The sequence below is a fragment of the Paraburkholderia caffeinilytica genome (assembly GCF_051027425.1).
Lineage (GTDB): Bacteria > Pseudomonadota > Gammaproteobacteria > Burkholderiales > Burkholderiaceae > Paraburkholderia > Paraburkholderia caffeinilytica_A.
In genome coordinates, this window is the sequence record NZ_CP186552.1 from 4,350,618 (window position 1) to 4,465,960 (window position 115,343).

Here is a 115,343-nt window from a genome sequence, read left to right on the forward strand (position 1 = left end):
GTTGGCCGAACCGGCGACGGTGATCGACACCACGCCGTCACTGCCGATGGTCAGCGAGGTCGCGTTATTCGGGATCGTGATCGCCGGAATCACCTGATAGCCGCTCGACGTGACGAGCTGGCCCTGCGCGTTGGTCTGGAACGAACCGTCACGCGTGTAAGCGGTCGTGCCGTCGGGCATCTGCACCTGGAAAAAGCCCTGGCCGTTGATGGCGACGTCTTTCGAGTTGCCGGTCTGCTGCAGGTTGCCCTGCGTGTACAGACGTTCGGTCGCGACCTGTTGCACACCGGTGCCAAGCTGGATGCCGGACGGCAGTTCGGTGTTCTGCGTCGAGTTCGCGCCCGGCTGGCGGACGGTCTGATACAGCAGATCCTCGAACACCGCGCGCGAGCCCTTGAAGCCATTGGTGCTGACGTTCGCGAGGTTGTTCGAAATCACGTCCATCTGCGCCTGTTGCGCATTCATGCCGGTAGCGGCGATGTAGAGCGAGCGATTCACTATTCTTCTCCTGTGTCGATGTGAGTTAGCGCTTTAGCGCTTACTCGCATCCCATGCAAAGCTGTCGATGTGAGTTAGCGCTTCAGCGCTTACTCGCATCCCATGCAACATTGTTGCTATACCGGGGCAACCCGTTAGCTAAAGCTGAGCAGCTGGTTGGCGGACTGGTCGTTCTTGTCCGCGTTTTCCAGCAGCTTGGTCTGCATCTGAAACTGGCGCGCGTTGGTGATCATCGCGACCATCGCGCTGACCGGATTCACATTGCTGCCTTCAAGCGATGCCGGCGCCAACGTGACCGTCGGATCGGCGTCGGCGGCATTGCCGTCGGCGGTGCGAAAGAGGCCATCGTCGCCACGCGTCATGGTTTGCGGATCCGGATTCACCAGCTTCAGCTGATCGACCGTTACCACCGCGGTCGGCGGATCACCCGGCGTCAGCGCGGACACGGTGCCGTCCTTGCCGATCGTGATTTCCGCACCCGGCGGCACCGATACCGGACCGCCGTTGCCGAGCACCACCTGATTGGTGGCATTCACCAGTTGACCGTTCTCGTCGACGTGCAGATTGCCGGCACGCGTATAAGCCTCGTTGCCGTCGGCGGTTTGCACCGCCAGCCAGCCCGGCCCCTGAATCGCCACGTCGAGCGGGTTGCCCGTCTGCTGGATCGGCCCCGGCGTATAGTCGGCGCCCGGCGTCGACGACAGCACGAAGGTGCGCGTGGTGTCGTCGTTGATCGAACTGCCGTCGCCGAACGACATCGGCACGGCGCGGAACGTCGCCAGCTGCGCGCGAAAGCCGGTGGTCGACGCGTTCGCCAGATTGTTGGCAACGATAGCCTGCTGTTCGAGCGCTTGCGTGCTGCCCGACATCGCGGTGTAGATCAGCCGATCCATGATGGGAAGTCCCGGTCGCTTACAGGTTGATCAGGGTCTGGTCGACGGTCTGCTGCGTCTTGATCGTCTGCGCGTTCGCCTGATAGTTGCGTTGCGCGGTAATCAGATTCACCAGTTCGCTCGTCAGGTCGACGTTCGAGTTTTCCACCGCGCCGCCTTGCAGCACGCCGTGGTTGGTCGCGCCCGGCACCGAAATCTGCGCGACGCCCGATTGGGAGGTCTGCTGGAACTCGTTGTTGCCGAGGTTCACGAGACCGTTCTGGTTCGAGAAGTTCGCGAGCACGATCTGGCCGAGCGCCGCGGTTTGCTGGTTCGAGTAGTTGCCGGTCAGCGTGCCGTCGGCGCCGATCGAGAAGCTCGTCAGCGTGCCGGCTGCGTAGCCGTCGGGCTGCAGCGAGTTCACGCCGTCCTTGCCGCCGTACTGCGTCGTGCCGGCAATGTTCAGCGTCAGGCTCTGCGGCGTCGACGAACCGTCGGTGTTCGGAATCGAGAAGTTGAACACGTACGGCGTGGTGGTGGCGGTGCCGTCCGCATTGGTCGTGCCGAGCAGCGTGCCCGACGAATTGAAGTTGGCGTGACCGACCAGGCTTGCGGTGCCCGTCGAGGTGCCCGCATACACATCCCACGTGCCGGCCGAGGTCTTGGCGAAGTACATGTTGACCGTCTGCGAACCGCCGAGCGAATCGTAGACCGTCGTGCTGGTCGAGTAGTTGTACGTCGACGAGGTGTTCTGGTCGAACGCGACGGCGGTCGGCGCGATCGAATAGCTGTCGCCGGTGGCCGGCGTGCCGCTGAACGTGATGGTCTGACCGTTGCCGAGCGAGATCGCCGTGCCGGCCGTGTACGTCGCGGAGGCGGTCGTCGTGCCGAGCGTGGTGTCGGTGACCGTGTAGGTCGTCGGGCTCGTGAAGTTGACGGTGTATTTGTCGTTATTCGTGCCCGACGCAGTGTTCGTGATGGTCGCGCCGGTCGTCGTGAGCGTGCCGGTGTTGGTGCCGGCCGTCACGGTCGGCGTGCCGAGCATCAGCGGGTCCTGCGCATTCAGGTTCAGGCCGGCGACGATCTTGGTGGTTGCTTGCGGCGCGATGTTCGCGGTCGGCACGCTGAGCGGCACGGTCTGCGCGGTATTGATGACGCCCGCGGCGTTCGCGGCGTAGCCCATCAGTTGCAGGCCTTGCGCGTTGGTGATGTTGCCGTTCTTGTCGAGCTGGAACACGCCGTTGCGCGAGTACACCAGCGAGCCGTTGTTCGACAGCTGGAAGAAGCCGTTGCCGTTGATCGCGACGTCGAGCGCCTGGTTGGTGCTGGTGATCGTGCCTTGCGAGAACTGCTGCTGCACTTCAGCGAGCTTGGTGCCGATGCCGACCTGGTTGCCCACCGCGGTCGCCACTGAATTGGCGTACATGTCGGCGAATTGCGCCGCGCCGCTCTTGAAGCCAACCGTATTCGCGTTGGCGATGTTGTTGCCGATCACGTCGAGATCGCTCGACGATGCTGACAAACCACTCAAACCTTGTTGGTAACCCATGACGGTCTCCGTAACTGGAAAGTCGTAACTGACTGAATCTGAATCAGAGGATGGCGGCGACGCTGGTCAGCCCCACGGTCGTGCCGTTCGACAGCACGAGGCCCGGCGTACCGGTGCTCTGCATGACGACGCTTTGCACCGTCGCGCCCGCGAGCGTGGTAGCGGTAGCCTGCTGGCCGTTGATCGTGCCGACCGCGCTGATCGTGTAGGTGCCGTCGGGCAGCGTATTGCCGGCCGTGTCGGTCGGCGTCCAGCCCACCGGAATCGTGCCGGCCGACTGCTTGCCGAGGTCGATCGTGTTGACGATCGTGCCCGCCGAGTTCTTCACGACCACCTGCAGATCGCTCACCGAGTTGGCGAGCTGCACGCCGAACGAGCTGGCCTTGCCGCTCGCAACCGTCACCGAGCTGCCTGGCGCGAGCACGGTCGAGCCGATCAGCAGCGCGGCCTGCGACTGCTGGCCTGCCGACATCTGCGTGGCGAGCGAGGTGAGCGTCGTGTTCAACTGGCTGATGCCCGACACCGTGTTGATCTGCGCCAGCTGCGAGGTCATCTGCGAGCTGTCCATCGGATTGGTCGGATCCTGGTTCTTCAACTGCGCGACGAGCAGCTGCAGGAACGTGTTCTGCAGATCGGTCGCCGAGGTGCCCGAGGTGCTGCCGGTCGAGCTGGTGGAACTGCTCGCGCTCGAGGCACTGCTCGTGCCGTTCATCGTATCGAGCAGCGTTTGCGACACGGTTGTGCCGCTGCTGCCGATGGTGGTGTTGGTGGTCAAGGAGCTCTCCTCAGGTTCCGATCGTGAGCGTTTTCAGCATCAATGTCTTGGCGGTATTCAGGGTCTCGACGTTGGCCTGGTACGAGCGCGAGGCCGAGATCATGTTGACCATTTCCTGTACCGGGTCGACGTTGGGCAGCGTGACGTAGCCGTCCGAATTGGCCGCCGGGTTGCCGGGGTCGTAAGCGGTCTTCATCGGCGTCGGGTCGTCGACCACGCCGGTGACCTGCACGCCGCCGATCTGCTGGCCCGACGCCGTACGCGAGCCGCCGATCGGGCTGACCGCGAACACGACCTGCTTGGCCTTGTACGGCTGGCCGTCCGGACCGGTCGTGCTGTCCGCGTTGGCGAGATTCGACGCCGTCACGTTGAGCCGCTGCGACTGCGCCGACATCGCGGAGCCTGCAACGCCAAAAATGTTCATCAGGGATGGCATGTTTCCTGACCTCCAACCGGTTCGACCCGGCTTCAAGTTAATTCCCGTAGCGATTGTTCCTGCGTACTGCTGTGTCTTTTTGCGGCGCCCGTTATTTACGAACCCGACGTAATCGCCGCCAGCATCGTCTTGATCTGGCTCGACAGCACCGTCATGCCCGATTCGAAGTGCAGCGTGTTGTCCGCGAACTGCACCCGCTCCGTATCGATATCGACCGTGTTGCCGTCGAGCGCGGGTTGCGTCGGAATGCGGTATTGCAAATTGCCGTAGTCGTCAGGCGTGCCGCCGGTCGGTGTCAACGTCGCTTTGCCGGACATGTGGCCCGGCGCGGTCGACACCATCGACATGCCGCTCGTCACCCCGGCGGGCTGCGTCATGGCAAGCGTCGAGTTGTTCGAGGCGCCCGTGCCCGCGCCGCCGCCGGTCTTCTTCAGCGCGCCGGCCAGCGACGAAGCGAAGTCGACGTCGCGCGCCTTGTACCCAGGGGTATCGGCGTTGGCGATATTCGACGACAGCAGTTCCTGCCGGTACGCGCGTACATCGAGCGCCTGGCGGCCAAAGGCGAATTCGGCATCGAGTTTGTCCAGCATAGAAATCTCCGGAGAACGTTCCCGAGGTTTCCCGTTTGCGCCTTACGGTGCCTCGCATGAGGCCTGCGTCGGCCGGGAAGACCTTTTTGCATGAAGTGCATCTTATGGGCCGAACGCAAGTACCAATCGGACGAATAACCGGGAAAGGGGGCTTCTATTCAACGTTTGCCCAATGGGGGGGCTCACTAGAATGCAAGGCGTACCGATGCATTCGATGGAGAAACCCGATGGACCAGCCCACCTTCGATCTGACGCACCGCGCAAGCTGCGTGGCGGCGCATCGCGTCGGTGCAGGCGTGGCGCGGCGTGCGTCGCGCGGCTCATCCCGTCTCCTGACTCGCCTCGTCGTGAATCTGGCGGTATGGGTTGCCGGCGGCATCGTGCTGCTGCCGGCCACGACCCAGGCGCAGGACGCCGGTGGTCCCATCGTGATTCCGGGTCCGGGCGAAAAGAATCCGGCCGCCCTCGCCGATCTCGCCGCGCAGATGGAGGCAACGCCCGCGAAACGCGCAGGGTCCGCCGCGACGCTCGCCGCCGCTACCGCGCAGTCGCTGACGCCGGGGTCGGGGTCGGGGTCGGTTGCGCGCGACGCCGATCAATTCATGCGAGCCGCCAATGCGAGCGGTTCGATCGTCATTCCTGGCTCGGGCGAGCCGCCTGCCGCGCCGCAGATGATCCGCACGAGTTTCAGGCCCGACGCAAACGGAGTCGTGACGATTCCCGCACCGGGGAACGCCAATGCGGCAGCAGCCGAACCAGCGCCCGGCGTTGCACGGATCAATGTGGCGCCAGGCTCGCGTCAGGTTGTGCCGGTCGTGGTGACGCCGGCGCTGAACGCCGGACGGCAAGGCGCCGGCGTTCAGCCAGTGGCCGCCAATCCGGCCAGCAACGGTGTCGGCAGCAATGCGCCCGCGGCCGGTGGCTTCGACAGCCTTGCGTCGCGTGGCGAGCCGCCTCAATTGAGCGCGACCGGCAAACCGGTCGTGACCACCGCAGTCGAATCGAAGCCGATACCGACCCCGACCCCGACACCCGCGCCGATGCCGACAGCGCCCGCCACCATCGCCCGTACGCCGGCGATACGCCAGGCTGCGCCGGCTGTGGCGCAACAGAATCTGCGCCCCGCAGTGGTGGCGCAACCCGTGCCGCTGGCCGGTCAGCAGGACGCCGAGGCGATTCGCAGTGCCGCGCTCGCCTTCTTGCAGCAGCAGTCGGCGGGCTTGCCCGGCAAGGTCGAAATCACCGTCGCGCCCGCGTTTCCGCGCGGCCTCGCGGCCTGCACGATGCTTGAACCCTTCATGCCCAGCGGCGCGCGCCTGTGGGGCCGCATGACCGTCGGCGTGCGCTGCGCCGGCGAACGGCCGTGGACCATTTATCTGCAAGCGCGCATTTCGCTGCGCGCCACCTACTATCTGGCCGCCCGCGCGATGGCGCCGGGCGAAGTCTTCACGGCCGCCGACCTCGTCGCGCGCGACGGCGACCTGACCGGGTTGCCGCAGGCAATCGTCACAGACCCGTCGCAAGCGGTCGGCTCGGTGTCGCTTGTGCGCGTCGCCGGCGGCATGCCGCTGCGCCGCGACATGCTGAAGAGCGCGTCGGCGGTGGCGATTGGACAAACGGTGCGGGTCATCGCGGCCGGCACCGGTTTCTCGATTTCGGCCGAAGGCAGCGCGATGAACAATGCGTCGCCGGGGCAGCAGGTACGGGTCAAGACGGCTAACGGCCAGATCATCTCCGGCATCGTCAAGGACGGTTCGACGGTGGAGATTCAGCTGTGACGCGGCGTGACGGCAAGTCCGGCAGCCGTCGCGCCGGCCCGGAATCAGGCACGACGGCTGGAGCATCCCGTGCAATGGGTTTCGAATCGGTCGTAGGGCCGGATCGTCTTGAAAGACAAGGCAAAACCTGGAGCGATTGCGCTAAAGTTTTGATCACCAGTTGCCGTTATCAGGATCAAATCGTTCAGGAAGCCAATCGTGAAAGTCGATTCCACAACCAATTCGAATCTGCCGACGTTGAAAGACGCCTTGTCCCGCTCGCAACCAAGCGACGCGGCGACTGCGAACAGCAACGCGCAGACTGCGAGCACGAGCTCGCCGACCACCACCAGCGGTTCGGGCGACGCCAGCGTCAGCCTGTCGGGTCTGTCGCAGCATCTGCGCAGTCTCGCGGCGTCCGGTTCGGCCGACATCGACACGGCGCACGTCGAGTCGATCAAGTCGGCCATCAAGGACGGCTCGCTGCAGATGGACTCGAGCAAGATCGCCGACGGTGTGCTGAATACCGCGCGCGAACTGTTGCAAAGCAAAACCTCGTCGACCGGCAACTAATCGACGCATCGAAGTACGGTGAATTGCCGGGCGGCATTCGACAAACCCGGCTCGCGAATCATGCGCGAGCCGTCGTGTTCAGCGAGTTGTTGAGATGAAAGACGCCCTGCTTGCCACCCTCGTCGAAGAATATTCGACCGTCGAGGCATTCGCCTCGATTCTGACGCTCGAAACCAAGGCGCTGACCGCCGTGTCCCCCCTGGAACTGCTGCCACCGATCGTCGAGAAGAAAACCGAACTGATCGGCGTGCTCGCCAAACTCGAGACCACCCGGGATACGCTGCTCGCGGAAATGGGTTTGCCGTCCGGCTGGCCCGGCATGGAACTCGCAGCCGGCGCGGATAAGCGTGTCGCCGAGCAATGGGCGCTGCTGCAAAAAGCAGCCGACCGGGCGCGGCGCTTCAATACGAGCAACGGTGAGCTGATCCGCGTGCGGATGGACTACAACCAGCGCGCACTGACGGCGCTGCAGGTCACCGTGCCGCAGAAGGCCGGTTTCTACGGACCGGATGGGCGGATTCCGGCACAACCGGCAGCGTGAAGATTCGGCTCGCGCAGTGCGTTTCACGCGCTGACGCAATTGAATAGATTGTTTTGAAAAAGGGCTCGTCGTTGACGAGCCCTTTTTGTTTTTCCCCCACCGCTCCTCAGGGCACCTAAGCCCTCCTCCAGCACGCGTTGGCCATCCGGCCAGGTAGCGCGGAATTCTCCGTCACGTTGAAATCACGGGTTCCCCCCACTGAGGTTCTCCGCCGTCACGCGCAGCTTTCGACGCTGCGTCAGACGAACCAGGCGGAGCGTTACCCACTAGCGAGGTTGTGTAATCGTGTGTATGATTCGAGGAGTGCAATATGAACAGTGCCGAAGTCGTCAAAGTGATTCAAGCGGATGGCTGGCGGTTGATCCGGATATCGGGCAGCCATCATCATTTCCGGCACGCGGTAAAAACCGGTCTCGTGACCATCCCGCATCCGAAAAAAGATCTTCCGCCCGGCACACTGAACAGCATCTTGAAACAGGCAGGCCTGAAATGAAGAACCTGATTTTCCCGATCGCAATCGAGCCTGGTGACACGCGCCATGCGTTCGGCGTGGTCGTCCCCGATATTCCGGGTTGTCATTCGGCGGGTGGTTCGCTGGAAGAAGCCTACGCGAACGCGAAAGAGGCGATCGAGGCGCATCTGGATACGCTGCTGGACGAAGGCTTGCCGATTCCCGACCGGCTCACGCTGGCTGAGCACCGGTGTAATCCAGACTACGCGGGCTTTACCTGGGGTTTTGTCACTACGCGGAATATTCCGGCGCTGAAAAAAGCGGTGCGTATCAATATCTCGCTGCCCGAGGCGCTGGTTCACGATATCGACGCTTACGCCCAGGCGCGCGGCATGTCGCGCTCAGCGTTTCTCGCGTTGGCCGCGGAGCATGAGATGGCGGACGCGTAAGAGAAGGTGGACGTTGCGCGCACCGCCGGTCAGACATCAATCCGTCAAACTCACGTCGCCTCGGCGTTCGCCCAGGCCATTTCGCGCAGGCGCGTGCGCAGGCGCGCTACGGCCTGGCTGTGCAACTGGCACACCCGCGATTCGCTGACTTCCATTACCGCGCCGATTTCGCGCAGGTTCATGCCGCGTTCGTAGTACAGCGACATCAGCAGCTTCTCGCGCTCCGGCAAACGGTCGATCGCCTCGATTAGCGCCGAGCGCAAGCTGTCGTCCAGCAGCGCCGACAGAGGATCGGAATGATCCACGCAGTAACGGTCGAGAAACGGTTCGTCGTCCGCGGAACGGTCGAAGTCTTCGTAATAGATCAGCTGGCTGCCGTGCAGGTCCTGGAGCATCGACTGATACTCGTCGAGCGGCATTTGCAGATGCTCGGCGATCTCCGTTTCGCTCGCCGAGCGGCCCAGGTTCTGTTCGACCCTGTGCACGGCAGATTCGACTTCGCGCGAAGTGCGCCGCAAGCTGCGCGGCAACCAGTCGTTGCTGCGCAACTCGTCAAGCATTGCGCCGCGAATCCGTTGGCTGGCATAGGTCTCGAACTGCGCGCCCTGGTCTTCCTTGTAGCGGCTCGCCGCGTCCAGCAGTCCGATCATGCCGGCCTGAATCAGGTCGTCAAGATCGACACTCGCCGGCATCTTGGCTACGAGCTGCAAGCCGAGGCGACGCACCAGCGGTGCGTACTTCGTCAGAACGTCGGCTTGGGAAATCTTTCCCTGAGCGTTATACATCGTGCTCCCCTTGTCCTTGTGCCGCCTCTCAGGCGTGCTGCGCGGACGGTTGGTCGGCGTGTTGCGCCGCTGTAACTGTCGCAGACGCCATCCAGGGCGTTTGCGACGACATCGCTGGCCGCATCGGCCAGTACTGCAATTCGGCTGCAAGGTGCCGGAAGTCGCGCGCGGCCGGTGTCGATGGAAAGGCATCGACGACACAGCGCGACAACTCCACGGCCCGCGCCATCCGCGCATCGGCGGCAATACACCCGGCGTCTTCCAGCGCCACCGTCAGGTAGCGTCCAGCCACGCCGGCCAGGTTGACAAAGGCGGTATGCGCGTCGTCCACGCTCTGCACGTGGTTCACCAGCACGCGAAACTGCCCGGTGGCGTGTGCATAGTGCAAACGCTTCATGCACGCGTACGCGTCGGTGATCGCTTGCGCGGCCACCCGCGTGACGATCATCACGTCGTGCGCCTGCGTCGCGAGGGGCGAAAGGTGGCCGTGGTCGTCGAGTTGCGCGTCGATCAGCACGATGTCGGCGGACCCGCTCAACACCACGCCGAACTGCGCGGCTGCGAGACCTTCGCGGTTATTGCGCGAGGCGGCCAGCACGGAAAAGCCGAGCGGGTGGCGCACGGCGGCTTCGTCGAGTGTCATCTCGCCGCGCATCACCGCCGCAAAATTGCCCGCGCGGCTCATGCCGCCAAGCATCGCACTCACCGATTTCTCGCCAAGGCATTCGTCGATCACCAGCACGTCTTTGCCCTGCTGGGCAAGCGCCGCGGCGAGGTTCACCACCGTCGTCGTACAGCCGACGCCGTATGAGCCGCCCGTCACCGCGAGCACGCGCGAGCCGCTTTTCGCCAGCAGCCGCCGCAGTCCTTCTGCCTGATCGGACATGAATTTATCCAAAGCGGACCTCGTGCAGTTCGGCCGTCGAACGCGCGGACAGCGCGGACAGCAATGCCGGAATGTCGTCGTCGTGCGGCACGAACGGAGAGTTGTCGCGCGGAATGCAGAACGTGCTCTTGATCAGGAATTTCTTCGTTGCGACGTACAGGTTTTCCGGCACCTTCTGACCGGTCGACACGTAGTGCACGGGCAGCTTGTAGCGAATCACGGTATCGAGCACGCCGCCCAGATTGGTGGCTTCGTCGAGCTTGGTCAGAATGCAGCCGGCGAGCGGCTGTTGATCCGGTGCGCGCTGATAGGCCTGCACGACTTCGTTCAGCGTATCGCCGTGGCTCGTCGCGTTGAGCAGCAAGAGACGCTGCACCGGCTGGCCGGCACGGCACAGCATTGCGATCTGGTCGGAGACGAGGCGATCGCGCTGGCTCATGCCGATCGTATCGATCAGCACGATATGCTTGTTGCGCAGCTCGGAGAGCGCGAGTTGCAGATCGGCGCCGTCTTTCACCGCGTGAACCGAGACGCCGAGAATCTTGCCGAAGATGCGCAGTTGTTCGTGACCGCCGATCCGGTAGCTGTCGGTGGTGAGGAGCGCCACCTTGCTGGCGCCGAAGCGCATCACGCAGCGCGCGGCGAGCTTGGCGGTGGTCGTGGTCTTGCCGACGCCCGTCGGGCCCATCAGCGCGAACACGCCGCCGCGCTCCATCAGCGCGTCTTCGTCTTCCATCACCGGCAGGTTCGATTCGAGCACCGAACGCACCCACTCCATGCCGCCGTCCATGTTGTCGACGTCTTCGGGCAGGTTGTCGACCATCATCTGCACGAGTTGCGCGGAGAAACCGGCGGCGAACAGGTGCTTGGTGAGCGCCGCGCGCGCCGGACTGCGGCGCTGGCGATCGCCCCACATCAGACCGGCGAAGTGTTCTTCCATCATCCCGCGCATCGACGACAGCTCGTTCATCACGGTGTCTTTGACGACCTGCTCCATCCGCGCCTTGATCGCTTCGGCGATTGAATTGGGCGTGCGGGCGTCGTCGCCGGCGGGCAGCAATTGTGCAACTTTCTGCGCGGCGCGGCGTGCAGCGACTTGCGCGCCTTCGCGGGCCCACTCGGGCCTGTCGGTGACCTGCGGCATGGCCGGTTGGGCTGCGGCCTGTTGCGGGGCGCGCGGGGCCGGTTGAGCGGCGGGTTGTGCCGCGGCGGGCTCGACTGCGGCGCCGAGGCCCTTGGCCATGGCGGCGGCCGGCGTCATCGAAGCTGCGCGCGCGCTGTACACCTCCTGCGGCTGCTGTTCGGCCGCGATGCGGCGCGCGTGATCGATCAGCCAGGGATTCGATTCGGCCATCGTGCGCTGTACATCGGTCGCGGGTGCGGCCGGCACGCCGGCGGCTTTGAGCATGTCGGCGCGGATGTCCTCGGCGAGACGCGTCGCGGCAGCGCGGGCGCTGGGTTGCTCGATGCTGATCGGTTGCGACCGCGGCGCGGCAGCAGACGCGGCCGGCACCACCTTGGGCGCGTTCGGCAGCGCGGCCTTCGGCGCGGCGGCAGCCATGGAGGGCGCGGCGGGCTTCGCGATGGCGGAAGCCACATCGCCCACGGCGAAACTCGCAGCCGGGCCTGACGCGACGCTGGCAGTGGCCGACGTCATGTTCTCGGCGCCCGCTTCCGGGCTTGCGCCGAATACCGACGAGAACACATCGGGCATACCGCTCGCATAGGGATTCGCCTGCATCATTGGATTGGCGCGCGGTGTGGCAAGCGCGGGCTGTTGCCCTGCCATCGCATTCGTCGACGCGGCCAGCGGTGCGCCTACGTTGCCGCGCGGCGCCTTCGGCGTAATGGCGGCGAGGTCGCTATTGGCCAGGGCGACGATTTCGACGCGGCCGTCGTCCATCGTGCGATTGGACAAAACGACGGCATCCGGGCCCAAGGCTTCGCGCACGAGACGCAGAGCATCGCGACTGGTAGCGCCGACAAATTTACGAATGTTCAAGCTGGACCCCCGATGAGGTAGACGGACTGACTGACTAACGGATCGGCAACATACCGCTTCCCATTGAGATCATTATTGCGAAACCTGTCGAGTGATGATCGATGGATAAAGACCGTTAAAGGTGGGTAATTCGGGCGATGGAAACGCACATCAATTCACACGCGCGACGGTTTGAAACAGGCTTTCCGGCAGCGTCCAGCAGCGCTTTCGCGGACGCAGCATGACCTCCGCCAGCCGCTTGCAGGGCAAAAAGTTAGGCGCGGAAATGAAAACCGGCGCTCAAGGAGCGCCGGCGGAAACCATCGGTCTGGAAGGTTGCAGCTGAATCGCTGCTGACTGCCGGGTCTAACCGCGCCGGGTTTAGCCGTGCGCTCCGATCAGATTCACCACCTTGATATTGCGTGTATCCGGCACTTCCGCATAAGACAGCACCTTCAGTTGCGGCAGGCTGCGACGCAGGAAGCGCGCGAGCATCGGCCGCAGCGCGTGCTGCACCAGCAGCACCGGCGACAGCCCAAGATTCTGCTGACGCGTCATCGCCTTCTGCGTTTCATTCAGCAGCGTATGCGCGAGGCCCGGTTCGAGGCCCGGATTAGCGCCCGTGGAAAGCGCCTGCGACAACACCCGCTCCAGATTCGAATCGAGGCCCATCACCTGCATGTCGCCCACGCCGGGGAACCACTGCTGCGTAATCGCGCGGCCCAGCGAGAGGCGCACGGCGGCGGTGAGATCGTGCGCATCGGTGATTTTCGGCGTGTGTTCGGACAGCGCTTCGAGAATGGTGCGCATGTCGCGGATCGGCACGCCTTCTTCCAGCAGGTTTTGCAGCACCTTTTGCAGCGTCGTGAGCGGCAGCGACTTCGGCACCAGATCGTCGACCAGCGACGGCGTGTCCTTCTGCATCCGCTCGAGCAGCGCCTGCACTTCGCGGCGGCCGAGCAGTTCGGACGCATGCGTGACCACCAGATGATTCAGGTGGGTGGCCACCACCGTGCTCGAGTCGACCACCGTGTAACCGTACACCTGCGCCTGCTCGCGCAGATTCGTATCGATCCAGATCGCCGGCAACCCGAACGCGGGGTCTTGCGTCGGCGTGCCCGGCAGCGCGGCGGATACCTGCCCTGGGTTGATCGCCAGCCACTGCCCCGGATACGCCTCGCCGACGCCCACTTCGACGCCCTTGAGCGCGATCCGGTAGCCGTTCGGCCGCAATTCGAGGTTGTCGCGGATATGGATCACCGGCGGCAGGAAACCGATTTCCTGCGCGAACTTCTTGCGGATGCTCTTGATCCGCTTGAGCAGTTCGCCGTCCGAGTTCTTGTCGACGAGCGGGATCAGCCGGTAGCCCACTTCGAGACCGAGCGTGTCGATCATCGTCACGTCGTCCCAGCTGGCTTCGGTGTTTTCCACCGGAGCCATCGCGGCCGGTGCGACGTCGACCAGCGCCACGCTGTTCTTGCGTGCTTCGCTGCGTTTTTTCATGGTGCGGCCGAGCTGGATCAGGCCGCCGCCGAGAATCAGAAACGCGAAATGCGGCATGCCCGGAATCAGGCCCATCAACACCAGAATGCAGCCCGTGATCACCAGCACGCGCGGGTTCGTGAAGAGCTGGCCGGTCAGTTGGGTGCCGATGTCTTCATTGGTCGCGACGCGCGAGACGATCACGCCGGCCGCCGTCGAAATCACGAGCGACGGGATCTGTGCGACGAGGCCGTCACCGATGGTCAGCAGCGTGTAGTTCTTGCCCGCTGCCGCAAAACTCATGTCGTGCTGAACCATCCCGACGATCAGCCCGCCGATGATGTTGATCACCATGATCAGCAAACCGGCGATCGCATCGCCGCGCACGAACTTGCTCGCGCCGTCCATCGAACCGTAGAACTCGGCTTCCTGGGAAACTTCCAGGCGGCGCTTGCGGGCCTGCTCTTCGTTGATGAGACCGGCGTTCAGGTCGGCGTCGATCGCCATCTGCTTGCCGGGCATCGCGTCGAGCGTGAAGCGCGCGGACACTTCCGCGATCCGCCCCGCGCCCTTGGTGATCACCATGAAGTTGATGACCATCAGGATGATAAAAACGACGATACCGACCGCGAAGTTGCCGCCCACCAGGAAGTGACCGAACGACTCGATCACCTGGCCCGCCGCGTCCGGGCCGGTGTGACCCTCGAGCAGCACAACCCGCGTGGACGCCACGTTCAGCGACAGGCGCAGCAAGGTGGAGAACAGCAGCACGCTTGGGAAAGCGGCGAAGTCGAGCGGCTTCATCGTGTACATGCTGACGAGCAGCACCATCACGGAAAGCGCGATGTTGAAGGTGAACAGCAGATCCAGCAGGAACGGCGGCAACGGCAGAATCATCATGCCGAGGATCATGCAGATCAGCACCGGCCCGGCGAGGGCGCGCAAATTGGTGCCGCTCAAGGCATCCGGCCGTCGGGACAGGAATCCGGCGCGAGCGTTCATGCGGAGGCTCCTGAGGTGTCGTCGTTATTCGGGTTAAGCACGTCGGCGGCTTCCTGCTCGGCTTCATCGTCCGGCACGCCGCCCTTGTCGAGTTCCGCCGGCACGTCGAACTCGGTCGGTGCGACCGGCGCGACGCCGCCTTCGGTGTTGAAACGCCGCAACTGATACACCCACGCGAGCACTTCGGCGACCGCGCCATAGAGCGGCCCCGGAATCTCGCGGTTCAGTTCGACGTTGTGATACAGCGCACGCGCGAGCGGCGGCGCTTCCAGCAGCGGCACGTTGTTTTCGGCGGCGATCTCGCGGATTCGCGCGGCCACCAGGTTCACGCCCTTGGCGACTACCTTCGGCGCGCGCATCTCGCCGTCGGTGTACTGCAGCGCGACCGCGAAGTGCGTCGGGTTGGTCACCACCACGTCGGCCTTCGGCACGTGGGTCATCATGCGACGGCGCGCAACGGCGCGCTGTTGCTGGCGAATCCGGCCTTTGACGTGCGGATCGCCTTCGCTTTCGCGATGTTCGCGCTTCACTTCTTCCTTCGTCATGCGCAGTTTCTTGTGGAACTGCCAGAGTTGATACGGCACATCGAGCGCGGCCACGACGAACATGCCCGCCACCGTCATGCCGCAGCACACCGCGATCAGATGCACGGTGTTGGCAAGCGCCAGTTGCAACGGCTGAGTGGCTAGAGCAAGAATTTCCTCGCGGCGATTCCAGATCGCCGTGCCGCCGATGATGCCCACCACGAGCGTCTTCGCGAGCGACAGGCCGAGTTGAACCGGTCCGTTGATCGAGAAGATCTTGCCGAGTCCTTCGATCGGATTGAGCCGGTTGAACTTGGGCTCGAGTCCTTTCGACGACAACTGCCAGCCGCCCAGCGCCATCGGCGCGAGCAAGGCGGCGGCGCCGGTGAAGGCCAGAACCGGCAGTAGCGCGTACAGGCCTTCGCGGCTCGCGGCGCCCGCCCCGATCATCATGCGGCGGGTTTCGAACGCCGTGGCGTGGTCGAACGTGAAGGCCGAGCGCAGCATGCCCTGCAAATGCTCGCCGATGCTGCTGGACATGCCCCATACGCCGAAGAATCCCGCTGCCAGCAGCGCAAACGTCGACAGCTCCCGCGAACGCACGATCTGCCCTTCCTCGCGCGCCTTTTGCAGGCGCCGGGGAGTGGCTGATTCGGTTTTTTCGAGGTCGCTATCCTCTGCCACAAACGCTCTCCAGTCGGCTGAGGCACGGCGCCTCTTTCCAGTGAGAGCGATTATTCCCGGTCGACGCAAGCGACGATCGGCGGATAAGGGCGGAGAAAGGGGGGTATTTCGAGGGATGGAGCAGCCGGCCAAGCGCGCGGCGGGGCTTGCCGGTGGGCCGCCCCAGCGATGGGCGTCGGCTACGGGTTGAAAGGCCAGGGGCGGTTGGGTTGCTTACCGACAGCCGGCTACCGGCGCCTCACCGGGGCCTGCGGGCCAAGCATGGTTTGCTGGGACGCCGGCTATGGGCAACCGGGCACCCACGCGGCTTCGCGCGGGTGCCCCGTTTGTCACCCTTCAGTCATCACCTCAGAAGCCGACGTAAGGTGCCTGACCGCCGCTTGCCGTCAGATCGAAGCCGTAATACATGTGACGGCCATAAAAGAACGGCAAACCGAGATCGAAGCTGCTGCTGCCGCCGATCTGCCCGGCCAGGTCGTTGAACGCGTAGTTGCTGCCGTTGCTGAACAGCGTGGCCGCACTCAGGATGCCAATGCTGACGCTGGCTGTCGTACTACTCGCGCCGGCCAGGGTAATCGACCGGGTTTGCGCGCTCGAAGGGCAATAGAACCCGGCGTAGTTACTGCCGCACAGCGCGAGCGAACTATCGGCGAAGAAGTACGCGTTCGAACCCGAATCGAAGAACGCCTGCACGGTCGTGCCGTTATAGACACTGTTGTTCAGGTCGCCGTAGCCGTCGGTGGTGAAGGTCTGCGTGGCCGCCAGCGCATTGTTCGACTGCGTGCCGATGCCGAACACCAGCGTGCCGGTGGCCGAAGAAGAACCCGTGTTCGACACCGGCGGCATCTGCACGATGACGCCGTTATTGTCGGACGCGAACCTGGCGACCGGATTGGCGACCTGCTGGGTGAGCGGCACCGCGGTACGGGCGCAGGAGGTGCCGCCCGGACATGCGAAGTAATTACTGTAGGTGGCGGCGGTCGTCGCATTCGCGCAGGTTGCGCCGCAATCGTAGAGCGCCGTGCCAATGCCGAGAATGCCGTTGGCGCCGAGATCGCTGGCGGTATTTTCCGCCGAGCCGCTGCAGCCCTTCGACGGCACGGTGCTCGACGCCATATCGCCGATGATCTGTAGCGGGACGGCTGCGGTTGTCGTCTCGCCGCCGATCGCTACGGTCGCGGTGCGCACCGAGCCCCACGTGTAGCCGTCGGCGAAGGTGGCGCACTCGGCGAGTTGGCTCGTGCCGATCGTGCTGACCGGCAACGCGCTGAGCAACGAGGAATTCAGCACCGAACCGACCACACGCAGCCCGAACGAGCCGGTATCGACCTGGATGTTGTTGATGGTTTGACAGTTGGACGTCGAACCCGGCGCGCATATCGTCACGCTAACGGTCGGAATATTGATGACGCCGTTCACACCCTGCGCGACCGTGATCGCCACGGTGTTCGCCGCCGTCGCGGCGATCGGTTGCTGGGTCGGGCTGGCCGGCAGCGAGCCGCCGTTCAGCGTGGTCGACGAATTGTTACTGGAGCTGGAGCTGTCACTGCCGCCGCCACCGCCGCAGGCGGCCAGCACCGACACCAGCGCCACGGCCACGACGGCCTGCATCCAGCCCCTGAATTTCCCGGCAATATGACTTTGCATGGTTCGCATCGTTCGTCCTCGCCCTTACTGGATGTCGGAACCGCTGACGCCGGCGGGCAACGCCGGCGGCAACCAGGCCTGACCGTTGAACGCGCCCATATGACCGCCGGAGCGGACCACGAGGCTGCTCTGGTCGACCGCAACGGGGCCGCGACCGCCTCCGCGCGCCACGCGCGCGGCTTTTACGCCGGCAACGTACTGCGGGAAATAGCTGCCAAGCAGATCGTTGAGATCCGGCATTTGCGGACCGTGCCAGGCGATACCGAAGACCGAACCATCCGCGGCGAGGTATTCGTGCACCACCGTGCCGTTGCCGAACGTCGTTTCACGCACGGTATAGGACGCGGAAGCCGAGGTGGATGAAGCAGCGCTCGATGCAGAATGCATCACGCTTTGAGCGGCCGTTGCCGAGCTTGTGCCGGGCTGCACGGTGCGGGAAGAAACCGATGCATCCGCAGGGGGCGTCATCGGGGCGCCGCCCAGTCCCGCATAAGCGGACTGTACGGCCGACAGCGAACAGGGTAATGCAAGCGCCATGACGAACCCGGCGCGACGTACACGACTCCACATGACAATGCTCCTCCCGAGCTGCTGCCGCTCGGTTCGCACCTCGTACGAACCGGCCGCATGTATGCAGATCATACGACACCGATGCGATCGCACTGACGAGGGGATACCTTACCGTGCCATCGACCGGTGAATGTGTCTCACCGGCACACCGTGCCGCTGCTTGAGCTCGTAGTATGCCTGTGGTTTGTGTCGGCAGACAGCAAGCGCACTCGGGAACGCAGCTTGCTGCACCTGCCAGTTCGGCCTCACACCCTTGTGGGCGGCCGGTAGATCAGAAGCCGAGGCTTGCCAGCAGATCGTCGACCTGCGACTGGTCCTGCATCACGTCCGCCTTGCCTTCCGGATTGATCTGCGGACCATTCAGCAGGTGTTCGGGGCTGCCGGTGGACGACGGCTCGGCCGCCAGCGCCGCCGCATTCGCCGCGAACTGCTCGCGCCGCTCGAGCGCGATGTTCTCGACCAGCACGCCGAGCAGCTGCTGCTCGATCAGGTACACGACATCCGTAATCTTCTTGATGACCTGGCCGGTCAGATCCTGGAAGTCCTGCGCCAGCATGATCTCCATCAACTGCGCATTGGTCGCGGTGGTCGCCTCGGGCACGCCGCGCAAAAAAGTGCGCGTGTCGTTCATCAGCGCGCGCACTTCTGCGCGCTCGATCGGTGCCGCGTACCACTGCTCCCAGCGCGCGTCGAGTTCGCCGGCGTCTTTCTGCAGTTGTTCCTGGATCGGCTTGGCGACGTCGATCGACGACAGCACGCGCTCGGCGGCCTGCTCGGTCATGTTCGCGATGTACTTGAGACGGTCGCGCGCATCGGGCACGGCTTCCGCCGCACGCTCGACATGCTTGTCGAGCCCAAGCTCACGCATCGAGTCGCGCAGCGTGCGCGTGAGTTGTCCGATGCGGGCGAGGATGCGGTCGGACGCGAAGTCGCCGGCCTCGTTCGTCGCGTCGGCGCTTTGCGCGTTGGTCGGCAGATTCACATCAGCTCCCGGTTTTAGCCATCTTCTCGAGAATCTTGTTGAGCTTCTCGTCGAGCGTCGCGGCCGTGAACGGCTTGACGACATAACCGCTCGCGCCGGCCTGAGCCGCCGCGATGATGTTTTCCTTCTTCGACTCGGCTGTCACCATCAGCACCGGCAGATGCGTCAGATGGGCGTCGGCGCGGATTTCCTTGAGCATGGCCAGACCGTCGAGGTTCGGCATGTTCCAGTCGGAGATCACGAAATCGTACGTACCGCCACGCAGACGCGCAAGGCCGGCCTGACCGTCTTCCGCCTCGTCGACGTTCGAGTAGCCGAGCTCTTTGAGCAGGTTGCGAACGATCCGGCGCATCGTCGGAAAGTCGTCAACCACCAGAATCTTCATTCCCTTATCCATTTCATTCCCTTTGCTTGATCCTTGACGCGGCGCATGACCGCCAGTTCGTTACAACTGGCGCGCATCATACCCGCTGTACACGCTCACCCATCGACGACAGACGCGCCATCACGCGACGGCTCATTTCCGGCAGCGAGGCAATTTCGTCCGCTGCACCGAGCGCGATCGCTTCGCGCGGCATGCCGAACACGATACAGCTCGCTTCGTCCTGTGCAAGGGTATACGCCCCCGCCTTTTTCATGTCCAGCAGCCCGGCGGCGCCATCGCGCCCCATCCCGGTCAGAATCACGCCGACCGCGTTCTTGCCCGCGTGCTGCGCGGCCGAACGGAACAGCACATCCACCGACGGACGGTGCCGGTTCACCGGTGGCTCGTCCGACAGATGCGCAATATAGTTCGCGCCGCTGCGGGCCAGCAACAGGTGAGCGTGACCGGGCGCGATATACGCATGTCCCGGCAGCACGCGTTCGCCGTGCTCTGCCTCTTTAACGGTAATCCTGCACAAACCATTAAGGCGTTGCGCAAAAGATTTTGTGAAACCCGGCGGCATATGCTGCGCGATCAGCACGGCGGGCGCATCCGGCGGCAGTGGCACCAGCACTTCACGGATCGCTTCAGTGCCGCCCGTCGATGCACCGACAATGATCAGCTTTTCGGTACTGAGCAGCGGGTTGTTGAAAAGCGGCGCGGCGGCTGACGCATGCGCGGCCTGCGTGGCTGCATGGTGCACCGGCGCGGCCTGGCGCACGCGTGCTCGAGCCGCGGCGCGAATCTTGTCGGCGAGCTTTTCCGAGTAGTCGAGCATGCCGTCGCGAATGCCGACCTTCGGCTTGGTGACGAAGTCGACTGCGCCCAGTTCCAGCGCGCGCAGCGTGATTTCATTGCCGCGCTCGGTCAGCGACGACACCATCACAACCGGCATCGGCCGCAGGCGCATCAGCTTCTCGAGAAAGTCGAGGCCGTCCATGCGCGGCATTTCGACGTCGAGCGTCAGCACGTCCGGGTTGTGCTGCTTGATGAGTTCGCGCGCGACCAGCGGGTCGGGTGCGGTCGCCACGACGGTCATATCCGGTTGGCCGTTGATGATTTCCGTCATCAGGCTGCGAATCAGCGCCGAATCGTCGACGCACAGTACTTTGATCTTTTGCACAGCGCTCACGCCTCCTCTGTAGTTCTGGCGTTGTTTGAATTAATCGGGCGCGGGCTTGAGCCGAACAGTTCGATGCGCGGTTTCGCTGTGCCTGCCGCGCCGCCGGCATTCGAGCCGAACAGTTCGATTTTCGGCCGTGCTGCTGCTGGTGTCGAAAACAACTCGACCCGTTTGCGCGCCGCCGCGAGCCGCTCGGCACGCGCCTCGGCGCTCTGCCGCATGAGCGCCTGCTCGCGCTCGGCCACCCCCGCTTCCTGCTGCAGGCGCAATTTCTTCACCATCACCTGACCGGTGCGCGGCATGAATGCGACCTTGCGCGGATGCGAGCCCTGCAAGTCTTCCGCGACGATGCGGATCTTTTCGAGCGCCAGATACCGGCGCACGAATTCGGAATTGCGGTCGCCGATGTTCATCGTCGTCATGCCGGCCAGCACCGCGCCGCCACCGAACACCTTGGCTTCGAAACGCTCGCGGCGGCCGCCCGCCTTGATCAGTTCGTTGATCAGCACTTCCATCGCGTACGCGCCGTAGCGCATGGAATCCGACGCGGGCTGGCCGGCGTCCGCGCCGTCGTCGGGCAGCATGAAATGGTTCATGCCGCCGATGCCCGCCGTGCGATCCTGGATGCAGGCCGCGACGCACGAACCGAGCACGGTGACCAGCACCATGTCCTCGTCGGTCGTGTAAAACTCGTTCGGCAACAGCTTCACGCCGGGACGCTTGAAGTGATTGTCGAAGTACAGATTGGTAGCAATCGGCAAGGCGCTGCTCATGCTGTCACCCCGCTAGTCGTCGCGCTGCCGGCATGGCTCGCGGCACGCGCCGGCGTGCGTGCGGCGCCTGTGTCGCGCGTCAGTTCGTAGACAGTCTGGCTGCGCAACTTGAACGCCTGCGTCACATAGGTGAAGTTTTCCGAGTGGCCGGCAAACAGCAAGCCGCCCGATTTCATCAGCGGCTCGAAGCGCGCGAGCACCTGCGCCTGCGTCGGCTTGTCGAAGTAGATCATCACGTTGCGGCAGAAGATCGCGTCGAACTGCGAGCGCAACTGATAGTCGCGGTCGGTCAGATTCAGCTGTTCGAAGCGCACCATCGCGCGCACTTCCGGGCGCACCTTGACCAACCCGGCGTGCGCACCGGTGCCTTTCAGGAAGAAGCGCTTGAGCCGCTCGGGCGACAGATGCTTCACCTGGTCGAACTGATACATGCCGGCTTCGGCTTTCGCGAGCACCTGCGTGTCGATGTCGGTGGCGAGCACGGTGGCCTGACGCGCGCCGCTGTCGCCAAGCGCTTCGATCAGCGTCATCGCGATCGAGTAGGGTTCTTCACCGGTCGAAGCCGCCGAGCACCATACCGACACCGGCTGCGCGCGGCGCGGCACGAAGTCGGCAAGAATCGGAAAGTGATGCGCTTCGCGGAAGAACGCGGTCAGGTTGGTGGTCAGCGCATTGGTGAACGCTTCCCACTCGGCCGGATCGTTTTCCGCTTCGAGCAGATCGAGGTACTGTTTGAAGGTCTCGAGGCCACGGGCGCGCAGACGGCGCGCCAGACGGCTGTATGCCATGTCGCGCTTGTGATCCGACAGCGAAATGCCCGCGCCGCGATGAATCAGTTCGCGAATGCGAGCGAAATCCGCCGACGTGAATTCGAAATCCCGTCCCTGCTCGCCGGACCTGGCCGGTTCCGTCCGCTCGGGACGTGCCGGTTGCGGAGCTGCCGCTTGCGGACGTGCCGGTTGCGGACGTTGCTGTGCGCGCGTTGCCATCATGAGAGTCCCTGCCTGCAATACGAGCCATCCGACTTTTCGCCCAAAGGAATGCTCCAGGCGAAAGGGATTGTGTTCGCGGGGTCGCGCCTGCCCGCGAGTTCGGCTAACACGCGATCGGCCCGCGACACGCTTTGTAAGCGTGCTTCGATGATTCGCCCCTCAGGGAGCGAGATGTCGAATGACCGCATGTCCTTGTGCCGCTTTCTAGAACGTTTCCCAGTCCGCGTCCGATCCTGCCGCCGTCGCGTTTGCCGCGGCCGGACGTACTGCGAATTCGGAAGCGGCGCGGGCCGTTTTCGGTTTGAGAGCCGGTTCGACGCGCGCGGCATCGACACCATGAGTGACCGAAGCCGGTGCTGCACGTGTTGCGGTTGCGGTGTTTGCTGCGGGTTGCGCGGGCGTTTGTGCGGGCGTTTGTGCAGGCGTTTGCGGCGCCGCCTTGGCGGGCTGCACATGCTGGCGGCCACTCTTGCCGCCGTTCGGGCGTGCCGCAGTGTGCGCATGAGCTGCCGCTGCAGCGCCATGCGTATTACCCCCGGCCACCTTCCAGCCGTTCACCACCGTTTGCAACTGACGCGTCTGCTCTTCGAGCGATGCAGCCGCAGCCGCGGCCTGCTCGACCAGCGCAGCGTTCTGTTGCGTCACTTCGTCCATCTGTACGACTGCGCGATTCACCTGTTCGATGCCGCCCGACTGCTCTTCGGAAGCCGCGCTGATTTCGCCCATGATGTCGGTCACACGGCGCACCGCCTGCACGATCTCTTCCATGGTGGTGCCCGCGCGGCCGACCAGCGCCGAGCCGCTCTGCACCTTGTCGACCGAGTCGCCGATCAGTTCCTTGATTTCCTTTGCGGCGCTCGCGCTGCGTTGCGCGAGACTGCGCACTTCGCCTGCGACCACCGCGAAACCGCGACCCTGTTCGCCGGCCCGCGCGGCTTCGACTGCCGCATTCAGCGCAAGAATATTGGTCTGGAATGCAATGCCTTCGATCACGCCGATGATGTCCACGACCTTGTTCGAACTGGTCGCGATACCTTGCATCGTCGTGACGACCTCGTTCACCACGTCGCCGCCGCGCGTCGCGATATCGGATGCATTGACGGCCAACTGGCTCGCCTGACGCGCGTTCTCGGCGTTCTGGCGCACGGTGCCGGTCAGTTGCTCCATGCTCGACGCGGTTTCCTGAAGCGATGCGGCCTGCTGTTCGGTGCGTTGCGACAGATCGGTGTTGCCCATGGCGATTTCACGCGCGCCGGTATCGATCGATTCGGTGCTGCTGTGAACCGCCTTCACCATCGTCGACATGCTGTCTTGCATCCGTTTGATCCCGGCGAAAAGACGGCCGATTTCGTTGCGGCTGAATACTTCGATCGTTTCGGACAGATCGCCCGAGGCGATCCGTTCGAAGCATGCCGTGGCATCGTTCAGCGGCTGCACGATCAGGCCGCGCAGGGCGAAGCGAATGCCCACCACCATCAGCAGCGCGATGACGGTAATGCCGATGATCAACGTGGTCATCAGCGAGATGTTCGCTTGCGCGCTCGCCTGCTGATCCACTGCGCCTTGCTGCAATGCCTTGATGACTGCCGATGCGGCACCGTCGTAGGCGATGAACATCGGGCTGATCTTCGTGTCGGCAATCGCGTGATACGCGGCCATGTCGTTCGCGTTCAGGGCGGCGAACTCCGGGTCGACGCCGTCATGCATCACCGTTGCACGCTTGGCGACCACGTCGTCGAGAAGCGCCTGATCGATGCCCTGCTTCGGCGCATCGAGATAAATCTGCCAGTTCTGATTGCCCTTGGTCAGCAACTCCTGCGCGCGATCGATCGCTTTCTTCGCTTCGTCCGCATTGCCCGCGGCCGACAGCGTGTTGAAACGATCCACCGCGAGACGCGAACGCAACAGGTACGACGAAGCATCGTCGAGGGCGTGAATGGCGACCAGATCGCCGCGCGCAATACGGTCGAGCGACTGGCTCGCGCCGTTCAGCGCGGTTAGACCAAGCGCGCCGACCACGACGGTCAGCGCCACCAGAATGATCCCCATCATCGTCAGCGATGTGCGAATCGACCACCTGCTCAGCATCTCGTACTCCCTGTTCGATCTATCTTTCGTACCACGCGTGTCGATACATCCCGACACGTATCGACCCGCGTTGACGCTTAGGCGCCAAGCGTTTCGATCAGCGCCATTTCGCGGCTGGTCATCAGCTTCTCGATGTCCATCAGAATCAGCATGCGGCCGTCGACGGTGCCCAGACCCGTGAGGTACTCGGTCGTCAGCGTCGCGCCGAATTCCGGCGCCGGCATGATCTGGTCCGCAGCGAGCGTCAGCACGTCCGACACGCCGTCCACCACCATCCCGACCACGCGATGCGCGACGTTCAGGATGATCACGACGGTCTGGTGGTCGTACTCGACGCGTCCCAGATGGAATTTGATGCGCATGTCCACGATCGGCACGATGATGCCGCGCAGATTGATCACGCCTTTGATGAACTCGGGCGCATTGGCGATCCGCGTCACGTTGTCGTAGCCGCGGATTTCCTGCACCTTGAGAATGTCGATGCCGTACTCTTCGGCGCCGAGCGTGAAGACGAGGAATTCCTGACCGCCGGCGTCTGCCTGCTGCGCGTCGCGGCGGCCATTCGTACCGCTTGCGTTCGAAACGCTCGAATTGATGGATTGGACTTCTGCCACGTTAGCCCCCAAACGGTTGGGATGAAATAAATTGAGTGAGTGTTGCGAAAACTACGTGCCTGACGGACGCCGCGACGGATGCCATTGCGAATGTCATGCGAGACTCATCGCGCCATGTGCATGGCGCGTTTCGCGATTCAGCGCCGCCACGTCCACGATCAGCGCGACACTGCCGTCGCCGAGAATGGTTGCGGCGGAAATACCGTGCACCTTGCGGTAATTCGTTTCCAGATTCTTCACGACCACCTGCTGCTGTCCCACCAGTTCGTCGATCAGCATCGCAAAGCGGCGCCCTTCGGTTTGCATGATGGTGACGATGCCCTGCGTCGGTTCCCGCTTGGCGTCTTCGACGTTGAATACTTCGTGCAGCGCGACGAGCGGCAAATACTCTCCGCGCACGCGCACCACGCGTTCGCCATTGGCCACCGTGTAGATGTCTTCGGCACGCGGTTGCAGCGACTCCATCACGAAGTTCAGCGGCAGAATGAAAATCTCGTTGCCGACCTTGACCGACATGCCGTCGAGAATCGCCAGCGTAAGCGGCAGAACGATTCGCGTGGTGCTGCCCTTGCCCGCATGCGAAGTGATTTCCACGTGACCACCCATCGACTGGATGTTCCGCTTCACCACGTCCATGCCGACGCCGCGTCCCGAGACGTCGGTGACCTGCTCCGCCGTCGAGAAGCCCGGCAGGAAAATCAGGTTCCAGACTTCTTCGTCGGACATGGTTTCGCTGACCTGCATGCCCTGCTTCGCGGCCTTCGCGAGAATCTTGTCGCGGCGCAAACCGGCGCCGTCGTCGCTCACTTCGATCACGATGTTGCCGCCGTGATGCGCGGCCGACAGCACCAGCTGGCCGGTTGCATCCTTGCCCGCCGCGCGCCGCGCCGCCACGGTTTCGATGCCGTGGTCGAGACTGTTGCGCACGAGGTGGGTCAACGGATCGATGATCCGTTCGATGAGACTCTTGTCGAGCTCGGTCGCCTGACCGAAGGTGACGAGTTCCACTTCCTTGCCGAGTTTCGCGGCCAGATCGCGCACCAGACGCGGGAAGCGGCTGAACACGTAGTCCATCGGCATCATGCGGATCGACATCACCGCTTCCTGCAGATCGCGCGCGTTGCGTTCGAGCTGCGCCATGCCGTTGAAGAGCCGGTCATGCAAAGCCGGATCGAACGTGCTGGTGGTCTCGGCCAGCATCGCCTGCGTAATCACCAGTTCGCCGACCAGGTTGATCAGCTGATCGACCTTCTCCACGCCGACGCGAATCGAGCTGCCTTCCGCGCCGCCTGCCGCCGCGGCCGGACGCGCCGCCTTGCGGTCCTGATCGGCCGGTGCGTTGTTCGCCGCCGGGCTTGCTGCCACGTTTGCCGCCGGTGCGCTGCTCGCCGTTGCGGGTGCAGCCGGCGCCGACGGATTCGCCTGCGACGCCGAGGCGTCGAACATCCCGTGCGTAGCGGCAGCTTGAGCGGGGGCAGCGGTGTGGGCCACCTGTGCCGACGACGCTGCCTGCTCCGCCTGTTCCGCCTCTGCCGTTTGTGCTGCTTGTGCTGCCTGCGCCGAGGCCGAATCCGCAGCGTCTGGCGTTCCAGGTTCGCCTTGCTGCGTCTCGTCCGCCGGTGCGGTGCCGCGGCCGATCGTGATCTGACTTTCGTCGATCACGAAACAGCACACGGCGATGATGTCGTCTGAAGTCACATCGGTCTGGAGCCACAGCGTCAGATCGCCGCCGCTCTTGACCTGTCCGACGATGTTGCCCAGGTTGCCGAGCTCTTCGGCCAGCAGTTCCTGGTCCTTCTCACCTACGCCCCGTAGCGTAATTTTCAGATGGGGGCCGGCTTCTTCGCCGGCGCCTCCGGCTTGGCCGGTCTGTGCCGGCTCGCCGTCATTCCATTCACCCGCCGCCTGCACCGCCTGTTCGACGACATGCTCGGGCGGGGTGCTGCCCTGTACTGCGGTTGGTTGCGCTTCTACTGGTGCTGCGGCCGCCACCGGTGCGGCGGGTGCCGGTTCGGCGCCGAAGCGGCTTTCGTGGTGCAACTGTTCGAGCTTCGCGCAGATCGCTTTCGCGGTGGCCGCATCCGGCTCGGCGCTCGCGCGGTAGTCGGCGAGCTGACCCGACAACACGTCCTTGGTTTCGAGGAACGTGTCGATCATGTCCTTGCGCAGCACGAGTTCGTTATTGCGCGCACGGTCGAGCAGCGATTCGAGAATGTGGGTCGTTTCCGTCAGCGCGGTAAAGCCGAACGTCGCCGCGCCACCCTTGATCGAATGCGCCGCGCGGAAAATCGCCGCGAGATCTTCGGGGTCCGGGTTGGCGATATCCAGATTGAGCAGCAACTGCTCCATCTGCGCGAGCAGTTCGTCCGCTTCGTCGAAGAACGTCTGATAGAACTGAGTGATGTCGAGTGTCATGCCTGGTTCACCGCGAGAGTTCCTGTCTAGGCTTGGGCTACTGTGCCGCCGCGTCGAAAGCTTCTATAACTTGTGTAAAGGTGGCGCTTATCGGGCGCTCATGCAGGGTCCGGTTCGGCTAACGCCGCCACCAGTTCGGTCAGCATGTCCGGGTCGAGCGGCTTTTCGATCCAGCCGGTCGCCCCGGCGGCCCGCGCCGCCGCCTTGAAAGGCTCGCTCGATTCCGTCGTGAGGACCAGGATCGGCGTCGCCTGATAAGCCGGGTTGCCGCGCAGCGCCGCGATCAGATCGAGACCGGTCTTGCCTGGCATGTGCTGGTCCGTCAGCACGAGGTCGAACGACATGGCGAGCGCGTTTTCGAGCCCTTCATTGCCGTCCGCCGCGAGCGTCACTTCGTAGCCGGCCGTCGTCAGCGTTGCGGCGAGGATCTGCCGCATCGATGCCGAATCGTCGATTGCCAGGATGTTCCTGATCATGAAAACCTCGCTGCACTTACGCTATGGAGCGGCTGGCCGTCCACGCCACTTCGGCGCGTGGACCGGTCAGCCGATCGCTGTCTGTTACTGGGCTGCCGGCACTGCCGCCGGCACCTTCGGTGCAACCGTCGCCGGTTGCGCAAGTCTTTGCACCAGCGACCTGGAGCCGGCTGCGTCGTCCGACAAGGTGGTCGTGGTGGAGTCGTCATGGTCAAGCGCCTCCTCCGACCTCTTGTTCAGCACGATGATGCTGATGCGGCGATTTTCCGGGTCCATCGGGTCCGCCTTGTTCAGGTTCTGCGTCGACGCGAGGCCGAGCACGCGCATCACCTTCGCTTCGTCCATGCCGCCGGCGATCAGCTCACGGCGCGATGCGTTGGCGCGGTCCGCGGACAGTTCCCAGTTGCTGTAGCCCTTCTCGCCGCCCGCGTACTGCGCGGCGTCGGTATGTCCTTGCACGATGATGCGGTTCGGCACGTCGTTCAGCGTGTGGCCGATTTCGCGCAGGATGTCGCGCATGTACGGTTCAACCACATCTCTTGCCGTCGCGAACATCGGCCGCTTCTGCGAGTCGACGATTTCGATGCGCAAACCGGTCAGCGTCGAGTCGATGCGGATCTGCTGCTTGAACTGGCGCAGCACCGGATTCGCTTCGATCGCTGCCATCAGCTTGACCTGCAGATCGTGCAGGCGGACCTGCTCGCGGCGCTCCAGTTCGCCCTGCGTCTGTTTGACCGAGTCCTCGTTGTTATGCGAGACGCTGTGCTCGTTGCGGTTGCTGGTGCCGTCCGTCGCGCGCGTGATGCCTTGCGCGTCGGTCGAAATGTCGCGGCCGCCGCCCTTCAGAATGCTCGAGTCCTCGGCGCTCCGATCGCCGCCCCACAGCGTGATCTTCAACGGCTGGTTGAAGTAATCGGCGATGCCCTTCAACTGCACGGTGGAAGCCGAACTCAGCAACCACATCAGCAGGAAGAACGCCATCATCGCGGTCATGAAGTCCGCGTACGCAAGCTTCCACGCGCCGCCGTGATGACCGCTCTTCTTCGGCGCGGAGCGCTTGACGACAATGGCGCGGTCTTTATCCTTGCTCATCGAATCGGTTCCCGGCGCCCGTTACTTGGCTTTGACGCGGCGCACGTGCTCTTCCAGTTCGGCGAACGACGGACGTTCAGTCGAGAAGAGCACCTTGCGGCCGAATTCGACGGCAATCGCCGGTGCGTAGCCATTCAGGCTGGCGAGAATCGTCACCTTGATGCACTGGAACATCTTGGTCGACTCGGTCACGCGCTGTTCGGCGACGCTCGCGAGCGGGCTGATCAGGCCGTACGAAAGCAGAATCCCGAGGAAAGTGCCGACCAGCGCCTGGGCGATCATCTCGCCGAGCACCGCCGGCGGCTTGTCGGCCGAGGCCATGGTGTGCACCACGCCCATCACCGCGGCCACGATCCCGAACGCCGGCATGGCGTCGCCGACCTTGGTCAGCGCGTGCGCCGGGGCTTCGCCTTCCTGGTGATGCGTTTCGATCTCCTCGTCCATCAGGCTTTCGATCTCGAACGCGTTCATGTTGCCGCCGACCATCAGCCGCAGGTAATCGGTCAGGAATTCGATGATGTGCTTGTCGGCCAGGATCTTCGGATACTGCGTGAAGATCGGACTCTTCGACGGATCGTCGATGTCGGCTTCCAGCGTCAGCGTGCCTTCCTTGCGCGCCTTGGCCAGCAGGACATAAAGGAGCGCCATCAGCTCCATGTAGACTTCCTTGTCGTATTTCGCGCCCTTGAACAGGGTCGGAATGACGCGCAGTGTCGCCTTGATCGTCTTCATTCCGTTACCGAGAATGAACGCGCCGACGCCGGCGCCGACAATCATCAGCACTTCGACGGGCTGCAGCAGCGCGCCAAGATGGCCGCCTTCCAGCGCGTAACCGCCGAAAACGGACAAAAGCGTCACGAGTGTTCCCACGAAAATCAGCACTGCCGAGCCCTCACAAAGAAGCGACGGTGACCGTCGTTAATCTGGTTTACGGCAACGGGGCAGAAAACTTTGGCGGAAAAGCGGCGCGTCACTCCGGTGTAAACCAGAGGCGGGCTAAACCGGCCCGACGAGGCCCAGTAAGGCCCCGCATCGGCCGGTCGGGCTGGAAGGCCCGCCGAATGGGGGTGTGGATGTGCACACCGGGCTGCGGGTGACAGGCCGGTGCCGCCCCGCGGCTCAAATCTCGAGCGCAGCGAGGCTCTCGCGGGCCCGGGCGTCGGCAAATTTCTTTGTCTTACCGGCGCGCGAAGGCGGCTGGCACAGCCCGCAGACGAAGGCGTGCTGCGGATCGTGCGCGTGCGCGACAAAATGTCCGCCGCACCGGCAGCAACCGGTCATTTGCAGCATTCCGGAGTCGAAGAAACGCACCAGTGTCCAGGCGCGCGTGAGACTGAGCACGGGCTCGTCGTCATGCAACTGGACATGTTCCAGATAGAGCCGGTAGCTCTTCACAATCGACTGGATCGTCAGACAGCCGCCATGGTCGGCCATGAAACGGTAAATGTTATAGAACAGCGATGAGTGAAAGTTCGGCTGCCAGGTCATGAACCAGTCGGTCGAAAACGGCAACATGCCCTTGGGCGGCGACACCCCTTTCAGTTCCTTGTACAGCTTGATCAGCCGGTCGCGCGACAGGCTGGTTTCAGCTTCCAGCAATTGCAGACGCGCACCGAGTTCGATCAACTCGATGGCGAGGGTAATTTCCCTGACTTCCTGCACGACACTTTTATATGCCATCCGCTTGCATTTCCCCCGTCCTGATCGCTTTATTTGAACTGCAAGCTGCCATCAGCTAAGTTGCTCGACTGGCTGGCTTGCCATCAGGATCGCGGAATGCGCCTGAGCCACGGCGCTGGACTTGCCTTTGTCCGCTAGGGCGGACAGCACGGCATGATCATCGAAACGGAAGCGGCACAACACCTGGTTGGACGCCGCCAGCTTGACGGTCTGCGCCAAAGACAGGTTGGCGAGCACGTCGGCTAACTGGTCCGAAATCCCCATGCGAAACATGCCCATCGGCTTATCTTCGCGCAGCAGACGCTGCGCGAGCAGGAGATAAGACAGGTTGACTTCTCTTATCTCATTGAGCATTTCGCTTGTCGCGCTCATGATTCCCCCGGGGTCTATCTGGCTGGTCAGGCCGTTACGGAAACGTTTGCTCGAACGCGCGCACTTAAACCGCACGAATCGGCTCGTTTCTGGTCTTGCAAGCATTGTGTCTAAAGGGGGAGCAGACGAAAATCGGACAGACACCCTGCCTGTCTGACGGATTAATCCGTCATTCGTGTAGGAATTTTTCCTACACAGGATGGATCAGAGAGAAGACTGGGGCAGGCGAAGCGGCGTGCAGCCTAGGATTCATGATGCGCTTCGGATAAATATTTCGCCGGAGTAAGAACCGATGGTGAGTCTTGAGTGGCTCGCGGTTCGCACCTTGCATCGGTGAGAAGCAATTATAAGACGTTTTCACTTCAGCGCAATGTACGTAGTGTAGGGGCTGCGCGCCAGTCCCGGGACCGCTCCTTGCTCCTACCTCCTCCGCGTTTGATTGTCGATCCAATCGGGTTTGCCAACTATCGGGACAACGCTCCTGCCGACCTGTTACGCATCATGTTTCGCGCTGTAACAACATTAAGCGTTTGAAAAATAACTCGAATTAGCGCGGCCGATCCCGATAATGAAGCTAAGGGATTACCCGATGCAGGTTCGGAATACCCCCGGGCGGCGGCTTACCGCGCCCAACCGTCCGTCAGGCATTCGCTCCTCGCTCGACCCGAGCGCCGTTGTGCGAAGCCGTTTTGAACAGGAGAAACGCATGCGAATCGCACAAATTGCGCCGCTGTACGAAGCTGTCCCGCCGAAACTCTATGGTGGCACCGAACGCGTCGTGTCGTATCTGACCGAAGCGTTGGTCGACCTCGGCCACGACGTCACGCTGTTTGCGAGCGGCGACTCGGTCACGTCCGCCAATCTCGACGCCTGCTGGCCGCGTGCGCTGCGCCTCGACCCGACGATCCGCGATGCGTTGGCTCCGCATGTCCTGATGATGGAAAAGGTGCGCAAGGTCGCGCATGAGTTCGACGTGCTGCACTTCCACCTCGACTACATGCCGTTCCCGCTCTTCATCACCATGGACACGCCGTTCGTGACGACGCTTCATGGCCGCCTGGATTTGCCGGAGCTGCAACCGGTGTTCGACGCATTTTCGAATGTGCCGGTGGTATCGATTTCGGATTCGCAGCGGGCGCCGCTGCCGCAGGCCAACTGGCTGAACACGATTTACCACGGCCTGCCGGAGCAACTGCTCACTCCGCAAACGCACAAGAAACCGGAATACCTGGCGTTCCTCGGCCGTATCTGTCCTGAGAAGCGCGTCGATACAGCTATCAAGATCGCTGCACAAAGCGGTTTGCCGCTGAAGATCGCCGCCAAGGTGGACAAGGTCGACCAGGAATACTTCAAGAAGGAAATCGAGCCGCTGCTCTCCATGGCGCACGTGGAGTTCGTCGGCGAGATCAACGAGGCGCAGAAGCCCGAGTTCCTGTCAGGCGCCAAGGCGCTGCTGTTCCCGATCGACTGGTCGGAGCCGTTCGGCCTGGTGATGATCGAATCGATGGCGTGCGGCACGCCGGTGATCGCGTTCAACCGCGGCTCGGTGCCGGAAGTGATCGACCATGGCGTGACCGGCTACATTGTCGAAGACGTTCAAGGTGCGGTGGCCGCGTTGCAACGCCTGGACGAACTGTCGCGCACGGAGATTCGCGCGCAGTTCGAACGCCGCTTCAGCTCGAAAACGATGGCTCAGAATTACGTTGACGGCTATTCGGCGCTGATCGAAGCAACGCGCCGCCCGGTGTTGCGCCAGGTTGCGGTGGGCTGAGCGACGCGCTTAAGCGGCTGATATTTTTATGTGCTCAGCCGCTTAAGCCGTGCCTCTGGCGCTTACGCCGCTTTCCGATTCGCATGCCAATCGCGAGCAAATTTGCCTTGTGAATCGTTTGCGCGAGCGCTTAGCTAGAGTTAACCCGCTTCCACTCCGAAAAAGCCGCCTCTCAGAGGCGGCTTTTTTAATACAGGCGTGGATGCGCTTCCAACCTCGATTAGCCCCACGCGAATAAACAACCAGGCAACGACCAACCTTCAGTTGGCTTTCGCCAGGACTAACGGGACATTCAAGCCGCGCCAATCAGAAAGCGTTCGCGATTCTTACCGACAATCCACTTTGGCGGTTTGCCACGCCCGCTCCAGGTATTGCCCGATTTTGGATCCTGATACTTGGCCGGCAGCGGCGCCTTCTTCGGTGGGCGTCCGCGCCTGGCGGCAACTGCAAAGCCGAGGTCCTGCGCGGTTAGACCGTATTCAGCGATCTTTTGGCGGATGTCGGCGACGACATTGTCGACTTCAGTGCGACGCGCTTCATCTGCCTGTGCCTGCAATTTGGCGATCTGCGCCTTGAGGTCTGCATATTGAGACATTTCGGTTCTCCCCATTTTTTAGAACTCATTCGTTCGCAGACTAGCTGTAATTATAAAAATTCGCAATGGACAATAATACCGATTTAGGAAGATATCCTCTGATAATTATTAAGCGTCGATGAATTGTAAAACGAGATCTTTATCGGGTAATAATAGGTAAAGGCACTCCGCGTTGACAATTCTTGACACCTAATCCGGCCGTCTTTCCCTAGAATTGCGCGTTCAATGGCATGCACTTGCGCTTAGCGTTCACGCCACTCCAAGCGTCAAACATTTTAGGATTACCAATCATGCAATTGTCAAAGCGCCTTGCTGCCGAGCTGTTCGGCACTTTCTGGCTTGTGCTCGGGGGCTGCGGCAGCGCCGTCCTCGCCGCCAACTTCGCCGGCCCGGTCCACGGTCTGGGGATCGGCTTCGTGGGCGTCTCGCTCGCATTCGGCCTCACCGTCCTGACCATGGCATATGCGATCGGCCACATCTCCGGCTGCCACCTGAATCCGGCCGTGAGCGTCGGCCTGACCGTCGCCGGCCGCTTTCCGGCTCGCGACCTGCTGCCGTACATCGTCGCGCAAGTGATCGGCGCGGTGCTCGGTGCGCTGGTGCTGTCGTTGATCGCATCGGGTAAGCCGGGGTTCGACCTCGTCGCCAGCGGGTTCGCCAGCAACGGCTATGGTGAGCGCTCACCAGGCCATTACTCGCTCGCGGCCGCGTTCATTTGCGAAGTGGTGATGACCGGCTTCTTCCTGTTCGTCATTCTCGGCGCGACCGACAAACGCGCGCCGGCCGGTTTCGCGCCGATCGCCATCGGCCTGTGCCTGACGCTGATTCACCTGATCTCGATTCCGGTCACCAACACGTCGGTCAACCCCGCGCGCTCAACCGGCCCGGCACTGTTCGTCGGCGGCGCAGCGGTGGATCAACTGTGGATGTTCTGGGTCGCACCGATTATCGGCGCAGTGATCGCCGGCGTGCTGTACCCGCTCATCGCCGAAAGCCGCCGCGGCAATTCGCCGGAAATGGCGCTCGACTGATCAGCGAGTACGCGTAACCAGGCAGCTTCAGGCCTTCAGGCAGTTCCAGACAGTCAAAGCGGGCGCTACGGCGCCCGTTCTGTTTTGCACGCACGGCGCAGGCGGCCAGTGGCCTGCCAATGGCCCGCTGCTAGAATCGTGCGACTTCCCAAGCTCGCACAGGTGTTACTGATGACCCGTTTCCGCGGATTCCTGCATGGCGTCGCACTCTCCATCGGCGGCCTGTGTGCTGGCGTATTGGCGTTACCCGCCGCCCATGCCGCGGACGGCAACACCGAAACACTCATCTTCGTGCGCCACGGTGAAAAACCCGCCAAAGGTTACGGCCAACTCAATTGCCAGGGGCTCAACCGAGCGCTGGCCTTGCCGGCCGTGATTGCCGCCAAGTTCGGCAAACCGGATGCAATCTACGCTCCCGATCCTGGCCAGCAAAAGGACGACAGCGGTCACCCCTATTACTATATCCGGCCCCTTGCGACCATCGAGCCGACCGCCATCCAGTTCCAGATGCCGGTACAAACGCCGTACGGTTTCGCTCAGATCGACCAGCTCGGCACGGCGCTGGTCAATCCGGCCAATCGCAACAAGCTGATTGTCGTTGCGTGGGAACACAAGTTAATCGTGAAGTTATTACGTCAGATGATGAGCACGCATGGCGGCAATGCCGCCGATGTTCCCAACTGGAAAAGCGACGACTTCGACAGCATCTATATTGTTCGGCTCGACTGGCAAAACGGTACGGCCCGCGCCAGTTTCAAGCTTGACCGCCAGGGACTGAACGGCCGGGCGACGGATTGCCCATGCGCGGCGCTGCCGAACGCCCCTTCTGCGGGTGCTTCCGCGGGCTCTGCTGATTAATCGGGTAATACAGATGTAAGCCGTGATTACGGGCGCGGCTGGCCAATTTCTGTTGCGAGCGGCGACCACTGCGCGCAGGCTCGCGCCAAGAGGCCGAGGAGCCTTATGTAACGGGGCTTCGAGTGACTCGTGCATCCCGCGTGTCGCGTTCGAATATTCCTTCCACAGCCTTTCAAACCCAGCGACGATGCTTGCAGTCCGTAACATCTCGTCGCAGTAGAAAACGTCCGGAATGCGTAGATTGGTCCTGTGCGACACACATACGTCGCCTCACAGGAGAACAACATGAAACGCATCGTCACTCATTTGCTGGTTGCTGTCGGACTCGCGGCAGGCGCATGTGGCGTCGCGCAAGCGCATACGGATCTGAATATCGGCCTGTCGCTCGGCGCGCCGGTTTATGCCCAGCCGGCACCGGTCTATGTCGCGCCGCAGCCGGTGTACTACGGCAATGGCGGCTGGGACCATCGCTACGACCGCGGTGACTACTATCGCGGCGACCACGGGTACAACCGAGACTGGAATCGCAACGACCGCCACTGGGGTCACGACGACCGCGGCGATCGCCGTGGCGGGTGGCACGGCTGATCGTAGCGTTGACTCGTAGGGTCGCCAAGGGAGGCGAACAACCGGCCCGCATCCGCGAAAAAGGATGCGGACCGGTCCGTTTTCAGGACATCAGTTCGTCGTCGAGCGGAAAAAGTTTGCGCAGATGGTGCGCGACGCCCGCTTCGAAGTTATTGCCGATGCGCGGCACATTCGGCAGACGCGTGATGAGATCGGGATTGGCGTTGTTCATCATGAACGGATGGCCGGCGGTCTCCAGCAGGTCGATGTCGTTCATGTTGTCGCCGAACGCCACGCATTGCGCGGCATCGACACCAAGACGCTCGAGCACGATCTGCAAAGCACGCCCCTTCGATACATTCGACGTCATCACCTCCAGGCAGTCCGGCAGCGAATAGGTGACGTACAGCGCGTCGCCGAATTCGCGCGCGAGGTTGGTCGCGATGTGCGCGAGATCGGCGGGCTCACCGATGTAAAGGACCTTGGCGATGTCGACGCCGTCGTGCTTCGGCAGATCGGTGATCTCGTAGGTAAAGCCGGAGTCCTGGTGGAATTTCAACAGGTCTGGTGCATCCCGGTCGATCAACCACGCCTGGTCGGCGAACAGATTGACGATCACGCGGCCATGCGCGCCGACAATGTCCGGCTGCACCAGCCGCTGCACGATGGCCGGAGGCAGGTCGTCAGCATGGATCACCGTGTTGTCCGGCGCGTGAATGCGCGCACCGTTCGACGTAATCAGATACGGGTTGATGCCCAGCAGGTCGCGAATGCCCGCAACGTCGCAGTAGTGGCGCCCCGTTGCGATCACGAAGTGCAGCCCGTCGCTTTCCAGTTTGCGCACGGTGGCGATCGTGAACGGGTCCACCTGGTGGTCGGCGTTGAGCAGCGTGCCGTCGAGATCCGTGGCAATGACTTTGTACATGGTGTGAGCAGCCGGGCAGCGTCAAAGACCACATTTTACCGTTGTGCGCCGCCCCGGTGAGATCGCACCGGGCGCGTGCGGCAATTCTCAACCGGCGATGCGAACCGCTTCGCGCTGCGCCAACTGCAAACCGCCGTGTGCGGAATCCGCCAACGGCTCACGCAAACGAGCCTGATAAATCTGCGGCACGTACTCGCGCAGGGGTGCGCCAAGACCGCCGCACAGCGCGACCGGCAAGGTCGCCGAAGGATCGAGTGCGGCAATCATCTTGCCCACGTCCATACCGGCCTCACCGAGCAAACGCGCGGCGAATGGATGCGCGCGATGCGCGATGACGATCGGTGCGAGCCGTGCATAAGCCGTCTGATTGGCTTCGCACAGCCAGACCACAAGGCTGTCGCGGTCATGCGCGCCGGTATGGGCGAGCAGCGCCTGCGCCAGATCGTCATTGGGCGCACGTCCGTCGAGCGCTTGCTGCGCGTGCACGATGCCCCGCAGCCCGAGCCAGGCGCCGCTCGCTTCGTCACCCGACGGGTAACCGAAACCGCCGGCGCTTCGGTACTCGCCATTGCTGTCGAGCACGGCCGCCACACTGCCGGTACCAAGCGCGACAACCACGCCGTGCCCGCCGCCGTGCGCACCGAGCAAGGTGGTGTACACGTCACTTTCCACAGCGAGCCCGGCTACCGCTGGCGCCTGCGCGTGAAACGCGGCCAGCCAGTCGCGATTATTAACCCCTGCCAGCCCACAGCCGAGTACGCAACGTGCCCAGTCCAGCGACACGCCGGCGCGTGCGAATGCGTCGGCACAGCCGGCCTCAATGGCCTGCCACGCGCGCTCCACGCCGAGGCCCAGCCCCGACGGCCCGCTCGCCGCCTGCGCCAGTTCTCGGCCGTGCGCGTCGCCGAGTACGACGCGCGTACCGCTGCCGCCGCCGTCAATGCCGATCAGAAAGAGGTCTTTATTCATCGAATCGAGTAAGTTCAGGTGGTGAATAACGCATAGCGTGGCAGGTCGGTTTCAATCCGGCAATCGGCCGAATGGCCAGCTTGCAGCGCGCCCTGCTTCCGCTATGCTGACGGGCGACATGACAACGCGGGAGCGCGAAAGTGACACAGCGATGCAACTGGGTATCGAGCGAAGCGCTCGCACACTACCACGACACCGAATGGGGCGTGCCCTCGCGCGACGATCAGCATTTGTTCGAACTTCTTGTGCTGGAAGGCGCGCAGGCAGGGTTGTCATGGTCGACGATTCTCAACAAACGAACCGGCTATCGCCGTGCATTTGCCGACTTCGACATCGACAAGGTAGCGCGCTTTACGCCCAAACACGTCGATGCGCTGGTATTGGACGAAAGTATCGTGCGCCATCGCGGCAAGATCGAGTCGGCCATTACCAACGCACGCGCCGTGCAGCAGATCCAGGCCGAGCACGGCTCGCTCGCCAACTTCGTATGGTCGTTTGTCGATCAGACGCCGATCCAGAACGATTGGGCATCGTATAAACAGGCGCCTGCATCGACCGAAATCTCTGACGCGCTCAGCAAGGGGCTGAAGCGCTACGGCTGCAAGTTCGTCGGCTCGACGATCTGCTATGCGTTCATGCAGGCAGTCGGCATGGTGAACGACCACGAGGCGAACTGCATGCGCCGCGCACGATGCGCCGCGCTCGGCAAAAAGGGACGCAATCGCAAGGCCGGCTGAAGCGGCAGCGGTCGCCAGCGCGTGGTCCGGCGCGGCTGAGAAGCCACTTTCTTCGCACGCGCCCCCTCGCTATCCGGTAAATCCCTGTCTACCCTTTTCGTGCGCCAGGCCGTTAGAGAGGCTATGAGAGCGGGCGGTCAAACTGGCGATGGCGGTCGGCATTGTCAGGCCGGCATGAACCGCAAACGGGCTAAACCCGGGAATTGAAGGCTTTTCGCCGTGCTAGTCCGGACTTCGTTAATCGACGCACGCCCGATACTGCCATTCATGCGCTCAAACAACGAATAGCCGCTGCGTAACGCATGGGAGACCAACCATGAAAACCCTTAACTTCCTGACGCATCAGGAGATTTTCGACCAGGCCGTAGACCATCTGCTTGGTCAGAAGCGCGCTGCCTTGCTGCCACGCGGCGGCGGCGCCTATCGCGGCTACTGCGGCGGCTGCCCCGTCGGCAACTTCATCAAGCCGCGCGACTACATGACTGCGATGGAAGGCGTTCCAGTGCGCTACATCGGCAAAGCGTCTATCGAGGTGCCCGCTTATATGGATGCCGGCATATCTGCGCTTAAGAAGGCCCTCCTGCGCGCCCGTCTCAATGTGTACGACCCAACCACGGTCACTCTGCTCAGTTGCCTGCAAAACGTGCACGACGTGTTCGGTACATGGGAATGGCACGAGCGTCTGAGCTCGATTGCCCGGCAATTCGGACTGTCTGCCGAGCGCCTGAAGAGTGCTGCGTAACGCAGTAACGCAGTAACGCAGTAACGCAGTAACGCAGTAACGCAGTAACGCAACCTCAGTGTAGCTGCGAGGGGCCTGCGTACTTGCTCATGTGTGACTTGTGCACGCATAAGCGCGTCGTACTGACCTGCTCCGGCCCGAAAATCAGCCAGAAACGCGTCGCACCTTGGTGCGAGCCGCCTGACACCCATCGCAACCCGGCACCAAAAAGCAAAACGGCGATGTGGCTTCTTTCGAAGCTCACACCGCCGTTCAGCATGCGAAATGCGCGTAATGCAGCGCGGAAAAGCGTGCTTAGTGCAGCTTTTTCGGCAGCATCTGGCTGCGCAGGCGCTTGTGCAGGCGCTTCACAGCAGCAGCCTTCTTGCGCTTACGTGCCGTAGTCGGCTTTTCGTACGATTGACGCTCACGCAGTTCAGCGATCAGGCCATTCTTTTCGATTGCGCGACGAAAGCGGCGAATCGCCACTTCGAACGGCTCGTTTTCTTTCAGAAGAATCGTCGTCATTTAATTCCTAACTCAATCACTTGATAGGGGTAAATTGCGTGGCGGATACCGCTCACGCGCCGGCCCTCCGGTCGTTCCGATTCATGGCCAGTAACAGGCAAACGCGGGCAGAACCCGGCCAAACCACGAATGAAACGAGAGGCATAACGGCCACGGAGGCCGGAAAAGAGAGGTGGGGAGTTCACCGCGGAACGCGGACAGACGTAATGCCGAAGCCACGCCTGTTGCTGTTTCGCCAACCTTTCATCAATAAAAAACATTGACGAAACAGGCAAAGATCTCAATTCACTCCCGATGATATCAGGAAACTCTCCATCCTACCAGGGGTTTAGCAATCGCGCCAGGTCCCTCGCGCGATCAGGCGCTCGCCTCGTCCAGTTCACGGATGTCGGTGCCGGTCAGCATCAGGCGAACGGCGGCGGCCAAGCTTTTGAGCTGGTCGACCGAGGTCGCGCTGGCAATTGGGGCCGTTACGCTCGGGCGGGCGATCAGCCATGCCAATGCGACGGTGGCCGGCGTGCTGCCGTGCCGCTCGGCGACCCGGTCGAGGGCATCCAGAATCCGCAAGCCACGCTCGTTCAGATATTTTTCGACCCGGCTGCCGCGCGTCTTGTTGACCAGATCGGCCTGCGAACGGTACTTCCCCGACAGAAAGCCGCTTGCAAGGCTCCAGTACACCACCACGCTGAGTTGATTGGCGAGCGCAACCGGTTCGGTCTCACGCTCGTATTCCGCGCGGTCGTACAGGTTGTACTCCGGCTGCAGCAACTGATACTCGGGCAGCCCGTGCTGGCGGGACACGGCGAGCGCCTCCTCGACGCGAGCACCGCTGTAGTTCGACGCGCCAATCACCCGCACCTTGCCCGCGTCGATCAGTTTCTGATACGCGCCGAGCGTTTCAACAAGGGGCGTTTCGGTATCGTCGTCGTGAGAAAAATAGACATCGATGTAGTCGGTCTGCAAGCGCCGTAGCGAATCTTCGACCGCCGCCTGAATGTTCGCCGCCGACAGACCCTTGCGTTGCGGATGCTTGGAAACCTTGGTGGCAAGCACGATCCTGTCGCGCTTGCCGCTCTGCCTGAACCATTTGCCGATGATGGTTTCCGATTCGCCGCCCTGGTTGCCCGGTGCCCACGCGGAATAGACATCCGCGGTATCGATAAAGTTGAGCCCCGCGTCGACAAATGCATCCAGGATCGAAAACGAAGTGGCTTCATCGGCGGTCCAGCCAAATACATTGCCGCCAAACATAAGCGGCGCGACCTCTAATTCGGAACGTCCAATCCGGCGCTTTTGCATGATTCCCCCAAGGGTTTGTCGCAAGAGAAAAAGAGAATACGCCGTCTTTTCAATACCTGCAGTGGACCTCCCGAACAAGGCTGCAAGCGGCTTACAGACAAGCGGCGGCCGAACCGGCCCGATAAACAATTGGGTCGCTATTGCACAAAGTTCCTCAAGTTTTTTTTAGATGCGCCGTCAACCTTCACTGAGGCGGCCAGCAATGAACGAGTGCTTTCCGCCGATGCCAACGTGGCGTATTGGGCTCAAGGCTTATTTAGGAGATTTTCCATGCTCGGAATCAATAGCAACATCAACTCGCTGGTTGCACAGCAAAACCTTAATGGCTCGCAAAGCGCCCTTTCGCAAGCCATCACCCGCCTGTCGTCGGGCAAGCGCATCAACAGCGCAGCTGACGATGCAGCAGGCCTGGCAATCTCGACGCGTATGCAAACGCAGATCAACGGCCTGAATCAGGGCGTGTCGAATGCGAATGACGGCGTGTCGATGATTCAAACCGCATCGAGCGCACTGTCGTCGCTGACCTCCAGCCTGCAACGTATCCGTCAGTTGGCCGTGCAAGCATCGACCGGTTCGCTGTCGGCGAGCGACCAGGCAGCACTGCAACAGGAAGTCGCAGCACAGATCTCGGAAGTGAACCGTATCGCGTCGCAAACGACGTACAACGGCACGAACATTCTGGACGGCTCGGCCGGCAACGTGACGTTCCAGGTCGGCGCAAACGTCGGCCAGACGATCAGCCTGAACCTGAGCCAGTCGATGTCGGCTGCGAAGATCGGCGGCGGCCTGGTGCAAACGGGTCAAACGGTCGGCACGATCGCCGTCAGCCTCGACGCATCGGGCGCGTACACCAGCTCGGGCGCTACGATCACGTCGATCAACGTGCTGTCGGATGGCAAGGGCGGTTACACGTTCACGGACCAGAACAACACGGCTATCACGTCGGGCGTGGCAACCGCAATCTTCAGCGCAGGTACGGGAACCGGCACCGGCACCGCCATCACTTCGCTGGCGCTGAATGCCGCGGCGCTTCCGACGACCGGCGCAGCTTCCACGGCTGCAGTGGCCTCCGTCGCCCAGATCAACGCGATCAACAACCCGCCGACGGTTTCGGGTCTGGACATCAGCACGGTCACCGGCGCGAACGAGGCAATGGTCTCCATCGACAACGCACTGCAGACCGTCAACAACCTGCAAGCTTCGTTGGGTGCCGCACAAAACCGCTTCACCGCAATCGCAACGTCGCAGCAAGCTGAGTCGACCGACCTGTCGTCGGCACAATCGCAAATCACGGACGCCAACTTCGCACAAGAAACGGCGAACCTGAGCAAGGCGCAAGTGCTGCAACAAGCTGGTATCTCGGTGTTGGCGCAAGCTAACTCGAACCCGCAGCAAGTTCTGAAGCTCCTGCAATAAGAGCTGACGCAGTAACGGAGATGCGCCACGCGCGAGTGCGGCGCATCTCCGGGTTTCAAACAACGGGAGGCATGCCTCCCGCTGTGCATTCCGATCACGAAGTGATGTAGCATCGCGCAGCACCCAACACTGATTTTTAGACGCCTGGAGCTTCCGCATGTCCTCGATCTCAAACACGTCTACCTCGGCGTCGACCGCCGCCGCCAACTCGGCGTTGCAGTCGGCCGCTCAATCGATCATCAGCGGCTCGACCGGTAATTCGTCGCTGGACGTGTCGACGCTCGTTACGGCACTCGTGAACGCGAAGACCGCAGGACAAACCGCGGCTCTGGCGGCACAACAAACCACGGACAACACCACGTTGTCCGCGTACGGTGCCCTGAGCTCCGCGCTGAGCGCGCTGCAGGCGAGCGTCGCGAATCTCGCCAACGGCACCACGCTGTCGACTTTCGCGGCAACCACCAGCGGCACCGGCCTGACGGCGACGGCAGGTGCGGGCGCGGTGGCCGGCACCTACTCGGTGGCGGTGACGCAGGTCGCCAGCTCGCAGGCCCTGTCGTCGGCAGCCTTCGGCGCCACGACACAACTGGGCACCGGCACGCTGACGGTTTCGCTCGGCGGCCAGTCGATGAACATCAGTGTCGACAGCACCAACAACACGCTCTCCGGCATTGCCGCCGCGATCAATGGCGGCACCGGCAATCCCGGCGTCACGGCGACCATCGTGACGGGTACGGATGGCGCCCACCTCGTGCTGCGCGCGTCGAATACTGGCGCAGCCAACGTGATCAACGTCTCGACCAGCAACATCACCTCCGACACCGGCCTGTCGAGCCTCGGCGTGACCTCGACCGCCAGCACCACGGGCGGCCAGTCGTCGTTCACGTCGGCGAATTCGAGCAACGCGTGGACGCAAAGCAGCGCTGCTCAGGACGCGGAATTCACGGTCGGCGGAATCGCCGCCAGCAGTGCAAGCAACTCGGTGACGAGCGCCATTTCCGGCGTCACGCTGAATCTGGCCGCCGCGTCTGCCGGCACCACGCAGACGCTGACCATTTCGCAGGACACCGCGGCGGAAAGCACCGCGATCAACAATTTCGTCAGCCTCTACAACACCGTCGTCACGACGATGTCGACGCTCACGTCATACAACTCCTCGTCCACGTCGCAAGGCGCGCTGCTGGGCGACTCGACCCTGCAGACCATCAAGAACACACTGGCCACGATCGTGGGCGGCTCGGTGGGCTCGGGCAGCACCGGCACCACGCTGGCATCGATCGGCATCACGCTGAAGGACGACCCGGCGGACGGCACGATGGTGGTCGACAGCACGAAGCTGAGCACCGCGCTGACGAGCAGCCCGGCAACCGTCGCCTCGCTCTTCAACTCGACCAACGGCATTGGCGAGCAGTTAAACACCAGCATCACCACCTTCACGCAGACCGGCGGCATCATCGATACGCGCAACACCGCGCTGAACGCCGACCTGAAGAGCATCACCACGCAGCAATCGGCACTCGCCGACTACACCGCGCAATTGACGAGCCAGTATCAGGCGCAATTCACCGCCCTGAACACGTTGATGGCGACGATGAACAACAATTCGCAGTACCTGACCGCCCTGTTCGGCGGTACCAATAGCGCCGGCGCACTGGCGACCAACAAGAGCTAAGCCATGGACCCGATCGAAATGAACCAGTCGGAGTTGGTCGAACGCCTGCTGTCGATCACGCGGGAAATCGAACAGGCCGCCTCACTCGCTGACTGGCCGGAAGCGGCCCGCCTGACCGAAGCGCGCTCGCCGCTGCTGATGTCGCTGTCGGCGGATCAGGAGCCGGCCGCGCTGGAGATGATCCGCCGGATCCAGGCCATCGACGCAGCGCTGCTCGCCGATGCGGAAACCACCCAGAACGAACTGCACACCGAATTCGAAGCGGCGATGGGGCGCACCAGGGCCGCCGGCGAATATCAACGAATGGCCCGACTGTAAGGGGCCCAGGGCCTGACTGACGGCAATTGCCCCGCCAAAAAGCGGCCGCATATCCCGCTTGACCCAACAATAAGAACTACGCGCTGAAGTAAGGGCGCGCTCGTTCCCTCAGCCCGCCTTGTGCGGGCTTTTTTCTTGCCTTCCGAATCTCCGCGTCCCACCCCATACGCCAAACAGGCGGCTTTTTCACCGTCAACTCCTCGCATCGGGAAGCTTTGCCTCGTCGCACAATTTCCGTCATAGACCATTTCCGCGCTGAAACCATGACTTTCCTGTACGAGCAGCCGACTACTGAACCCCTGACGCCCGAACAACAGCTCGAACAGGATATCGCGCTGGTATTGCAGACGGCGCTGGAGCATCACCACAAGGGTGAATTCGACGACGCGGAAGCACTGTATCGCGCCATCCTCGAGGCTAAGCCCGGTCACGCCGACGTCAGCTACAACCTCGGCGTACTATGCGTGCAAACCGCGCGGCCGGCGGATGCGCTGCCCCACTTCGAACTGGCACTCGGAGCAGCTCCACAAAATGGTCAGTACTGGATTGCCTACGTCAGCGCGCTGGTGGACGCCGGCGAAACGGCGGCAGCGTGGCTCGCGCTCGAGATAGGTCAGAAGCAGGGGCTGAAAGGGCCGGCTGTCGAGGGTCTGGTCGCGCGAATGGCCAACCCTGACGTCGTCATCCAGACGTTCCCTGCATCTACCGATCAGCAGACGCCGCAAGAGCAACGCGAGATATCCGTCAATCCGAACTCCGTTAAGACAGGTGGAGCTACCGATCGCAGCAAGTCCGGCATTGCCGCAGGACGCCGGGTGAGCCAGCAGGACTCGAGCCGCTTCACGACGCTCTACAACAAGGGCCGAGTGGCCGATGCGATCAAGCTCGCGCGTACGCTCACGCAACGCTTCCCGGCAGACGGCTTCTCCTGGCGCAGCCTTGGTATCGCTCTGCACCGTCTCGGCCAATACGATCAAGCCGTCGAACCCCTTCGCAAGGCCTCCGATCTCACGCCGGACGACCTCGAAAGCCGCACCGTGCTGGCCGATACGTTGCGCCTGAAGGGACAGAACGCCGAGGCGGAGCAGGAGTGCAGGGGTATCGTCGCCATCAATCCCGCCCATATCGAGGCACATCGGATCCTCGGGATGGTGCTAGTCGCACAAGGCCGAGCCCAGGACGGCCTGGCCAGCGCAGGCCGGGCCGTCGAACTGGCTCCGAATCAGAGCACCACGCATAGCACGCTCGGCGTGTTGCTGCTGGAGCAGGGCTTCATGGCAGAAGCCGAACAGTGTTTTCGCCGGGCCCTGCAAGCGGACCCGAAAGACGCCATCGCGCACGATAACTTTCTGTTCGCGCTGACCCACAACCCCAAGATCGATACCCAGACACTGCTTGCCGAACACGTCGAGTTCGCCGAGCGCCACGAGGCGCCTGTGCGGGCGCTCTGGCCGCGCCACTCGAACAATCGCACGCCTACCCGCCAGTTGAAAATCGGCCTGGTTTCAGGGGACTTGTTTCAGCACGCGGTCGCAACTTACCTACAGCCCGTTCTGGAGCATCTTTCTCGCGACGACAGTCTGTCTCTGCATGTTTACAGCAATCACCTCCGGGAAGACACCTATACGCAGACGCTGCGCGGTCTCGTGAAAACCTGGCAACAGATCCCTGGCATATCTGACGAACAGCTCGCAGAGAAGATTCATCAGGACCGTGTCGACATATTGATTGATCTTTCCGGCCACACAGGCCGCAACAGATTGTTGACGTTCGCTCGCAAACCCGCGCCGGTTCAGGCTAGCTGGATCGGTTACCCGGGCACGACCGGACTCAGCGCGGTCGACTACTATCTGGCGGATCCTTTCCTTGTGGCGGGTGAGAACCAAGAAGCACAATTCGTCGAAAAAATTGCCTATTTACCGGCCGTTGCACCGTTTCAGCCGCCCACAGCCTGTCCGCCGGTCAACTATCTACCCGCGCTCCATAACGGCTATATCACCTTTGGCAGCTTTAACCGGATTAACAAGCTACATCCCGAGGTGATCGCTCTGTGGGCTCAGTTACTGCACTCAGTTCCCAACGCACGCATGGTGGTTGGCGGCCTGCCGACGGGCAACGCCCAGGAAATGATTGTCGACTGGTTCGCTGCCGAAGGTATCGAGCGTGCACGGCTTGAGTTCCTACCGCGCTGCAATACGGCTGCCTATATGCAGCAGCACCACCGCGTCGATATCTGCCTCGACACGTTTCCCTATACAGGCGCCACAACTACGCTGCACGCACTGTGGATGGGCGTACCCACACTTAGTATCGAAGGCCATACGATCCCCAGCCGGGGAGGCGCGCAGTTGCTGGCGCACAGCGGACTAAAAGAGTTCGTCGCAGACGGCAAAGAACAGTTTTTGCAGAAAGGACAGTACTGGGCCGCAAACTTTGAAGCCCTCGCCGAGTTGCGCCTGGGCATGCGGGAACGTTGCGCGCAGTCACCCGTGTTTCGTCCGGAGATCATTGCGCAAGGACTCTCACGCGCGCTACGCACCATGTGGGAACGGTGGTGCGCCGGCGAGCCGCCCGCGCCTGTCGACGCCTGGTCGTGGCAGAAAAGCGCCCAGTAGAAACGCGTGCGACGGAGACCGAAAGCCGGCCGCTCCGTTGCCGCCTCCGTCAGAAGCATTCACTGGAATTGGCCCGCATTCAACCACCTGATTGACAGATCGAGCGCCATGCACCGGTGCCACACTCTCTTCAAGCTGGCCTGCTTCGCAAGCGCGGCAACAGCCCCCGGCAATCGGCCGGCAAGTTAAGTCTGGAGCGCCCCAATGAAAGGTCCAATGGATCAGCTAATCCCAGTCACGCAGCCATTCCTGCCGCCGCTGGATGAATTCCGCCCCTACCTTGAACAGATCTGGGCCAGCAAATGGGTCACGAATAACGGGCCGTTCCACGCGCGTCTCGAACAATCGCTGTGCGAGTACCTCGGTGTCGAACACCTTTCACTGTTTTCGAATGGCACGCTGGCGCTCATCACCGCCCTGCAGGCAATGAAAATAACCGGCGAAGTCATCACCACGCCGTTTAGTTTCGTGGCGACCACGCACGCGTTGCACTGGAACGGCATTCGTCCGGTATTCGCCGATATCGACCCGCACAACATGAATCTCGATCCGGCGAAGATCGAAGCCGCAATCACTCCGCAGACCACTGCGATCCTGCCCGTACACGTCTACGGCAATCCCTGCGCGGTCGAAGAAATCGGCCGGATCGCCGATAACTACGGCCTGCGGGTGCTCTATGACGCGGCGCACACGTTCGGCGTGCGCCAGGACGGCCGCTCGGTACTCGAATTCGGCGACATGTCCGTGCTGAGCTTTCACGGCACCAAGGTTTTCAACACGTTCGAAGGCGGCGCGATCATCTGCCAGGACGCCAAGACCAAGCGCCGCATCGACCATCTGAAGAACTTCGGTTTTGTGGACGAAGTAACGGTGGTCGGGCCGGGCATCAACGGCAAGATGAACGAGATCCAGGCCGCATTCGGCCTGTTGCAACTCGAGCACATCGACCACATTCTGGCCGAGCGCGCGAAAGTCGACGAGCGCTACCGGCTCGCTTTCCAGAACGTCAGAGGCTTGCGTCTGCTCGACGTTCCGAAAAATTGCACGCGCAACTACTCGTACTTTCCGGTTCGCGTAGGCAGCGAATTTCCGGTGAGCCGCGACGCGCTCTACGACGCATTGCGTGCACACAAAATCGCCGCGCGCCGTTATTTCTACCCGCTGATCAACGAGTTTCCGACCTATCGTGGACTGCCGTCCGCAGTGCCGGAAAATCTGCCGGTCGCCACCGCAGTCTCCCGTGAAGTGCTGTGCCTGCCGATTTTCCCGGGGCTCGACGTGCGCGTCCAGGATCAGGTCATCGATATCGTGCTCAGCGCCGCGGGACTGTCGCAACATGCAAGCTGATCGCCGGCTGGCCATCATGCAGCCGTATTTTTTCCCGTACCTCGGCTACTTTCAGTTGATGGCCGAGGTCGACACGTTCGTTATCTACGACGACGTCAATTTCATCAACCGCGGCTGGATCAATCGCAATCAGATTAATCTCCACGGTGCAGCGCATCTGTTCACCGTACCGCTCAAACAGGCCAGTCAGAACCGCCTGATTTGCGACATCGAGCTCGCCGACGACGTCACGTGGCGCGGCAAGATCGTCAAGACGATTCGCCAGGCATATGCGCGGTCGCCGCAGTTCGAGCGGGTTTTCCCACTCGTCGAACAGATCGTGCAGCATTCCGCCAGCAATCTTGGCGACTATCTGCGCCACAGTCTGACGGTTATGCGCGATCACCTCGGCCTCGCCACGCAACTCGTCGACACGTCGCGGCGCTACGAGAATCAGGAACTCAAAGCGCAAGCACGCATCATCGACATTTGCCGGCGCGAGCGGGCGAATACCTACATCAACGCGATCGGCGGCCTCGAACTGTATAACCGCAGCGATTTCGAGCAGCACGGCATGCAGTTGCGCTTCCTGAAACCGGCCTTGCCGCGCTACGCGCAAGCCGGCAAGGAATTCCTCGCGGGCCTCTCGATCATCGACGTTCTGATGTGCAACGACGCCGCGACTGTCACAGACATGCTGAAAGGTGGAACGCTGTCATGAGTGAGAACTATCACGCGCTCATCCGTCACTATGAGAGCTGTCTCGAGAAATTCGGCGACTCGCATCGTGGCGTGGACTGGCCGAACGAGGCTGACGCGGCCACGCGCTACCGGGTCATGCTCGATCTGGTGAAACCGGCGAACCTGCCCGCCACGCTGCTGGATTTTGGGTGCGGTGCGTCGCACCTCTATCAGTACATGCAGGAGCGGTCGATCGCCGGGCTCACGTATGCGGGTCTCGATGCATCGCAGGCTTTTTGCGATCTGTCGCGCAGCAAATATCCGGAAAACGAGTACCTGTGTCTCGACGTGCTGACCGCGCCGGAGCAACTCGGCCAGTTCGACTACATCGTGATGAACGGTGTGTTCACCGAAAAGCGCCAGCTTTCGTTCGACGACATGTTTGCCTTCCTTAAGCGCATGTTGAAGGTGGTTTTCAGCAAGGCGCGACGCGGTATCGCCTTTAACGTCATGTCCAAGCAGGTGGATTGGGAACGCGATGATCTGTTCCATCTGCCGATCGCCGAGCTGACCGATTTTGTCGTGAAGGAACTGTCCCGGCACTACGTCGTGCGTAACGACTATGGTTTGTACGAGTACACCACGTATATCTACAGGGAGCCCCAGTAATGGCTAACGTGCTCATTTTCGGTCTGAACGACTACGCGGAACTGGCGCATTACTACCTGGAACACGACTCCGCGCATCACGTCGCGGGGTTCTGTGTGAATCAGGCATACCTGCCGGAGGGCCGAACCTATAAAGGCCTTCCAGTGATCGCCTACGAAGAAGTGGAAGCCACGCATCCGCCCGCCGACTTCGAATTCTTCGCGCCGATGGCTCCCAAACATATGAATCGCGACCGTGAGCGCATTTTTCTCGGCATCAAGGAAAAAGGCTACCGGATGACGAGTTACGTCAGTTCGAAAGCCACGGTATTCGACAACGAAATCGGCGAGAACTGCTTCATCCTGGAAGACAACACACTTCAGCCGTTCACACGCATCGGCAACAATGTCGTGCTGTGGAGCGGCAATCACATCGGCCATCATGGTCAGATCGACGACCACGTCACGATGACGTCGCACGTCGTCATGTCGGGTCATTGCAAGATCGGCGCTTACAGTTTTCTGGGCGTCAACGCGACGCTGCGCGACGGCATCACGCTTGGCGAAGGTACCTTCGTCGCGATGGCGTCGGCTGTTGCGAAAAGTACGGAGCCCTGGTCCGTGTACAAAGGCAATCCCGCGCAAAAACTCGCGATGGCCAGCACGGACCTGAAGTTCTAGGAGGTTGGATGACAGCGATTCGCTGGCAAAAGCGCGGGCTCATCTATACGGTCGACGAACGTCTGCCGTGGGCACATTCGCATGCGCAGATTCCGACCGTAGCCGGCCTGAAGGACGACCTGCTGACGATCCTGTTCAGCAGTCGCGATGCGAAGAACCGCAGTTGGATCGCGCGGATGGATGTGCGCGCCGACGCGCCGGCCGAAATCGTCAAGGTCCATCCGGAGCCGCTGCTGCAACTGGGCAAAACCGGCACCTTCGACGACTGCGGGATGATGCCCTCCTGCGTGGTCGATCATGACGGCATCCGGTATCTGTACTACATCGGCTGGAACGTTCGCAACACCGTGCCGTACCACAACTCCGTCGGACTCGCGATCAGCGAGGACGGCGGCGAGCACTACCGCAGGCTATTCGAAGGTCCCGTCATGGACCGCACCGCCGAGGAGCCCTATTTCTGCGCGACGACCTGTGTGCGGGTGGAAAACGGCATCTGGCGCAACTGGTATCTATCGTGTACCGGCTGGGACCACATCGACGGCAAGCCTGAGCCGCGCTATCACCTGAAATATGCCGAGTCCCGCGACGGCATTCATTGGGAACGCCAGGGGCGCGTCGCGATCGACTACGCAAATGAAGGTGAAGGCGGCATCGTCCGGGCGTCGGTCTATCACGACGGCACGCGCTATCGCATGTGGTATTCGTACCGCCGGCAGCAGGGATACCGCGAAACGGCGGCCAACAGCTATCGCATCGGCTATGCCAAATCCGCCGACGGTCTCGTCTGGCAGCGGCTTGATGACCGCGCCGGCATAGATGTCAGCGCAGCAGGCTGGGATGCGTTCATGGTCGCCTATCCCGAGGTCGCGCAGATCGGTGACCGGCTCATGCTTTTTTATAACGGCAACGGCTTCGGGGCGACAGGCTTCGGGTACGCCGAGGCCGCATTCGACAATCAGTAAAGGTGGAAGGCATGCAGATCGTTGCCGGCAATTTTGCGGAATCAGGTTTTCTGATCGTTTCCGCGGCAGAAGCGCAAGCGCAGATCCGTAAGATCCAGACCCGGTTCGAAACGCGCTTTCTGACGCGCTTTAACGACAACCCGGTCCGCAATCGGAACATCATCAAGCTGCTGACCGAAGATATCGATCTAAAACGGTTCTTCTGTTCCGCCGAGCTCGTTGGCGCGCTGCACGAGTATCTGGGTCTTGCCGAGCCGGTGCAGACTGGACCGATCGTCTCGCACTACACCGCCAGCAACGCAACCGGCAACAACTACGGCCTGCCGTATCATCAGGATTGGCCCAGCATGGGGACATCGTCGAAAGCGGTGATTGCGTGGACGTCGATCTCCAACCTCGGCAAAGACGGTCCTGGCTTGCGAATCGTGCCGGGTAGTCATTTGAAGGGCTTGTGGCCCGGTACCCAGACCGACTCGGGCTACGTACTCGATCAACAGGAACTCGACGGTTACCTGGACGTGGAAATCGAAGCCGGCGATATTCTGTTCATGTCGCCCTATCTGGTGCATCGCACCCGGACCTCCAACTCGCCAAGCTGGAAATTATCGCTTTCGTGCCGTTTCGACGATTTCGCCTGCGAAACGTGGGCGAGCCGGAATTTCGTCAGCGCGTACCGGACGCAAGTTGACCGTCAGGTGTATTTGACCTGACGCGAATCGTAGCAGGGTGAGTGCAAGGCGCCCCGCGTGACCGGCCAACGTTACAGCGCAGTGCCGTCGCTGACCGGTGTCGTGGCCGTGTTGCCGTCAGGCGACGAGCCTCACCGCCTGAACCGCCCACCCCCACCGCCAAACCGCCTCTGCGCCTGCGGCTCAAACTGCCCGCTCGCCCGCGCATTCCCAAGGTCATGACCCTGCTTGAGCGAGTCGAGCCGCTGGGTCTGATTCGCGTTCGGCTGCACCGGCTGCCAGCCGTCGGCACTGTGCTGTTCCCAACCGCCGCCCTGATCATGCCGGTAGACGTTGCCATCGCTGCCCGCGTAGACATTGCCGTTATTCCACGCGACAGCGCGCCCCGTGTCCTTATTGCCCACGATGCCTTTCGTGCCCGCCTGGTGATCGCCTGAATACGCGTTGCCGGTCACGCCGGCTTCAGCCGCGCCGTAGCGTCCCGTCTGCGCGTTGTAGCCGGCGCGCTGCCGGCCCGCCGCATAATCGCCGGTACCTTCGTTGCCCGCCACGCCGCCGCGCGCCGCGCCGCTGCGTCCGGTCGATGGATTGCTGAACGAGCCTTGCCGTCCGGCCGCGAAGTTACCGTTGTACGCGTTCTCGACCGCACCGCGGCTCGCCTGAAAGTGGCCGCCGGTGTACGGATTGAAACCCGACGCGGCAGACCCCGCCCAGCTATTGCCGGTCCAGCCGTTCCAGCCACTCGCGTGGGTCACGGTGCCCTGCCCCCAGCGTCCGTAGATATTGGCCTGGTTGACGTTCGCGTATTGCCAGCTCCACGGACCACCGCCCCAATACGGCCCCCAGTACGGCGACGGCGCACCCCACGTGGCGCCGATCGCAAAGCCGAAGGCGAAGCCCACCGTGGTGCCGAGCGCGAAGCCCGCGCCGTAACCATAGGTGGCTGGATAGCCGTAGTAAACCTCGCCGACATACGGTGCGTACACGTAGCCGGTGCCGTACACGACGGTGCCGTCCGCATTGACGACCACGCCCATGTAGCCCGGCGTATAGCCGACCACCACCGTATCCGGCGTCGCCGAATAGACGTGGACGTAGGTCACGTAATGCACGGGCGAAGCCGCCGGAATCGCATAGATCGCGGCCGGCACGGTATCGGCGACATGCCATGGACCACTCGCCGCACTCGCCGTAAACCAGATCCCGTTGGCAACTGCGAAGAATTGCGAAGGCGCCGCCTGGATCACCGGAGTCGCCGTGTTCACCGCATACGACAACGACGTGCCCGCGATGCCGACGAACTTCGGCGCGCCGTCATAGACAACCTTCAGCGTCGTGGTCTTGCGCGACACGGTCGCGGTCTGCGGAATGGTTGCGGCGATCGCCGCTTCTTTCGCCTGCGGCGTGCCCGGCACGGACACGAGCGCGTTCGCGTGTGGATCGTCAGCCGCGATCTTTGCGAAGTCGGCGGGCAGGCTCTTGCCGTCGACGAAGGTCCAGGGTCCATTCAGGCCCGCTGCGGCAAACCAGCGGCCCGACAGCAGCAGGTAGTAATGGTTATCGCGCGGCTCGACAAAGAGCGCGTGATCGGCGTTCGTGACAGAAAGCAGATTCACTCCCTTCACCGGCTGCAGCGAAGGCTTGCCGTTCGTCACCACCAGCTCGGCCGGCTGCGCGGCGACCACCACGTCCGGCGCCCGCGCAGGCTTCTTGCCGTCGGCGGGTAACATCGGATCGGACTTCAGATTCGTTTGCGCCTTCTCCGCTGCGGCGATCAGCTCATGCAGCGGCGCGGTGTTCACGTGCCACGGACCGCCGAGCGATGTCGCGTCGTACCAGTAGCCCGCCACGTTCAGATGCAGCGTGCCGCTCACATCCTTGAGCAGCATCGCCCGCGTGTTGATCAGGCGTTGAAAGTGCGTGTCGCCGAACGCACGCCAGTTCGCGTCGCCGTCGACCAGAACGAGCAGCGTGGGGCGCTCCGCAAAGATGATGTTGGGTACATTGTTCTGCACCGCGAGACCGGGTTCGGCGCCTTCGTGCGTGCTGGCATAGCTGGCCTGCAGCTGTTCGAGCGAAGTGGTGAGTCCGTCTTTCGGTATGCGTGCCTGCAAGGCCGTTTTCACGCCGGAGGCAGCAGCGGGAGTAGCCGGCATGTCGACCTGGTCGATCACGATGTCGAGCAGTTGTACCGTCGAGCTGGTCTTGTCGATTTCCGCACGCGCCGTGAAATGTGCAACGCCGTAGTTCGGTGTGGCGCTCTTCGCGCCGACCGCGAAGGCGGCACGTCCTTCGATCCGGTTGCCTTGCCACACTTCCACCTGCGGCTGATACAGCTCGATGCGCTGCTGGGCGCTATCGAAGTCGCGTGGCCAGACGGTGGGTAAAGACTGCAACGCGGACTGCACCGCCGCCGCGGCGAGCGCTCGCGCAGGCGTGGCGAGCGTCACCGCCAGCGAGGTGCAGACGCCGGCGAGCAGCAACAAGGATCGCTTCATCGTGGTTTTCATGGCGCCGGGGTCCTTTGAGCAGATACATTGTTGATGCCGGGAACATCGATGCGGGCGGCCTGTAACCAGCCGCCCGCCATGCACACCGTTACGGCGTCACGATGTTGAACATCGGATTGAAGCTATCCAGCATGCTGAACAGTTCAGTCACCTTCTGCGAATCGCCGGCCACCTTGGCCTTACCCGACTGCGTTTCCTTGTCGAGCGTCTGGCCGCCCATCAACAACGACGCGAAGCCATCCTTGCTCATGGTCAGCGTGGCGTCCGCATTCGGCAGCGTCGCGTCCCGCGTATAGATCAGCACCGAATTGTGCAACTCGATTGCGTACTTTTCACCGTTGCCGAGATCCCAGTTGATCGTGGTGTGCTTGCCATCCGCCTTCGGGCCGTTCAGGCGAATGCCCATGTAGTCAAGCAGCAAGGACGGACTCATCGCGGCCACCGCGTCGGGCGTCACCGTGTTGACGCCAGGCACTTTCGGCACGCCGTTGCGCAATTCGTACGCGCCCATCAGATACTCGTTACGCCACGTCGGATTTTCGGTCTGATAGCCGAGTTGCTCGAGCGCGTCCGCTTCGAGATTGCGCGCCGCCTTGTTCTCGGGATCGGCGAACACCACCTTGTTCATCGCGGTGGCGACCCAGCGGTAGTTGCCTTGCTCGAAGTCCTGTTTGGCTTTCGTCATGACCGCATCCGCGCCGCCCATGTAGCGCACGAATTCCTTCGACTCTTCTTCCGGCGGCAGCGGATGCAGGTTCGCCGGATTCGAGTCGTACCAACCGAGATAACGCTGGTACACCGCTTTCGAGTCGTGATTCACCGAGCCGTAGTAGCCGCGGTTGTACCACTTCTTGCCGATGGAATCGGGCAGTTGAATCCGCTCGCCGATCTCCGTCATCGTGTAGCCCTCGTTCGCGAGCCGCAGCGACTGATCGTGCAGGTACTTGAACATGTCGCGCGTACCGGCGATATAGCTGACGGCCTGGTCCTGCCCCCACGTCGGCCACTGATGCTGCGAAATCACGACGTCGGTCTTGTCGCCATAACGCACGATCGCTTCGTTCAGCACCTTCCACCAGTTCGACGCATCGCGCACCTGCGCGCCACGCAGCGTGTACAGGTTATGCAGCGTGTGCGTGGTGTCTTCGGCCGTATCGAGCACCTTGAACTGCGGCATGTAGATCAGCATCTCCGACGGCGCTTCCGTGCCCGGCGCCATCTGGAATTCGAACTGCACGCCACCGATGGTGCGCGTCTCGCCCGTCTTGCTGATCGTGTCGGTCGGCGCAATCAGGCCGAGCGAGCCGAACGAGGTGGTCTTGCCGAGGCCTGCGTCGACCTGGCCGCGCGGACTGGCCGGCAGAAACGCGCCGTATTGATAGAGCGTACGGCGGCCCATCGCATTGCCGGCGAACACGTTTTCGCTGACAGCTTCGGCGAGGAAACCTTCCGGCGCGAGGATCTTCACCTTGCCGCTCTTCACGTCCGCTTCGTCGACCACGCCCTTCACGCCGCCGTAGTGATCCGCGTGGCTGTGCGTATAGATCACGGCCAGCACCGGTTTCTTCGGGCGATGCTGGTAGTACAGATCGAGCGCGGCACGCGCCGCCTCTTTGGTGACCAGCACGTCGATGACAATGATGCCGTCATCGCCCTCGACGATCGTCATGTTCGCCAGATCGAGCCCGCGCACCTGGTAGACATGATCGGTGACCTTGAACAGGCCGTTGAACATATTGAGCTGGGCGTTACGCCACAAGCTCGGGTTCACCGTGTCCGGCGCCTGGCCTTCCAGGAACTTGTACTTGTTCAGGCTCCAGCTAATGCCGCCGTCGTCGGTCTTGATCACGCCATTCGGGATAGTCGCGATGAAACCGCGTTGCGCGTCTTCGAAGTCCTGTTTATTGTCGAACGGCAGTTGCTTATAGACCTCGGCGTTTTCCTGCTTCGTGATGGCCGTCGCGTCTTTGTTCGGCGCGGCGGTTTGCGAAATGGCTACGTGTGACATGCAAAGCGTGGCAACAGCGACTGTGACAGCGGTGAGCCGCTGATAGCGTTTTTGTTTTTCCATCGTCATTCCTCGAATCAACAAGACATCGGCAAGTCATGCCGAACCAAACAACTCTGAATCGCGGCCCGTTTCAATCCGGCGTGCCTGCGGATGCCGGGCGCCCTGACCTCGACGGGCGAACCGGCACCAACGGAAATCCGCTCAGGCAAGCAACGACGGATCACCGGACGCATGCACCCTTACTGGAAGGTGGCACTGACCGACAGTTCCACCGCATTGCCCTTCGGCCGGTTGCTGACGTTGAACTCGTTGACCCAACGCAGCGACGCCGACACCGGTGTTTTCTGGACCTTGCCCGACCACGTGACCATCGGCCCGATACCCACCGAGTGCCCCTGATTTCCGCCGGTGACATCGGCCAGGCCGCCGCTGTCATGACCGAGCTGCTGGATATAGCCGCCCACTACGCCCAGGCCCCAGCCACCGAAGCGTTTGAGCGCCAAAAGGTCGAGCACGCTGACCGGCGCGTTGTGATAGTGCGTGTCGCTGTTAGCCGTGTAGAACCCGATGCCGTAGTTCACGGACAACTCGATCTCTTCTTTCGGGAACAACTTCGTATAGGCAACGGTTGGTGTGAAAGTCCACGTGTTCTGTCCGGCATTGGCAAGCCGGCTCGTGCTGTAGGCGCCGGTCGGCGCATAGATCTGCACGCTGAGCGCGATGTGGTCGGTCTTGGTCAGGTGATAGCCCGCCACGACCGGCGTGAAAAAGATGTCCGCGAACTGGGTGTTGTGATCGTTCGGCAAGCGGCCGTGGAACGACGAGATGTCGGTGTACTGGAGCGGCACGCCGAACGAAGACGCGAAGTTCCAGCCGCCTACCGTGATGCCCCATGTCTTGACCGCGTTGACGATGGTGTAAACCACCGTCGCGTCGACGCCGGCCGTGATCTTGCCGGCAATAGGAATCGTCTTGCTCGCGCCTAGCGAACCTTCGTAATAGATGGTGGTGGCCGACACGATCCAGTCGTCGGTGGGAGGCACGACACCGGCGTACGGTGTGATCTGCTGACCGGTAATCGGCCTGCCGATACCGCCTTCAGTAGCCCACCCTTGCTGGGAGGCACCCAGGCCGGCGGTGGTAAGAAGCGCACCCGTGCACAACCTCGCGAGTGACCGGCTTGCGGACAAACGGCTTGGGCGACTCATAGTCATCCTCATAAATTTGAATTCCCGCATTCTCACTCTGCGAGACAAGGTGTGAACGGACTGCGGCCGCAGGCCGCACGCATACACAACGGCACGTTTCACGGTTCGCGCTTGACCGGCGGCGGCGTCCAGCTGCCGTCAAGTGCCGGTTGCTGCGGCCAATAGGCGCGTACGTACAGCGAGAACGCTTCATTGGCCGGCGCCGGCAGCCAGTTGGCGAGTTTGTCGTCGGCTGGGCTCGTGTTCTGCACGTAGAGCGTCAGCGAACCGTCGGCATTGAACTTCAGGTCTTTGTTCTTGGTGCCGAGCGAGTAGCGGTTCTGCGCATTGGGCGAAAAGAAGTGATGCGAGTTGTATAGGGTCAGCGACCAGAAGCCTTTGACCGGTGGCAAGCTATCTTTGGCAAACGTCACCGTGTAGTGCGCATTGCCGTCGAGACGCTGACCGGACGCGTCGGCATCGGCGTAGAAATACTTCGTCTCATTCGGCTTGTTGACGAAGATGTTCGACTTCGCCACCGCCGTGCGCGTGAAGTAGTCCGTGCCGAATGCGGCGCCGTTACTGATGGTGTTCCAGTTGGCGGGGAGCCGCTTGCCGAAGGTATTGAAGTTGAACAGCGGCGTGACCAGTTCCGCCTCGGCCTTGACTGCTTCGTCGACAATCGCGGCCTTGATCGCCGGATCCTTCTGCGCCGCCGCGATCAGCGCACGCGCCTGCGCGTAGAGCGCTTCTTCGCCGCGTAGCGGCGGCGTCTCGTCGAGCACCGTAGGCAATCCGTCCCAGAACCGGTTCGGATCGACCCACTTGATCTCTCCGGCATTGCCGCTCGCGGCGCCGCCGGTTGGACCGAAGCTCGGCAGTGTCGACCAGTCGGTCTCCTTGACCTTGCCGTCGTACTCGGCGAGCGGATACAGGTCGACCTTCGCAATCACCGACTGCACGGCCACGCGATCTTCAGGCGTGTCGTCCATGAAAATGCGCGGGATGAAGCTGCCGACACCGGTCGACGAGCGGAACACCTGGCGGATACCCTTCGGCACCTGGCCGTGCCAGTCAGCACCCGCGAGCAGATAGAAGCCCGGACGCGTGCCGTACATCTTGCCGAGACTCGCGAAGCCGTCGGTACGGAGATCGACGGCCTGATAAACCCAGAAGCGTTTGCCGAAATCAGGCACCTGCACGACCACCGGCGTCTGGTTCAGATCGAGAATCGCAGAGCCGTAGACCACGTCCTGATTCGGACATGCGACAAATCGCTCCTGCGGCTGGATATAGTCGCGCAGCATCGACAGGTGATTGGGCGGCGCGACCGGTACGATGCCGCCGTTCAGACCCGGCCGCGGCACCTGCTTCATGGCCAGCAGGCGGCCGTAGACGTTCACCATCGGCCACGCCCAGAAGTAGGTCTGGCGCGCGACAAGTCGTGCATATTCCTCGGAGATCGCATAGCCGGCCACCGGCCCGGCGACCGACGCCGTGGTGGCCGTTGCATTGACCGACTGATCCTGCTGCGGCTTCGCCAGAATGGGGGAAGCGACCGACGCCAGCACGGCAGCCGTGACCCACGTCGCGGTTTTCTTATTCATATTGCTCTCGGGCTCGTTCATGCGCGGCTTAACGCTTTTGCGGCTCGGGGAATTTCCAGCTGCCGTCGAGCACGGTCTGGTCGGGGCCGTAGATCCGCATGACCAGGTTGTATGCGCCTGCGGGTGCCGGCAGCCAGTTCGAGACCTCGCCGGTGTCCGGCGACGTGTTCTGCACGTAAATATCCAGCGAGCCGTCAGCGCCGTACTTCAGGCCTTTGGTACGATCGCCGATCGAGTAACGGCTGATCGGATTCGCGACCAGATGACGGGCGGGCAAGTCGTAAAGCGTCATCGACCAGAAGAACCTGGCGGGCGGCAGGTCCTTCCTGTCGAAGTGCAACACGTAGGGTTGTGAGCCGAGCAACGGCTGCTGTTCCGCATTGACGTGGGTGCCGACGTACACCGCTTCTTCCTTGGTGTTGCCGTAAATACCCATCGCGGCGGCAACCGCGCGCGTGGTGTAGTCGTCTTTCAACTCCGCGCGACTGCCGAACAGGTTGAACGAACTGGTGGTGTGCTTTTCGGCGTCGGTCAAGGCGGCTTTGCCGTCGGCGACACCCGCTTCGAGTGCGGCGCGGGTTTCCAGCGGCAAGGCAGCCGGGTCGAACGGCGCGCCCGGCGCAATGCCGATCGTCGAGAAACGCGCCAACAATTCCTTCTCCGACGGCGCGGGCGGTTGCGTGAACTGCAGCAGGAAGTTCAGATAGGCGATGAAGTCGACCGAGGTCGCCTTCGCTTCATCCCACTTCGGAAAGTCGAGCTTCGCAACGGGTGGCGGGGCCGCCGTATGCTCGAAGGCAGACAACGGCGCGAGCTTGTATTGTTTCTGGATCGCCTGAACGTTTTTCACGTCACTCGCGCCGTCGAGCGCCGTGCGGCCAAGCGTCAGGATCAGGTCTGTCTCGGAGCGAAACACCTTGTCGATGCCCTTGGGCGTATCGCCGTGCCAGTTCGGTCCGGCGAACAGATAGTGCCCCGCGCCGTTGCCCGTGGCGCGCGAACCGACGTACGCGAAGTTGTACGTGAACAGGTCGATCCACTGGAACACGTAGTAGCGCTCTTTCGGCACCGCGGGCACCGTCAGTACCCACGGTTCGCGACGCAGATCGAGCCATGCCCACGAGTAAGGCGTGTCGTTGTTCGGCGTGACGATTTCCTTGTTCTCGGGGCCGTACGGTTGCGAGTAGTGACGGAATGTGCCGAAACCGCCCACATAAGACTTCGAGCTGGAATCGAGTGCCTGCTGATACAGGGTCTTGTAGTTGAACAGCATGGGATACGCGTACAGATACGCATCCCTGGCGATGGCGCGTGCTTCGTCAGGAGATGCGGTGACGGTTGCCGAAGCTGCCGCGGTCTGAGCCGCAGCTTGCGTGTCCAGCAACGCCGTCAGCGACAGGCCCGCGACGATCACGCCGATTTGCAGGTGTTTGAGAAATGTCATCTCTGCGTTCTCTCAGGGTCTGGCCTATTTATTGAACGAGGCTGCCGGGTTGTTGCTTTTATTGGCATCGTCTGCAGATACCTGAGCGTACGGTGGCGACGGCGCCACAAAGGTGAGGCATATCGTCGCCAACCACATCACGCGTTTGCAATCCATTCTCCTACCTCGTTTATTGGTATTTTTTATAGGCGAACGCATTCCCTGCCCGACGCAAATCAGACAAAGAAAATAGCATTCTTATTTCGAATTAAATCAAATCAGCATCAAACACTTGCCCACCCGGTTGCCGCAATGCAACCAGGTAAATATGCGAAACAGATAAAACGCGCGATAAAGCCGCGCTAAGTTTCTCGGGCAGTCCAAGAGGACGCTACAGCCGGATACAGGGCTTGCATCGACGCTCCGCTAAACGAAAGAGACGCCGCACCAAACGAAGCATGCGGGAGGTAAAAATTTCACAGGCAAGGGATATCTTTTTGGAATATAGCAAAAGTTTCGCCAAATAACAGAGATAAATTTGTAACGTGAACGAAAGCTAGACGCGCCCGACTCTTAATTAGGTTTTTATAGCCACCCCAATAGCTTATTTTTGCCATTGTTTTAAGCATTTGTTTTGCAAATTTGTAAATATTTGCACTGCATCATATTTCACGGAAAATTTCCGGCATTGAAGCCGTGGCTAAAAAAAAGCAACGGAATGGGCTGCAACAATCGTCGCGCCCCATTAGACTGGCGCTCGCCTTAAGTCCTACCCACCGCAATTGATGAGGCTTTCATGATTCGCACGATGCACCGGTACTGCGCTGCTTTGACCGTTGTGATTCTCTCCGCTTGCTCCGGCCTGCCGAACCGCGACGCGAATGAACCGTCGGTTAGCACGTCGTCGGCTGCAACACTCGCCTCGTGGAACGACACCGCAGCCAAACGCTCGATCGTCGATTTCGTTACGCTGGTCACCACGCCGGAATCGAAGGACTTCGTCCCGCGTGCAGACCGAGTTGCCGTATTCGATAACGACGGCACGCTGTGGCCTGAGCAACCCGCTTCGGTACAACTGGTGTTCGCGTTGCAGCGCGTGAAGACGGTGGCCGCGCGCCATCCTGAGTGGAAACGGCAGGAGCCGTTTCGCTCGATCCTCAGGGGCAATCTGAAGAACATCGCGGCAAGCGGCGATGCGGGTTCGATGAAAGTACTGGCGGCAGCGCATGCCGGCATGACCAGCGATCAGTTCGCCGCGCTCGTGCACGAATGGTTCGACTCCGCGAGCGACCCGCGCTTTAACCGTCCCTACGCCGACCTCGCGTATCAACCAATGCTCGAACTGCTCGCCTATCTGCGCGCCAATGGCTTCAGGACCTATCTCGTGACGGGCAGCGACGTGGAGTTCGTCCGCGACGTGGCCCAGCGCGTGTATGGGATCCCGCCCGAGCAGGTGATCGGCAGCACCGTCAAGTACAAGTACAGCCAGACGAACGGCGCCGTGTCGCTGACCCGGCTTGCGCAGGTCGACAATCTGGTCGACGGCGCGGCCAAACCGCTCGCCATCGACCGCGTGATTGGCAGGCGTCCGGTGATCGCGTTCGGCAACGCGGATGGCGACGTGCCGATGCTCGAATGGACCGCGGCCGGCGACGGTCCGCGCTTCGCGGCGCTGCTGCATCACACCGACGACGACCGGGAGTACGCGTACGACCGCACGGCGAAAAGCGGCAAGCTCGACAAAGGCCTGGACGAAGCCGGCGCGAAGGGCTGGCTCGTCGTCGATATGAAGGACGACTGGAACACGGTGTTCAAGCCGGATAGCGCGGCGACGGCTGCGGCGCAGGCTAATTAAGGGCGGCTTGTCGGGAAGGCCGTGCTTGGGCGGTTTTAGTCATGCGCCTTTGCTGCGGACCTGGTGCTGCGAAAGCCATGCTTGCTGCCGTCATTGCTGCAGCCGTGACTCTGGCTGCGGCGGTGCCGTCCAACTAGAGCTGCAGTCAGGAAGGCCACGCGTAGGCCGCGCTCGCTGCAGTCATCGCGGTGTTTTCGCTCGGCCTTCCCGGCCTTTCACAACGCACCTAGCGCGTCAGCGTAATCACCAGATAGCTGGCGTACAGCACGCCGCACACCAGCAGCGCCCACACCGGCACGCCGCGCTCGCGCACATTGACCCGCAGCCACGCGGCGGCCGCGAGCGTAATCACGATGCCGGTCACTACTTCGATACGCGGCGTCCACGGCGTTAGCAGAATACCGATTGCCGGCAGCAACGTGCCCTGAAATACCATCGCGCCGGTGATGTTGCCGAACGCCAGCGTGTCCTTGCCACGACGAATCCACAGGATGCTGTTGACCTTCTCGGGCAACTCGGTGGCGATCGGAATGATCAGCAGCGACAGCAGCAGCGGCGAGACGCCGAGTGCCTGCGACACGCCCCGCACACCGTGGATGAAACCTTCCGCGCCCCACACCAGCAACGCCACCGCCAGCACGAGTTGTACCGCGATGGTCGCAAGATTGGTCGGCACGCCGAGACGCGACAGCAGCATCTTGCCCGGCGCTTCGGTACCGTGGCCGGCGTCGACCAGTTTGTTCGATGCGCGGAACGTCATCACCACATAGGTGATGTACACGCCGACCAGTGCCGCACTGAACAGTGCCCGCACAATTATCTGTTCATGCGGCACGTACATCGCCGCAGCCGCCAGCACGAAAGCGCACAGGAAGTAGTTCAGATCGCGCGTGAAACCTGTGCGTTCCGGCGTAACCCAACCGCCCACACCACGCGAACCGAGGATCGCGAGCGTCATCAGGAAGGTGGAGAGGGTGGAGAGCATGAGCGGCGCCCCGAGAATCGCGCCGACGCCGATCTCCTGATTGACCGCGTTATCGGCCGTACCGCCGGCAATCGCGAGCAGCGGGACGAGCGTTTCGGGCAAGGCGGTACCGACCGCCGCGAACAGCGAACCCGTCACACCTTCGGAAATTTTCAGACGCTCGCCGAGATGTTCGAGTGCGTTGGTGAAGAGCTCGGCCGCCACCAGAATAACGACCAGCATGAGGGCGAGTTCGAACAGGAGACCGGTCATGCGCGACTCCCTGCAAATCCAGAAGGGAAGCGGCACGGCGGATGGCCAAGCGGGGAGACTGGCAGGGCACAACGATGTTTCACAGGGCAACTCCGCGGTCGGACGTAGGTGACGAACCAATGACGCACCGCGACCCGTCCGACCAGAACGAAGCAGTACGCCAATGGTCTCGCCAAACCGACCCGGTCGAACGCGCCATGACCCGCAGGCCAAGTATGTTGACGCGCTCTCCTTCAATGGATGAAGGAAGGCTACTCCCCAGTGACCGGGCGATTCTAACGGGATACGTGGCTTTCAACAAGCTTGGAGTCGGGCGCATGTTCCGGCGGCTCCTGACTTCAAGGTGTCCGTCCGGATGCGAGGTCAGGTGCGCGCTCGTGGAATCGCGCCGCTGGTAAGATCAGCCAACGTCTACGACAGCAGTGAGTCCTCACATGAGTTATCAAAATCGCCAGTGGTTTTACGTCAAGCGCCCCGAGGGACGCGTTAGCGATGAGCACTACGAGTTGCGCGAAAGCGAACTCGACGCCAATTTGTCATCGAACGAGGTGCTGATTCGGGCGCGCATTATTAGTGTCGATCCGTACATTCGAATCCAGCAGCACGAACGCAATACCTACGATGTGCCGCATCCGCTCGGGATCGTGCAGCGAGCGGGCGTGGTGGGTGAAGTGGTGGCGTCGGCGAGTCCGCTGTTCAAGCAGGGCGACTGGGTGTCGGCCTATAGCGGCTGGCAGTTGTACGCCAAGTGCCATCACAGCGAACTGACCAAGTTGAACCCCGACGCGGCGCCGGTTTCGACCGCGCTCGGCGTTCTCGGCATGCCGGGGCGTACCGCCTGGTTCGGTTTGATGGAAGCGGGCAGGCCGCGTCCGGGCGACACGCTGGTCGTGTCCGGTGCTGCGGGTGCGGTCGGCTCGCTGGTCGCGCAGTTCGGCAAGCGCGCCGGATGTCGGGTCATTGGGATTGCCGGTGGCCCCGATAAGTGTGCGTTTCTGACGGATACGCTGAAGCTCGACGGCGCGGTCGACTATCGGGCGCATCCCACGCTCGAAGGCTTGCAGTCGGCGTTGCAGGCAGCGACTGGTGGTGTCGATGTCTATTTCGATAATGTGGGCGGGATGGTCACCGACGCGGTGATTCCGCTCATTAAGCGCCGCGCTCGGATCGTGATCTGCGGCGCGATCGCTCAATACGACGGCGGCCTCGACACGCCGGACCTCGCGCCGCGCTTCCTGCAGCACATGCTGTTTCAGCGCGCGACAATCCAGGGGATTCTGGCGCGCGACTTCGTGCATCGGATGGACGAGATGCTGCAAACCGTCGCGCCGTGGGTGAAGAATGGGGAGATTGTTTATCAGGAGACTTATGTCGATGGTTTCGACGCGTTGCCTCAGGCGCTCAATAGCCTGTTCGAGGGGAAGAACCTCGGGAAACTGCTGGTGAGGGTGTGATCGGGTAAAAGAGACGAGCGGCGGACAGTCGCACATTGAGCCAGCGGGTGCATATGCGGCGCTGGCTCCGTCTCCGTGCGGGATCTGATCTCGCTTAATTGAAGTGGTACTGCATGCCGATGGTAAAGCTGTTATTGCGCCGTTTCGTACCGTCTTGATTGCTGAAATCGGTCGTCCATTCGCCTACCGCGCTCACGTGCCTGGCGAACTTATATTCGACGCCCAACCCCCAATGCAGGCGATTTTCCGGCCAGCTTGAAGTGAAACCAACGCGAGCGTAAGGCATGATTTGATTAAATGGCATGCCGAATTTCGCATCGATTCCACCATCTTTATATGTTGACGAACCGTGATGTAAATCGGCAAAAGCCTCCGCGCCCAATATGAAGCGGTCGACATTGAAATTATATCCCGCTGTGAATCCCGGGAATACTGTGTTATGTGATGCTTTACTGACGACGCCCGATGCGTTGGAATTATTCAAGCCCAGTTTGACGCCGACATAGGGGCCAGCAAACTGGTCTGCGGCGGCTTGAGGCGTTGCAAACTGAGCGTGCGCGAGATTGGACAGCAAAACGATTGTGGCGGCTAGAATCAGCCTTGTTACTTTGTACATGATCTTCAAACCAAAAAGCAAAATGCTGCGAATGTTTCGCAATATCTATTTGAGTAGAGGGAGGCACCAGCGATAATGCCGGACCTGATTTGCCATGCGTGATGCAAGTTGCATAGATGGCTCATGCTAATTAAGCAGATGGATCGGGACAACGGGAGATTTCTGAACAGAGACGATTACGCGTCTGCTTGTTGATGGTTCAGACAAAAAATGACGGATATTGAAGGAATTTTATATTTTTTTTATAGATAACTTGAATATTCTGGTCGGGTGTGAAGGGGGATGGCAGCAGGATGTAGGCTCGTGGATTCGTGGTGACCAGGACGTAGAACGATTTAATCCGCTCACACCAGTCTACAATGCCGCAAACGACAAGGGGCTTAGCGCGATATGCGTAAGCCCTTGGTGAATAGAGATCGAACAACAGCAAACCCGGCCGAGGCCGGGTTTGCTGTTTGTGGATTGCTCATCTCCGTTTGCTGCGTCTTCGCAGCATGGCCCCTTTCTCTGGCTCCGTCATGTACCTGCCGGCGACCCTGTAGTCATAGTCGACGGCAATGGTGATCTGTCCAAGCCGGTAGTCAATGCTGAGCAGGACCTGATGTCCCGGCAGGAAGCCGGCGTGTTCGAGCATCGCATCAGTAACCTGCATCCAGGGAAAGGCCGTGCGCCTGCCGGATTCGTGCGTGCCGTCTGCTTCAAGCGCAACGGAAATGCGTGTGAGCTGTTCGTCGCGTGCGCGACGTGGTTTAAGATTGGCGTCAGCCATGATCAACTCCTGTGTTGAGTTGGTTGTGGTTAGCGGGCCGTATGGGTTGCCGCCCATGCGGTCCGCGCTTCTTCTACTACATCAAATCTCCTTCCTTACTGCTGGGGCTGTGCCAGCACCGTGTCCAGCATCTCGGATACGAGGCGTTGCCGCGCCTTCGGTAGCCGACTGATCGCCTCGAGTTGCTTTTGCAGCTTAGAAGGCCGCCCGCGTTTCTTAGGTCGGGCGACGTTCTGACCCAGCAGCTCATCGGATGAAAGTCCAAGCGTTCTGGTTAGCTCTGGTAGCAGCGAGACGGACGGCCGCAGCCGCGCGCCTTCGTAGTGAGCGAGGGTCTGCTGGGCAATGCCAAGCTGCTCGGCAAGTTGCTGCTGAGTGAACTTGTGGGCCTTGCGAGCGCTGGCGATACGCGAGCCCAATGCTTTGAAAAACTGTTCATCCTTCGGATTCATGACTAAGGTATGCGGTGAAAATCTAACTATGATGATAGCGCTGATTTAGGTGCTTGCGGGTTGATTTACTCTGAAATGGAGTTTCTAAATGCGAAGTTATTCAAAATCTGAATTTTCTGAATTGGCTGTAGCCGAATGGCCGATTTATGTCAGGTATTTCGCAGCAGGGAACTGGAAACGTGCCAGGTACGAGGGGATATTGGCGTGGCTGCCTTGGCAGCATAGTCGCGTGATCTTGACGAGTGAGCGCGCGAGATCTGCGAGGCGTCGTTACCGTGTAAGGAGAGTCGGCTCGGTTATGAAGCAATGGAGCACATCGGTCCTGTTCTGTCGACTTGCCACCACCCGCAGGTATCTGTCAAACCAAGCGGTGCGATGATGCCGAGCGACTAAGACAGTTTTTGACAAAGACCGAACGCGTTATTGGCAAACTTGTGTCGCAGCGGCTATCCACGGCGTGGCTTATGTGGTCCGTGATTCTCATGTCGCTGAATATGCCTCAAATGATCGCAAGCCCCGGCAAGGGCCTCCGTCCTGCCAAGAAACAGGAACCGGCCACGTTTAAGTACCCTGCCCGCCTGATCCGCGATGGCACTCGCTTCGCCGTCAAATTCCGGGATATCCCCGAAGCAATCACTTGCGGCGGCACGCGCGACGAAGCTATCGACATGGCGAAGGACGCGCTCGCTACCGCAATGGATTTCTATTTCGACGATAAGCGCCTCGTGCCTACGCCGTCTGAACCGAAGCGCGACGACGTGTTGATCGAGCTGCCTCCGAGCATCGCCGCGAAAGCGCTGCTGTTGAATGCGTTGCTGGCGAAGCAGGTTACGCAGGCCGAGCTGGCCCCTAGTTGAATACGCGGCGCCAGGAAATCAACCGCGTTGTCGATCTCGGACACGCAACGAAAATCGACACAATCGTGGCCTCGAAGTCAGTATTAGGTATACACGTGGAAATCTCGGCGACAGCAGCGGAACAACGCATCAACACGCGATGTAATTGGCGCAACGATATGCACACCTGTCGTGCCGACCATTTGCTGCAGCGGATTTAACCGATGATCGAAATACCGACGAAGCCAGACTTAGCCGCACTGTAGGTGCAAATTAGGTGTAGTTCGGAGGTGGCGGAAACGTGTGGATTCGCTGAAACTCTTGTCAGGATTGGTACACCCGACCGGAATCGAACTAGCCCCTCCCTTCGGAGGACAGTTAGCCAGCAAAGCAATAGCTCTACTAAAACACTCAATCGAAAATGTACTTCGGCTCGCAGTCGTAGCCCAAGTAGTTGCCGAAAAACTCTGCAACCCCTGGAGGGATTTCCAGATTACAGCCTGACGACAAACCACTATTCATTGTCAAACAAACTGTTTTCAAAAAAATCGCGCACCAGGGATTTCATTTTCAGCAAATAATCCCATACTCATTTTCTACGTTTTTGATTGGACTCTAGTTTATTCTGAGTCTTAGCTGGCTTTCCCTCCGGAAACGAAGCTGTCGCAACCTTAGCGACATTTCGCATCCATTCAGGCCACTCATTAACATACTTCTTGGAAGCTTCAAACTGCGCCAAGAATCCATCCGGCTTTTCATTTTCCATATTAACCTCACCTTCCGTTGGGAGACGCCGTCTCGAGAATTATTATATCCTCAAAGGATATATATGTCAAAACAAATCTTTTTATCTTCGGATTTCTAGCGATTTCCATTGAATCCAAAATCTTCCCTTTCTTATTTTTTCTCTTCGTCGTCATCTCGAACAATTCCATATATCGGCGCGGCGCGACTCCGACAAAAGCTCGAAATGATGCCTTATTTCTAGGCTCTTCAGCCGGCTCTATTGAAATAGAGTCGTCGTATAGTTCCCCAGTCCTACTTTTCTCATACGGTTCGATGAAAACACATTCCATCAAACCACTCGATAAAATATGCCTCGCGCAAATATGGCATGGGAATGTAGTACAAAACAGCTTATTTCCAGCCAATGAAATCCCGTTCTTCGCCGCCTGCGTAATAGCAGACATCTCCGCATGAACAGCTCGCCCAAACTCAATAACATCAAATAACTTTGAGCCCCTTATTAATTCGTCATCACCATCCAGGCTCAGATCAGTTAGCTCATCGTCACTTTTTTCCGCGGCCTCCTTAGATAGCCACTTCGCATCTCGAAGACGAGCAAAAACGTCCTGCACGATTTCCCTCTTAATCGTCACATTAAAATCGTGGCCTATCTCAAAATCACGCGAACATGGGTGATCCTCTCCCCAATATAACCCGCCTCCAAATTTCGGCACTTCGTTGCAACCAGTAGATAGGAGATCGCCTTCCCTTGAAATAACAGCAGCACCTACTTGTCTAGATAAATCAAACGACCTGAATGCAGCCGCTTGGGCAAAGAACATGCCCTGTTCATCACGTGTTGGAGAAATATATGGGTCTCCAAAAATCAAATGAACTAATCTGCGTATATTTTTCTCAACCTCTCTAGGCGATCCGCTAGTCACAAAATAATCGGACAACGGAAATGTACTGCCGACATTTTGCCCAAATTTTTCTGCACCCTCCTCCGAGTAATCCCTATTAATTAGCTCGACAGCGCGCTGCTCAGCTTTCTTTTTAATACGCGGAGACGCTGAAAATTTTCCGGTTAAGTGCTTGACGCGCGCCTCTCGTGGTGAGTAAACTGATATTAGAATAAATGCCTTTCCATAAACGTCACGATAAAGCTGAACCTCCTCCGGCCTCTTGAATGACCTTACAATATAAGCAGCCCTAGAAATCGGCGTCCGATCATCACCAAGATACTCATTTCGAATCTCTCGTATCTTGGCAATACCCAGTCGACCGACCACATCGGCCTGCCCGGTATTTTCGCGAAGATCCGAACCCATGGTCATTAGCGTCTTAATCCGATGATAGTCGCTCAATGGATGAAACGGTTTTTTGCTGTAACGAGGTATTAACTCGCTTAGTGAGACGACAAATGGGATGTAGTCGACAGCCATCAACTCTGATTGGAGCGCGTTGCAAACCGTCGTAAGATCAACCCCCGTTGGACCGACCAAACCAAACACCAGTTCGATACCCTCCACCGGGCCAGACGTTGACCCAATGCTAGAATTTCCCCCACCATTCCCGGACATTTTTATCTTTCGTTCTTTCACTCTTTTCTCTCAGTCGTTGTTCCCTCCTCTAAGTACGCCTCACCGAAATCGACGTCAAATGTTTAATCTAGGTAAATTCCTTACGCTGACGCGAATATTGATAAGGGGTACACTAACTCTCCCCGCGAACAGATAGAAAAATCGCAGAATCACCTCGCGGTTGACCTTCGCCCGAACAGTCCCATCTTTGTCTCAAGCGGCGCCATTCCAGCCCACGGCCCCACCCTCAGGGCGTTCCCGCCTAATGTATTGACAAAATACCCTCTGCACGGTGACCGCTATCGACCTTCCGTTTGCGTGTCAAAGCATTCAATCGGGATACTTTCCTTTTCTTCAAAACGAGAATGAGTGTTGTACTGCCGCACGGCCCTAGTCCAGTGACAAATGAGCGTAACGATCCGCCACAGCCACAGATGAGTGGTCCAACAAATCCCTGACTACATAGGGGGCGCCCATCCGTAAATCAACGCTAAGGTGTGTCGCAAGTCATGAAAACGGAAGTTCTTGATGCCCGCTTTCTAGCAAGCGGAAGCAAAACCCTTCTGTAATGTCTGAACACGACCACCTACCTACGACGGGAACACCCACCTCGAAGTCGGCCCGGAAACCTTGACCCTGACCCTCCGGTCACACAGGGCCGCAATCGCCATATCGTTCACAGGAACCTGACGCCGTCCACCACTCCTCATATGTTCAAGCTCGAGTCGGAAGTACTCGCGACCAGACGAAAAAAGCTCCATCAACGCGGTCGCTGAACAAATGGGAGCTTGATCCAGAAAATTAGCCAATTGGAGAGCAGGTCATCGTAAGCCGACAGCCGTCGACATAATGAAAATGGCCAAAACGGCAAACCTGCGCACATTCGAAACCTTGGCACAGGTCGAACTCGACGCAGAAAACCGATCACTGTGGAACCGTGCTTTGGGAAACCTACGCGCAGCGGATATTCCCGTAGACGTAGTAATCAGAGCGACGGAATTGGTAGCGAGCATCGCACCGCAAAAGGTACAAGCTGCTGAACATGAGATGGTGCGCCCGGCTGGGATCGAACCAGCAACCCCTGCCTTCGGAGGGCAGTACTCTATCCATTGAGCTACGGGCGCTTCAACACGAAAGCGCGGCAACCTGAACAGGAGCGACGCCAAAGCGAGACCGAAAGGATACCCGGTTTCCACCAAACCGTCCACCGGACGGCCTGCATGGCGGGATCTGGCACTTTCGAGGCACCGCCGGCCGCACCCCGCGATGCGGGTAAACGCCTGCTGAACACCTCGCCACCGCCCCTCGCCGCCATCGAAACCTTGCGTCTATAATCGTCCGTGCCTGAATAAAGAAAAAGAAGTTGCCGTCACGCTGTACCGCTCACATACCCACGGAGACGAGACAAGCATGAGCGAAGCACCACACGAAGCCCCAATCAAAACCCCCGGGCAGCTCATCGCCGCGATCATTGCCAGTTTTGCGGTACCGATCGTCATCATCGTTCTGCTCGTGATCTACGTCGATAATTCGACGCGAACCGGCGCTGGCACAGACAGTCTCTCCGAAGCCGAGGTCACCGCGCGCATCAAGCCGTTCGCCCAGGTCGACATCCGCGACGCCAATGCGCCGCGCGTCTACAAGACCGGCGAAGAGGTCTACAAGGCCGTTTGCTCGGCGTGTCACGCGTCGGGTGCGGCAGGCGCGCCGAAATTCACCAATACCGCCGACTGGGCGCCGCGCATTTCGCAAGGCTTCGACACGCTCTGGCACACGGCCCTTTCCGGCAAGGGCGCGATGCCCCCGCGCGGCGGCACCAGCCCGGACGACTACAGCGACTTCGAAATCGCCCGCGCGGTGGTTTACATGGCGAACAATTCCGGCGGAAGCTTCCCGGAACCGGCGCAACCGGCCGCGGGTGCAGCAGCCGCCGCCCCGGGCGCTGCCGCTGCAGCGCCGGCAGGTGCATCGGACGCAGGCGCCGCGCAAGCCGCCGCCGCAATCGCGGCCATGGCAAGCGTGCCGCAAGCGGCCGCACCGGCGGCAGGCGGGGCGCAAAGCGCCGATGCTTCGCAAGCCGGCAAGGCGTTGTATCAGCAGGTTTGCCAGGCGTGTCACGCGGCCGGCGTGCTGAACGCGCCGAAGTTCGGCGACAAGGAAGCCTGGGCACCGCGTCTGAAAGACCCGATCGACACGGTCTACAACTACGCACTGCACGGTAAGGGCGCGATGCCGCCCAAAGGCGGTTCCACGGCCTCCGACGCAGACGTGAAGGCCGCCGTCGATTACATGGTGAGCGCAGCGAAATAAGCCGCCTAACCGCTTCCGGGATCGCCCCCGGCGGTCGCCGCAAAACGCAAAATCCCTGCACCGTGATGACACGGGCAGGGATTTTTTCATGTGAGGTGCGCTTTATGCGCCGCCGCCAGACTAGGTGCCGGTCGATGCAACGGCGGGACGGCTGAACGCTTCGACGAACGCCAGCGCCGGCGTGCTGCGAACGAGTGACGTCAAATGCTCGCGCAGTTCAGCGGGTGCGAGCCACGGATAGCTCAACCCATCTTGCAGCGCTTCGAGCAATTTGCCGCCGGCGTCAGGCACGACGTCCATGCGCGCGATGTGGATATGGAACGCCGTCACGGCCGGCGTCGCGTCGAAAGTCCACCGATACACGCCATGACCGACGCGCAATGCGCCGGTTGCCCGTTCGCGCATCACCACCAGCCAGGGCAAGGCGTCAACCGTGCCGTCATCCACCGCGAGCGAATCGCATACGTAGTAGGTGCGGCACTGCGTGTACTGGGCGCCGAAATCGGTAACAAGCGTTTTCGCGATCGCATCGGTACCGACTGTGCGCGCCGGGAACGCGATATTCGATGTAGCAAGCGAAATAGTGAGAACCGCGTCCGGCGCGAAGGCCTCGGCGATGCGATGGGCACGCGTGTTGTCTTTCGCGTCGATGTAGGTTTCGAGCGTGTGGCGATAGCGCGCGAGCGGCAACGTGGACATGCAAACGGTCTCCGATTAGTGCCCGATCGACATCCAATCGACGTCCGATCAACATCCAATTAACGGGCCGTGCCACTGTAGCCTGCGCACGCAAAAAATCCGCCGATGCACCTGCCGCGCGCGGGGGTTTTGCGTCAAGGCTTCTGCAACAGCGCCTTCAAACTCGCGAGCCGGTCTTTCGGCGACATCGGTGCTTCTTCGGGCGTCGGCGGCGGCGCGTCGTCGAGCAGCATCTCGGGGATGAAGCGCGACGGCTCGCACACCACCGTCTCGCGCGCCCGCTTGCGCTTCTTGCACCAGTTCAGATGCAGGCTGCGCTGCGCACGCGTAATCGCGACGTACATCAGGCGGCGCTCTTCCTCGATGCGCCCGTCGTCGATCGGCTCGTCGTCGGGGCCGCCACGGTGCGGCATGATGCCTTCTTCGACACCCACCAGAAACACGTGCGGATACTCCAGCCCCTTCGACGCGTGCACGGTCGAAAGCCGGACCGCATCAGGGTCTTCCTCGCGGCCTTCCAGCATCGACATCAACGCAACGGTCTGGATCAGGCCGAGCAGATTCTTGCCGGTGTCGCCGAGGCCGTCGGCGGTGTCGTAGCCGGTTGCTTCGCTATTCTCCGAGCCCGCAGGCTCGGCCTTGGTGCCTTTGCGCTTCAACCATTCCATGAACTCGAGCACGTTCTGCCACTTGGCCTGCGCCTGACGTTCGTCGAATGCGTCGTACAGATAGGCTTCGTAGTGGATCGCGTCCATCAGTTCGTCGAGCAGCGGACCGGCGGCATCTTTCTCGGCGCGGTCGGTAAGACGCTGCATGAAATCGCAGAACACGCGCATCGGTTCGATCTGGCGCGGCGACAGGCGTGCCTCGACGCCGCCCATGTACACCGCTTCGAAGAGCGACACCTTCGCCTGGCCCGCAAACGAGCCGAGCGCTTCGAGCGTCGTATTGCCGACACCGCGACGCGGCGTGGTGATCGCGCGGATGAACGCGGGGTCGTCGTTCGCGTTGGCGATCAGGCGCAGATACGCGCAGATATCCTTGATCTCGGCTTTGTCGAAGAACGACTGCCCGCCCGACAGCACATACGGAATCCGCTCGCGACGCAGCACCTGTTCGAAGATCCGCGCCTGGAAGTTGCCGCGATACAGGATCGCGTAGTCGCGGAAATTCGCGCGCCGCTCGAACTTGTGCGCGGACAGACGGAACACGACGGACTCGGCTTCGTGCTCTTCGTCGTTGCAAGGCGTGACGGTGATCGTGTCGCCCATACCGTGTTCGGACCAGAGCTTCTTTTCGAACAGCTTCGGGTTGTTCGCGATCACGTTGTTCGCGGCGGTGAGAATGCGCACCGTGGAACGGTAGTTCTGCTCGAGCTTGATCAGATGCAGCTTCGGAAAATCCTTGCTGAGCTGACCGAGATTTTCGAGCGTCGCGCCGCGCCAGCCGTAAATTGCCTGATCGTCGTCGCCGACCGCCGTGAACGCCGCGCGCTTGCCGGCCAGCAGTTTCACCAGCTCGTACTGGCACGCGTTCGTGTCCTGATACTCGTCGATCAGCAGATAACGCAGCTTGTTCTGCCAACGGTCGCGCACTTGCTCGTTCTTCTCGAACAATTCGGCGGGCAGGCGGATCAGGTCGTCGAAATCGACTGCCTGATAGGCATGCAAAGTCGCTACGTAGTTGCGATAGACGATGGCGGCCTGATGCTCGTCTTCGTTCGCGGCAATCGAAATCGCCTCTTCCGGCATGATCATGCCGTTCTTCCACAGCGAAATGATCGACTGGATCTTGCGGATGAAACCCTTGTCCGTCGAGCCGACCTGCTCCTGGATCATGCCGAAGCAGTCGTCCGAATCCATGATCGAGAACTGCGGCTTCAAACCGACGTGTTCCGCTTCCTGCCGCAGAATCTGCACGCCGAGCGAATGGAAGGTGCAGACCGTCAACTGATTGACGGGCACCTTGCGGCCTTCCTTGCCGGGCGTGGTCAGCGTCTTGCCTTCGAGCAGTTTGCCCACGCGCTCGCGCATTTCCAGCGCGGCCTTGTTCGTGAACGTGACGGCAGCGATGTGGCGCGGCTCGAAGCCTTTGGCTTCGATCAGGTGCGCGATTTTCTGCGTGATCACGCGCGTCTTGCCGCTGCCTGCGCCGGCAAGCACGAGACACGGACCGTCAAGATAACGGACCGCTTCATTTTGAGCGGGGTTCAGGCCTGCGGACATCGTCTGTGGATGGGTAATGCGGTTGAGGGCGCTTAGGTGCGGAATCGCGAGACCAAAGGCCCGGGGGCATGCTGCACGGGGCGGGCGGCTGGCGCGCGCCTCGGTGTGAGGGGCGTTCCGGTTCGCTGCGCTCCGCGCGAGAGGAGCGATGTTAACACGGATGCCGAAGCGGATGCCGTGATAGACGCACTGTCGGATGGCCAGGGAAAGGGGTCGCAATGAAGGTCGCAATGGCCGCTCGCCCGACGACAAAAAACGGATGCTCGGCCACACTGCTCCGAACGCGGCCGCAACTGCCGTCCGAGTACCGCCGGACAGGCATCGCCAACAAACGCCTGCGACGCCGCTGACAGTCCGCCTTCAGGACATGCCACAATTACAGTGTTGCGCGCCGTCGCCGCGGTGGCAAAACGGCGCGCCGTTTTTGCAGGAAGACACGCATGTCCGCATCGCTGAAGATTGGATTGATGGGTTACGGTTTTGCCGGCGCGACCTTTCACGCGCCGGTGATCGAGCATTGCGGGCGAGCCAGCGTCGCGGCCATCGCGACGAGTCAGTCCGAGCACGCGCTGGCCGATTATCCGCACGCGAAAGTGGTGGCCGATCTCGACGCGCTGCTCGCGCTGGACGAAATCGACTGCATCGTGATCGCGACGCCCAATGACACGCACTTCGACCTGGCGCGCCGCACGCTGGAGGGAGGCAAGCACGTGGTGGTCGACAAGCCGGTCACGCTGACTGCCGCCGACGCCCACACGCTCGCCAACATCGCACTCGCCCGGGGCAAGCTGTTCGTGCCCTTTCACAACCGCCGCTGGGATGGTGATTTTCTGACCGTGCGGGAACTGCTCGCCGGCAGGGAGTTGGGGCGCATCACGCAATACGAATCGCATTTCGACCGTTTCCGGCCGGAGGTTAAGCAGCGTTGGCGCGAGGAGGCTTCGCGCGGCGGCGGTTTGCTATTCGATCTTGGACCGCACCTGATCGATCAGGCGTTGTCGTTGTTCGGCGCACCGCAAACTGTGTCCGCGACGGTTCGAACGCATCGCGACCAGGCCAGCGCGCCGGACTACGTGCACATCCAGTTGGGATACGGTGAGTTCGAAGTGGTGTTGCATGCAAGCGCGTTGACTGCGCTCGTCGCGCCGAGGTTTACGATCCACGGCACGCAGGGAAGCTATGTGAAATACGGGCTCGATACGCAGGAAGATCAGTTGAAAGCCGGTTTGCGGCCCGGCGACGAAGGGTTCGGCGCCGGCAATGCGGCGGGCGTACTGCGTGTGATCGAAGGCGATCAGGAAGTGGAGCGGGAAGTGCCTACGCGCAACGGGGAATACGTCGGCTTTTATATTGCCTTGGCGGACGCCATTCAGAACGGCGTGAAATTTCCCGTCAGCGCTCAGGATGCAGTCGACGTTATGACAATTATCGAGCTTGCCGCCAGGAGTTCGGAAGAAGGTGTCCGATTGCCGTTTGAACGTATTCGCTGACCTTTTGCCTACGGGGTACTTTCTGGCCGTCTGGCGGTGGCATGCGAACCATGCTGCCGCCCAAGGCCAAACGCCTGACAACCCCGAAAGGAACATAACGTTACAAATAACCCCGGGGTCGCGGTCAGCGCGAATCCGCGGCAATCCGTTGCTACCCCAGTAGCACCACAAAATGACAACGACTTCCGGAGAGTCCATGCCACGTATCGTCCGCGCAGTAGCAGCATGCGCATTGCTCAGCTCCCTGGCCGCCTGCGTGGTGGCCCCCCAGCAACCCGCGCCGGCGCCGCGCCCGAACCCGCAGCAGATCGCGGATCAGCGTATGAACCAGGTTAACGGCCGTATCGACAACCTGAGCCGCCGCATCGACGCCCGCGTCAACCAAGGCTACTACCCGCCCCCGCAAGGCGGCGCGCTGCATCACCGTCTCGACGTGATCCGTCAGGAAGCGCACGACATGGCGGCGCAACACGGCGGCGGCCTGTCCGGCGACGAACAGCGCGTGCTGAACCAGGAACTGGACAACGCGGCACACGCCATCGGCGAATAAATCGGCGCTTAATTGCGTCGGTTAATTGCGTCGCTCAATTGCGTCGCTTAATCGCGTCAGTCAAGCGCGCCGGTTCAAGCGCTGAAGCAAAGAAGCGCGGGCATCACGTCCCGCGCTTTTTTTGACTTTCGCGAACCCGCAGCGCCAACCCCCAAGCCCTTTGCGGGCCTTTATTTGACAAGCCACCGGCCCTCGCGTACATTCGCCGCACGCGTCGGGAGAGCGTGCTGGCCGCAGAAAATCGCAGGCCGCGCCGCCGAAGGGGCACACCCGCAAACTCTCAGGCAAAAGGACCGACCGCGTCGAAAAACCCGCGCCCAGGCAACATCAAGGCATCGGTTTTTCGCACTCTGGAGAGCGGCAGTAGCCGTCTGTGTCGCGTACGTCGAACGTATGTCGAGCAGATTCTGGCAAGCTGCCCACCGAAGGGGCGCGCGTTTCACCGTAGCGATCACGGCTTCACCATCGCACGGCGGCGCAATCTCTCAGGTATCAAGGACAGAGGGGCCATGCAACGCAATCGCTCGCAGCCAGCCGGCCGCGAGGCGTAGCGCCGCGTGGCCTTTTTTGTTTCGCGAGACGCCCGAGGCCCCATGACCGAACTCAAACACACCCCGCTCAACGCCACCCATCGTGCGCTCAATGCCCGCATGGTCGATTTCGGCGGCTGGGACATGCCCGTCAACTACGGCTCGCAGATCGACGAACACCGCGCCGTGCGCACCGACGCCGGCATGTTCGACGTCTCGCACATGTGCGTCGTCGATTTCACCGGGGAGCGCGTGCGTGCGTTCTTCGAACACGCGCTGGCGAATAACGTCGCCAAGCTGCAAACGCCGGGCCGTGCGCTCTACTCCTGTCTGCTGAACCCGAACGGCGGCGTGATCGACGATCTGATCGTCTATTACTTCGGCGAGACGCACTTCCGCCTGGTCGTCAACGCCGGCACCGCCGAGAAAGACGTCGCCTGGTTCAGCAAGCTCAACGCCGAAGGCAGCTACGGCCTGACCATCACGCCGCGCCGCGATCTGGCGATCGTCGCCGTGCAGGGCCCGAACGCCCGCGATAAGGTCTGGCAAGTCGCGCCGTCCAGCCGCACCTCGACCGAACTCCTCAAGCCGTTTAACGCCGCGATCGTCGACAACACGCCGTTTGGCGAATTGATGATTGCCCGCACCGGCTACACCGGCGAAGACGGCTTCGAAATCGTCCTGCCTGCCACTTCCGTCTGCGAGTTCTGGGACGCGTTGGTGCGCCAGGGCGTGCGCCCCGCGGGTCTCGGCGCGCGCGACACGCTACGTCTCGAAGCCGGCATGAACCTGTACGGCCAGGATATGGACGACAACGTCTCGCCACTCGACGCCGGCCTCGCCTGGACCGTCGATCTCGCCTCGCCGCGCGAATTTGTCGGCAAGGACAAACTCGAAGCCAACGGCGCGCAGGCCGCGTTCGTCGGTCTGATCCTGCTGAAGGAAAACGGCAAGGCGGCAGGTGTGCTGCGCGCTCACCAGAAAGTCGTCACGCCGCTGGGCGAAGGCGAAATCACCAGCGGCACTTTTTCACCCACCATGCAGGAATCGATCGCCTTTGCGCGCGTGCCGAAAGGCGTGCAGCCGGGCGACATCGTTCATGTCCAGATTCGTGACAAAAACGTACCCGCAAGCGTGGTAAAACTGCCGTTCGTGCGCAACGGCAAAGTGCTCGCAGTTTAAGCAGCCGGCGCGTACGTCTCACCCTCAAGAAAACACTGGGTCGCCCCGAGTTTTCCGCCCCGGCAGGAAGTCCCCTTGGGGGATTGCCCCGTCGGGGGCCTGGCGCGAAGCGACAGGTTTGGGGGCCCTTTATTAAGTTCATACCGAATCACACCGCATAGGAGCATCCGATGAGCATCCCGGCCGATCTGAAATACACCGAATCGCACGAGTGGGTCCGCACCGAAGCGGACGGCACGCTGACGGTCGGCATCACCGACCACGCGCAGGAAGCGCTCGGCGACATCGTCTTCTTCGAAGTCCAGGAACTGGGCAAGACCGTCGACGCTGGCGACACCGTCGCCGTGATCGAGTCGGTGAAGGCCGCTTCCGATATCTACGCACCGGTTGCGGGCGAAATCATCGAAGCGAATCCGGCCGTCGCCGATACGCCGGATGGCGTCAACAGCGCGCCGTACGAGAACTGGCTCTTCAAGATCAAGCCGGCTGCGGACGCATCGCTGGACCGTCTGATCGACGCGGACGCGTACTCGAAGTCGATCGGCGCCTGATTCACCGCAAGCTGCACCATTACGTTTAAACCCGACAGGCGCGGCGCGTCCGATTCAATCGTCGAACGGATGCCCGCACCGGCAGGAACACCTCATGAAGCTCGAACACCCGGATCGTCTGATGAACCGCACTCCTCTCTCGCTCGCCGCGCTCGAAGTGCACGATGCCTTCGCCGAACGGCACATCGGCCCGGATTCGGCCGACCAGCAAGCGATGCTCGAAGCCCTCGGCTTCGCGTCGCGCGCCGCGCTGATCGACGCCGTCATTCCGAAGACGATCCGCCGCACCGAAACGCTGCCGCTCGGCCCCTTCGCCCAGCCGAAGAGCGAAGCGGAAGCGCTCGCCGCGCTGCGTGAGCTGGCGGACAAGAATCAGGTGTTCCGCTCGTACATCGGGCAGGGTTACTACAACGCGCACACCCCGGCGGTGATCCTGCGCAACGTGCTGGAAAATCCGGCGTGGTACACCGCGTACACGCCGTATCAGCCGGAAATCTCGCAGGGCCGTCTGGAAGCGCTGCTGAACTTCCAGCAGATGATTGTCGACCTGACGGGCCTGGCGATCTCGAACGCCTCGCTGCTCGACGAAGCCACCGCCGCTGCCGAAGCGATGACGCTGCTGCAACGCGTCGGCAAGCCGAAGTCGAACGTGTTCTACGTTGCCGACGACGTGCTGCCGCAAACCATCGAAGTGGTGAAAACACGCGCCACGCCGGTTGGCATTGAAGTGAAAGTGGGCCCGGCTGCGGAAGCCGCGAACGCAAATGCGTTCGGCGTGCTGCTGCAATACCCGGGCGTGAACGGCGACGTGCGCGACTACCGCGCACTTGCCGATGCGATCCACGCAGCAGGCGGCCACGTGGTGGTCGCGGCCGATCTGCTCGCGCTGACCGTTTTGACGCCGCCGGGCGAATGGGGCGCGGACGTGGCCGTCGGCAACACGCAGCGCTTTGGCGTGCCGGTCGGTTTCGGCGGCCCGCACGCGGCGTACCTCGCCGTGCGCGATGAATTCAAGCGTCAGATGCCGGGCCGTCTGGTCGGCGTGACCGTCGATGCGCAAGGCAATCCGGCGCTGCGTCTCGCGCTGCAAACGCGCGAACAACATATCCGCCGCGAGAAGGCGACCTCGAACGTGTGTACCGCGCAGGCGCTGCTCGCGATCATGGCCAGCATGTACGCCGTCTATCACGGCCCGCACGGCCTGAAAACGATTGCGCTGCGCGTGAACCGCATCGCTGCATTGCTGGCTGAAGGCGCGAAGCAACTCGGCTATACGCTCGTCAACGAAACCTTCTTCGATACGCTCACGTTCGAAGCCGGCGCTCGCACGCAAGCGCTGCATGACGCCGCGAAGGCAAAGCGCATCAACCTGCGCCGCGTCAGCGACACGCAAGTCGGTCTGTCGATCGACGAAACCACGACGCGTCACGATCTGGCTGATCTGCTCGCCGTGTTTGCACAGGCAGCAGGTGCAAAAGACGTGCCGCAAGTCGACGCACTCGACACAGCCATCGCCGCGTCGAACACCGCGTCGGTGCCCGCCGAGCTGGAACGCACCAGCGCGTACCTCACGCACCACGTGTTCAACCGTCATCATTCTGAAACGGAAATGCTGCGCTATCTGCGCAGCCTGTCGGACAAGGATTTGGCACTCGACCGCTCGATGATCCCGCTCGGCTCCTGCACGATGAAGCTGAACGCGACCTCGGAAATGCTGCCGGTCACGTGGCCCGAATTCGGTCAGATCCACCCGTTCGCACCGGCTGAGCAAACCGTCGGCTACCGCGAAATGATCGATCAGCTCGAAGAGATGCTGGTCGCGGCCACGGGTTACGCGGCGGTGTCGCTGCAACCAAATGCCGGCTCACAAGGCGAATACGCGGGTCTGCTGATCATCCACGCTTATCACGCGTCGCGCGGCGAAGCGCATCGCAACGTCTGCCTGATTCCCGCTTCGGCGCACGGCACGAACCCGGCGTCGGCGCAAATGGCCGGCATGCAGGTGGTCGTGGTGGCATGCGACGCGCAAGGCAACGTCGATATCGAAGACCTGAAGAAGAAGGCCGATCAGCACGCCGACAAGCTCGCGGCAATCATGATCACGTACCCGTCCACGCACGGCGTGTTCGAGGCGAACGTCCGCGAAATCTGCGAGATCGTGCATGCGCACGGCGGCCAGGTCTATGTGGACGGCGCGAACATGAACGCCATGGTCGGGCTGTGCGCGCCGGGCCAGTTCGGCGGCGACGTCTCGCACCTGAATCTGCACAAAACCTTCTGCATTCCGCACGGCGGCGGCGGACCGGGCGTCGGTCCGGTCGCGGTCGGCGCGCATCTCGCGCAATTCCTGCCGAATCAGATTTCGTCGGGCTATGAGCGCGCGCCGAACGGTATCGGCGCCGTGTCGGGCGCACCGTACGGTTCCGCGTCGATCCTGCCGATTTCGTGGATGTACATCGCGATGATGGGCGCGAAGAACCTCACCGCAGCCACCGAAACCGCGATCCTCAACGCCAACTACGTCGCGAACAAACTCGCGCCGCATTACCCGGTGCTGTATTCGGGTCCGGGCGGACTGGTCGCGCACGAGTGCATTCTCGATCTGCGTCCGATCAAGGACACCAGCGGCATTACCGTCGACGACGTCGCCAAGCGCCTCGCCGACTACGGCTTCCACGCCCCGACCATGAGCTTCCCGGTGCCGGGCACGCTGATGGTCGAGCCGACCGAATCGGAATCGAAGGAAGAACTCGACCGCTTCATCGAAGCGATGATCGCGATCCGCGAGGAAATTCGCGCTGTGGAAGACGGCCGCTCGGATCGCGAAGACAATCCGCTGAAACATGCGCCGCATACGGCGGCGGCGGTCATCGCGAACGACTGGAAGCATGCGTATGCGCGCGAAACCGCCGCGTATCCGCTGCCCACGCTGATCGCGAAGAAGTACTGGCCACCGGTCGGCCGGGCGGACAACGTGTACGGCGACCGCAATCTGTTCTGCTCCTGCGTGCCGATCGCCGATTACGAGTAAGCGGGGCCGCAAACCGCGCATCGCCTGACGGTTGTAAGCAGGCGTTGCGCGGTTCTGTCGCTTGTGTCCGCAAACGGCTAACATCACACACCGAATCAGCCTAACGAGGAGTTTCGCATGGCGCGAAAGGTGCGATTGATGCAAAGCCGGACCGAAGCAAGGCGAGCCCAGACGTGGCAACAGACTTGCACACTGTTGCTGGCAGGCGCGGCGGTGCTGCTGCCGCTGCGGCAGGCGCAGGCTGCAATGAATTTTTGTGCGGCGCCCGCGCTGCAAACCAGCGAGCGCACGAATGCCGATCCAGGGGTCAAAGCACTGGTGAGCAACGTGCAGGCGCATCTGAACGACCCGCCGCGTGCGCTGGCGAAGCTGCATACCGAAGGCACGCTGCCGCATGAAGGCATCTACGATCAGAGCGTCGAAGCGGAGAAGGATCTCGATCTGCTGCGCGACGCCGCGCTCGCATGGCGCGCGACCAGCGACGACCGCTATCTGAAACTGGTCGACCGCTTGCTGTATGCGTGGGTCACGACTTATCAACCCAGTTTCAATCCGATCGACGAAACCCATTTCGAAGGCCTGATCCTAGCCTACGACATGACCGCGAGCGCGCTGCCGGTGAAAACGCGCAATGCATCGATGGCGTTCCTGACCAAGCTCGCGAACGGCTACATCGGCCAGATCGACGCACAGCCGCGGCCGCTCAAAGGCACGTTTAAGAACAACTGGCAAAGCCACCGGATCAAACTGATCTCGATGGCCGCGTTCACGCTGGATAACCGCAAGATGATCAACGCGGCGCAGCGCCTGTTCGACGAGCATATCGGCGACAACATCGCGCCGGACGGCTCGACCTTCGACTTCGGCGAACGCGACGCGCTGCACTACGTCACCTACGATCTGCAGCCGCTCGTGACCGCCGCGCTCGCCGCGCGCCGCCACAACCGCAACTGGTTGCCGGAGAAGGGGACGAACGGTGCGTCGCTGGCAGCCGCGTTGAACTGGCTCACGCCGTACGCGGACGGCAGCAAGACGCATGAAGAATTCGTGCATTCGAGCGTCCCGTTCGATGCTAAACGTCGCGAGGCCGGTTTGCCCGGCTATTCGGGTCAATGGGATCCGAAAAACGCGACGGAACTGTTTCACCTGGCGGCGCGTCTCGATGGACGCTATACGCCGATCGCGCTGCAGCTCGCACCGACGCCACCCGCGTGGCTCGCCGTGTGTTTGCCGCTGCCGGCGCGCTAAACTAACTTTTATCAGCAGGGAGCAGTAAATGGCAGTCAGCGTGTTCGACCTCTTCAAAATCGGCATTGGTCCGTCCAGTTCGCATACGGTTGGGCCGATGCGCGCGGCGCTGATGTTCGCGCAAGGGCTCGAACGCGACGGGCTGCTTGCGGCGACGGCTTCGGTGAAAGTCGATCTGTACGGGTCGCTCGGCGCGACCGGCAAAGGGCACGGCACCGATCGCGGCGTGATGCTCGGTTTGATGGGCGACGCGCCCGACACAGTCGATCCGGATACGATCGCGCAGCGGCTGGAAGCGGTAAAGACATCGCGCAAGCTCGCCTTGCTCGGCACGCACGACGTGCCGTTCGTGCAAAAAGATCACATTTCGTTTTATCGCCAGGCGCTATCCGAGCATCCGAACGGCCTGAAACTGCGCGCGTTCGATGCAGAAGGCGAGACGCTGCGCGAGTCGACGTATCTGTCGGTAGGCGGCGGTTTTGTGGTGACGGCTGGTGCGCCGAATACGAAGGTGCTGAGCGCCGTCGAACAATTGCCGCATTCGTTCCGCAGCGGCGGCGAATTGCTCGCGCTGTGCAAATCGACCGGCAAAAGCATTGCGCAACTGATGTGGGAAAACGAACGCGTCTGGCACACGGAAGAAGAGACCCGTGCGGGCTTGCTGAAGATCTGGGGCGTGATGCAGTCGTGCGTGTCGCGCGGTTGCGGTATCAACAATCCGGATGCCGAAGGTACGTTGCCCGGTCCGTTCCAGGTGAAGCGCCGCGCGCCGCAGTTGTATCGCGCGTTGTCGGGCAATCCTGAGCTGGCGCTGCGCGATCCGCTCTCGATGGTCGACTGGATCAATCTCTACGCCATCGCCGTCAATGAAGAAAACGCTGCGGGCGGCCGCGTGGTCACGGCGCCGACCAATGGCGCGGCCGGCATCATTCCCGCCGTGCTGCATTACTACACGCGTTTCATGCCGGGTTCGAACGAGCAGGGCGTGATCGACTTCCTGATGACAGCCGCGGCAATCGGCATTCTGTATAAGCTGAACGCGTCGATTTCAGGCGCGGAAGTAGGGTGCCAGGGCGAAGTCGGCGTAGCCTGTTCGATGGCCGCGGGCGCGCTCGCGGCGGTGATGGGCGGCACGCCCGAGCAAGTCGAAAATGCCGCCGAAATCGGCATGGAGCATAACCTCGGGCTGACGTGCGATCCGGTCGGCGGGATGGTGCAGATTCCGTGTATCGAACGCAACGCAATGGGCTCGGTAAAAGCCGTGAACGCCGCGCGCATGGCGCTGCGCGGTGACGGCACACATTACGTGTCGCTGGACTCTGTGATCAAGACGATGATGCAGACCGGCGCGGATATGAAGACCAAGTACAAGGAAACGTCGCGCGGCGGGTTGGCGGTAAATATTGTGGAGTGTTGAGAAGGCCACTGCCGCCCGTCGCACCCATCGCAACGCATGGAGGCTTCATCGCAATGCCGCTCGCTTCTGACTCTCCTTCCACCGCCCAAACCACCGGCGCGCGCCTCGTCGTCGACGCCTTGCTGACGCATGGCGTCGAACGTGTTTTTTGCGTACCTGGCGAGAGTTTTCTCGCCGTGCTCGATTCGCTACACGACGAAACCGACCGCATCCAGACCATCGTCTGCCGGCACGAAGCGGCGGCCGCGAACATGGCCGAAGCCGTCGGCAAATTGACCGGCCGGCCGGGCGTCGCGATCGTCACGCGCGGACCGGGCGCAACGCATGCATCGATCGGCGTGCACACCGCGTTTCAGGACTCCACGCCGATGATCCTGCTGATCGGCCAATGCGCGCGAGAGCATCTCGACCGTGAGGCCTTCCAGGAAATCGACTACCGGCGCATGTTCGGGCAGATGGCCAAGTGGGTCGCGCAAATCGACGACCCGAAGCGCATTCCCGAATATCTGAGCCATGCGTTTCACACGGCGACGTCGGGGCGGCCGGGGCCAGTCGTGTTGTCGTTGCCGGAAGATGTGTTGAGCGACGCGTGTGAGCTTGTGGCCGGCGCGCCCGCGTACAAGCGTGTGGCGGCGTCGCCGTCTGCAGCGCAAATCGAAGAGCTGCGCCAATTGCTGGAAGGCGCGAAACGGCCGATGGTGATCGCAGGCGGCAGCGGTTGGACACCAGCAGCATGTGCAGACCTGCAACGCTTCGTCGAGAATTGGCAATTGCCGATCGGCCTCGCGTTCCGCTTCCAGGACACGCTCGATAACGAGCATCCGAACTACGCGGGTGATGTCGGCCTCGGCATCAATCCGGCGCTTGCACAACGCATCCGCGACGCAGACTTGCTGCTCACGCTGGGCCCGCGACTAGGTGAAGCAACAACCAACGGCTACACGCTGCTCGACATCCCGAAGACAAAGCAAACGCTGGTGCACGTGCATCAAGGCGCTGAAGAACTCGGACGCGTCTACGCCGCGGATCTGCCAATCGTCTCCGGCATGCCGGAGCTGGCAGCGCAGCTTGCGGCGTTGAAGCCGTCTTCCGACAAGCTCGCATGGGCCGGCGCCGCGGAAGAGGCGCATCGCGCGTATCTCGACTGGCGCAAACCTCGCCCAATCCCCGGCGACGTGCAAATGGGCGAAGTGATCCAGCAATTGCGCGCGCATCTGCCGGAAGACGCGATCCTCACCAACGGTGCGGGCAATTACGCGACGTGGCTGCATCGGCATTTTTCGTATCGGCATTTCCGCTCGCAACTCGCGCCGACCAGTGGCGCGATGGGTTACGGCGTACCGGCTGCGATTGCTGCGAAGTCGGTGTACCCGCAACGGGCCGTGGTTGCGTTAGCCGGCGACGGTTGCTTCATGATGTCCGCGCAGGAACTCGCGACGGCAATGCAGTACGACCTGCATGTGATTTTCATCGTCGTGAATAACAGCCACTTTGGCACGATCCGGATGCATCAGGAACGGCATTATCCGAATCGCGTGCATGGTACGGGTCTCACGAATCCGGACTTCGCGGCATTCGCGAAGTCGTTCGGCGCGCATGGGGAGACTGTGGAGCGGACTGAGGATTTTCTGCCTGCGTTGCAGCGTTCGGTGGAAGCGAAGCGCGCGGCGGTGATCGAGATTCGTATGCCGCAGGAGGCGAGCACGCCGGGGGCGACGTTGGAGCAGATTCGCGAGCAGGGGAGGAAGCTGCGAGGGGAGTGATGAAGTTGCGTGGCGGCTGGCACGTATAGCGAAACGCTAAAGAAAAAGCCCTGCGGTTCAGAAGAACCGCAGGGCTTTTTTCGTTTCGAGTGCCACACTAAAACCGCGCGCGGCACTCAAGTGCTCAAGCAAAAATAGCTTACTTCCCGCCCACGCTTTGCAGCGTCGTCCACTTGCCGTCGACAACCTTGTACAGCGTGATGCCGCCGTTCTTCAGGTCGCCCTTGCCGTCGTACGCGAGGTTCGCTGCCGTCACTGCCGGCATCGAGGTCTTTGCGAGCAGCGGCAGATACTTGGCCGGATCGGTCGAGTTAGCCTTCTTCATAGCGTCGAACATGGCCATTGCGCCATCGTAAGCGTACGGCGAGTACGTTTGCACGTCTTCGTTGAAGCGCTTCTTGTACTTCGCGACATAGTCCTTGCCGCCCGGCATTTCTTCCAGCGGCAAGCCGGCCAGCGATGCCACCGTGCCGTTCGCTGCGTCACCCGCGATCTGGATGAACGTCGGCGTGTGGACCATTTCGCCGCCCATCAGCGGCGCCTTGATGCCCAGTGCCTTCATCTGCTTGACCATCGGTGCCGCTTGCGAATCCGCGCCGCCGTAGTAGATCAGGTCCGGCTGGACCGACTTCAGCTTGGTCAGGATCGACTTGAAGTCGACAGCCTTGTCGTTCGTGTATTCACGATCGACGATCGAGCCGCCCGCAGCCTTCGCTGCCTTCTCGAACTGATCAGCCAGACCCTGGCCGTAAGCCGTGCGGTCGTCGACGATCGCGATCTTCTTCACGCCCAACGTCTTCACCGCGAACGTGCCGGCGACCGAACCTTGCTGCGTGTCGGACGTCATCATGCGGAACGTGGTCTTGAAGCCTTGTTGCGTGTACTCAGGCGCCGTCGCCATGGCGATTTCGGGGATGCCCGCGTTCGCGTAGATGCGCGAAGCCGGAATCGTGGTGCCCGAGTTGAAGTGGCCCAGCATGCCCTTGATGCCGTCATCCACCAGCTTTTGTGCAACGGTCGTACCGGTGCGCGGGTCAGCCTGGTCGTCGGCCGAATCCAGCACGAAGCGAACCGGCTTGCCGCCGATCACCGGCTTGGTTGCGTTCATGTCTTCCACAGCCAGCGTGATGCCGTTCTGGAAGTCCTTACCGTAGTGCGCCTGTGCGCCCGTCATCGGACCGGCAAAGCCGATCTTCACGTCTTCGGTCGATTGAGCGTTGGCCGTCCCCGCCAGCGACATTGCCGCAACCAGCGCTGCGCCTGCCAGCTGTTTCATTTTGTGTTGCATAGCTTCTCCTTGGTACCAGGTGTGGATGGAGCGGTTTTTCGGGGTCGCCGTACCGCTTCCGTTTTATTGAAAAGGATCAATGAGGTTCGCTCAACCGATCGTCATCAAATTCGCATTACCGCCTGCTGCTGCCGTATTCACGCTGACCGAGCGTTCCGTCAGCAGACGCTCGAGTGCATAGTCCTCGTCGCCGCTCTCCAGCGCGCGCGCCGCGACGCCCTGTACCGAAACAATCGGCCCCGGACGTTTCGCAACCTCTTTCACCAGCGCCAGCAGTTCGTCGCTATCGCCTTCGAACAGCACCGCGTCGAACGGCGTATCGGCGCTCTTCTTCACGCTCGCGTACGACTTCAACGCGGCGGGCAACTGCGACACCAATTGTTCACCAGCCGCCCCTTCGAACAAGGCGCGATTTCCCGTAGCCAGCGCCGCGGCAAACTGCACGCGCGCACCGCTCGCCGTCGATGCGACACACAGCACCGTGCCGCGCGCGCCCAGCGTGTAGGTGTTGCGCTCGCCGGTGGGGCCCGACAATACCGCAGTGGCGCCCGCCGGCACATGCGACAGATACCCGTCGCAGCGTGCGGCCAGCACCGGTTGCTGTTCGCTGATCAGCCAGTCGCGCAGCGCCGTCAAGGCAGCGGACGGACTGTCGCCGCGATTATCCCCGTTCGAGCCGGTTTGCGGCACTTCGACGATCAGCGACTGCGCCAGCGACTTCGGCAAACCGGCCGGACGCGTGGCCAGCAGACGTTGCAGATACAGCGCGCCGCCTGCCTTCGGACCCGTGCCCGACAAACCTTCGCCACCGAACGGCTGAACACCCACCACCGCGCCGATCACGTTGCGGTTCACGTAGATATTGCCGACATGCGCGCGGCTGATCACATGAGCGATCGTTTCGTCGATCCGCGTGTGAATGCCGAGCGTCAGGCCGTAACCCGTCGTGCGGATCTGTTCGAGCAGCTTGTCCAACTGACTGCGGCGGTAACGCACCACATGCAGCACCGGGCCGAACACTTCACGCTTCAATTCGTCGATGCTGTCGAGCTCGATCAGCGTCGGCGGAACAAACGTGCCTTGCGCGCCGCCTTCCGGCATCGGCAGTTGCTCGATCTTGCGGCCTTTCTCGCGCATCGCCGCGACGTGCGCGTCGATGCCGCGCTTCGCGTCGAGGTCGATCACCGGGCCGACGTCGATCGACAGACGGTCCGGATTGCCCACCGACAGTTCGCGCATCGCGCCCGTCAGCATTTCCAGCGTGCGGTCCGCCACATCTTCCTGCAGACAGAGAACGCGCAGCGCGGAACACCGTTGACCGGCGGAATCGAACGACGACTGCAGCACGTCCGCGACCACCTGTTCGGCGAGCGCCGACGAATCGACGATCATCGCGTTCTGGCCGCCGGTTTCGGCGATCAGCGGAATCGGCTTGCCTTCCGGATCGAGGCGGTTCGACAGCGTCTTGTTGATCAGACGCGCGACTTCGGTCGAACCGGTGAACATCACGGCGCGGGTACGCGGATCGGCGACCAGCGCTGCACCGACCGTTTCGCCGTCGCCCGGCAGCAGTTGCACCGCGCCCGCCGGCACGCCGGCTTCGCGCAGAATACGCACGGCTTGCGCGGCGATCAGCGGCGTTTGTTCAGCCGGCTTCGCGAGCACGGTGTTACCTGCCGCCAAAGCCGCGGCCACCTGGCCCATGAAAATCGCCAGCGGAAAGTTCCACGGACTGATACACACCACCGGACCGAGCGGGCGGTGCGTGTCGTTGGAAAACTCGCTGCGGATCTGCGTCGAGTAATAGCGCAGGAAGTCGATCGCTTCGCGGATTTCCGCGACCGCGTTCGCCAGCGACTTGCCGGCTTCACGCACCACGAGCCCCATCAGCGTGTGCATCTGCGCTTCGAGGAGATCGGCGGCACGCGCGAGGCAATCGGCACGGGCATCGACCGGTGTGGCTTGCCAGATCGGTGCGGCGGCGACCGCGTGTGCCAAAGCAGCGCTCACGTGTTCCGAGGTCGCATCGACGACCGTGCCGACGAGGTCCCGATGATCGGCCGGATTACGCACATCACGCGCGACGCCGACGGCGATCTCGTTGTCTTCGAGCATCGGCGTGGCGCGCCACGGATGATGCGCGCTCGCCAGCAACGCCGACGACAGCGACGCCAGACGATGTTCGTTCGACAGGTCGAGACCCATCGAATTGAGACGCTCGGCGCCGAACAGATTGCGCGGCAACGGAATCTTCGCGTGCGGGGCGCCGAGCGGAACGACCTTCGACGCTTCATCGACCGGATCGGCGATCAGGTCCTTGATCGCGACGCTTTCATCGGCAATGCGGTTCACGAACGACGTGTTCGCGCCGTTTTCCAGCAGACGGCGCACGAGATACGCGAGCAGCGTTTCATGCGTGCCGACTGGCGCATAGACGCGGCACGGACGATTCAGCTTGTCGCGGCCCGTCACTTCTTCATACAACGGCTCGCCCATGCCATGCAGGCACTGGAACTCGTACTGGCCGGGATAGTAGTTATTGCCCGCGAGGTGATAGATCGCCGACAGCGTGTGCGCGTTGTGCGTGGCGAACTGCGGATAGACCGCATCCGGCGCGCCGAGCAGCTTCTTCGCGCAGGCGAGGTACGACACGTCCGTGTAGATCTTGCGCGTGTAGACCGGATAGCCTTCGAGGCCGTCCACCTGCGCACGCTTGATTTCGGTATCCCAGTACGCGCCCTTCACGAGGCGCACCATGATGCGGTGACGGCTGCGGCGCGCCAGATCGACAATGTAATCGATCACGAACGGGCAGCGCTTCTGATACGCCTGCACCACGAAACCGATGCCGTTCCAGCCGGCCAGTTCCGGATCGAAGCACAGCGCTTCGAGCAGATCGAGCGAGATCTCGAGGCGGTCGGCTTCTTCGGCGTCGATGTTCAGGCCGATGTCGTAACGGCGCGCGAGGATCGCCAGCGAGCGCACGCGCGGCAGCAGTTCGCTCATCGTGCGTTCCTGCTGCGAACGCGAATAGCGTGCGTGCAATGCCGACAGCTTGATCGAGATGCCCGGGCCTTCGTAAATGCCGCGGCCGCCCGCAGCCTTGCCGATCGCGTGGATCGCCTGTTCGTACGAGGCGTAGTAGCGTTGCGCGTCGGCTTCAGTGGTGGCCGCTTCGCCGAGCATGTCGTACGAGTAGCGGAAGCCGCGTGCTTCGTACTTGCGGCTATTCGCCAGCGCTTCGGAGATGTTCTCGCCGGTGACGAACTGCTCGCCCATCAGGCGCATCGCCATGTCGACGCCCTTGCGGATCAGCGGCTCGCCGCCCTTGCCGATCAGACGCGTAAGCGCTGACGAGAGGCTCGCCTCGCTGTTCGTCCCCACCAGCTTGCCGGTGATCATCAAGCCCCACGTCGCGGCGTTGACGAACAGCGACGGCGCCTGGCCGACGTGCGATTTCCAGTCGCCCTTGCTGATCTTGTCGCGGATCAGCGCATCGCGCGTGGCCCGATCGGGAATGCGCAGCAGCGCTTCGGCGAGGCACATCAGCGCGACGCCCTCCTGGCTCGACAGCGAGAATTCGTGAATCAGCCCTTCGACGCCGCCGCCCTTGCTCTTGGTGCGCAGCGTTTCGACCAGCTTGCCGGCCATGGCCTGCACGTCGCCCGCGAGATTCGCCGGCAGACGCGCCTGGCCGATCAGGAACGGCAAACATTCCGGCTCAGGACGGCGGTACGCAGCGGTGATCGCCGCGCGCAGCACCGACTGCGGTTGCACGTTCTGCGCGAATTCGAGGAACGGATGCGACGCACCGTCTTCCTCCTGCTCCACCGTGGCGCCGTCGGCCAGATCGGCCGAACCGGTGTGGCCCGACAATTCAGGCGGCAATTGACCATGCTCGATCTTTTCAAGGTATGCGAAGATCGCCTGCTTGATCAGCCAGTGCGGAGTGCGTTCGAGGCGGGTGGCGGCATCTTTCAGCCGGGAACGCAGGAGGTCGTCAACCTTGACGCCGAGGGTGGTGCTAGCCATGTTTCCTTCTTCGAAGGCCAGACGAAATTGCTGGCGAAAGACTAAAAGTTGAGCGAATCGTACGCTTCCCAATAAAAAGGTGCAACCATGCGGCACGCATGGTTGCACCTTGGTGGAAGCCTTATGCAGTGGGGGTTTGCGGCGGGTCGCGCCGGACGTGGCGAGGGCGGTTGCGATCAGTACTTTCCCTGGCGTGATTCTTTTCGCTTTTACCCTTATCAGATTGCGCGGCGTGCCGTTATACAGACATGGGTAGTCGCGGCCGCAAGGCAAGCACAAAAAACGGTACGGGGTTTTAGAGGACTGGCGAAATGGAAAAGTGGTTGGTGGTATTGGGTATCTGGGCGATGTGCGCGACCTGCGCGGTGCTGTTTATCCGCGGGGCGACAGGTGGCTCGGACAAACGCGCGGATCTGGAAAAGAGCCCGCGCCCGGCATCGCGCGCATCGGCTGGCGATGTGCGGGCAGCTTTGAACGATTGAGTAGCCAAGGCCAGCGACAGGCGATAGAAATAGCGACGCCGGTTCCGACTGACACAGCGAACAGTGAATATGCGCCGCCCGGCTCAACCGGCGGCGGCACAAGCACGTGTGTCAGTCATGCGGCATCAGCTTGGCTTGAACTGAGCGCAGGTGTCGTCGGGCGAAACGAGCTGGTCGTGCAAACGACATAGCCGGCTGTCCGCCACACTCGCGCCGAACCCGGAACTGAACACAGCGAGACCCGGAATGCTCTGCTCCAGTGAATGCCGATCCTCGGCGCGATACCGGCAGCTTGCACAGCGCGGCGCACACGCGTCGCCGCGTGCGTGGGCCGTGCCGGCGATGCGGACAGCCTCGCTCATCACGAGCCCTGCCCCAAGCTATTCCAGTACGGTGCGAACACGTGCGCGGACAGCGCGTAGCCGATGGCGATATTGACGATCACGCCCGCCGTAAAGGCGAGGAACGGCTTCAGGCCGGTGGCCGAAAGCGCACGCAGTCGCGTGGTCAATCCGATGCTCAGGAAACAGAATGTGAACGCCCACGTGCGCAGCGCGGTAATCGGCGCGACGAATTCAGGCGTGACGACCTTGCGGTAGTCGGCCAACGAATAGTGGCTGGCGATCCATGTCACCAGCGCCGACGCGATCACGAAGCCGATCACGAATTTCGGAAAGCGCGCCCAGATTTCACCCGCATTGGCCGTGGCTTTGACGCCGCTGTCCTGCGATTCCCAGCGCGTCGTCGCGACAATCGCCAGCACGAACGCCCAGATGCCGATCCAGATATCCCGGCCGACCACCTTCATCAACGTGAATGCCTGCAGCGACGCCTCGGGCGCGCCGGCAATCACGCCGCCCGCGTGCTTCGCGAAATCGCCGTAGGCTTGCGCGGCCGCGATACCCGCGGCGTCGGCGAATTCGGACGTGCCGATCCACGCGCCCGCCACCGCCGTCGACAGACCCAGCGAACGCGATGCGAACGGCAGCACGAAAATCATCACGATCGCCCACAACACGACCAGCGTGATCGCCACCGACGCCTGTTCGCGCCTGGCCCGCACCGCGCCGGCAATCGCAATCGCTGCCGACACGCCGCACACCGCGCCGCCCACACCCAGCACGGCCGCAAAACGCCGGTCGAGGCCGAGCGCCTTACCGGCGAAAAAGATCACGAAGAACGTGACGAGCGAGACGATGGTCGCCTGCCCCACCGCGACCGGCCCCGCCCACACCAGCAAGGTGAACGGCAGCGTCGCGCCGAGCAGCACGATGCCGACCTTGATGTAAAACTCCACGCGCAAGCCCGCCGAAAACCACTCCGGCAACTTGAACACATTGGAAATCAACAGGCCGAGCGCCAGCGCGACGAGCGGCGGCTCAAGGTTGTACTTCGACGCATTGACCCACGCGCCCAGCGTAAAGATCAACGCCGATGCGACGAACAGGATCAGGAACGACGCCAGAAAAGCGCCGACCCGCTGTTTCAGCGCAGCGAGACTCACACCGAAGAGCAACGCGAACGCGACGAACAACGCGACATAGTTCGGCAGATGCTTGCCGATGTCCTGGGCGGCCTGTCCCACGCTCGACCATTTGACCGGCGCCACCGCCAGCCACTTGATGCTGCTGCCCGAGGCGAACAGCGCCCAGGCAATCACGATCACCAGCAGGCCGATCCAGACGGCCCACCAGTCTTCCGTCGAAAAGAGTCCGCCGCCGTGCGTGCTGTGGCCGCTGCGCGGTTTGCTGGGCGCGGCGCCGCCAGGCAGCGTCTGGTTGGTATCGCTCATCGCAAATGCCCCGAGAAAGTTAAGGTGCATCGGCGCGGGATGTTTGAGTTTTGCGTGACTATGCGCCGATTCGGCGAAATATAGGCGAGCAAAGTCACAAAACGAAACGACCATTCGCTCTATGAATATGACTTAAAGAAGTAATGCCGCTAAGCGGCCGGCAACCGGCGCTAGATGTCGAGCGGATCGACTTCGAGATTCCAGCGCAGCGCGCCTTTCATGCCGCGCAGCATCGGCTGCCACGCACGCAACGTAGCCTGCAACGCGGCCCGTGACGTGCTCTCGACCAGCAATTGCGCGCGATGCACATGCATCACTTTGACGATGGTGAGCGGCACGGCGTCGTAGACGGTCACGCGCCCGGCGGCAGGAATTTCCGTCAGCGCCGCGGCGGCCTGCTGCAGGAAGGCGAGCGCGGCTTCGAGCGTGCGGCCTTCGGCGCGCAGCAAAGCCTGATAGGCGAACGGCGGCAAATGGGCATCGCGCCGCTCGGCCAGCGTCGAATTGGCAAAGCCGACGTAGTCATGCCGACCCAGCGCGTGATACAGCGCATGACGCGGATAGCGCGTCTGCACCAGCACTTCGCCCGGCAAGCCGGCACGGCCGGCGCGGCCGCTTACCTGCATCAGTTGCGCGAAAAGGCGTTCGCTCGCGCGGAAGTCGTGTGAAAACAAGGCAGTGTCGGCATTCAGCACGCCGACCAGCGACACGCGCTGGAAGTCGTGGCCCTTCGCGATCATCTGCGTACCGACAAGAATGTCGACCTCGCCTGCATGGACATCGGAAAACAGCGCCTGCGCACTGCCTTTGCGGCGCGTGCTGTCGGCGTCAATGCGCAGCACGCGCGCGCCGGGCACCGCGCTCGCCAGCGTTTCTTCGACGCGCTGCGTCCCGCGGCCCATCGGCGCGATATCGACGTTGCCGCACTCCGGACACGAGCGCGGAATGCGCGATTCCCAGCCGCAGTGGTGGCAACGCAGCGCGCGTTCGGGTTTGTGCAACACGACGTAGGCGCTACAGCGCGGACAGCCGGCGACCCAACCGCAGGCATCGCAAGCGAGTTGCGGGGCGTAACCGCGCCGGTTCAGGAACACGAGGCTTTGCTCGCCACGTTCGAGTCTCGCCTTCAACGCAGCGATCAGCGGCCCGGACAAGCCCTCCACCGAGGCCCGCCCACGCCGCCGCTCTTCTTCCAGATCGATCAGCCTGACGGTCGGCAGAACAGCCTCGGCGACGGCGCGGCGCGACAGTGTGAGACGTTTATAGCGCCCCTGATCCGCCTGCCACCAGCTTTCCAGCGACGGCGTGGCCGAGCCGAGCACGACCGGCAAATCGAGTTGCTTGGCGCGATAGATCGCCAGATCGCGCGCTGAATAGCGCAAGCCTTCTTGCTGCTTGTAGGCCGGATCGTGTTCCTCGTCGACGACGATGATCGCGAGTTTTGGCAACGATGCGAGCACCGCGAGCCGCGTGCCGAGCACGATGCGGGCGCGGCCGGTGTGCGCGGCGAACCAGTTGCGGGCCCGTTCGCCTTCTGCGAGACCGCTGTGCAGCGTGACGATCGACGTGCCTTCGAGCGCCGCAAAGCGCGCACGGAAGGCCGACTCGAACTGCGGCGTCAGATTGATTTCAGGGACGAGGACGAGTGCCTGTGCGTCGGGCTTCGCCGCCAGAATCTCGGCGAGCGCACGCAGATACACCTCGGTCTTGCCGCTGCCCGTCACGCCGTGCAGCAGGAAAGGCGCGAAGCCGTTCGCGTCGCGGATCGCTTCGACTGCGCTCGCCTGTTCGTCGGTGAGAGTGGGTAACGTGGGCGCGGGCGTATCCGGCGAAGCGGGGGTGCCGAGCACCTCGGCGGCCTCGATCACCTCCATAGCAACCCAACCTTCGACCTGCCATGCGTCCAGGGTTGCGATGGCTTTGGAGTGGAGTGCGCGAGCGTCGGCAGCGATCAGAAACTCGGCCTCGGCCAGAGCCTGGGCAAGCTTGCGCAATGCGCTGGCGCGCGCGGGCAAAGTTTCCGGCAACGCGGCACGCCCTTCCGCTGTCAGGCTGTAACGTTCTTCCGGTGCAAACAGACGCGACCAGCGTGACGCATCACGCAGCGCTTGCGGTAACGCAGGCAGGGCCACTTCCCCGAGGCCACGCTGATAGTAGTCGGCTGCAAAGGCCGTGAGAGCCAGCCATTCGGCCGACACCGGCGGGCAGGCTGTGCAAACATTGTTGACCGCCCGGAGACGGTCAACCGGCACGTCGCTGTGAGCGGTCACTTCGCATACGAGGCCCACCACGTGACGCTTGCCAAACGGCACGCTCACCAACATGCCCGGCGCGACACGCTCGGGCGTGTCGCAGCGGTAGTCGAACAAAGTCGGCAGCGGATGATCCAGCGCGACGCGGACGAATACTTCGCTCACGCGGCAGTGTGGGCCAGATGAGCGGTTGCGGCACGACGCTGCATCGCGGCACATGCCCGGCAAGCAGCGCCCCCCTCGAAGTTAAAGTAAAACTTCAATTTCGGCGCTAAGTTTTGGATTCGGCTGAACAATTGCAATCGGCCCGCTTGCCTGTGGATAACTTTGTTGAGAACTTCGCCCAGAAGGGCTTGGAACCGCGCCGCAGCGGCCTTCTGTGGGATTCCGCACACTTTGTCGCGGCTCTGTGAAACCCTTGCCAGACAAGGCTTAGATCAAATGCGCCCGCAATGTGCAAGAGCCAGGACACGACTAAAGCTTCTACCGCGCCGCAGCGTGATCAATGTGCATAAGTCAAGTCTTGACTTTCGCGGGATCGCCATCTGACGGCCCATTGACTGCAATTTTCCCCTTAGAGGGAGAGCCCAGTTCGCTGCGTTGCAACAAAAATGACAACGTTTTCGGCGTCAGCTTGGTGCATGCGCGCCGCTGCGAATCGCACGGCTATGGCGATGCACCTCGTCCACGAGTTCAGCGACACTCTCCGGCGGCGTGAATTGTGAAATGCCGTGGCCGAGATTAAAAACGTGACCAGGATGATTACCGAAGCTATCGAGCACAGCGCGCGCTTCCATGCGGATCGAAGCCGGCGGCGCAAACAGCACCGAAGGATCGATATTGCCTTGCAGCGCCACCTTGCTGCCCACACGCTCGCGCGCCTTGCTCAGGTTCACAGTCCAGTCGAGACCGACCGCATCGACACCGATATCGGCGATCTCGTCGAGCCACAATCCACCGCCCTTCGTGAAGGTGATCACCGGCACTTTTTCGCCGTCGTGATCGCGCTTCAACTGGCTCACGACCTGCTGAATGTATTGCAACGAGAAGCGTTGGTAGACGCCGTCCGCAAGCGCCCCGCCCCACGTGTCGAAAATCATGACAGCTTGCGCGCCGGCTTCGATCTGCGCATTCAGGTACGCCGCAACCGATTTGGCGTTGATGTCGAGAATACGGTGCATCAGGTCCGGGCGCGCGTACAGCATCGATTTGACGGTGCGGAAATCCGCCGACCCGCTGCCTTCGACCATGTAGCACGCCAGTGTCCACGGGCTGCCGGAAAACCCGATCAGCGGCACGCGCTGACGGCCTTGCGCGTCGGTAAGCGCGGTGCGGATTTCGCGCACCGCGTCGGTCACGTAGCGCAGCGTGGCGTCGATATCCGGCACGGCAAGGCGCGCCACATCGTCTTCGGTGCGCACCGGCCGGGCGAATGTCGGGCCCTCGCCCGCGACAAACTCAAGACCCAGGCCCATGGCGTCCGGCACCGTCAGGATGTCGGAAAACAGGATCGCGGCGTCGAGCGGATAGCGCTCGAGTGGCTGCAGCGTGACTTCCGTTGCGTACGCCGGATTCTTGGCCAGGCCGAGAAAACTGCCCGCGCGACCCCGCGTGGCGTTGTATTCCGGCAGGTAGCGGCCAGCCTGCCGCATCAGCCAGATCGGCGTGTAGTCGGTCGGCTGGCGCAGCAGTGCGCGCAGGAAAGTGTCGTTCAGGAGTTTATGGGCCACGTTGCGTACGACTGAGGGCAAAGGGGCATTTTACCGGACCCGGCTCGCCGCATCGCGCTTGATGCAGGCAATAACGCGTGCGCGCCATGCTTGCGGATGGCTTTTTTGCTGTCCCGCGCGGCGCCATGACCTGGCTGAACGGCCAATGTTCAAGCGTAAATTGCCGGGCTATCATCCACCGGCCTTACCAAACAATTACACGCAAACAAGGAAAATCGATGAATAAGGCAGCACTCGCACTGCTCGGCATGCTCGCCGGCGTATTGATGCACGTGGGCGTGGCCCAGGCACAGACCAGCGCCCCCGTCGCCCCTCCTTCGCGGCTCGACGAAATCCTCGCGCGCGGCACCTTGCGCGCCTGTACAACCGGCGACTACAAGCCGTACTCGTTTTACAAGCCAGACGGCCAGTTCGAAGGCATCGACATCGACATGACCGAATCGCTCGCCAAATCGCTCGGGGTCAAGGCGGAATTCGTCAAGACGTCGTGGTCGAACCTGATGAACGACTTTGTCGCGAAATGCGACATCGGCGTGGGCGGCGTGTCGCCAACGCTCGAGCGCCAGAAGCGCGCGTTTTTCACCCAGGCGTACATGGTCGACGGCAAGACGCCGATCGTTCGGTGTGACGACGTCAACAAGTATCAAACGGTGGAGCAGATCGACCAGCCGGCAACTCGCGTGATCGTCAATCCGGGCGGCACCAACGAGCGTTTCGCCAAACAGTATTTCCCGCATGCGAACCTGACCGTCTACCCGGACAACGTGACGATCTTCAAACAGATCCTCGCCGGAAAGGCCGATGTGATGGTAACGGACGCATCGGAGACCTTGTTGCAGCAAAAGCTGAATCCGGGTCTCTGCTCGGTGCATCCGGACAAACCGTTCCAGTACGGCGAGAAGGCCTGGCTGCTGCCGCGCGGCGACGTGACGTTCCAGCAATATGTGAATCAGTGGTTGCACCTGGCGCGAGCAACCGGCGAGTATCAGGCAATCTCGGACAAGTGGCTGAAGTGATCTTTGCGGGGGGCGGCCAGCGGCTCGCTCAATCGGAAAAGCAGGGCGGCTTGGTCGATTAATAGGTCCGCATGGATGACACAACCGTGTAACCAACCCCCAAGCTGTTAAGCAAAATCCAAACAATGCGGTAGAACAGGGGCCCGATGAACCGGGCCTTTGCACGTCTTTCTCGAATGCTCACGCTGCTGCAGCGCAGCACACGCAATCGTCCATTAATCGAAGGACTTCGTGGCACTGGAAAAGCGCCTGTAATACAACCGATTCGTCCCAAAAAAGGTGAACGTGCAACCATTTCATGCGGAATCGACTGAACGGATTACGCCGCGGTATGCGTCACGAATAGCATCAATCAGGCGTATGAAATTGCTCACAAGTCATCGGTAAAAATTACGTTTTAAACGATCAGGATTGGCAATAAGTCCCGCAATGCCTTATCTGGCGGGCGTTACAACCTGAAACACTTTGTTACCGCGCTCGTAGGTTAATTCGCCCACAATGCCCTCAACGGTTTCAACACGGATGTGGCTGGGTGCGTGGTGTGAGCGGATACAATGCACTTGCCGGTCGGCGTATGCCGAAGCCCTGTAAAGGGGCATCCCTGCTGGGGCCGTAGTCGACGCAGGGTCGTCGTCTCAGTCGGTTCCAACTTTGGTCTCCTCGCGCTAACCCCGTAGCGTGTGGTTTTTAGCGGGCTCCAGGCCCGCTTTTTTTTCGTCTGGTCAAACGTTTGCGCGCTTCCTGGCGGCTCGATTCCGCGGTTTTCCAGCCGCGTATTTTCCGCTAGTTGGCCTTTTCCACAGCAAACGGTTTTCCCCCAAAATGTCGGCCGGCACTGCGCGGATTTTCGCGCAGTGCCGAACCCGCATGACCGTCACGCCGTCTTGTTTTCCTGCACCTTCAATTCGCTGATCATCCGTTCGCGCATGACGAATTTCTGTACTTTGCCGGTCACCGTCATGGGTAGTTCGTCGACGAAGCGGATGTACTTCGGCACCTTGTAGTGCGCGATCTGGCCTTGGCAGAACTGCTGGATTTCCTCGGCGGTAGCCTGTTCTCCTGAGCGCAATACGATCCACGCACACACTTCCTCGCCGTACTTCGCGTCGGGCACGCCGAACACTTGCACGCTCTGGATTTTCGGATGGCGGAACAGAAACTCTTCGATCTCACGCGGGTAGATGTTTTCACCGCCGCGAATCAGCATGTCCTTGAGGCGGCCGACGATGTTGCAGTAGCCATCCGCATCGAGCGTAGCCAGATCGCCGGTATGCATCCAGCCGTCGACGATGCTTTCCTGGGTTTTCGCTTCGTCGCCCCAGTAGCCTTGCATCACCGAATAGCCCTTGGTGCACAGTTCGCCCGTCTCGCCCACCGGCACGATCTCGCCGAGCGGATCGACGATCTTCACCTCCAGATGCGGCTGGATCCGGCCGACCGTCGTGGTGCGTTTGTCGAGCGGATCGGTGGTCGAACTCTGGAAAGATACCGGGCTCGTTTCGGTCATGCCGTAAGCAATGGTGATCTCGTTCAGATGCATCCGCGAGACAACCTTCTTCATGGTCTCGATCGGGCACGGCGAGCCGGCCATGATGCCGGTGCGCAGGCGCGAAAAGTCGTAAGTGGCGAAGTCAGGATGATCGAGTTCGGCGATGAACATCGTCGGCACGCCATGCAGCGCGGTGCACTGCTCTTCCGCGACTGCGGCCAGGGTCGCGGCCGGGTCGAAGCCCTCACCCGGGAACACCATATTCGCGCCAACCGATACGCACGCCAGCACCGCCAACACCATGCCGAAACAGTGGTAGAGCGGGACGGGAATGCATAGCGCGTCCTGCTCCGTCAGACGCATCGCCATCGCGATATAGCGCGCATTGTTGACGACGTTGCTGTGGGTGAGCGTCGCGCCCTTCGGATTGCCCGTCGTGCCGCTGGTGAACTGAATGTTGATCGGCTCGTGGCAAGACAGTGTCGCGCCGATGGCGTCGAGTTTCGCGACGTCGAGCGTTGCGCGGCCTTGCTCGATAACGTCGGAAAAAGTCAGCATGCCAGGCGTTTCCGTGTCGCACATGCGAATCACGTAGCGCAGTTCCGGCAAACGAGCGGCGCGCAATTCGCCCGGCGCTTGCGTCGCCAGTTCCGGCGCCAGTTCCTGAAGCATTTCAAGGTACATCGACGTCTTGAACCGCTCGGCTGCGATGATCGCCTTGCAGCCCACCTTGTTCAACGCGTACTCGAGTTCCGCGAGTCGATAGGCCGGGTTAATGTTGACGAGCACGGCGCCGATACGCGCGGTTGCGAACTGCGTGAGCAGCCATTCCACACGGTTCGGCGACCAGATGCCCACCCGGTCGCCCTTCGCGATGCCAAGTGCAAGCAGCCCGGACGCCAGCACGTCGATCTCTTCAGAGAACTCTTTCCACGTCCAGCGAATACGCTGCTCGCGAAATACCACGGCCGGACGGTCCGGGAAGCGCGCTGCGGTGTCGCGCAGAAATTGGCCAACCGGCGCGTCACTCAACGGAATCTCGGTCGATCCGCGAACATACGACAGGTTGTCCTTGGGTTCGATGAGTGCTCCTACGCCTGACATGTGCGTTGCCATGGTGTTGTCTCCGTGAGCGGAAGCTCGCCCAGTCTATTGAAATGAATTTGAAACCGATTGTGCCACCGGCGTATGTCCGCATGGCATCAAGTGTTACCCGCCCTCTGCAACAGCCTTGGCTGTCACGACTGCAGTTGTTCAACTGCTCGATCCGGATATACGATTTTGCTGACCTTTCCGTAAACGTCAAGTAGAGGTCAAAAAAAAGCAGCCACGAAGGCTGCTTTCTCTCTGATACGTAATGCTTAGTTCTGACCGCGCAGCTTGCGCAGACGCTGAATCGCAGCGAGCTGAGCCGTCGCGTACGCCAGTTCCGCTTGCGCGGTGGCGTATTCGAGGTTCGAACCCGTGTTCTGCAGCGCCTCTTCCGCACGCTTGCGTGCATCTTCGGCCTTGGCTTCGTCGAGATCCTTGCCGCGGATAGCCGTGTCGGCGAGAACCGTCACAGCGCCTGGCTGGATTTCGAGGATGCCGCCGGCGACGAAGACAAACTCTTCTTCACCGTTTTCAGCTTCGATGCGCACCGCACCCGGACGAATCCGTGTGATGAGCGGCGTGTGGCCCGGCAGAATGCCGAGTTCACCTGCTTCGCCCGGCAGCGCGACGAACTTCGCCTGGCCCGAAAAGATCTGCTCTTCCGCGCTGACGACGTCTACTTTAATGGTTGCCATATCGACTCCTGTGCCGACCAGAGTTGGCGCTTTAGCGCTTACTCTGGTCCCATGCAAGGCTTTGAGCGTAGTAAGAGGCGCCGGTTTTTACGTTCCAATACCGCTTGAGTATCGATACGCGCGAGGCCGGCGCCCGCTTCGTTACACCCGACCTTTACTGGATCTTCTTGGCCTTTTCGAAGGCTTCGTCGATCGTGCCGACCATGTAGAACGCTTGCTCCGGCAGGTGATCGCACTCGCCGTCAACGATCATCTTGAAACCACGAATCGTTTCCTTCAGCGGCACGTACTTGCCCGGCGAACCCGTGAACACTTCAGCGACGTGGAACGGCTGCGACAGGAAACGCTGAATCTTACGAGCGCGCGCCACGGCGAGCTTGTCTTCCGGCGCCAGTTCGTCCATACCCAGAATCGCGATAATGTCGCGCAGTTCCTTGTAGCGCTGCAGCGTTTGCTGCACGCCGCGCGTGATCGAGTAGTGCTCTTCACCGATCACGTTCGGGTCGATCTGACGCGAGGTCGAATCGAGCGGGTCCACTGCCGGGTAGATACCCAGCGAAGCGATGTCACGCGACAACACGACGGTTGCGTCCAGGTGGCCGAAGGTCGTAGCCGGCGACGGGTCGGTCAAGTCATCCGCAGGGACGTACACGGCCTGAACCGACGTGATCGAGCCGGTCTTGGTCGACGTAATACGTTCTTGCAGCTTACCCATTTCTTCAGCCAGCGTCGGCTGATAGCCCACTGCCGACGGCATACGGCCGAGCAGTGCCGACACTTCCGTGCCTGCCAGCGTGAAACGGTAGATGTTGTCGACGAAGAACAGTACGTCGAGGCCTTCGTCACGGAAGTGCTCAGCCATCGTCAGACCGGTCAGCGCGACGCGCAGACGGTTGCCCGGCGGCTCGTTCATCTGGCCGTACACCAGCGCGACCTTGTCGAGAACGTTCGAGTCCTTCATTTCGTGATAGAAGTCGTTCCCTTCGCGGGTACGCTCGCCAACACCGGCGAACACGGAGTAACCACCGTGTTCCTTAGCGATGTTGTTGATCAGTTCCATCATGTTCACGGTCTTGCCCACACCGGCGCCACCGAACAGGCCAACCTTACCGCCCTTCGCGAACGGGCAGATCAGGTCGATAACCTTGATGCCGGTTTCGAGCAGTTCCGTCGACGGCGACAGTTCGTCGAACGCCGGAGCCTTCTGGTGAATACCGCGAACCACGTCCGAGTTGATCGGGCCGGCTTCGTCGATCGGGCGACCCAGCACGTCCATGATCCGGCCGAGGGTCGGCTTGCCAACCGGCACGCTGATCGGATTGCCGGTGTTCTTCACCGTCGTACCACGGCGCAGACCGTCCGAGGCACCCAGACAGATGGTACGGACGACGCCGTCGCCCAGCTGCTGCTGGACTTCGAGGGTCAGTTCCGAACCGTCGAGAATGAGCGCGTCGTAAATCTTCGGCATGTGGTCACGCGGGAATTCCACGTCGATCACCGCGCCGATGCACTGTACGATCTTGCCTTCTACCAAAGCAGTAGTACTCATCGCTTTTCCTTTAGATACTCAATTCTTCACTCGCGCAAAGGCGCAGTTTCGATGGGGGTGCGCCGCGAAGGGCGCACACGAAGCAACTTGCCTGACCGTCAAGATCAGACTGCCGCCGCGCCACCGACGATTTCCGACAGTTCTTTCGTGATCGCGGCCTGACGGCTCTTGTTGTACACGAGCTGCAGTTCGTTGATGACCGTCTTCGCATTGTCCGAAGCGGCCTTCATTGCGACCATTCGTGCCGACTGCTCCGATGCCATGTTTTCCGCGACGGCCTGATAAACCAGCGCTTCGACATAACGCACCAGCAGTTCGTCCACCACTGCCTGTGCATCCGGCTCGTAGATGTAGTCCCACTGCGTGCTCGGCGTCGTGCCGTCTTCGTCCTTGCGCTCGAACTGGTCTGCCGACAGCGGCAGCAGTTGCTCGATCACCGGCTCCTGCTTCATCGTGTTGACGAAGCGCGTGTACGCGAGGTACACCGCCGAAACCTTGCCTTCCGAGTACAGGTCGAGCTGCACCTTCACCGCGCCGATCAGCTTTTCCAGATGCGGCGTGTCGCCCAGATGCACGACATTCGACACCACCTTGGCGCGCAGACGATTCAGGAAACCCAGACCCTTGGTGCCGATCGCAGTTGCTTCGATCGTCTTGCCCTGGCCTTCCAGTTCCTTGAACTTCTGCAGCGACGCACGCAGCACATTGGTGTTCATCCCGCCGCACAGACCTTTATCGGTCGTGACGAGGATGATGCCGGCCGTCTTCGCGCCTTCGTTCGACACCATGAACGGGTGACGATACTCCGGGTTCGCACGGCTCATGTGCGCAGCGATATCGCGGACCTTGTCGGCGTACGGGCGAGCAGCGCGCATGCGCTCCTGAGCGCGGCGCATCTTCGATGCGGCCACCATCTCCATCGCTTTCGTGATCTTGCGCGTGTTTTGCACGCTCTTGATCTTGCCGCGAATTTCCTTCATTCCAGCCATTGCTTGCTCCTTGTCGGCCCAAGTTAGCGCTTCAGCGCTTACTCGGGTCCCATGCAAAGCGATCGAAGCGGTGCGGGTTCAGTTGCCTGCGGCCCGCGCCGCTCCAAGGCCCTTTTATGCCTTGGGGATCACTCGCAGATCAATAAGCGCCGGACTTCTTGAAGTCTTTGAGAGCCGTATGCAGCAGGGCTTCGTCGTCCTTCGAGAGTTCCTTGGTATCTTCGATGCGCTTGACCAGGTCAGCGTGGCTCGACTTCAGGTATTCGCGCAGGCCCTTTTCGAACGGCAGCACTTGCGCAACTTCCAGATCGTCGAGGTAACCGTTGTTCGCGGCGAACAGCGAAATCGCCAGTTCCCACACTTGCAGCGGTTGATACTGCGGCTGCTTCAGCAGTTCCGTCACGCGGCGGCCGCGCTCCAGTTGCTTGCGGGTCGCTTCGTCGAGGTCCGATGCGAACTGCGCGAACGCTGCGAGTTCACGGTACTGTGCGAGGTCGGTACGGATACCGCCCGACAGCTTCTTCACGACCTTGGTTTGAGCCGCACCACCCACGCGCGAGACCGACACGCCGGCGTTAATTGCCGGGCGGATACCTGCGTTGAAGAGGTCGGTTTCCAGGAAGATCTGGCCGTCGGTAATCGAGATCACGTTCGTCGGAACGAATGCGGTCACGTCGCCTGCTTGCGTTTCAATGACCGGCAGTGCCGTCAGCGAACCGCTCTTGCCCTTCACTTCGCCGTTCGTGAACTTCTCGACGTACTCTTCCGAGACGCGAGCAGCACGTTCCAGCAGACGCGAGTGCAGATAGAACACGTCGCCCGGGTATGCTTCGCGACCCGGCGGGCGGCGCAGCAGCAGCGAGATCTGACGGTATGCCCACGCCTGCTTGGTCAAATCGTCATACACGATCAGCGCGTCTTGACCGCGGTCGCGGAAGTATTCGCCCATCGTGCAGCCGGCGTACGGTGCGAGGTATTGCATCGCAGCCGATTCCGAAGCCGAAGCGGCCACGACGATCGTGTATTCCAGCGCGCCGGTTTCTTCCAGCTTGCGCACCACGTTCATGATCGACGAAGCCTTCTGGCCGATCGCGACGTAGATACAGAAGAGGTTCTTGCCCTTCTGGTTGATGATCGCGTCGACTGCGACTGCGGTCTTGCCGCACTGACGGTCGCCAATGATCAGCTCACGCTGGCCACGGCCAACCGGCACCATCGCGTCGATCGACTTCAGACCGGTTTGGACCGGTTCCGAAACCGACTTACGCCAGATCACGCCCGGAGCAATCTTTTCGATTGCGTCGGTCTTCTTCGCGTTGATCGGGCCCTTGCCGTCGATCGGGTTGCCGAGTGCATCGACCACGCGGCCGAGCAGTTCCGGACCCACCGGCACTTCGAGAATGCGGCCCGTCGTCTTGACGATGTCGCCTTCCGAAATGTGTTCGTACTCACCCAGAATCACGGCGCCGACCGAGTCGCGCTCGAGGTTCAGTGCAAGACCGAAGGTGTTGCCCGGGAATTCGAGCATTTCGCCCTGCATCACTTCCGACAGGCCGTGAATACGCACGATACCGTCGGTCACGGAGATCACGGTGCCCTGGTTGCGAACGTCTGCGCTCGCTTCAAGGCCCTGGATCCGGCTCTTGATCAGCTCGCTGATCTCAGAGGGATTGAGTTGCATTATTCGCTCCTGATAGTCAATTCTGTTGCGTGCCAACCGCTTCAGCGCTTTACGCGCTTCAGGCCGTCAGAGCCGTCTGCATGCTGGCAAGCCGCGCGCGGACCGAGGTATCGAGCACTTCGTCGCCAACCGTCACGCGCACGCCGCCGATGAGCGACGAGTCGACTTCGACCGTCGGCTTCAGCTTGCGCTTGAATTTGCGTTCGAGACTTGCGACGAGTTCGTTCAACTGCGCGCCTTCGAGCGGGAATGCGCTGACGATCAGCACATCTGCCGCCCCTTCGCGGGCGTTCTTCAACTCTTCGAACTGCACAGCGATTTCCGGCAGCAACTGCAGGCGATGGTTGTCCACCAGCATCTGCACCAGATTTTTCGCTTGCGCGTTGTCCTTGAGCGGCGACTTGACCGCGGCCAGCAGCAGTTCGCTGACCTGGGCGCGGCTTACTTTCGGGCTCGAGGCGATCGACAGCACTTCGGGCAGACGCGCAACCTGTGCCAGCTCCTGCACGAGCGTGGACCAGGCGGCGATGTCACCAGCTTCGGCCACGCCAAACAGCGCTTCTGCGTACGGACGGGCGATGGTTGCAAGTTCGGCCATGATCAGAGCTCGGCTTTCAGTTGATTCAGCAGGTCAGCGTGAGCTGCCTGGTCGACTTCGCGCTTCAGGATCTGTTCAGCGCCCTTCACGGCGAGTGCAGCGACTTCGCCGCGCAGCGTTTCGCGCGCCTTCACGACTTGCTGTTCCGCGTCCGCCTTCGCTTGCGCGATGATGCGGGCAGCTTCAGCTTGTGCTTGAGCCTTGATTTCGTCAGCGACTGTCACAGCGCGCTTTTCTGCGTCAGCAATACGTTGCTGACCGTCATTGCGTGCCTGAGCGAGTTCCTGGTCGACGCGCTTGTGAGCGGCTTCGAGTTCAGCCTTGCCCTTTTCAGCAGCCGACAAACCGTCAGCAATCTTCTTCGAGCGCTCGTCGAGGGCGTTGATCAACGGCGGCCACACGAACTTCATCGTGAACCACGCGAGGATCAGGAACACGACCATTTGCGCAAACAGGGTTGCGTTGAGATTCACGGTGTTTCCTTAAACGTTGCTAGTTCGGAAAGTGAAACGGCAAGGCGCTCATCGATTCTGTATTCGATCAGCGCCTAAGTGCCCGTTCCGCCCTGCGCCTTTACCTGTTATAGCTCAGGCGCAAACTTCCGAGGAACCTCAGCCTGCCAGCTTCGACAGCAGCGGGTTCGCGAACGCGAACAGCATTGCCACACCAACACCAATCAGGAACGCCGCATCGATCAGACCAGCCAGCAGGAACATCTTGGTTTGCAGCGGGTTCATCAATTCCGGCTGACGAGCACATGCTTCGATGTACTTGCCGCCCATCAGGCCGATACCGATACAGGCGCCGATTGCACCCAGGCCGATGATGATGCCGATACCGATGGCGGTCAGACCCTGGATGTTGGCGATGAAAGCTTGCATGATCACTCCTTTGTGAAAAGTCTTTTAGAACTGGTTGGAACTGGGATTTAATAAAACAAAACTAAAACAATTCGTCGTTCGACACGCCGTGATTAGTGGCTGTCGTGTGCCTGTCCGATGTACACCAGCGTCAGCATCATGAAAATGAATGCCTGCAGCAGAACGATCAGGATGTGGAAGATCGCCCAAACCGTGCCTGCGATAACGTGGCCGATAAAGCCGAGCACTGACGCGTCCGCGCCGAAACCCCACATGCTGCCGAGGAGAGCAATCAGCAGGAACAACAGCTCACCCGCGTACATGTTGCCGAACAGCCGCATGCCGAGCGAAACCGTCTTTGCGACGAACTCGATGATGTTCAATGCAAGGTTCGGGATCCACAGCAGCGGATGCGCGCCGAACGGAGCCGACAGCAGTTCGTGCACGAAGCCGCCTGCGCCCTTGATCTTGAAGTTGTAGTAAATCATCAGCGCGAACACGCCGAGTGCGATACCGAGCGTACCGTTCAGGTCGGCCGTCGGCACGATGCGGTGATGGGGGATGACTTCCGAAAGGCCCAGCCAGCCGATCACGCGGCCCGGCAGATCGACGGGGATGAAGTCGAGCGAGTTCATCAGCGCGACCCAGACGAACACGGTCAGCGCCAACGGAGCGATGAAGGTGCGCGAGCCGTGGATCATCGACTTCGATTGATCTTCGACCATTTCGACCAGCATTTCGATCGCGCACTGAAAACGACCCGGCACGCCGGACGTCGCCTTGCGGGCCGCCAGATGCAGGATGGCGATCGTGGCCAGACCGCAAACGATCGACCAGAAAAGGGTGTCCAGATTCCACACATGAATGTCGAAAATCGACGTCTGGTGCGCGGTGGAAAAGTTCTGCAAGTGGTGCGCGATGTACTCGGACGGATCCAGAGCGCGCGTGCCTTCGCTAGCTGCCATATCGTTAATGCCACCCAAATTGTCGAAAATCGTCTTAGGCCGCTCCCGCCACAATTCTGTATTGCGGGAACACGCCGGGTGCGGATCGTGTCATATCCGCACTCCTTACGCCAGCGCTGCGCGCCAGCCTGAATTCTGTGTTGCTACTCTCTGCTACGACCTTAGCGCCACGCGAGGGCGATCCAGTATGTCTTGAGCGCGATGAGGTAAGTCACGAGCAGCGGCACCCAGCGTACGTCGTGATACCAGAACGCGATGGCTACAAACATCGCGATCGTTGTCCCCATCTTGAGCGCTTCGCCGATCATCCAGCTCATCACTGTTTCAGCGCCGCTCAGCGTTCTAAGACGTGCCGCGAACAACGCGCCCGGCACCCAGCAGATCGCTCCCCCCAGGAACGCGGACAGCGCAGCAGCGCCCGGCGGCTTGTCGAACAGCCACCACACCAGCGTCGCACCCAGGGACAAAACCATTTGCGCCACCACGACCTTGAAAGGCGTGACACGCGATGGACGACTCACATTCGGGCCAAACAACTTTTCGGCCTCGGCCCGCGTGAGCGGAACGATATTGTTATCTTGTTGCTCGACATCCCACGCATCGTCAGTTGTAACGTGCAGACCGGTAGACGCAACGGAATCGGTGCGTTCAGCGCGGTGTTCGTCGTGCCCATTCTGTGGCGCCTGATTCGACGTTTTAACCGCCATCGCAGTGTTCCGAAAGTCTTGTTCCAGCCCGCGAGCTTACGCTGCGCTTACGGGGTTGCCGTGCAATTAAATCCGGGCGATTGTAAGCGATAGTTGCAGGCAATTCAAGACTTTAGGCCGTTCAATAACCAGCATGAAAACGGCCCTCACCATGCGGAAATATGATTTTGATCAACATGTACACGGCAAATGTAAGGCGGTCGGGGAGCGGCAAAACATGCGCGTTGACCCGGGGAAGCTGAAGTGCGTGGAAGCGTCGCTCCGACGCTGCTGCGGACGTCTCAAAAATGCAACAGAAGACGATTTTTGCCCACTTTCATAGACACGCAAAACAGCGCCGGGTAGGCGTCGAACAAGGTTGCCTCATCACAAAAGTAGCCCGACAGACCAATACCTCAGTATTCCTGACTATCTTGCGTGGAGTTTAACCAGAAATCCGCCACGCGCTAATACGGTAACGCGATCAATGATGGAGATCGTCAAACCATGTTTGAGCGGAACGCCGGTGCGCCCCGACAAACCAGAACCATCATCGAAACCGCGCAAATTGCGCCAAACAGCTTGCTAGCGACCATTTAAGCGATCTGCAAGCACGCATGTCCAGCGCCCTTCCCCGTTCAGTTTGTCACGATCACACCGTGGCGTTACCGCGCAACCGGACAAGAATGCCCTCCAGCGCGTCCAGATCACCGAAGTCCACCAGTACCTGGCCGCGGCCGCGTCGGCCGAGTTTGATCTTTACCGTTGCGGCAAGCAGATCGGACAACTCCTCTTCGAGTCGCCGCGTGTCACGGCCACCGTCCTGATTCGAGCGCGCCTTGACTGCGGGCGCAGCCTTGGTAGTCGCCGTTACCAGCTTTTCGGTTTCGCGCACCGACATGCGCTTGTTGACGACCTGGTTGGCCAACGTGATCTGCGTCGCAGCGTCGACTGCCAGTAACGCACGGGCATGGCCCATGTCCAGATCACCAGCCAGCAACATCGTCTGCACCGGCGCCGCCAGGTTAAGCAAGCGCAGCAGATTCGATACGGCACTGCGCGAGCGCCCCACCGACTCGGCCGCCTGCTCGTGCGTGAAATTGAACTCGTCGAGCAGGCGTTGAATACCTTGCGCTTCTTCCAGCGGATTCAGATCTTCACGCTGGATATTCTCGATCAGCGCCATCGCCGCGGCGGCCTGGTCCGGCACGTCTCTCACCAGCACCGGCACCTCGTCGAGGCCTGCAAGGCGCGCGGCGCGGAAGCGTCGTTCGCCGGCAATGATCTCGTACCTATCCGCCGAAACCGGCCGCACGAGGATCGGCTGCATCACCCCCTGGGCACGGATGCTGGCCGCCAATTCCTGCAACGCACCTTCGTCCATACGCGTGCGCGGCTGATACTTGCCGGCCTGCAGCTTGCTGAGCGGCAGCACGTTCGGCGCACCCTCGATCACCACGGCTTCTGTAATATCCGCACTGCCACCAAGCAACGCTTCCAGACCGCGGCCCAACCCTTTCTTTCTTGCTACTGCGTTCATCGTGCTTCCTCGATCCGCTTAGGACGCCTGAGGCGCGTCATTCAATGTACGCACCCGCTCAATCATCTCTGCACCGAACTGCACATACGCCTGCGCACCGCGCGATGCCTTATCGAACACGACGCCCGGCAACCCATAGCTAGGTGCCTCGGCAAGGCGCACGTTACGTGGAATCACCACATCGAATACCTTGTCGCCAAAGTGCTCTTTCAGTTGATCCGAGACTTGCTGTTGCAATGTGATACGTGGATCGAACATCACGCGCAGCAGGCCGATCACCTTCAGATCGCGATTCAGGTTCGCGTGGACCTGCTTGATCGTGTTGACCAGATCGGACAGGCCTTCGAGTGCGAAGTACTCGCACTGCATCGGAATCACCACGCCATGCGCGGCGCACAAACCGTTGAGCGTCAGCAACGACAAAGCCGGCGGGCAGTCGATCAGAACGAAGTCGTATTCGCTTTCGACCGCCGCCAGGGCGGCCTTCAACTGGCGCTCGCGGTTCTGCACGCTGACCAGCTCAACCTCGGCACCCGCCAACTCACGATTCGCGGGCAGTACGTCGTAGCCGACGGCTTCCGGACGTACTCGCGCATCGGCCACCGACATGCCATCCACGAGCACCTCATAGACGGTGTTCGCACATGCAGCCTTGTCGATGCCGCTACCCATCGTGGCGTTGCCCTGCGGGTCCAGATCGATGAGAAGGACTCGCTGTTCCTGCGCTGCCAGGCTCGCGGCCAGATTGACTGCCGTCGTCGTCTTGCCGACGCCGCCCTTCTGGTTCGCAACGCAGAAGATTTTTGCCATCGTTGGTGTGTCCCTTTTGCTGCTTGAATAAAGTAGAAAGCGCGTCTGGTATGCGATGCGTGTCTCGAAGCTACCGATGACCTTCAGTTATCGGCGTCCACCCGCACCTTGATCAGATGCCGCTCCGCGTCGAGGAACGGTACGTTCAGCCGGATGATCTGTTCCACATGGGCACCCGCCGGCAAGCGCTCGATCTCGCCATCCGGACGCACACCCTTCATCGCCCAGATCGCCCCCTGCTCCGCAACCAGATGACGGGCCAGTGTAACGAAATCCGAGAGCTCTGCGAATGCACGCGACACGATTACGTCGAACTTTGCTGGTACTTCGGCGCCTGGCTGCAAAGTCTCGACGCGACCCGTGACAACCGACAGGTTCGCCAGCCCGAGCTCAGCCTTGGCCTGCGCCTGAAACGCCGTCTTCTTGTGAACGATGTCGTTCACGGTAACGGTCCAATCGGGCAGCACAATAGCCAGCACGATACCAGGCAAGCCGCCGCCAGAACCCACGTCCAGCACCGAAGACGCGCCGCGCGTAGCAAGATGCGGCACGATCGAGAGCGAATCCAGGATGTGCTGGATAAGCATTTGCCGCGGATCACGAATCGCCGTCAGGTTGTAGACAGCGTTCCACTTGGATAGCAGCGCTACATAGTCGAGCAGTTTGCCGAGTTGCGCATCGCTCAGATCGAGGCCGAGTTCACGGACGCCGCCCGCCAACAGCGGCGCCAATGCCTCGCTACCACTTCCCTTCCGACCCACCGTCATTGCGCCACCGGCTTGCTGTCGGTGTCAGGTTCGGCGGGTTTCGTCGAACGACGCCCCAGGCCACGCTTCAGGTGAACCATCAGCAAGGAGATCGCCGCCGGCGTAATACCGGAGATACGCGACGCCTGGCCGATGGTCTCGGGGCGGAATTGCGTCAGCTTCTGACGCGCTTCAAACGATAGCCCCCTTACGTCGGCGTAGTCCAGGCCCTCCGGCAGACGCGTACTTTCGTGCGACTCATTGCGCTCGATTTCGTCAGCTTGCCGGTCGATATAGCCCTGATACTTGATGCCGATTTCGATCTGCTCCTTGATCTGGGCGAGCAGTACGTCGTCTTCGGCCAGCGTTTCAGGCGCCGCGCACGCGCCTTCGCGCAAACCGCAGACACCGTCGTAAGTCACGCCCGGCCGGCGCAGCAGATCGGCCAAACTGTATTCATGGTCGATCGGCTTGCCGAGCAAGGCGGTCGCCTCTTCAGCCGGTAACGTCTTAGGATTGACCCATGTCGTACGAAGACGCTCTGTTTCACGTGAAACAGCGTCGCGCTTGCGGCTGAATGCGTCCCAACGGACGTCATCGACGACACCTATTTCGCGACCGATCTCCGTCAGGCGCATATCGGCGTTATCTTCGCGCAGGCTCAAACGGTACTCGGCACGGCTCGTGAACATGCGATACGGCTCGGACACCCCACGCGTCACCAGATCGTCGACCAGAACGCCCAGATACGCCTGATCGCGGCGTGGACACCATGCATCCCTGCCCTGCACCTGCAAACCGGCGTTAATCCCCGCCAGCAAGCCTTGCGCAGCAGCTTCTTCGTAGCCGGTTGTGCCATTGATCTGGCCCGCGAAGAACAGCCCGTTGATCACCTTGGTTTCCAGCGATGCCTTCAGCCCACGCGGATCGAAGTAGTCATATTCGATCGCATAGCCCGGCCGCAGAATATGCGCGTGCTCCAAACCACGCATCGAACGCACGAGTTCCAGTTGTACGTCGAACGGCAGACTGGTGGAAATCCCATTGGGATAGAACTCGTTGGTCGTCAGCCCTTCCGGTTCGAGGAAGATCTGATGCGATTCCTTCGACGCAAAGCGGTGAATCTTGTCCTCGATCGACGGGCAGTACCGTGGCCCCACTCCCTCGATCACCCCCGTGTACATCGGCGAGCGGTCAAGGCCACCGCGGATAATGTCGTGCGTGCGCTCGTTCGTATGCGTCACCCAGCACGGCACTTGCCGCGGATGCTGCTCGACGCGCCCGAGAAACGAGAAAACCGGCACCGGATCCAGATCGCCCGGCTGCTCTTCAAGCTTCGAGAAATCGATCGTCCGGCCGTCGATGCGCGGCGGCGTCCCGGTCTTGAGGCGGCCTTGCGGCAGCTTCAATTCCTTGAGGCGCGCAGACAGCGACACCGCAGCCGGATCGCCAGCGCGGCCACCGGTGTAGTTGTTCAAACCCACGTGAATCTTGCCGTCGAGGAACGTCCCAGCCGTCAGCACAACCGCGCGCGAGCGGAAGCGAATCCCCACCTGCGTCACGGCACCGACGACGCGGTCGCCCTCCACCATCAGATCGTCGACCGCCTGCTGGAACAGCCAAAGGTTCGGCTGATTCTCCAGCCGATGCCGGATCGCCTGCTTGTACAGCAGACGGTCCGCCTGTGCGCGTGTCGCA

General features: G+C 61.5%; 99 protein-coding genes, 1 tRNA gene and 3 riboswitches (2 of these 103 cut by a window edge). Of the genes, 35 read left to right on the top strand and 65 right to left on the bottom strand.

The genetic code is table 11. From position 1 onward, the window contains the following. From flgG to flgB, 6 genes are all read right to left on the bottom strand, one after another. Positions 1–498 carry the 5' portion of a flagellar basal-body rod protein FlgG gene (gene flgG, locus ACOSV0_RS19520; RefSeq protein ID WP_434107747.1) on the bottom strand. It extends 291 nt beyond the left edge of the window, so 498 of the gene's 789 nt are visible here — the first part of the coding sequence; its start codon is at positions 496–498; the stop codon falls past the left edge of the window. Positions 499–632: 134 nt separating this feature from the next. Continuing rightward, on the bottom strand, positions 633–1,391 hold the full coding sequence (gene flgF, locus ACOSV0_RS19525; RefSeq protein ID WP_434107748.1) for a flagellar basal-body rod protein FlgF: 759 nt from the start codon (positions 1,389–1,391) through the stop codon (positions 633–635). Positions 1,392–1,410: 19 nt separating this feature from the next. Continuing rightward, positions 1,411–2,919 carry a flagellar hook protein FlgE gene (locus ACOSV0_RS19530; RefSeq protein ID WP_434107750.1) on the bottom strand — a complete coding sequence of 503 codons (1,509 nt, stop codon included), beginning with the start codon at positions 2,917–2,919 and terminating at the stop codon, positions 1,411–1,413. 43 nt (positions 2,920–2,962) lie between these two features. Further along, complete coding sequence (locus ACOSV0_RS19535) at positions 2,963–3,694, bottom strand: flagellar hook assembly protein FlgD (RefSeq protein ID WP_434107751.1); 732 nt, start codon at positions 3,692–3,694, stop codon at positions 2,963–2,965. A gap of 10 nt (positions 3,695–3,704) precedes the next feature. Beyond that, entirely contained in the window at positions 3,705–4,130 is a 426-nt protein-coding gene (gene flgC, locus ACOSV0_RS19540; protein ID WP_074281879.1) for a flagellar basal body rod protein FlgC, read from the bottom strand. 95 nt (positions 4,131–4,225) lie between these two features. Further along, entirely contained in the window at positions 4,226–4,720 is a 495-nt protein-coding gene (gene flgB / locus ACOSV0_RS19545) for a flagellar basal body rod protein FlgB (RefSeq protein ID WP_434107752.1), read from the bottom strand. A 227-nt stretch (positions 4,721–4,947) separates the two neighbouring features. Between flgB and flgA the strand changes: the two genes are divergently transcribed. From flgA to ACOSV0_RS19570, 5 genes are all read left to right on the top strand, one after another. Continuing rightward, positions 4,948–6,498, top strand: a complete 1,551-nt coding sequence (flgA, locus tag ACOSV0_RS19550) for a flagellar basal body P-ring formation chaperone FlgA (RefSeq protein ID WP_434107754.1) — start codon at positions 4,948–4,950, stop codon at positions 6,496–6,498. Positions 6,499–6,696: 198 nt separating this feature from the next. Beyond that, positions 6,697–7,050 carry a flagellar biosynthesis anti-sigma factor FlgM gene (gene flgM / locus ACOSV0_RS19555; RefSeq protein WP_434107755.1) on the top strand — a complete coding sequence of 118 codons (354 nt, stop codon included), beginning with the start codon at positions 6,697–6,699 and terminating at the stop codon, positions 7,048–7,050. A 94-nt stretch (positions 7,051–7,144) separates the two neighbouring features. Then, entirely contained in the window at positions 7,145–7,591 is a 447-nt protein-coding gene (locus ACOSV0_RS19560) for a flagella synthesis protein FlgN (RefSeq protein ID WP_434107757.1), read from the top strand. Between the two features lie 310 nt (positions 7,592–7,901). Next, positions 7,902–8,084 (top strand): type II toxin-antitoxin system HicA family toxin, encoded by a 183-nt coding sequence (locus ACOSV0_RS19565; RefSeq protein ID WP_172310533.1) that lies wholly within the window; start codon positions 7,902–7,904, stop codon positions 8,082–8,084. Beyond that, positions 8,081–8,491 carry a type II toxin-antitoxin system HicB family antitoxin gene (locus ACOSV0_RS19570; RefSeq protein ID WP_434107758.1) on the top strand — a complete coding sequence of 137 codons (411 nt, stop codon included), beginning with the start codon at positions 8,081–8,083 and terminating at the stop codon, positions 8,489–8,491. Before ACOSV0_RS19565 ends, ACOSV0_RS19570 begins: the two co-directional genes overlap by 4 nt. Before the next feature lie 50 nt (positions 8,492–8,541). Here ACOSV0_RS19570 and ACOSV0_RS19575 read toward each other — a convergent pair whose 3' ends face one another. The 20 genes from ACOSV0_RS19575 to flhD form a co-directional block, all read right to left on the bottom strand. Next, positions 8,542–9,276, bottom strand: a complete 735-nt coding sequence (locus ACOSV0_RS19575) for an RNA polymerase sigma factor FliA (RefSeq protein WP_434107759.1) — start codon at positions 9,274–9,276, stop codon at positions 8,542–8,544. 28 nt (positions 9,277–9,304) lie between these two features. Beyond that, a complete protein-coding gene (locus ACOSV0_RS19580; RefSeq protein WP_434107761.1) occupies positions 9,305–10,174 on the bottom strand; it encodes a MinD/ParA family ATP-binding protein in 870 nt (289 codons plus the stop codon). After that, entirely contained in the window at positions 10,167–12,164 is a 1,998-nt protein-coding gene (flhF, locus tag ACOSV0_RS19585; protein ID WP_434107762.1) for a flagellar biosynthesis protein FlhF, read from the bottom strand. The genes ACOSV0_RS19580 and flhF overlap by 8 nt, the downstream gene beginning before the upstream one ends. Before the next feature lie 360 nt (positions 12,165–12,524). Next, the gene (gene flhA, locus ACOSV0_RS19590) at positions 12,525–14,627 is read right to left on the bottom strand and encodes a flagellar biosynthesis protein FlhA (protein WP_434107763.1); all 2,103 of its coding nucleotides are present in this window, start codon (positions 14,625–14,627) and stop codon (positions 12,525–12,527) included. Further along, entirely contained in the window at positions 14,624–15,835 is a 1,212-nt protein-coding gene (gene flhB / locus ACOSV0_RS19595; protein WP_434107765.1) for a flagellar biosynthesis protein FlhB, read from the bottom strand. Before flhB ends, flhA begins: the two co-directional genes overlap by 4 nt. Before the next feature lie 348 nt (positions 15,836–16,183). Beyond that, positions 16,184–17,491, bottom strand: coding sequence for a DUF3443 domain-containing protein (locus ACOSV0_RS19600; RefSeq protein ID WP_434107766.1), 1,308 nt, complete (start codon positions 17,489–17,491; stop codon positions 16,184–16,186). Positions 17,492–17,506: 15 nt separating this feature from the next. Next, positions 17,507–18,052: a DUF2844 domain-containing protein gene (locus ACOSV0_RS19605; RefSeq protein WP_434107767.1), complete on the bottom strand. Its 546-nt coding sequence runs from the start codon at positions 18,050–18,052 to the stop codon at positions 17,507–17,509. A gap of 271 nt (positions 18,053–18,323) precedes the next feature. Next, positions 18,324–19,034 (bottom strand): protein phosphatase CheZ, encoded by a 711-nt coding sequence (gene cheZ / locus ACOSV0_RS19610; protein ID WP_434107768.1) that lies wholly within the window; start codon positions 19,032–19,034, stop codon positions 18,324–18,326. Between the two features lies 1 nt (position 19,035). Then, positions 19,036–19,431, bottom strand: a complete 396-nt coding sequence (cheY, locus tag ACOSV0_RS19615) for a chemotaxis response regulator CheY (protein WP_408499392.1) — start codon at positions 19,429–19,431, stop codon at positions 19,036–19,038. A gap of 64 nt (positions 19,432–19,495) precedes the next feature. Beyond that, entirely contained in the window at positions 19,496–20,581 is a 1,086-nt protein-coding gene (locus ACOSV0_RS19620; protein WP_434107769.1) for a protein-glutamate methylesterase/protein-glutamine glutaminase, read from the bottom strand. A 5-nt stretch (positions 20,582–20,586) separates the two neighbouring features. Next, positions 20,587–21,354: a chemoreceptor glutamine deamidase CheD gene (gene cheD / locus ACOSV0_RS19625; protein ID WP_434107770.1), complete on the bottom strand. Its 768-nt coding sequence runs from the start codon at positions 21,352–21,354 to the stop codon at positions 20,587–20,589. After that, a complete protein-coding gene (locus tag ACOSV0_RS19630; RefSeq protein ID WP_434107771.1) occupies positions 21,351–22,346 on the bottom strand; it encodes a CheR family methyltransferase in 996 nt (331 codons plus the stop codon). Before ACOSV0_RS19630 ends, cheD begins: the two co-directional genes overlap by 4 nt. 204 nt (positions 22,347–22,550) lie before the next feature. Further along, positions 22,551–24,434 carry a methyl-accepting chemotaxis protein gene (locus tag ACOSV0_RS19635; RefSeq protein WP_434107772.1) on the bottom strand — a complete coding sequence of 628 codons (1,884 nt, stop codon included), beginning with the start codon at positions 24,432–24,434 and terminating at the stop codon, positions 22,551–22,553. Between the two features lie 77 nt (positions 24,435–24,511). After that, positions 24,512–25,048: a chemotaxis protein CheW gene (gene cheW, locus ACOSV0_RS19640; RefSeq protein WP_434107773.1), complete on the bottom strand. Its 537-nt coding sequence runs from the start codon at positions 25,046–25,048 to the stop codon at positions 24,512–24,514. A 93-nt stretch (positions 25,049–25,141) separates the two neighbouring features. Then, positions 25,142–27,463, bottom strand: a complete 2,322-nt coding sequence (gene cheA / locus ACOSV0_RS19645) for a chemotaxis protein CheA (protein WP_434107774.1) — start codon at positions 27,461–27,463, stop codon at positions 25,142–25,144. Between the two features lie 98 nt (positions 27,464–27,561). Further along, on the bottom strand, positions 27,562–27,939 hold the full coding sequence (locus ACOSV0_RS19650; RefSeq protein WP_434107776.1) for a response regulator: 378 nt from the start codon (positions 27,937–27,939) through the stop codon (positions 27,562–27,564). Between the two features lie 84 nt (positions 27,940–28,023). Next, on the bottom strand, positions 28,024–29,031 hold the full coding sequence (gene motB / locus ACOSV0_RS19655) for a flagellar motor protein MotB (protein WP_434107778.1): 1,008 nt from the start codon (positions 29,029–29,031) through the stop codon (positions 28,024–28,026). A gap of 21 nt (positions 29,032–29,052) precedes the next feature. Further along, positions 29,053–29,913: a flagellar motor stator protein MotA gene (motA, locus tag ACOSV0_RS19660; RefSeq protein WP_434107779.1), complete on the bottom strand. Its 861-nt coding sequence runs from the start codon at positions 29,911–29,913 to the stop codon at positions 29,053–29,055. 237 nt (positions 29,914–30,150) lie between these two features. Beyond that, entirely contained in the window at positions 30,151–30,711 is a 561-nt protein-coding gene (flhC, locus tag ACOSV0_RS19665) for a flagellar transcriptional regulator FlhC (protein ID WP_434107781.1), read from the bottom strand. Positions 30,712–30,762: 51 nt separating this feature from the next. Then, a complete protein-coding gene (gene flhD, locus ACOSV0_RS19670) occupies positions 30,763–31,083 on the bottom strand; it encodes a flagellar transcriptional regulator FlhD (protein WP_093640793.1) in 321 nt (106 codons plus the stop codon). Positions 31,084–31,789: 706 nt separating this feature from the next. Here flhD and ACOSV0_RS19675 point away from each other — a divergent pair. Continuing rightward, positions 31,790–32,854, top strand: a complete 1,065-nt coding sequence (locus tag ACOSV0_RS19675; protein WP_434107782.1) for a glycosyltransferase family 4 protein — start codon at positions 31,790–31,792, stop codon at positions 32,852–32,854. Positions 32,855–33,146: 292 nt separating this feature from the next. On the opposite strand, the gene ACOSV0_RS19680 is transcribed toward ACOSV0_RS19675, so the two are convergent. Beyond that, a complete protein-coding gene (locus ACOSV0_RS19680) occupies positions 33,147–33,449 on the bottom strand; it encodes an H-NS family nucleoid-associated regulatory protein (protein WP_172165159.1) in 303 nt (100 codons plus the stop codon). Positions 33,450–33,739: 290 nt separating this feature from the next. Here ACOSV0_RS19680 and aqpZ point away from each other — a divergent pair, with 290 nt between their 5' ends. The 3 genes from aqpZ to ACOSV0_RS19695 all read left to right on the top strand — a co-directional run bounded on the left by aqpZ (position 33,740) and on the right by ACOSV0_RS19695 (position 35,926). Next, on the top strand, positions 33,740–34,480 hold the full coding sequence (aqpZ, locus tag ACOSV0_RS19685; RefSeq protein WP_434107784.1) for an aquaporin Z: 741 nt from the start codon (positions 33,740–33,742) through the stop codon (positions 34,478–34,480). A 171-nt stretch (positions 34,481–34,651) separates the two neighbouring features. Further along, positions 34,652–35,338: a histidine phosphatase family protein gene (locus tag ACOSV0_RS19690; protein WP_434107785.1), complete on the top strand. Its 687-nt coding sequence runs from the start codon at positions 34,652–34,654 to the stop codon at positions 35,336–35,338. Positions 35,339–35,623: 285 nt separating this feature from the next. Beyond that, complete coding sequence (locus ACOSV0_RS19695; RefSeq protein WP_434107787.1) at positions 35,624–35,926, top strand: PXPV repeat protein; 303 nt, start codon at positions 35,624–35,626, stop codon at positions 35,924–35,926. An 82-nt stretch (positions 35,927–36,008) separates the two neighbouring features. Here the strand turns inward: ACOSV0_RS19695 and ACOSV0_RS19700 are convergent, their stop codons facing one another. Together ACOSV0_RS19700 and ACOSV0_RS19705 are read right to left on the bottom strand one after the other, a co-directional pair. After that, a complete protein-coding gene (locus ACOSV0_RS19700) occupies positions 36,009–36,830 on the bottom strand; it encodes a Cof-type HAD-IIB family hydrolase (protein ID WP_434107788.1) in 822 nt (273 codons plus the stop codon). An 87-nt stretch (positions 36,831–36,917) separates the two neighbouring features. Next, entirely contained in the window at positions 36,918–37,799 is an 882-nt protein-coding gene (locus tag ACOSV0_RS19705; protein ID WP_434107789.1) for a BadF/BadG/BcrA/BcrD ATPase family protein, read from the bottom strand. A 140-nt stretch (positions 37,800–37,939) separates the two neighbouring features. Here ACOSV0_RS19705 and ACOSV0_RS19710 point away from each other — a divergent pair, with 140 nt between their 5' ends. Both ACOSV0_RS19710 and ACOSV0_RS19715 read left to right on the top strand, forming a co-directional pair. Continuing rightward, a complete protein-coding gene (locus ACOSV0_RS19710; protein ID WP_434107790.1) occupies positions 37,940–38,536 on the top strand; it encodes a DNA-3-methyladenine glycosylase I in 597 nt (198 codons plus the stop codon). Positions 38,537–38,852: 316 nt separating this feature from the next. Then, the gene (locus tag ACOSV0_RS19715) at positions 38,853–39,278 is read left to right on the top strand and encodes a hypothetical protein (RefSeq protein WP_434107791.1); all 426 of its coding nucleotides are present in this window, start codon (positions 38,853–38,855) and stop codon (positions 39,276–39,278) included. Between the two features lie 294 nt (positions 39,279–39,572). On the opposite strand, the gene rpsU is transcribed toward ACOSV0_RS19715, so the two are convergent. Beyond that, positions 39,573–39,785 carry a 30S ribosomal protein S21 gene (rpsU, locus tag ACOSV0_RS19720; RefSeq protein WP_006050883.1) on the bottom strand — a complete coding sequence of 71 codons (213 nt, stop codon included), beginning with the start codon at positions 39,783–39,785 and terminating at the stop codon, positions 39,573–39,575. A 357-nt stretch (positions 39,786–40,142) separates the two neighbouring features. Next, positions 40,143–41,084 (bottom strand): aldo/keto reductase, encoded by a 942-nt coding sequence (locus ACOSV0_RS19725; RefSeq protein WP_434107792.1) that lies wholly within the window; start codon positions 41,082–41,084, stop codon positions 40,143–40,145. A gap of 270 nt (positions 41,085–41,354) precedes the next feature. On the opposite strand from ACOSV0_RS19725, the gene ACOSV0_RS19730 reads away from it, so the two are divergent. The 10 genes from ACOSV0_RS19730 to ACOSV0_RS19775 all read left to right on the top strand — a co-directional run bounded on the left by ACOSV0_RS19730 (position 41,355) and on the right by ACOSV0_RS19775 (position 52,112). Further along, complete coding sequence (locus ACOSV0_RS19730; RefSeq protein ID WP_434107793.1) at positions 41,355–42,500, top strand: flagellin; 1,146 nt, start codon at positions 41,355–41,357, stop codon at positions 42,498–42,500. 157 nt (positions 42,501–42,657) lie between these two features. After that, positions 42,658–44,172 (top strand): flagellar filament capping protein FliD, encoded by a 1,515-nt coding sequence (gene fliD / locus ACOSV0_RS19735; RefSeq protein WP_434107794.1) that lies wholly within the window; start codon positions 42,658–42,660, stop codon positions 44,170–44,172. 3 nt (positions 44,173–44,175) lie between these two features. Next, positions 44,176–44,490, top strand: coding sequence for a flagellar protein FliT (gene fliT, locus ACOSV0_RS19740; RefSeq protein WP_434107795.1), 315 nt, complete (start codon positions 44,176–44,178; stop codon positions 44,488–44,490). 263 nt (positions 44,491–44,753) lie between these two features. Further along, positions 44,754–47,105 (top strand): tetratricopeptide repeat protein, encoded by a 2,352-nt coding sequence (locus ACOSV0_RS19745; RefSeq protein WP_434107797.1) that lies wholly within the window; start codon positions 44,754–44,756, stop codon positions 47,103–47,105. A gap of 216 nt (positions 47,106–47,321) precedes the next feature. Further along, the gene (locus tag ACOSV0_RS19750; RefSeq protein ID WP_434107798.1) at positions 47,322–48,452 is read left to right on the top strand and encodes a DegT/DnrJ/EryC1/StrS family aminotransferase; all 1,131 of its coding nucleotides are present in this window, start codon (positions 47,322–47,324) and stop codon (positions 48,450–48,452) included. After that, a complete protein-coding gene (locus tag ACOSV0_RS19755) occupies positions 48,442–49,152 on the top strand; it encodes a WbqC family protein (protein WP_434107799.1) in 711 nt (236 codons plus the stop codon). The genes ACOSV0_RS19750 and ACOSV0_RS19755 overlap by 11 nt, the downstream gene beginning before the upstream one ends. Continuing rightward, a complete protein-coding gene (locus tag ACOSV0_RS19760; protein WP_434107801.1) occupies positions 49,149–49,781 on the top strand; it encodes a class I SAM-dependent methyltransferase in 633 nt (210 codons plus the stop codon). The genes ACOSV0_RS19755 and ACOSV0_RS19760 overlap by 4 nt, the downstream gene beginning before the upstream one ends. Next, entirely contained in the window at positions 49,781–50,440 is a 660-nt protein-coding gene (locus ACOSV0_RS19765) for an acetyltransferase (RefSeq protein WP_434107802.1), read from the top strand. The genes ACOSV0_RS19760 and ACOSV0_RS19765 overlap by 1 nt, the downstream gene beginning before the upstream one ends. Positions 50,441–50,448: 8 nt before the next feature. Beyond that, a complete protein-coding gene (locus ACOSV0_RS19770) occupies positions 50,449–51,402 on the top strand; it encodes a hypothetical protein (protein ID WP_434107804.1) in 954 nt (317 codons plus the stop codon). A gap of 11 nt (positions 51,403–51,413) precedes the next feature. Then, positions 51,414–52,112 carry a phytanoyl-CoA dioxygenase family protein gene (locus ACOSV0_RS19775; RefSeq protein WP_434107805.1) on the top strand — a complete coding sequence of 233 codons (699 nt, stop codon included), beginning with the start codon at positions 51,414–51,416 and terminating at the stop codon, positions 52,110–52,112. Positions 52,113–52,222: 110 nt separating this feature from the next. Here the strand turns inward: ACOSV0_RS19775 and ACOSV0_RS19780 are convergent, their stop codons facing one another. The 5 genes from ACOSV0_RS19780 to ACOSV0_RS19800 all read right to left on the bottom strand — a co-directional run bounded on the left by ACOSV0_RS19780 (position 52,223) and on the right by ACOSV0_RS19800 (position 60,850). Further along, entirely contained in the window at positions 52,223–54,601 is a 2,379-nt protein-coding gene (locus ACOSV0_RS19780; protein ID WP_434107806.1) for a carbohydrate-binding family V/XII, read from the bottom strand. Between the two features lie 88 nt (positions 54,602–54,689). After that, positions 54,690–56,672 (bottom strand): alkyl/aryl-sulfatase, encoded by a 1,983-nt coding sequence (locus tag ACOSV0_RS19785; RefSeq protein ID WP_434107807.1) that lies wholly within the window; start codon positions 56,670–56,672, stop codon positions 54,690–54,692. 179 nt (positions 56,673–56,851) lie between these two features. Further along, entirely contained in the window at positions 56,852–57,820 is a 969-nt protein-coding gene (locus ACOSV0_RS19790; RefSeq protein ID WP_434107808.1) for a SphA family protein, read from the bottom strand. Positions 57,821–57,918: 98 nt separating this feature from the next. Further along, complete coding sequence (locus tag ACOSV0_RS19795) at positions 57,919–59,406, bottom strand: DUF1254 domain-containing protein (RefSeq protein WP_434107810.1); 1,488 nt, start codon at positions 59,404–59,406, stop codon at positions 57,919–57,921. A gap of 28 nt (positions 59,407–59,434) precedes the next feature. Further along, entirely contained in the window at positions 59,435–60,850 is a 1,416-nt protein-coding gene (locus ACOSV0_RS19800) for a DUF1254 domain-containing protein (protein WP_434107811.1), read from the bottom strand. A gap of 775 nt (positions 60,851–61,625) precedes the next feature. Here ACOSV0_RS19800 and ACOSV0_RS19805 point away from each other — a divergent pair. Next, the gene (locus tag ACOSV0_RS19805) at positions 61,626–62,684 is read left to right on the top strand and encodes an HAD family hydrolase (RefSeq protein WP_434107812.1); all 1,059 of its coding nucleotides are present in this window, start codon (positions 61,626–61,628) and stop codon (positions 62,682–62,684) included. 226 nt (positions 62,685–62,910) lie between these two features. Here ACOSV0_RS19805 and ACOSV0_RS19810 read toward each other — a convergent pair whose 3' ends face one another. Continuing rightward, on the bottom strand, positions 62,911–63,921 hold the full coding sequence (locus ACOSV0_RS19810; protein WP_434107813.1) for a sodium:calcium antiporter: 1,011 nt from the start codon (positions 63,919–63,921) through the stop codon (positions 62,911–62,913). A 100-nt stretch (positions 63,922–64,021) separates the two neighbouring features. Beyond that, a riboswitch (yybP-ykoY riboswitch) is annotated at positions 64,022–64,193 on the bottom strand. A gap of 162 nt (positions 64,194–64,355) precedes the next feature. Between ACOSV0_RS19810 and ACOSV0_RS19815 the strand changes: the two genes are divergently transcribed. Further along, positions 64,356–65,375, top strand: a complete 1,020-nt coding sequence (locus ACOSV0_RS19815) for an NADP-dependent oxidoreductase (protein WP_434107814.1) — start codon at positions 64,356–64,358, stop codon at positions 65,373–65,375. A 94-nt stretch (positions 65,376–65,469) separates the two neighbouring features. Here the strand turns inward: ACOSV0_RS19815 and ACOSV0_RS19820 are convergent, their stop codons facing one another. From ACOSV0_RS19820 to ACOSV0_RS19830, 3 genes are all read right to left on the bottom strand, one after another. Beyond that, positions 65,470–65,991: an outer membrane beta-barrel protein gene (locus ACOSV0_RS19820; RefSeq protein WP_434107815.1), complete on the bottom strand. Its 522-nt coding sequence runs from the start codon at positions 65,989–65,991 to the stop codon at positions 65,470–65,472. A 466-nt stretch (positions 65,992–66,457) separates the two neighbouring features. Further along, positions 66,458–66,760: a hypothetical protein gene (locus ACOSV0_RS19825; RefSeq protein ID WP_434107816.1), complete on the bottom strand. Its 303-nt coding sequence runs from the start codon at positions 66,758–66,760 to the stop codon at positions 66,458–66,460. Between the two features lie 95 nt (positions 66,761–66,855). Beyond that, on the bottom strand, positions 66,856–67,212 hold the full coding sequence (locus ACOSV0_RS19830; RefSeq protein WP_434107818.1) for a helix-turn-helix domain-containing protein: 357 nt from the start codon (positions 67,210–67,212) through the stop codon (positions 66,856–66,858). 482 nt (positions 67,213–67,694) lie between these two features. Here ACOSV0_RS19830 and ACOSV0_RS19835 point away from each other — a divergent pair, with 482 nt between their 5' ends. After that, a complete protein-coding gene (locus ACOSV0_RS19835; protein ID WP_434107820.1) occupies positions 67,695–68,069 on the top strand; it encodes a type II toxin-antitoxin system HicB family antitoxin in 375 nt (124 codons plus the stop codon). 568 nt (positions 68,070–68,637) lie between these two features. On the opposite strand, the gene ACOSV0_RS19840 is transcribed toward ACOSV0_RS19835, so the two are convergent. From ACOSV0_RS19840 to ACOSV0_RS19850, 3 genes are all read right to left on the bottom strand, one after another. Beyond that, positions 68,638–68,814 (bottom strand): hypothetical protein, encoded by a 177-nt coding sequence (locus ACOSV0_RS19840; RefSeq protein WP_434107821.1) that lies wholly within the window; start codon positions 68,812–68,814, stop codon positions 68,638–68,640. 7 nt (positions 68,815–68,821) lie between these two features. Then, complete coding sequence (locus ACOSV0_RS19845) at positions 68,822–70,378, bottom strand: anti-phage dCTP deaminase (protein ID WP_434107822.1); 1,557 nt, start codon at positions 70,376–70,378, stop codon at positions 68,822–68,824. A gap of 1,027 nt (positions 70,379–71,405) precedes the next feature. Beyond that, positions 71,406–71,481: transfer RNA gene (locus ACOSV0_RS19850), tRNA-Arg, on the bottom strand. Positions 71,482–71,767: 286 nt separating this feature from the next. Here ACOSV0_RS19850 and ACOSV0_RS19855 point away from each other — a divergent pair. Next, on the top strand, positions 71,768–72,667 hold the full coding sequence (locus tag ACOSV0_RS19855; protein ID WP_434107823.1) for a c-type cytochrome: 900 nt from the start codon (positions 71,768–71,770) through the stop codon (positions 72,665–72,667). Positions 72,668–72,787: 120 nt separating this feature from the next. On the opposite strand, the gene ACOSV0_RS19860 is transcribed toward ACOSV0_RS19855, so the two are convergent. Next, positions 72,788–73,366, bottom strand: a complete 579-nt coding sequence (locus ACOSV0_RS19860; protein ID WP_434107824.1) for a hypothetical protein — start codon at positions 73,364–73,366, stop codon at positions 72,788–72,790. A gap of 134 nt (positions 73,367–73,500) precedes the next feature. Further along, entirely contained in the window at positions 73,501–75,591 is a 2,091-nt protein-coding gene (locus ACOSV0_RS19865; RefSeq protein ID WP_434107825.1) for a UvrD-helicase domain-containing protein, read from the bottom strand. A 440-nt stretch (positions 75,592–76,031) separates the two neighbouring features. Here ACOSV0_RS19865 and ACOSV0_RS19870 point away from each other — a divergent pair, with 440 nt between their 5' ends. From ACOSV0_RS19870 to ACOSV0_RS19905, 8 genes are all read left to right on the top strand, one after another. Further along, on the top strand, positions 76,032–77,081 hold the full coding sequence (locus ACOSV0_RS19870) for an oxidoreductase (RefSeq protein ID WP_434107826.1): 1,050 nt from the start codon (positions 76,032–76,034) through the stop codon (positions 77,079–77,081). Positions 77,082–77,277: 196 nt separating this feature from the next. Beyond that, positions 77,278–77,631: a hypothetical protein gene (locus tag ACOSV0_RS19875; protein WP_434107827.1), complete on the top strand. Its 354-nt coding sequence runs from the start codon at positions 77,278–77,280 to the stop codon at positions 77,629–77,631. A 205-nt stretch (positions 77,632–77,836) separates the two neighbouring features. Continuing rightward, positions 77,837–77,937: riboswitch (glycine riboswitch) on the top strand. Positions 77,938–77,971: 34 nt separating this feature from the next. Then, positions 77,972–78,143, top strand: a riboswitch (glycine riboswitch). Positions 78,144–78,224: 81 nt separating this feature from the next. Continuing rightward, on the top strand, positions 78,225–79,343 hold the full coding sequence (gene gcvT, locus ACOSV0_RS19880; RefSeq protein WP_434107828.1) for a glycine cleavage system aminomethyltransferase GcvT: 1,119 nt from the start codon (positions 78,225–78,227) through the stop codon (positions 79,341–79,343). 170 nt (positions 79,344–79,513) lie between these two features. Next, positions 79,514–79,894 (top strand): glycine cleavage system protein GcvH, encoded by a 381-nt coding sequence (gcvH, locus tag ACOSV0_RS19885; RefSeq protein WP_434107829.1) that lies wholly within the window; start codon positions 79,514–79,516, stop codon positions 79,892–79,894. Between the two features lie 94 nt (positions 79,895–79,988). Next, positions 79,989–82,925 (top strand): aminomethyl-transferring glycine dehydrogenase, encoded by a 2,937-nt coding sequence (gene gcvP / locus ACOSV0_RS19890; protein ID WP_434107830.1) that lies wholly within the window; start codon positions 79,989–79,991, stop codon positions 82,923–82,925. Positions 82,926–83,042: 117 nt separating this feature from the next. After that, entirely contained in the window at positions 83,043–84,173 is a 1,131-nt protein-coding gene (locus ACOSV0_RS19895; protein WP_434107831.1) for an alginate lyase family protein, read from the top strand. A gap of 28 nt (positions 84,174–84,201) precedes the next feature. Further along, complete coding sequence (locus tag ACOSV0_RS19900) at positions 84,202–85,590, top strand: L-serine ammonia-lyase (protein WP_434107833.1); 1,389 nt, start codon at positions 84,202–84,204, stop codon at positions 85,588–85,590. Positions 85,591–85,643: 53 nt separating this feature from the next. Next, positions 85,644–87,353, top strand: coding sequence for a thiamine pyrophosphate-binding protein (locus ACOSV0_RS19905; RefSeq protein WP_434107834.1), 1,710 nt, complete (start codon positions 85,644–85,646; stop codon positions 87,351–87,353). 139 nt (positions 87,354–87,492) lie between these two features. On the opposite strand, the gene ACOSV0_RS19910 is transcribed toward ACOSV0_RS19905, so the two are convergent. Further along, a complete protein-coding gene (locus ACOSV0_RS19910) occupies positions 87,493–88,641 on the bottom strand; it encodes a branched-chain amino acid ABC transporter substrate-binding protein (protein WP_434107835.1) in 1,149 nt (382 codons plus the stop codon). Positions 88,642–88,731: 90 nt separating this feature from the next. Continuing rightward, positions 88,732–92,673 carry a trifunctional transcriptional regulator/proline dehydrogenase/L-glutamate gamma-semialdehyde dehydrogenase gene (gene putA, locus ACOSV0_RS19915; protein WP_434107836.1) on the bottom strand — a complete coding sequence of 1,314 codons (3,942 nt, stop codon included), beginning with the start codon at positions 92,671–92,673 and terminating at the stop codon, positions 88,732–88,734. A 311-nt stretch (positions 92,674–92,984) separates the two neighbouring features. Here putA and ACOSV0_RS19920 point away from each other — a divergent pair, with 311 nt between their 5' ends. After that, a complete protein-coding gene (locus ACOSV0_RS19920; RefSeq protein ID WP_434107838.1) occupies positions 92,985–93,155 on the top strand; it encodes a hypothetical protein in 171 nt (56 codons plus the stop codon). Positions 93,156–93,280: 125 nt separating this feature from the next. Here ACOSV0_RS19920 and ACOSV0_RS19925 read toward each other — a convergent pair whose 3' ends face one another. From ACOSV0_RS19925 to hemE, 4 genes are all read right to left on the bottom strand, one after another. Further along, complete coding sequence (locus ACOSV0_RS19925) at positions 93,281–93,517, bottom strand: hypothetical protein (RefSeq protein ID WP_434107839.1); 237 nt, start codon at positions 93,515–93,517, stop codon at positions 93,281–93,283. Continuing rightward, positions 93,517–94,947 (bottom strand): YeiH family protein, encoded by a 1,431-nt coding sequence (locus tag ACOSV0_RS19930; protein WP_434107840.1) that lies wholly within the window; start codon positions 94,945–94,947, stop codon positions 93,517–93,519. The genes ACOSV0_RS19925 and ACOSV0_RS19930 overlap by 1 nt, the downstream gene beginning before the upstream one ends. A 170-nt stretch (positions 94,948–95,117) precedes the next feature. Continuing rightward, positions 95,118–97,364 (bottom strand): primosomal protein N', encoded by a 2,247-nt coding sequence (locus tag ACOSV0_RS19935; RefSeq protein WP_434107842.1) that lies wholly within the window; start codon positions 97,362–97,364, stop codon positions 95,118–95,120. 464 nt (positions 97,365–97,828) lie between these two features. After that, positions 97,829–98,929, bottom strand: a complete 1,101-nt coding sequence (gene hemE / locus ACOSV0_RS19940) for a uroporphyrinogen decarboxylase (protein ID WP_434107843.1) — start codon at positions 98,927–98,929, stop codon at positions 97,829–97,831. A gap of 218 nt (positions 98,930–99,147) precedes the next feature. Here hemE and ACOSV0_RS19945 point away from each other — a divergent pair, with 218 nt between their 5' ends. Further along, positions 99,148–99,945 (top strand): transporter substrate-binding domain-containing protein, encoded by a 798-nt coding sequence (locus ACOSV0_RS19945; protein WP_434107844.1) that lies wholly within the window; start codon positions 99,148–99,150, stop codon positions 99,943–99,945. Between the two features lie 874 nt (positions 99,946–100,819). On the opposite strand, the gene ACOSV0_RS19950 is transcribed toward ACOSV0_RS19945, so the two are convergent. The 14 genes from ACOSV0_RS19950 to mnmG form a co-directional block, all read right to left on the bottom strand. Continuing rightward, positions 100,820–102,550, bottom strand: a complete 1,731-nt coding sequence (locus tag ACOSV0_RS19950) for an AMP-binding protein (protein ID WP_434107845.1) — start codon at positions 102,548–102,550, stop codon at positions 100,820–100,822. Between the two features lie 245 nt (positions 102,551–102,795). Continuing rightward, positions 102,796–103,221, bottom strand: a complete 426-nt coding sequence (locus tag ACOSV0_RS19955) for a F0F1 ATP synthase subunit epsilon (RefSeq protein WP_012434800.1) — start codon at positions 103,219–103,221, stop codon at positions 102,796–102,798. A gap of 154 nt (positions 103,222–103,375) precedes the next feature. Next, positions 103,376–104,770, bottom strand: a complete 1,395-nt coding sequence (gene atpD / locus ACOSV0_RS19960; RefSeq protein ID WP_434107847.1) for a F0F1 ATP synthase subunit beta — start codon at positions 104,768–104,770, stop codon at positions 103,376–103,378. Positions 104,771–104,874: 104 nt separating this feature from the next. Continuing rightward, entirely contained in the window at positions 104,875–105,759 is an 885-nt protein-coding gene (gene atpG, locus ACOSV0_RS19965) for a F0F1 ATP synthase subunit gamma (protein WP_115781412.1), read from the bottom strand. A 139-nt stretch (positions 105,760–105,898) separates the two neighbouring features. Then, entirely contained in the window at positions 105,899–107,440 is a 1,542-nt protein-coding gene (gene atpA / locus ACOSV0_RS19970; protein WP_434107848.1) for a F0F1 ATP synthase subunit alpha, read from the bottom strand. 58 nt (positions 107,441–107,498) lie between these two features. Next, positions 107,499–108,038: a F0F1 ATP synthase subunit delta gene (locus tag ACOSV0_RS19975; protein WP_120346434.1), complete on the bottom strand. Its 540-nt coding sequence runs from the start codon at positions 108,036–108,038 to the stop codon at positions 107,499–107,501. 2 nt (positions 108,039–108,040) lie between these two features. After that, positions 108,041–108,511 (bottom strand): F0F1 ATP synthase subunit B, encoded by a 471-nt coding sequence (locus ACOSV0_RS19980; RefSeq protein ID WP_054038575.1) that lies wholly within the window; start codon positions 108,509–108,511, stop codon positions 108,041–108,043. Between the two features lie 138 nt (positions 108,512–108,649). Continuing rightward, positions 108,650–108,919: a F0F1 ATP synthase subunit C gene (gene atpE, locus ACOSV0_RS19985; RefSeq protein ID WP_007180033.1), complete on the bottom strand. Its 270-nt coding sequence runs from the start codon at positions 108,917–108,919 to the stop codon at positions 108,650–108,652. A gap of 92 nt (positions 108,920–109,011) precedes the next feature. Beyond that, on the bottom strand, positions 109,012–109,863 hold the full coding sequence (gene atpB, locus ACOSV0_RS19990) for a F0F1 ATP synthase subunit A (protein WP_120297201.1): 852 nt from the start codon (positions 109,861–109,863) through the stop codon (positions 109,012–109,014). A 161-nt stretch (positions 109,864–110,024) separates the two neighbouring features. Further along, positions 110,025–110,570 (bottom strand): ATP synthase subunit I, encoded by a 546-nt coding sequence (locus tag ACOSV0_RS19995; RefSeq protein WP_434107849.1) that lies wholly within the window; start codon positions 110,568–110,570, stop codon positions 110,025–110,027. A gap of 631 nt (positions 110,571–111,201) precedes the next feature. Then, positions 111,202–112,089, bottom strand: a complete 888-nt coding sequence (locus ACOSV0_RS20000; RefSeq protein WP_434107850.1) for a ParB/RepB/Spo0J family partition protein — start codon at positions 112,087–112,089, stop codon at positions 111,202–111,204. Positions 112,090–112,107: 18 nt separating this feature from the next. Continuing rightward, the gene (locus tag ACOSV0_RS20005) at positions 112,108–112,899 is read right to left on the bottom strand and encodes a ParA family protein (protein ID WP_434107851.1); all 792 of its coding nucleotides are present in this window, start codon (positions 112,897–112,899) and stop codon (positions 112,108–112,110) included. A gap of 83 nt (positions 112,900–112,982) precedes the next feature. Next, positions 112,983–113,666 carry a 16S rRNA (guanine(527)-N(7))-methyltransferase RsmG gene (rsmG, locus tag ACOSV0_RS20010; protein ID WP_434107852.1) on the bottom strand — a complete coding sequence of 228 codons (684 nt, stop codon included), beginning with the start codon at positions 113,664–113,666 and terminating at the stop codon, positions 112,983–112,985. After that, positions 113,663–115,343: the 3' portion of a tRNA uridine-5-carboxymethylaminomethyl(34) synthesis enzyme MnmG gene (mnmG, locus tag ACOSV0_RS20015; RefSeq protein ID WP_434107853.1), read on the bottom strand. The gene runs 278 nt beyond the window's last position; 1,681 of the gene's 1,959 nt are visible here — the last part of the coding sequence; the start codon falls outside the window, past its right edge; its stop codon occupies positions 113,663–113,665. The genes rsmG and mnmG overlap by 4 nt, the downstream gene beginning before the upstream one ends.

Bases quoted from the DNA above. Each gene is read 5' to 3' on its own strand.
- flgF (WP_434107748.1), bottom strand. From the start codon at position 1,391: ATGGATCGGCTGATCTACACCGCGATGTCGGGCAGCACGCAAGCGCTC.
- ACOSV0_RS19530 (WP_434107750.1), bottom strand. From the start codon at position 2,919: ATGGGTTACCAACAAGGTTTGAGTGGTTTGTCAGCATCGTCGAGCGAT.
- flgC (WP_074281879.1), bottom strand. From the start codon at position 4,130: ATGCCATCCCTGATGAACATTTTTGGCGTTGCAGGCTCCGCGATGTCG.
- flgB (WP_434107752.1), bottom strand. From the start codon at position 4,720: ATGCTGGACAAACTCGATGCCGAATTCGCCTTTGGCCGCCAGGCGCTC.
- flgA (WP_434107754.1), top strand. From the start codon at position 4,948: ATGGACCAGCCCACCTTCGATCTGACGCACCGCGCAAGCTGCGTGGCG.
- ACOSV0_RS19560 (WP_434107757.1), top strand. From the start codon at position 7,145: ATGAAAGACGCCCTGCTTGCCACCCTCGTCGAAGAATATTCGACCGTC.
- ACOSV0_RS19565 (WP_172310533.1), top strand. From the start codon at position 7,902: ATGAACAGTGCCGAAGTCGTCAAAGTGATTCAAGCGGATGGCTGGCGG.
- ACOSV0_RS19570 (WP_434107758.1), top strand. From the start codon at position 8,081: ATGAAGAACCTGATTTTCCCGATCGCAATCGAGCCTGGTGACACGCGC.
- ACOSV0_RS19575 (WP_434107759.1), bottom strand. From the start codon at position 9,276: ATGTATAACGCTCAGGGAAAGATTTCCCAAGCCGACGTTCTGACGAAG.
- flhA (WP_434107763.1), bottom strand. From the start codon at position 14,627: ATGAACGCTCGCGCCGGATTCCTGTCCCGACGGCCGGATGCCTTGAGC.
- ACOSV0_RS19600 (WP_434107766.1), bottom strand. From the start codon at position 17,491: ATGCGAACCATGCAAAGTCATATTGCCGGGAAATTCAGGGGCTGGATG.
- ACOSV0_RS19605 (WP_434107767.1), bottom strand. From the start codon at position 18,052: ATGTGGAGTCGTGTACGTCGCGCCGGGTTCGTCATGGCGCTTGCATTA.
- cheY (WP_408499392.1), bottom strand. From the start codon at position 19,431: ATGGATAAGGGAATGAAGATTCTGGTGGTTGACGACTTTCCGACGATG.
- cheD (WP_434107770.1), bottom strand. From the start codon at position 21,354: ATGAGCAGCGCCTTGCCGATTGCTACCAATCTGTACTTCGACAATCAC.
- ACOSV0_RS19630 (WP_434107771.1), bottom strand. From the start codon at position 22,346: ATGATGGCAACGCGCGCACAGCAACGTCCGCAACCGGCACGTCCGCAA.
- ACOSV0_RS19635 (WP_434107772.1), bottom strand. From the start codon at position 24,434: ATGCTGAGCAGGTGGTCGATTCGCACATCGCTGACGATGATGGGGATC.
- cheA (WP_434107774.1), bottom strand. From the start codon at position 27,463: ATGACACTCGACATCACTCAGTTCTATCAGACGTTCTTCGACGAAGCG.
- ACOSV0_RS19650 (WP_434107776.1), bottom strand. From the start codon at position 27,939: ATGATCAGGAACATCCTGGCAATCGACGATTCGGCATCGATGCGGCAG.
- motB (WP_434107778.1), bottom strand. From the start codon at position 29,031: ATGAGCAAGGATAAAGACCGCGCCATTGTCGTCAAGCGCTCCGCGCCG.
- flhC (WP_434107781.1), bottom strand. From the start codon at position 30,711: ATGGCATATAAAAGTGTCGTGCAGGAAGTCAGGGAAATTACCCTCGCC.
- flhD (WP_093640793.1), bottom strand. From the start codon at position 31,083: ATGAGCGCGACAAGCGAAATGCTCAATGAGATAAGAGAAGTCAACCTG.
- ACOSV0_RS19675 (WP_434107782.1), top strand. From the start codon at position 31,790: ATGCGAATCGCACAAATTGCGCCGCTGTACGAAGCTGTCCCGCCGAAA.
- ACOSV0_RS19680 (WP_172165159.1), bottom strand. From the start codon at position 33,449: ATGTCTCAATATGCAGACCTCAAGGCGCAGATCGCCAAATTGCAGGCA.
- aqpZ (WP_434107784.1), top strand. From the start codon at position 33,740: ATGCAATTGTCAAAGCGCCTTGCTGCCGAGCTGTTCGGCACTTTCTGG.
- ACOSV0_RS19690 (WP_434107785.1), top strand. From the start codon at position 34,652: ATGACCCGTTTCCGCGGATTCCTGCATGGCGTCGCACTCTCCATCGGC.
- ACOSV0_RS19695 (WP_434107787.1), top strand. From the start codon at position 35,624: ATGAAACGCATCGTCACTCATTTGCTGGTTGCTGTCGGACTCGCGGCA.
- ACOSV0_RS19700 (WP_434107788.1), bottom strand. From the start codon at position 36,830: ATGTACAAAGTCATTGCCACGGATCTCGACGGCACGCTGCTCAACGCC.
- ACOSV0_RS19705 (WP_434107789.1), bottom strand. From the start codon at position 37,799: ATGAATAAAGACCTCTTTCTGATCGGCATTGACGGCGGCGGCAGCGGT.
- ACOSV0_RS19715 (WP_434107791.1), top strand. From the start codon at position 38,853: ATGAAAACCCTTAACTTCCTGACGCATCAGGAGATTTTCGACCAGGCC.
- rpsU (WP_006050883.1), bottom strand. From the start codon at position 39,785: ATGACGACGATTCTTCTGAAAGAAAACGAGCCGTTCGAAGTGGCGATT.
- ACOSV0_RS19725 (WP_434107792.1), bottom strand. From the start codon at position 41,084: ATGCAAAAGCGCCGGATTGGACGTTCCGAATTAGAGGTCGCGCCGCTT.
- ACOSV0_RS19730 (WP_434107793.1), top strand. From the start codon at position 41,355: ATGCTCGGAATCAATAGCAACATCAACTCGCTGGTTGCACAGCAAAAC.
- fliD (WP_434107794.1), top strand. From the start codon at position 42,658: ATGTCCTCGATCTCAAACACGTCTACCTCGGCGTCGACCGCCGCCGCC.
- fliT (WP_434107795.1), top strand. From the start codon at position 44,176: ATGGACCCGATCGAAATGAACCAGTCGGAGTTGGTCGAACGCCTGCTG.
- ACOSV0_RS19745 (WP_434107797.1), top strand. From the start codon at position 44,754: ATGACTTTCCTGTACGAGCAGCCGACTACTGAACCCCTGACGCCCGAA.
- ACOSV0_RS19750 (WP_434107798.1), top strand. From the start codon at position 47,322: ATGGATCAGCTAATCCCAGTCACGCAGCCATTCCTGCCGCCGCTGGAT.
- ACOSV0_RS19755 (WP_434107799.1), top strand. From the start codon at position 48,442: ATGCAAGCTGATCGCCGGCTGGCCATCATGCAGCCGTATTTTTTCCCG.
- ACOSV0_RS19760 (WP_434107801.1), top strand. From the start codon at position 49,149: ATGAGTGAGAACTATCACGCGCTCATCCGTCACTATGAGAGCTGTCTC.
- ACOSV0_RS19765 (WP_434107802.1), top strand. From the start codon at position 49,781: ATGGCTAACGTGCTCATTTTCGGTCTGAACGACTACGCGGAACTGGCG.
- ACOSV0_RS19770 (WP_434107804.1), top strand. From the start codon at position 50,449: ATGACAGCGATTCGCTGGCAAAAGCGCGGGCTCATCTATACGGTCGAC.
- ACOSV0_RS19775 (WP_434107805.1), top strand. From the start codon at position 51,414: ATGCAGATCGTTGCCGGCAATTTTGCGGAATCAGGTTTTCTGATCGTT.
- ACOSV0_RS19780 (WP_434107806.1), bottom strand. From the start codon at position 54,601: ATGAAAACCACGATGAAGCGATCCTTGTTGCTGCTCGCCGGCGTCTGC.
- ACOSV0_RS19785 (WP_434107807.1), bottom strand. From the start codon at position 56,672: ATGGAAAAACAAAAACGCTATCAGCGGCTCACCGCTGTCACAGTCGCT.
- ACOSV0_RS19790 (WP_434107808.1), bottom strand. From the start codon at position 57,820: ATGAGTCGCCCAAGCCGTTTGTCCGCAAGCCGGTCACTCGCGAGGTTG.
- ACOSV0_RS19795 (WP_434107810.1), bottom strand. From the start codon at position 59,406: ATGAATAAGAAAACCGCGACGTGGGTCACGGCTGCCGTGCTGGCGTCG.
- ACOSV0_RS19800 (WP_434107811.1), bottom strand. From the start codon at position 60,850: ATGACATTTCTCAAACACCTGCAAATCGGCGTGATCGTCGCGGGCCTG.
- ACOSV0_RS19805 (WP_434107812.1), top strand. From the start codon at position 61,626: ATGATTCGCACGATGCACCGGTACTGCGCTGCTTTGACCGTTGTGATT.
- ACOSV0_RS19810 (WP_434107813.1), bottom strand. From the start codon at position 63,921: ATGACCGGTCTCCTGTTCGAACTCGCCCTCATGCTGGTCGTTATTCTG.
- ACOSV0_RS19815 (WP_434107814.1), top strand. From the start codon at position 64,356: ATGAGTTATCAAAATCGCCAGTGGTTTTACGTCAAGCGCCCCGAGGGA.
- ACOSV0_RS19820 (WP_434107815.1), bottom strand. From the start codon at position 65,991: ATGTACAAAGTAACAAGGCTGATTCTAGCCGCCACAATCGTTTTGCTG.
- ACOSV0_RS19825 (WP_434107816.1), bottom strand. From the start codon at position 66,760: ATGGCTGACGCCAATCTTAAACCACGTCGCGCACGCGACGAACAGCTC.
- ACOSV0_RS19830 (WP_434107818.1), bottom strand. From the start codon at position 67,212: ATGAATCCGAAGGATGAACAGTTTTTCAAAGCATTGGGCTCGCGTATC.
- ACOSV0_RS19835 (WP_434107820.1), top strand. From the start codon at position 67,695: ATGTCGCTGAATATGCCTCAAATGATCGCAAGCCCCGGCAAGGGCCTC.
- ACOSV0_RS19840 (WP_434107821.1), bottom strand. From the start codon at position 68,814: ATGGAAAATGAAAAGCCGGATGGATTCTTGGCGCAGTTTGAAGCTTCC.
- ACOSV0_RS19855 (WP_434107823.1), top strand. From the start codon at position 71,768: ATGAGCGAAGCACCACACGAAGCCCCAATCAAAACCCCCGGGCAGCTC.
- ACOSV0_RS19860 (WP_434107824.1), bottom strand. From the start codon at position 73,366: ATGTCCACGTTGCCGCTCGCGCGCTATCGCCACACGCTCGAAACCTAC.
- ACOSV0_RS19865 (WP_434107825.1), bottom strand. From the start codon at position 75,591: ATGTCCGCAGGCCTGAACCCCGCTCAAAATGAAGCGGTCCGTTATCTT.
- ACOSV0_RS19870 (WP_434107826.1), top strand. From the start codon at position 76,032: ATGTCCGCATCGCTGAAGATTGGATTGATGGGTTACGGTTTTGCCGGC.
- ACOSV0_RS19875 (WP_434107827.1), top strand. From the start codon at position 77,278: ATGCCACGTATCGTCCGCGCAGTAGCAGCATGCGCATTGCTCAGCTCC.
- gcvT (WP_434107828.1), top strand. From the start codon at position 78,225: ATGACCGAACTCAAACACACCCCGCTCAACGCCACCCATCGTGCGCTC.
- gcvH (WP_434107829.1), top strand. From the start codon at position 79,514: ATGAGCATCCCGGCCGATCTGAAATACACCGAATCGCACGAGTGGGTC.
- gcvP (WP_434107830.1), top strand. From the start codon at position 79,989: ATGAAGCTCGAACACCCGGATCGTCTGATGAACCGCACTCCTCTCTCG.
- ACOSV0_RS19895 (WP_434107831.1), top strand. From the start codon at position 83,043: ATGGCGCGAAAGGTGCGATTGATGCAAAGCCGGACCGAAGCAAGGCGA.
- ACOSV0_RS19900 (WP_434107833.1), top strand. From the start codon at position 84,202: ATGGCAGTCAGCGTGTTCGACCTCTTCAAAATCGGCATTGGTCCGTCC.
- ACOSV0_RS19905 (WP_434107834.1), top strand. From the start codon at position 85,644: ATGCCGCTCGCTTCTGACTCTCCTTCCACCGCCCAAACCACCGGCGCG.
- ACOSV0_RS19910 (WP_434107835.1), bottom strand. From the start codon at position 88,641: ATGCAACACAAAATGAAACAGCTGGCAGGCGCAGCGCTGGTTGCGGCA.
- putA (WP_434107836.1), bottom strand. From the start codon at position 92,673: ATGGCTAGCACCACCCTCGGCGTCAAGGTTGACGACCTCCTGCGTTCC.
- ACOSV0_RS19920 (WP_434107838.1), top strand. From the start codon at position 92,985: ATGGAAAAGTGGTTGGTGGTATTGGGTATCTGGGCGATGTGCGCGACC.
- ACOSV0_RS19925 (WP_434107839.1), bottom strand. From the start codon at position 93,517: ATGAGCGAGGCTGTCCGCATCGCCGGCACGGCCCACGCACGCGGCGAC.
- ACOSV0_RS19930 (WP_434107840.1), bottom strand. From the start codon at position 94,947: ATGAGCGATACCAACCAGACGCTGCCTGGCGGCGCCGCGCCCAGCAAA.
- ACOSV0_RS19945 (WP_434107844.1), top strand. From the start codon at position 99,148: ATGAATAAGGCAGCACTCGCACTGCTCGGCATGCTCGCCGGCGTATTG.
- ACOSV0_RS19950 (WP_434107845.1), bottom strand. From the start codon at position 102,550: ATGGCAACGCACATGTCAGGCGTAGGAGCACTCATCGAACCCAAGGAC.
- ACOSV0_RS19955 (WP_012434800.1), bottom strand. From the start codon at position 103,221: ATGGCAACCATTAAAGTAGACGTCGTCAGCGCGGAAGAGCAGATCTTT.
- atpD (WP_434107847.1), bottom strand. From the start codon at position 104,770: ATGAGTACTACTGCTTTGGTAGAAGGCAAGATCGTACAGTGCATCGGC.
- atpG (WP_115781412.1), bottom strand. From the start codon at position 105,759: ATGGCTGGAATGAAGGAAATTCGCGGCAAGATCAAGAGCGTGCAAAAC.
- atpA (WP_434107848.1), bottom strand. From the start codon at position 107,440: ATGCAACTCAATCCCTCTGAGATCAGCGAGCTGATCAAGAGCCGGATC.
- ACOSV0_RS19975 (WP_120346434.1), bottom strand. From the start codon at position 108,038: ATGGCCGAACTTGCAACCATCGCCCGTCCGTACGCAGAAGCGCTGTTT.
- atpE (WP_007180033.1), bottom strand. From the start codon at position 108,919: ATGCAAGCTTTCATCGCCAACATCCAGGGTCTGACCGCCATCGGTATC.
- atpB (WP_120297201.1), bottom strand. From the start codon at position 109,863: ATGGCAGCTAGCGAAGGCACGCGCGCTCTGGATCCGTCCGAGTACATC.
- ACOSV0_RS19995 (WP_434107849.1), bottom strand. From the start codon at position 110,570: ATGGCGGTTAAAACGTCGAATCAGGCGCCACAGAATGGGCACGACGAA.
- ACOSV0_RS20000 (WP_434107850.1), bottom strand. From the start codon at position 112,089: ATGAACGCAGTAGCAAGAAAGAAAGGGTTGGGCCGCGGTCTGGAAGCG.
- ACOSV0_RS20005 (WP_434107851.1), bottom strand. From the start codon at position 112,899: ATGGCAAAAATCTTCTGCGTTGCGAACCAGAAGGGCGGCGTCGGCAAG.
- rsmG (WP_434107852.1), bottom strand. From the start codon at position 113,666: ATGACGGTGGGTCGGAAGGGAAGTGGTAGCGAGGCATTGGCGCCGCTG.